Below are 115,343 nucleotides of genomic sequence, written 5' to 3' on the forward strand. Positions count from 1 at the left end.
TTGACTTTGGAGACCCAATTCTTCGAAGATCTTAAGCGCTTCCCTTTGATGAGCCAAGGCTTTGGGATAATTGCCCATTTTCTCATACATCCCTCCAATAAAACTTTTAGTTTCTGCTTCTCCTTCTCTATTCTTTAGGTTTTGATAAATAGAGAGCGCCTTTTCATGACGCGCCACTGCATCTTCTGGGGTTTTGATTTTATAATAAACTTCTCCCAGGACATTGTTTACTTGTGCTAGGTTTAAAGTCTGTTTAGCTGTTTCAAACAAATGCTCCGCTTCATAAAGTGCTTCCGAAGCAGGTTGATAGAGACCAAACTGTAAGAGAACCTTTCCACGAATCAATTGGGCTCTTCCGATAATTGTATCCGCTCCATTGATTTGCTGTTTTTCCAAAATCTCAGTAGCCATTACAAAGGCTTGTTCTGGGTTTCTTTTGGCGATAGACTGAGCTTTGCTCAACAATTGCGTATTTTCCTTAGGTGTTTGAGCACTTAGTCTTGTTATTAAAATGATCAAACAAAAAAAGCAAGAAAGTATGGTTCGAATCAAATGTTTCATAACCAGCAAATATCCACCATATGGGAATAAAATAGGTTATGTAAAAGTTTTGTTTTTATTAAGGTTAATCATTCCATTATACAGTAAAAAAGGGCCAAAACAATACTAAAATACTTGAACTTAAAAAATTGTATAATAACCGAAATAGCTTGTTTTAACAATACGATAAATGGTCTGAATTCCAATTTTGACAAAGCTTTCTGTGTTTGACTAGTTAGGAAAAAGCAAGATTCTGATTCAAGGTTTATTTTTTAAATTAATAGTCATTCGATTCTCATTTACCTCTGAATAAAACTTTCCAACCGATATTGTTATTCAAAGAGTTGGATTTTATTTTGAAGAATTTTATTACTAAACAAGGCCGAAACATTATATTTGATTTTTAATAAAATCTAATGCCAACAATATTGAACATCAAAACAAGGAGGAAAGTAGTTTTTACGAGTATATTCAGCATAACTTTTGCTATTCTAATTTTTCTACTAAACAACGTTTCGGTTAATTATACAATAACCACACAGGGATTGGTGGTTCCGTATAAAGAATGGAAATTGACTAGATCAATTGATGGTAATTTTATTTCTTCAATACAAGATAATCTGAAAGGAGTAAGTAGTTCTTATAAGGTCGCTGAATTCTCTAGAGGTGATGTGGTTGAATTTAAATTCGATAGTGATCTAGAATGGTCTAACCATGTTAGCGAAGGAGATACAATAGGATTTATAGATTCAAATGAAGAGCAAAGAAAACTATTGGAGCTTTATGATCAGTTAAAGGTTATGAAATCTGAATTGCTTTTTTATAAAACTGGTCAAAAACTTGAGGATATTGATGTTTTGAAAAGTCAAATGGATTTGCTTGAACAAGATTATGAAACTGAAAGTAAGCTTTTTGAAAGAAATTTAGTGCTATATAATGATTCATTACTTAGTAAGCAAGATATTGAAATTTCATATAACCAACTTAAACTGAAAGAATACGAAGTACAAATAAAAGGGGCGGAATTAAAATCGGCAAAAACGGGGGAAAAACCTGAACAGGAGAAATTGATTCAATCTAAAATTCTTCTTTTAAATAATCAAATAAAAAAAATTGAGGATAGAATTGAAAACTTTACAATAACATGCCCAATTAATGGGATGCTATCAAAGAACACAAATGAGCTTTCAGATATGTTGAATGTAAAAGTTTATGACATCTCTGAATTGATGGTAATTGCTCCGGTAGAGATTTTTGATAAATATTTTACAAAGTCTGGTCAAGAAGTGGTGGTTTACACAAAATCAGATAGAACAGAATTAAGAGGTAAAGTGGTCAAACTAGATAATGTAGTCCAGCAAATCAATAATCGACAAGTTTTTTTTGTAACAGCCCTAGCTAATGGTAGTGCTAAAGATTACATAGGTGAGCTCATCGAACTTGAAATATTTTCAGAAGAAATTACTGTTTTAGAATATTTCAGAAGATCTTTTCATAAGATAATTTCAAAGTGATGAAACTTCGACATGAGAAAAAATATTTGGTCCCAACTGAATGCCTTGACCAGCTTCGAGCAAGATTAATTCCGTTTTTAAGACCTGATTTATACACAAGTTTAGACCCATTAGGTATTCCAGAATATAAAGTTAGAAGTATCTATTTTGATTCGCATACAAACTCTTCCTTTTTTGAAAAAGTGGAGGGGTTGAAGGACCGTAAAAAACTTAGGGTAAGAGGTTATGGTTTGCAGGAAAAAGGTTCACAAGTTGTTCTAGAAATAAAAAGAAAAATAAGTGATCGAGTAATGAAAAATAGGGCCTTTATTCCCTATTCCGAAGTTGAAAATGTGATTTTGAAAGGTCTGATTGATAAAAACTTAACTGAAGTTAATAAAGAATCAAGGGAAAACATAGTAAGATTTCTCTTTAACATTAAAAGATATAATCTCAAACCCGAAAACCTGATAGTATATAATAGAGAAGCTTATCATGGGAAATTTGACTCAGGAATAAGAGTGACATTTGATAAAAATATAAGGCAAAAATCATCACCTGTCCTAAGAAATTTATTCTCTGATTTTGGATTAAACCCGATTTGGAAAGGATACTTTATTTTAGAAATAAAGTATTTCGATTCAACAATGCCTAGTTGGGCAAAATCAATAATAGAGGAGTTCAAATTAAAAAATGAAGCACTTTCAAAATATGCAACAGGTGTAGAATACTCTTTAGAAAATTTTTAATAAATAATGGAGCAGGATTTACAACAAATATTTACGTTTTCACTTACTGTTAGAGAAGCAATTGCCAATATTATAGTTTCTTTAGTTAGTGGGGTTTTTATAGCCCTCTTGTATAGGGTGACATATAAAGGAGTCAGTTATTCCTCGAATTTCACTAATGCGATTATAATGCTTACTATGATTACGACTTTGGTTATTATGGTAATCGGAAATAACTTGGCTAGAGCCTTTGGTTTAGTTGGAGCCATGTCTATCATCAGGTTTAGGACTGCCGTAAAAGATAGCCAAGATATTATGTTTATATTTTTTGCCTTAGGGATTGGGCTTTCTGCTGGGGTTGGTTTATACGCTGTTACCATCTCTAGTACATTATTGATTGGGTTGGCTATTATTATAACGACTAAACTCAACTATTCGACCCCTCCTAAAAGAGAATATTTACTTCAGCTAGTTTACTTAGAAAATAAGATTGGTGAAGATCCTTTTCAATCAACACTGAAGAGGTATTGTTCAAAAGATAAAATAGTTAATCTTAAAGGGAGTGAAGAAGAAGAGGGCAATATGATTGAATTGTCCTATTACATAAAATTGAAATCTGAAGAAAAGGGGCCTTTATTGGTGTCTGATCTTAAAAAGATCTCGGGTGTTTCAATTGTTAATTTGTTTTTTGATGAATACTAAAATTTTACTTTTATGAAAAATAATGAACAAATAAGAGTAGCTTCTTATAGACTTATTTCCTTTATTTTTGTCTCAATTTTCCATTTATTGTGTTTTGGTTCAGCAAAATCTCAAGGGATTGTGATTAATGAAATCATGTCATCTAACGGGGAAACCATCTCTGACAAGGATGGAGATTTTAGTGATTGGATTGAATTATATAATCCATCAGACAATGCTATAAATCTAGGTGGTTTCGGATTATCTGATGAAAAAGAGGATCCACACAAGTGGGTTTTTCCAGATATTGAAATCAAACCCAAAGGTTTTCTTTTTGTTTGGGCATCAGGAAAAGAGAATGATAAAGTAGAAGAACTTCACATTGGTTTTAGTATTTCTTCATCTGGAGAAACATTGATATTGTCTGATAATGAGAAAAATATTTTAGATGAATTTCCTTCGGTTGAACTTCTGACAGATTATTCTTTTGGAAGGGTTTCTGATGGAGGTAACAATCTTACACTTTTTTCAAAGCCTACACCTGGAATAAGTAATTCTCTGGGAACAACAATTTCGGGCTTTACTTCTGAAATAGTACCTTCTGTTTTACCAGGGTTTTATGCTAATGACATTGTTGTAGATTTTGCAACAGATGATATAGGGGCTCAGGTATTTTATACAATGGATGGTTCAGTTCCTACCCTTAATAGTCAAAAATTAGACGGAAGTATTACCATTACTAATAGGACTTCTGAGGAAAACTACTATTCCATGATTCCCACAACAAATCATGGTGGGGCTCGAGGATATCAAACTCCCGTTGGGAAAGTTGCTAAAGCTACAATTATTCGAACATTGGCTGTAAAAGATGGGTTTGAGCCTATTGAACAATCGTTTACTTATTTTGTCTTTCCAAATGGAGCAGATAGATATTCTCTACCTGTGATTTCTATAATAACAGAAGAGCAGAATTTATTTAGTGATGATAGAGGGATTTTTGTTCCAGGAAATACTTATGATGGTTCACAGGCTAAACCACAATATACAGGTAATTATTTCCAGAGAGGAGATGAGTGGGAGAGACCTGCAAGTCTAAGTCTTTTTGATAAAGATGGAGATTTTGCCTTTTCCGAAAATGTAGGTTTAAGAATACATGGAGGAATTACCAGACATTTTCCTCAGAAAGCACTAAGGGTCTATCTAAGGTCAGAGTATGGAGATAATACTTTGGATTATCAGTTATTTGAAGAAAGAATATACAAAGACGCGAAGAGATTCTTACTGAGAGCTTCCGGAAATGATTTTGGTGAAACCTATTTCAGGGATGCATTTGCGCATCGATTGGTTAGTCAAATGGATATAGATTATCAAGCATATGAACCCTCAATTGTTTTTATCAATGGTGAGTATTGGGGTATTCACAACATTAGAGAAAGGCAGGATAAATATTATCTTAAAAACCTTTATGGAGTTGATCCCGAAAATGTTGATATTCTTACTGGGCAGAATAGTGTAAAGGAAGGTGATAATGAACAGTATAAATTTGTACTTGATCTCGTTGGAAAACTGAATAAGGAAGATGATAATAGTATAACTGAGATCGAAAAGTATATAGATTTGAATAATCATATTGATTATATGATTGCTCAAATTTATGTGGCCAATACTGATTGGCCACATAACAATATTGATTTTTGGAGAGAAAGAACAACATTTTCCCCTGAATCTTCAAAAGGTAGAGATGGTAGGTTTAGGTGGATGCTTTATGACACAGATCATGGACTTTCCCATGTAAATCATGCAGACCATAATACTCTGAATTGGGTTACTCAGGAATTTGGTAAAGAAGGATGGATTTGGCCAAACTTTTTATTTAGGCAGCTGTTAGGTCATAAAGCTTACAAAGAAAGATTCATTAATAGGTTTCTTGATCATTTAAACACCACTTTTCTTCCGGAAAGAGCAAACTCTTTGTTAGAAGAAATGAAAAAAAATATTGAGCCAGAAATTGAGGAGCATTTGAAGAGGTGGATCGAACCAGGTTCAAAGGCAAAGTGGGAGGAGAAGGTAAATGATGTACAAGACTTTGTAAGTAACAGGGCTGAAAATGTTCAATCTCATATGGCGTCCTATTTTAATGTAGATAATGCATATAAAGTAACTTTAAATACTGCTGCTCCAAATACAGGTAATATTAAACTAAATTCAGTTGAAATTAAATATGGAACTCCTGGAGTTGGCTTGATACCGTTTCCTTGGCAAGGGACATATTTTGAGAATACTCCTATCCACCTTTCCCCATTACCAAATGAAGGGTATTTGTTTGATCATTGGCTTATCAATGGACAAAAGGTTAGCCAAGAAGAAATAGTGATTGATTTGGTAAAAAACACGGAAATTACAGCTGTTTTTTCTGTTGATCCTGTAATTAAGAGAAAAACCATTCATTATTGGTTTTTTGGTACAGATATTGAAAACGATGTTGCATTGACAGGGATTTCAACAATCTATAGCAAAAATAGTTCTGATAATCAGCTTTCTTATTTATCAGCAATAGCACCTTACCCAGGTGTGGATAGTAGAGGTATTATGGATAGGGTCAATGACCCGACTCCAATTAACTTTCTGGAAGAGGTATTAAAAGAAAGTGGGATTGAATACAGTGATATGAGAGGTTTGAGGGTAAGAAATCCATTGCAAGTAGAGGATAGAAAAGCTCATATAATTTTAAACGCGCCAATGGATTATCATGAAGAACCAATATTGTCTGCAGCTGTATCAAGAACTAATAGCGGCCCTTTTTCGATAGAGATTTCCTATAGGCTATCAATTAATGAGAACTGGACTTCTTATGGGTTAGCTGAAAGTCAATTTGATTTAGAGACTGAATACAAATTGATTTCAGTTGATTTCAAAAATATTGAAGGAATTACTGACAACCCTGAGTTCCAAATAAGAATAGATTTTCATGGAAATACTACTAGTGAGTCGGGAAATGCAAGGTTTAACAATATTTCCCTAGATGCGTTTCCCTTAGCGGGTGATGACTTAATTACGGACCTTCCAGAAATAAAAGAAGATGCATCTTCTTTTATTAAAAAAGTATATCCAAATCCAACAAACGATGTTGTATATCTGGAATTGGTAGATGGTGCCCACAAAGACATTAACCTTATACAAGTCTTGGATTTTAACGGTGCTGAAATTATTAGATTTGAGGAGATAAAAGAGGAAAAGCTGTTAGTTAGTTTGGAAAGTTTAAATTCGGGCTTATATGTTATTAAGGTAAATTCGAACCGGAGAGTAGACTCTTTTAAAATATTGAAACGTTAAGTATTGACATATTAACCTTATAAAAGATTGGATTTCGAGATTAGTTATAGAAACAGGCTAAATATCTTATTGATATTGCTATGTTGTCTTTTGCAGAATTGTCATCAAGAACTTACAGATGAAATAGTTATTTATTCCAACGATTTTTCAGATGAGGATATTGAAGGTATAGAAAACGCCATGTTGAATACCTTTGATGGTAATAAGGTTTTAGGATTTTATAATAATGGAGAATTGAAGTGGAATTTTCAAGAATTACCAGATCATAAAGCGGTTAGAATAACATTGGATATTTTTTTACACGATTCATGGGATGGGAATTTATCATTACCTAGTGGACCAGATATTTGGTATCTAAATGTGGATAATGAGGCTATTATCAATACTACATTTTCGACCTCCCCCTGTAATCCAAGGTATTGCCTTTTTCAGTCCTATCCAGAAAATTACCCAAGTAATCTCAACCCAAAAACGGGATCACTAAGCTCTGATTTTCTTGGAAGATGCCATATGCAGGATGAGTTAGGATATACTTCAAGATATGTGATTACTAAAGTAGTTCCACATAAAAGTGATTATATTGAAATTACTATGGGAGATATTTTGGTGCAGGAAAATTCCGATAATCCTTTGTGTGATGAGAGCTGGTCACTGAATGGAATCACAATTTCTGTCTTACATGAATAAGAGTAAAATTAGCACATTGGACTTTTCCATAAGTCAAATGATTTTAAATATGAAAAAATATTTCTTTACAATAATTTGCTTAGTTATTGTTCAAAATACAATTGCCCAAAGCCTTCCAATAGGATTTCCAATATTGGATGATTATTTAAGAAGATGTCAATTAATGGGAGAATTGGATTCTGACATTTCTTTTGCTATTAGACCCTTATATCCAAGACTTATCTCAAAGTATAATGATACATACCAAATTCTAAATTTGTTAGAGGAAGATTCAATTGGAAAAAGTGATTTTCAAAAAAGATTTCTAAAAGGAAAGGGAAGAGTCCAATTGCTGCCATTTGTGTTTTATTCCGAATGGAATAGCCATAATCCTTACCCACAAGTCAGTCCGTTGATACCCAATCATGGATTCCAGGTTTTTGCTAGTACAGGAGCTTATTTGGAAGCAGGGCCACTAAGTGTTCAACTTCAGCCGGAAGTACTTTGGGCACAAAATAAAAAGTATGAAATAGGGATAGAAAAAAGCTATAGTACGGAATACTTAGAAATGTTTGGGGAATCAGCTTATAGTAAATTTTTGCCTGGACAAAGTAGTGTTAGACTCAATTATGGAGCATTTTCTCTTGGTCTTTCAACCGAAAATATTTGGTGGGGCCCAGGCCAATACAATGCTTTGTTATTTTCAAACAATGCTTTCGGTTTTGAACATTTAACTTTTAATACAAGGAAGCCAGCCAAAACATTTTTAGGTTCTTTTGAAGGTCAAATCATTGCAGGGTATTTGAAAGGGGCGGAATTTCGGAGTAATGTTTCTTTCTTGTCGGGTTATAGGAATGAAGATCGATACCTGAATGGAATTTTGATAAGTTATATGCCTAAGTGGATACCTGGTTTATCATTAGGCATTTCACGGGTTTACCAACAATATGAATCTTTCAGAGGAGAAACATTTAAAGATTATTTTCCAATTTTTTCTCCTTTCCAAAAGACTAAATCAGGGTTTGGACACGATGCAGACGGAAGAGATCAACAAGCTACGGTTTTTGCGAGGTGGATGATACCAGAGGGAAATGCTGAAGTTTACTTTGAGTTCGGAAGAAGAGATCACGAAGCTAAATGGAGAGGTGTGTTGCTTAACCCTGAGCATGCAAGGGCATTTCTCATAGGCTTTGGGAAAATTTTCCCTATTTCCAATGGTGACCATATACAAACACGTTTTGAAATGTTTCATCAGCAAGAATCGATCAATATCCTTGCAAGATATGACGGTACAGGAGGGGGGAGTAATTGGGGAGGGCATGTGCCTGTTAGACATGGTTTTACCAACTACGGTCAGATGATCGGCCCTGGTATAGGACCTTCAAGTAACATTCAAACTATAGAAGGTGCATGGTTCAATGGAATAAAGAGAATAGGCTTGAGAATAGATCGTCTCAATAGGCACCAGGATATTTATGTGAAGAAATTTAATGACCTGACTCCAGAACAACGCTGGGTGGATTTGGCATTAGGTCTATTTGGAGATTGGAAGTTTGATAGATTATTGGTGAGTAGCCAACTGAATTTTATTAAATCATTTAACTATGAATGGCAACTAGAAAACCCTGATGCAATCAATCCTAAAGGAAAGGATGTATTTAATTTTCAAGGAAATATTAAATCAATTTACCTTTTCTAGAAAAGAAAATATTTCTGTTTATAAAAGTTTAAAACATCAGATTTAAAGGGAATATCAATAACATTGCTACTCATGAAAAAAATATTATACTTCTTTGTTTTGAGTTTTTTTTTCGGTCTGAGCGCTTTAGCTCAATCCATTTCACTATCTACACCTCTATTGGAGGAATTTTTAAGAAGAAAGCAACTTGTTGGAGAGTTATCGGAGAATTACTCCTTTATGGTTAGGCCCATCAGCCCAAATGTTGCTTTTGATATTGAAAGAGATAAAGACCTTATTTTGTTAAATAGGTTAGGTATATATGGAAAACAAGATAAACTTGAGAAAGGTATTTTTGTTAAACCACTGCCAGTCATTTTAAATACTCAGCATAACTCAGCTTATCCATTTGGCCAGAATAATGGTATGATGATCCCAAATAGGGGGACACAGGTATTGATTAGTGGTGGAGGATATTTTGAATATGGAAAGTTTAGCCTACAGTTTCAACCAGAGATACTTATTGCTGAGAATCGAGAGTTTAGAGGAATGCCTAATACGGAATCCTTAAATTGGAAGGATTATTACCAATACTTGAACAGGATTGACAAACCAGAACGATTTGGAGAAGAAACTTATTCTAAAGTTAGTCTTGGAAACAGTAGTTTTAGGTTCAATTTTGATAACGGTATTTCTTTGGGGATTTCAAATGAATACCTCTGGTGGGGAGGAACTAAAAGGAATGCGTTGATGATGAGTAATAATGCTCCAGGTTTTTTGCATTTTACGGCCAATACTCAAAAGCCTATTGAGACAGGGATAGGAAGTTTTGAAGGTCAATTGTTTGCCGGGAAATTGAAAAATTCAGGTTTTACCCCACCAAATCCAGAACTTGTTTATGCAAAAGTCCCATTATACGTTCCCAAAAGAGATGAAGATTGGAGGTATTTATCTGGGATTATGCTTTCTTACCAACCCAAGTGGATACCTGGATTTTTCGTGGGCTATAGTAGTACATCTCAAATGTACCACAATGATATGGGTAATTTTGGTGATTATCTTCCTATTTTTAATGGACGTAAGCGATTTAGAGAGATAGATGATCCTGTTGTAGCAAAAAGACAACAGCAAAGTGCAGGTTTTTTTAGATGGTTTTCTTCAAAAGGAAAGTTCGAATTTTATGGAGAATATGGAAGTAATGGAAATAATAAACCTTTAAGGGAATTTTTTGTCAACCCGGATTTGTACCGAGCATTTACGTTAGGTTTTTTGAAGTATATACCACTAAAGTTTGAGGATCAATTTATTCAAGTTCATCTTGAAATGACCCAAACAGGACAGACTACTAGGAAAGCTATCAAGGAAAGTATGACCTGGTATACCCACCCTTATGTAAGACATGGTTACACGAATCAAGGTCAGGTTTTGGGATATGGAAATGGGCCGGGGAGTAACTCACTTTTCATTGAAGTTAGTTGGATAAATAAACTAAACCGGATGGGTTTTCAGTTTGAAAGAATTGCTAACAATAATGACTCTTTTTATCTTCACTTTGAAAGTATTAATGGGTGGGACAGATATTGGGTCGATATTGTTCCTTCTTTTGTTTTTGATAGACAGTTTGGAAAGCTGCTAGTAGCTACACGCTTTCAATATGTCAAAACATTAAATTACTATTGGGTGTTGGAAAGGGACCCTGATGCAGAACTGTATAGGTTGCAACCTGGGGATGATAGAAAAAACTTCGTTGGTCATATAAAGTTGGCTTATTTATTTTAAAGAATCTATTTTATTAGGTTGAAAACATACAGCTTGTCCAAGAGAAGATCATTTTATAAAAATGTCAAAATAAATTATTGTTTTTGTTTTACTTTATTTTTTTCACTGAAATTTAGTTGATCAATGATTAAGGTTTGGAGGAAATCATATGTCTATCGATTAAGCCAAAGACATTATTTTGATCATTAGAGGCTATGCCTAGAAGTGGTCTATTTAGGTTTGTAAAGACCACTTTTAGTTACCTTTTAATCTATCCTTTACATATTCGACCTTGTGTTTTTGGTGAGCTTTAGGTAAACCATCCTCTCCTAAGTTTACCATAATGATTTCATCAATGGTAATGATAGTTTCTCTAGTCATCTTATTTCTCACCTCACACTTTAAGGTGATAGAAGTCCTGCCAAATTTTATAGGTTCTATCCCAATTTCAATAATGTCATTAACTCGAGCCGAAGCCATGAAATTGATGGCGGACATGTACTTGGTTACTACGTGCTTGTTTTCCAATTGAATAATTGCGTAGAGTGCGGCCTCTTCGTCTATCCAAGCTAACAAGCGTCCTCCAAACAAAGAATTATTGGCATTAAGGTCTTCTGGTTTGATCCATTTTCTAGTGTGAAATCTCATAAATTTGTTTTAGACTTAAACATCATTTTATCACAAATAATTTCGTCAATGGAATATACTTATTAAGAAGGTTTGAAGCGAATCTGGATAACCACTACTTTTTGGTTAGAATTATTGATCATTCAAATGATAGAATTCTCGGACAATATCCTATAACTTCTATCAAGGTAGGTTCTATACTAGTCTTTTCGGGAGGGATCAGTTTGAAGATATTTGTTTTTATACCTCAGTTGCCAAGTCATCTTGAATTTGAATAGTAGGCAATCAATCTTAATGATGATTATTTTTGTGTTGGTCGGGTTGTTATAAATTGAAAATTTTAAGCGAATAATGTTTCTTTCAATTTTATTGAAAGAAACATTAAACATAAAAAACTTAAGGCTGTTAAGAAATATAGCTTGTTGTTGTAAAATGTATCGATAAAGTAATCCAATGAAGGTTATTTGTATGTGAAATGATAATAGGAATTAATTTATTTTCCTTTGAATATACTTCTTTAAAGTTTAGTTTGCATTGTAATTAATACGTTTTAAAATCCGAGTTTAAATTCTTTTAATATTAAAAAGTGCAACTATGAAAAACACAATTCCTAAGCAGACTGCCAAGAAATGGATGCAACGATGGAAAAAAATGGAAAAGGATTATAATAAAAAGACACCGGTCAATGGATTTTTGGTACCTATGATAGATCTCCAAGAAGTTATGGCAGAGTTGGGAGCCACCAATGTCAGGACTTATCTAGGAATAGACGATAATGATACGGAGAAACTTTTGATAGTAGGTGTAGATGCCAATGGAAATGACATGGTAAATGAGGAAGAGGGGCAGTATGTATATGATTTCACCAGTCCGTGTCCACCGGATTGTGGAGAGATGGACCCTGATGGTTTATTGAGCTTGGACATGAATTAATAATTATTTGACCTGCTTCAAACTGTGAACTATGTATGGAATAATTCACTACTTAAATCTTATTACTTTGACTGGAGCAGTGTTTTTTGGTTGGAAGCATTATGCCAAAAGTAATCTTCCAACCAAAATTTTCACCATTACTTTTTCTCTTGTTTATTTAATTCAAATATCTAGTTTCTTACTGGCTAGATTTGGAATAAATAACTTGTTATTATTTCATTTTTATTTTGCCTTTCAATTAATAGGCTATGGATTATTTTACTGGAAGATTCTAAATAGCCGTAAGGTTAAGATGGTTTTTTTATTGGGACTAATTCTATGTGTCGGGTTAATTGGTTATGAATACAGTTCCAAATGGAATAATTTAAGTGGGGTTTTTGGAGGGTATTCTTATTTTAGTATGAATCTCTTATTTGTTTTCGCTTCTATTTTCCATTTGGTGAACGGTGTAATTAACAATCAAGAAGAAGGTTTCAGGTTTATCAATTACGGAATGGTTGTTTATCTAGGAGGTAGCTCGATTATATTTTTGTTAGGAGAGAGTCTTTCTAAAATTGAATGGAAACCGATTTTGCTGTTTAATGTAGTGTTATTTATGATTTTCCAAGTCTTTTATTTTCTAGAAATATGGAAAGTCAAAAGTTCGTAAACTACATACTGCTTGCAATTTCACTGGTATTGGTGCTTGCGGTTATTATCATTGTCGCTGTCGAGCTTATGAGAAGGAAGGTGATCAAAGAACAAATGCTTAACGCAGAACTAAAGCTCAAACATCAAACTGACCTTCTACACACTGTGATTCGGTCTCAGGAAGAAGAGCGGCGGCGTGTTTCTGATATTTTACATGATGATATTGGTTCGAAATTAACAACGATAAAATTAAGCCTGTACCAACTTTCTGGAAATGACAATTTGGAGCTGTTAAATGGTCTTAAGGAGCTTTCTGAAAAGGTGGTCAGCAGGACGAGAGAATTATCCCATGCTTACTCTCCACTAATCGTAGAGAAGTTTGGTTTGGAAGCTGGTATCCATGAACTATTGGATGAAGTCCAGACAGGGTCAAGGATCGGGACCCGTTTTAAAGTGGACATTGAAGAAAACTTATTGGATCAGGAAACCCGTCTGATCATTTATCGAATTAGCCAGGAATTGATTAATAACACGGTAAAGCATGCTGATGCACAAGAGATAAAAATTAATATTCGTGTGAATGACGATGGTCTGTTCTACCTTTATGAAGATAATGGGAAAGGCTTCGATGTGAAAAAATCGAGTGATGGATTAGGCATGTTGAACCTTCAAAATCGTGTGGATATGATGAAAGGTAGTTTGGAAACCTGGAGTGAGCAGGGAAAAGGAATGAAAGTAACGATAAAAAAGTCTTTTGATGGATCTTAAAACAAATATAGTCTTGGCGGATGATGAAACACTTTTTAGGGGTGTGCTTAAGCAGATGTTAGAAAGTACAGGGAAATTTGAAGTGCTTTTTGATGCTGGCAATGGAGCAGAACTTATTGAAAAGCTAGCAGCCGCCGAGAAGGTTGATTTTCCAGATATTGTGCTGATGGATCTAAAAATGCCTGAAATGAATGGTATAGAGGCCACGAAGGTGATTACAAAAAAATATCCTGACCTTAAAGTAATCGCTTTGACCACTCATAAAGGAAAACCATTTATTCTTAATATGCTCAACCTTGGAGCTGCGGGTTATATCACAAAAGATGCAGAACCAGATGAAATGGTCCAAACAATCAATGAGGTGGCGGCAAAGGGCTTTTATTATAGCCAAGAAGTGCTTCAAATTATTAATGGAGACTTTCTCAATAGAAATAAAAAAAACAGTGTTTCTCCTTTAGATCCTGGCTTCATTACCAAAAGGGAAAAGGAGGTTTTACTTTTGCTTTGTCAACAGTTTAGAACCCAAGAAATAGCTGAAAAGCTGTTTTTGAGTGAAAGAACGGTTGAAGGACACCGAAATAACTTGTTGAGCAAAACAAACTCAAAGAATGTAGTGGGTTTGATTGTTTACGGTTTACAGCATGAAATTATTGATATAAGTGACCTTACCGATCCGATCAACGGAATATAAGTTTTTATACTTTTGGAGTAGAAATACTTGGTTTTTGAAATGGTGGTTTATCCCCTTTATTTTTTTGTTTATTTCCACCAATTTTGAATAGACATCAACGAACAGGGGATTTCACCAACCAAATCCAGCAAAGCTATCCTTTATAGTGGGAGTGAAATCAATTTGACATTTAGTCATCAATCAATAGTGGTTGTTTAGGTAAACCTATGTTTGCCGATAACCGCATTTTTGGAAAAGAATATCAAAATTCGGAGTAAGCCGAAAATCCTTTCAAAAGAGTAGGCAAAACCAAGTTTTTCAACTTTAAATTTTTAATATTATGGGAATCAGCATTAGTATTATTGCAGGAAAAGACAAATCTGTCTCCAGTGTCAATGCAAGTGGAACCGTTCAGCATGTCATCACCGATGATGAAAGAACGACCTTTAGATTGGGCGATAAACAGTTAAAAGACGCTGTAAAGGCTTACTTTGGTAAATCTCCCAATGATGCCTACCTGCACAGTCCAACTCCTTGGGGGGATTTGTATAAAAAGTACAGTTGGCCACAAGTACAAATGGTATTGGTGGTACAAAGTGCAGAAATTTTGGGCATAACTTCTGAACCAGTAATTGTAAAGACTCAGGAGTTTACCAATGATAGCAGCAAAAAAGGAACATTTAATGTGGCCATTTCCGAAACACTCAGTAACACCACCAGCTCCAACTGGAGTACAGGAGGTACCTTAAGTGTGGGGCAAAAAATCTCTTATGGAGTGGAGTTTTTAGGATCAGGTGTAAAGGGAGAGACTACCCTTTCATACAGCCAGTCTTGGGGAATAGGTGGACAAGAATCCAAATCAATCACAGTAGGCTCCACTTCTGGGGTAAGTGTGACTCTTGACCCGGGAGAGTCTGTTTTGGCTGAACTTTCGGCAAGCCGTGGCGTGATGAAAGTTCGAATCAAGTACAACGCCTATTTGATTGGAAATACGGCCATTAATTACAATCCAACTTACAAAGGCCATCACTTTTGGAGTTTAGGTATTGGTGGTGTGATGTCATCAGGAGGTGTCAAGAATTCAGTCCAGTCAACTGAAGATATCGATATTGGATATTATTCCAATTCCAAAATTGAATTGAAAGACAAAACAAGTGGAAAATTAGTTTCTGAACGAGTGCTTGAGGATCAAGTAGGAGTTTAAGCGTTTAATTGATTTTTTAGCAACAGCAACAGCAAAAATCTGTTGCTGTTGCTGTTTTTAATTAGAGGCTATTTGACCAGGTATTTTTACTTGATTTTTTCTATGCGAAGTAATGCGCTGTTAAAATATATTACCAGTCCGCATTTTTGTAGCTACCAACATGAGTAAATAAAATTCAACCATAAAATTAATTTTTTCGATGATGAAAGTAGGATTGTTAATACCGTTCTCAGGCCTGGTCTCCAGCATAGGACAGGAAATCGAAAAAGGCCTGAGACTAGGTTGTAGTGGGTTTGATATAGAAGAGGTATCAATTGTTACCCAATATTTGAATTGTGACGAGATTGATAGAAATAGAGATGCTCTTAATGATCTAATTAAAGCTGAAAATGCTCAGCTCATTATTGCTGTCTTAAACTGTGATCAGTCCGAGCTTATGAAAGCCCATTTTGAGAAATGTGGAAGACCTGTCGTAATCTTTAATTTAGCTGCTTGTAGGGATGTGATAAAGGAAAAGAAGCTTTCCAATGTCTTTTTGAATAGTTTGGATTTAAGTTCCAGTCAGTATGTACTGAGTAATTTTGCAAAGGATCTTTTGGATCAAACTTGTGTTTGCTTAGATAGGGTAGAAGAAAAAGGAGTGGGTACGATGTCAAAAAAATTAATGCAGCACATATCCGGGGATATGTTAGGCTACTTATACGGAGAAGAGGATATACAGGAAGTCCTGAATTTTGCTCAACAACACCGTCCCAGGCATATTCACATACTAACTGCTTCTCATTCCATTTTTTCCAAGTTCATAAAACTTTTAAAAGAAGAAAAATTTTCAAAAGTCGTTAAGGTTTCTTTTATACCTTATTTTTCAGACACCAGCACTATGAAAGTTTTAGAGGTTAGTAGTCGAAATATTTTTTCTGCATCTACTTGGTTTAAAGAAATAGATAATGAAGCCAACTTAGAGTTTGTGGAGAATTATCATAATAATTTCGGGTCTGCTCCAGAGGGCTATGCCTTGTTGGCTTACGAAGTAGGACTATTGCTTAGAAATAGCCTAGAGGAGAAATCAGGTAAAATTTCAAAAGAGAGATTGTTAGTTGATTTAAACCGTGTAAATGTACTCGGTCCGCGTGGAGCTATTGATTTACATACTCAGCGTATTAGTGCCAATCCAGTATATGTTTCGAAAGTAGGACTTGGATGGGATGGCCTTAGTTTAAAAAGGGAAATTATCTCTTGTGAGGAGATGGTATAAGCATTTCACGGTGGTAAGTGAAAATCGAAGAAAGAGAGTGTTCAATTTTTTCTATTCCTAAAAATTTATTTTTTAAATCTTCAGCAGTTGGGGTTTCATTCCTAATAATGGTATCCTGATACAGTGTTACAATTTTTGATCTAATACTCTCAATGAACTGATTGAATTTAATAGTTTCAGGATTTGAGCCTTTCGCTAACCCTTTCATACCATTCCAAAATCTTGGTTCAATTGACTTCCTAACTGAAAAATCGGCTCGGCGGCCATCAACCGTTATTCTTGCATAAATAGGTGCTCGTCCGTTTTTTGCTTTGTATTTCTTAATAAAGAAAATTACTCCAAAGGTGTTAAAATTGCTTTTCATGTTCATTCATTTTAGTTCAAGATGATTTGGTCTGAAATGGGGCACAAAAGCGAGTCGGATAAAACCGAATCAAAGGCCTTCATACGAATAAATTTAACTTCAACTACAAAATGATAACCTTTTGAAATATAGTAGGTTAAATCACATTCTGTGCCCCAAATATATAATTTTAAATGGGGCCACGAATAGGGCACAAACATTATGATATATCTTGATGTTTTTTGGGTCATTAAAAAATAAAAAAACCTCTAAACATACCATTTAGAGGGTTTTGGTTCTTTTTGATCTGAATCTTGTCGGGGTGGCAGGATTCGAACCTGCGACCTCCTCGTCCCAAACGAGGCGCGATGACCGGGCTACGCTACACCCCGAACTTTTAATAAAAAAAGGATTCTGATGAATCCTTTGATGTAGAGAGTGGGGGATTCGAACCCCCGGTACGGTTTGACCCGTACGACAGTTTAGCAAACTGCTGGTTTAAGCCACTCACCCAACTCTCTGTGCTGCTAGAAAAACACTTGCCGTTTCCCCCTTAAAGCGATGCAAATATAAAAGATTATTATTCATTTTTACAAACTTAGAAACTGAATTAATTATAGCTATTTTGATTTGTTGGGTATATCATAAACTAATCTTCTGTGATTCAGTAAGAAAAAAAACAATAAATTTTCCAATTCCTGAAGGTTTTTATTGAATCACACTTTAATGATATACCCACAGTTCCAATTTCAGTTTGAAAGAAATACCCAAATCAACCAAATGTATAAGTTTATGCAAGCAATTTTTCGCCTAAACTTTTTTGATCCATCTTCATCTTTATTATTTTCCTAGTTACTTGGAGAGCATTTAACTATGGAATTAAAGTAAAGTATAATCTGTTAGAGGGTTGGAAAATTGAGCATATATGCAACTAGAAGAAGTAATTGATATCATTGAAAATAAACTTCAATACCCATTGCCAGGGAGGAAAGGCCAAATTGTAATGGCTCCTCAGCCCTTGAATGAGGCTCGGTTTGCACAACAGGACTTAAAAAATGCCAGAAAGGGAGCGGTGTTGATATTGCTGTACCCCGGAGAAAATGGTTGCATGGTTCCTTTTATCAAAAGGCCTGAGTATGATGGAACGCATAGTGGGCAAGTTTCTTTTCCAGGAGGGAAATGGGAAGAATCAGATCAAAATCTACAAGAAACGGCATTAAGGGAAACAGAGGAAGAAATTGGAGTTGACCGTGCTCAAATTCAATTATTGGGTAAACTCTCACAGTTATTTATTCCCCCAAGCAACTTTTTGGTTACGCCTTACATTGGCTTTATGCGCTCAGTTCCAGTATTTAAGCCAGACCCTAGAGAGGTGGCTAGAGTCATTACTTGTGACTTTAGTGTTTTGGTTGATCATAATATCCGCAAAGAAAAGGATTTTGTGCTTGCTCGTGGAGCTAAGATTAAAGCTCCATATTTTGATATCGATCAAGAAACGATTTGGGGAGCAACCGCTATGATGCTTGGAGAATTAATGACCATTTGGGAACAAAAGTAAGGATAGAAAGATTCTTATCGTAAGAATTTTAAAAGCACATAAAACAAGGGTTAATTTTTTTTTCTTTTAGGTTTTACTTCTTTTGTGGGATAAATTGTTTTCATAATTTAAAATCCATGCAGGAATCTACTCCCTTAATTACCAATGACGCTGTAGTATTAGGAATTCTAATGGTCATATTGGCATTGGTATTTGGTACAGCAAGCAGCAAAAAAGTTTTTTGGCAAAAATTCTATCGGATAGTACCTACTGTATTGCTCTGTTATTTTCTTCCATCCATTTTAAATACACTTGGAATTATTTCAGGGCAAAGTTCCAATTTGTACCAAGTGGCTTCTCGGTATTTACTTCCTGCTTCATTGGTGCTTTTGACTTTGAGTATTGACTTTAATTCTATTCTTAAATTAGGTCCTAAAGCGCTGATAATGTTTCTGGCTGGAACTTTCGGCATAATCTTGGGAGGCCCTCTGGCTGTTTTGACGGTTTCAGTATTTGACCCTTCAGTTGTAGGGGGAGCAGGTCCAGACGAAGTTTGGAGAGGTTTGGCAACGATAGCTGGGAGTTGGATCGGCGGGGGAGCCAATCAAACTGCTATGCTAAAGACCTTTGGAGCCAGTCCTGAATTATTCAGTCAGATGATTGCTGTGGATGTGGTTATGGCCAATTTATGGTTGGCATTTTTGCTGTATTGGGCAGCAAATCCAGACAGAATAGATAAAATATTCAAAGCAGACAGTTCTTCCATCATTGAGCTCCAAAAGAAAGTAGAAGCTTATAGAGGAAGTATTATGAAGATTCCGAATATGACTGACACCTTGTTGGTATTGGGGGTAGGTTTTGGAATCACTGGGCTTTCCCATTGGTTGGCTGATTTTATTGCGCCTTGGATAGGAACAAATTATCCTGAACTGGAAAAGTACTCCTTGGACTCTGCATTTTTCTGGATCGTGGTCATAGCGACCACCGGTGGTTTGATTTTGTCATTTACCAAAGCCAGAAATTTGGAAGGTGTTGGAGCAAGCCGTTTAGGAAGTGTTTTACTCTATGTATTGATTGCGACTGTGGGTATGCAAATGGATTTATTTGCTATATTGGATAACCCAACCTTGTTTGTAGTAGGAGGACTTTGGATGGTTTTTCACATTGTGATCATGCTCATTGTGGCATATTTTATCAAAGCACCTTTCTTCTTTGTTGCTGTGGGCTCACAGGCCAACGTAGGAGGAGCTGCCTCAGCACCTATCGTGGCTTCAGCATTTAATCCATCCTTGGCTCCTGTAGGAGTTTTGTTAGCAGTGTTTGGTTATGCAGCAGGAACTTATGGAGCTTATTTGTGCGGATTACTGTTGCAATTGGTATCAAACCTGTAGAATATGGCGCTTTATAGAAAATTCATATTTGTCTGCACTGGCTCAGACTGTAAAAAGAATGGTTGCAAAGGACTATTAAAAGAGGCCAAAGATGTCATTAAATTGGATGACCATAAGGGGAAATACAAATTAGTAAAGACAAAATGTATGGACTTCTGTAAAACAGGACCTGTGGTAGTGGTCAGCAATGAGGTAATTAAAAAGGCTGACAAGATGAAACTAAAAATGGCTTTGGATGCCCACAAGTAATCCAATTGGTCAAAAGAAGGAAAGCTATCCCGATTTTAGGGATAGCTTTTTTTATTATTTCGGTTCAATTACCACAGCCGTTCCGCTGGCAGTAACCATCAACATGCCATCTCTTATGGTTTCATAGTCAAGGTCAACTCCCACTACAGCGTTTCCACCAAACGCTCTTGCCTGCATTTCCATTTCTGCCAAAGAAGTGGTCTTGGCTTCTTTCAGAACTTTTTCATAAGCTCCAGAGCGGCCACCGACGATATCTGTAATACTCGCAAAAAAGTCTCTAAATACATTGGCCCCAATGATGGTTTCACCGGTCACAATTCCGCAATAACGCTTGATCTCATGTCCTTCAACTGATGGTGTTGTTGTTGTAATCATTTTGTTCATTTTAATGGTAAAAAGATTATTTGTGAAATTCTTGCTGAAGTTAATAAAATGAAATGATTTTTAGGCCTACTTGATAATAGGTTTAGGCACAAGCTTTGCTAAAGTTTCAACTATTACTCGCTCAAATGCAGCATTACCCATTCTTTTAACTAGATTCAAGTTTAGGTTTTGGATAAGAAAAGTATCGTATTGAATTATTATAATTTTATTTTTGTGGGGAAATTGCAACTCATGAGACTTGTCGCCTTTGTTTTTGTTTTGATCATCAGCACCCACTGTATTTTTGCCCAAGGGTTAAACCGCTATCAGAGGACTACCTTCAATGTGTTTTTTGGAACTTCTGGCGCAAACCTACAGGGCTTGGATGACTTTTTGGAAGACAGGGGAGAAGAGCCTCTTCCAAACAATTATAGAACTTATGGGCTGGCTTACCAGAGCCGCTTCAATGATTTTATTGTGGGAGCGGAGCTTTACCAAAACAATGGTGCCAATGGCATGTATGGTGATTATACCTTGGATTATAGAACGACCAGGTTGTTTCTAAATGTAGGCTATAGCTTTACGGAAGAAGGAAAATTCCATTTGATCCACTATATGTCCATGGGAGTTGGATATTTGAACTTTCAAATGCTTAAAGAAGTCAATGATTATACGCTGGATGATTTTTTGGATAATCCTGCCAATGGATTCATTTTAAGGAAAAATGATATCACACAGGGAAGTAATAAGTTGGGTGGTTTTCTAACAGAAATTGGTTTTGAAGTGGGCTATGACCTTAATATCTTACCAAGTGAAGAGGAAATTTCCCTCATTGCCAAAGTCGGTTACTCCTTCAATCCTTTTGAAGAATCATGGAAAATCAATGGGTTTACTTTCGACAATCTTCAAAGTGGAGCATTCATCCGAATAGGAGCAGGGATTACCTTGCCTGAAGAAAACTACTTTTACCGAGATGCTTCTTTAGGTATTCATTTTATTTATGGTCAGCATTTCAGTAAACCGAACGCTTTAAATCAACATTTAAGAGATAATGGTTACAAAGAGCTTTCAGGAGTTCCTCAAAACCTTGGATTGAAGATTCTTGGTGAAAACAGAGGGTTCCTATATGGACTGGATGTCTATAATGTAACCATGCATGGCAATGCTAACGAGAACTATCTGCAGAGTCTAAACAGTGTGAGAGTTTATGGGAATATGGGACAAAAAATCATCGATTTGAATGATTGGGAAGTAGGATTATTGGGAGGTTTGGGCTATGCTAATTTGAGGTATTCATTGATGCATAAGAGGAAAGTTCCTTTTCCAGAATTGATTGATATTCCTGATTATGATGGAGAACTCCGAAAAGGTGGAATGATGGCCAAACCTGAAGTATATCTGGCTTATGCATTGTCCCTATCCAAGAAGGATAAAGTTGATCTCGTATTATCACTTAATGGAGGTTACGAGCTTCCTATTGGAAAATATAAACTGGGGGATGTCAGTATGTCCCAATACATGAGCTCACCCTATTTGCAGTTAGGAGTAGGTGTTAGGCCATAAGGCAGAAATAGGCAATGCATTTAACGCCATTAGCAATTCGCTTGACGAATCCTTAAATAAATTCTGATTATTGCAATTGTTTTCCATCATTTCCTGTTAACTTTGGATTTGCTTATCGAGAAAGACTGAGGGAAGGGCCCGATGACGTCTTAGCAACCTGCAACAACAAGGTGCTAACTCCCATCCTGAGAAAGACAGGAAAAGATGAGCGATAGAATATTTTCTACGTTTTTCTACCGGTTCTTTGCTCGATAAAGCTTTTAATTAATTGAAGAGCATGAATACAAGAACTGACATATTACTTCAACAACTTCAAAAGAAAATCTTAATTCTCGATGGTGCCATGGGGACTATGATCCAACGTTACAAGTTGGAAGAGAAGGATTTTAGAACTTCGGCATTGGAGCATCACCCTAAACCACTCAAAGGGAACAATGATTTATTGTCATTGAGCAGACCGGATATCATCAGGGCAATTCACCAAGCTTACTTGGATGCAGGTTCTGATATTTTGGAGACCAATACTTTTAGCAGCACGACCATTGCTCAAGATGATTATGACCTTTCTCATTTGGCCTATGAACTGAATTTTGAGTCTGCCAAGATAGCAAAGGAAGTGGCTTTGGCCCAATCGGAAAAAACACCAGATCAACCCCGGTTTGTTGCTGGGGCTATTGGCCCAACAAATAGGACTGCTTCCATCTCTCCAGATGTTAATGATCCCGGTTTCAGGGCGATTAATTTTGACCAATTGGCTGAAGCCTATGCCGAGCAAGTTAGAGGATTGTTGGATGGTGGATCCGATATATTATTAGTGGAAACTATATTCGATACGCTTAACGCCAAAGCTGCCCTGTTTGCCATTCAGGAAGTATTTGAGGAAAAGGGGATTCCTTTGAACCCTGAAGAAGGTGGAATACCTATTATGATTTCTGGCACCATCACAGATGCTTCAGGAAGAACATTGTCTGGACAAACTACCGAAGCATTCTTGATTTCACTTTCACATGTGCCTTTGATCAGTATTGGGTTGAATTGTGCTTTGGGCGCTAAAGAGTTAAGACCTTACTTAAAGGTTCTGGCTGAAAAAGCACCATTTTATGTAAGTGCTTATCCCAATGCAGGCCTACCAAATGAATTTGGTCAGTATGATCAAACGGCAAAAGAGATGGCTGATCAGGTTGAGGAATTCCTGAAAGATGGATTGATCAATATCCTTGGAGGATGTTGTGGCACAACACCAGAACATATCCAAACCATCGCTGAGATAAGTAAAAAGTATAAACCCCGAAAATTGGCATTTGCAATAGAAGAATAGTGGGAATGGATAATAAAATTAATAACAATTTACTCAAACTCTCAGGTCTTGAGCCTTTGGTATTTACACCTGAGTTGAATTTTGTCAATATTGGTGAACGGACCAATGTGACGGGTTCAAAGAAGTTTGCCCGATTAATTTTAAATGGGCAATTCGATGAGGCCTTGGAAGTAGCGCTCGACCAAGTGAGGGGCGGCGCACAGGTCCTTGATGTATGTATGGACGAGGGTATGTTGGATGGAGAAGCTTCCATGGTCAGGTACCTAAATCTTTTGGCTTCAGAACCAGAAATCAGTAGAATTCCTATTGTCGTAGATAGCTCAAAGTGGAATATCATTTTAGCAGGACTAAAGTGCATCCAAGGAAAAGGAATTGTAAACTCCATTAGTTTAAAGAATGGAGAAGAAGAGTTTATCCACCAGGCTAAAACCATTAAAAAGTTTGGAGCTGCAGTGGTGGTGATGGCCTTTGATGAGGAGGGGCAAGCCGATACCTATCAGCGAAGAATTGATATTTGTAAAAGAAGTTATGATATTCTTGTGAATGAAGTGAAATTCAATAGGCAAGACATCATCTTTGATCCAAATATTTTTCCAGTAGCAACTGGAATGGATGAGCATAAGACCAATGCTATTGACTTTTTTAAAGCTACCAAGTGGATCAAGGAAAACTTACCCGGTGCCAAAGTCAGTGGTGGGGTCAGTAATGTCAGCTTCTCCTTTAGAGGAAACAACCCTGTTCGGGAAGCCATGCATGCGGTATTTTTATACCATGCGATCCAACATGGTATGGATATGGGTATTGTAAATCCATCTATGCTGGAAGTGTATGATGATATTCCAAAAGACTTGCTCGAGCATGTGGAAGATGTGATCTGGAACAGAAGGGAGGATGCTACCGAAAGATTGCTTGATTTCGCGGAAACTGTTAAGTCTACTGGTAAGAAAGAAGCAGTGAGTGAAGCTTGGCGGTCAGATTCTGTGGCCAAAAGGATAGAACACTCTTTGGTCAAAGGAATTATCGACCATATTGTGGAAGATGCTGAAGAAGCACGTCAAGAATTAAAGAGTCCTTTGAAAGTAATAGAAGGACCTTTGATGGATGGGATGAATGTGGTAGGTGATCTCTTTGGTTCAGGAAAGATGTTCTTACCTCAGGTGGTGAAGTCTGCTCGAGTGATGAAAAAGGCGGTTGCCTATTTAGAGCCATTTATGCCCAAAGCGGGAGATGCCGATTTCAATGAAAGTCAAAGTTCCATCAAAAAGGTTTTGCTAGCCACCGTAAAAGGAGATGTTCATGACATTGGTAAAAATATCGTAGGGGTTGTATTGGCTTGTAATAGCTACCAGATCATAGATTTGGGTGTAATGGTGGATGCCCAAACCATTATTGGTGAAGCGATTAAGAATAAAGTGGACATCATTGGATTGAGTGGTTTGATTACACCTTCCTTGGATGAAATGGTCAATGTAGCCTCTGAAATGGAGCGACAAGGACTTAAAATTCCATTGTTGATTGGTGGAGCGACAACTAGCCGAATCCACACCGCTGTTAAAATAGATCCTGTTTACAGTGGTACGGTGGTTCACGTTTTGGATGCTTCCAAATCTGTTCCTGTGGCAGGTGAAGCGATCAGCGAAGAAACACGGGGCGCTTATCATCAGCAGATCAAGGCAACATATGCAGAATTGCGTGAAGCGCACCAAGCCAAGCAAGAAGCCAAGCAATTGGCCACTTATGAGGAATCAAAAGCCAACCCTACCACTATTGATTGGGAGAATTATAAACCTGTGAAACCCACAAAACTGGGGAAGACTATTTTAAATCTTGACCTTGAGGTTTTAAGAAATTATATAGATTGGACTCCTTTCTTTAGTACATGGATGCTAGCAGGCAAATACCCAAAAATCCTCAAGGATGAGGTAGTGGGAGAACAAGCGCAAAAACTCTATGATGAAGCGAATTTGATGCTCGATAAAATCATAGCAGAAAAATGGCTTGAAGCCAAGGCAGTTGTGGGATTATTTCCTGTTCTGAGAAGCGGAGATGACCTTACCATTCTAAATGAAAATAATCAAGAAACTTCAACCCAGTTCCATTTCCTAAGACAACAAGGGAAAAAAGGCAAAGGTGTGCCAAACCGATCTTTAGCAGACTACTTGCATCCTGATGAAGTAGATTACTTTGGAGGTTTTGCAGTAACGGCTGGTTTGAAAATGGATGATAGGGTAGAAACCTACAAGGCTGCTGGTGATGACTACAATGAAATTATGTTCAAAGCCTTAGGTGACCGATTAGCGGAAGCGGCTGCTGAATACATGCATGAAGTGGTTAGAAAAGATCTATGGGGGTATGCCAAAGAGGAAAGTCTTGACAATGATGCCTTGATCAAAGAAGCTTATAAAGGCATTCGTCCTGCACCAGGTTATCCAGCCTGTCCTGAACATTCCGAGAAAATCACTTTATTCCAGCTGCTTGATGTAGAAAATACAATTGGCGTTAGTCTTACAGACAGCTTTGCCATGATACCAACTTCTTCTGTAAGTGGATTTTATTTTGGAAATCCTGATAGTAAATATTTTGGTCTGGGCAAGATAGGAGAAGATCAAGTGGAAAGTTACGCGCAGCGTAAAGGAGTTTCCAAGGAGCAAGCTGAAAAGTGGCTCAGTCCTAATTTGGCTTACAATCCTAGCCTTAATCCTGTAATGGAATAATCATTAGCTTAGACAATACCACGTGAAGTGCTTTTTAAAAAAATATATAAAAGCACTTCACGTTATGTGACAACCATAAATACCCATGAAAGTAACAGAACACATCAAACAATCGAAAAAAACACTTTTTTCATTTGAAATTCTTCCTCCTCTAAAAGGACAAAGCTTGAATGAAATGCTGGATGGCATTTCTCCTTTAATGGAATTTAATCCTCCTTTTATCGATGTGACCTACCATCGTGAAGAGTATGTTTATAAAAAGCACCCAAATGGCCTGCTTGAAAAAGTAAGCACCAGAAAGCGTCCCGGTACTGTAGGGATTTGTGCGGCATTGATGAACAGGTTCAAGGTGGATGCAGTTCCTCATATCCTTTGCGGTGGCTTTAACAAAGAAGAAACCGAAAATGCCTTAATTGACCTTAATTTTATAGGTGTAGAAAATGTTTTGGCGCTAAGAGGTGATGCACCCAAGTCTGAAGGCAGGTTTGTTCCTGAAGAAAATGGTCATAACTATACCAATGAACTGGTCAGCCAGATTGTGGGAATGAATAATGGAAAGTATTTGCACGAAGAAACTGAAACGGGCTTTCAGACGGATTTTTGTATTGGCGTAGCTGGCTATCCAGAAAAACACTTTGAAGCACCTAGTTTCAAATTTGATCTGAAGAACTTAAAAGCCAAAGTAGATGCAGGAGCGGAGTATATTGTGACCCAAATGTTTTTTGACAATCAAAAGTATTTCGATTTTGTGAAAAGTGTTAGGGAAGCAGGTATTACCGTTCCGATCATTCCTGGGTTGAAACCTATCACTACACTAGGACAGATTACAGTGTTACCAAGTATATTCTTTTTGGATATGCCCGATGCCCTGATGGATGAGTTAGAGAAGTGCAAAACCAATGCAGATGTAAGGCAGGTAGGTATAGAATGGGCCATCCAACAAAGTAAGGAATTGGTGGATTTTGGAGTGCCCTGTTTACATTACTATACGATGAGTAAAGCAGCTACTGTTCATAAGGTAGCCAGCGAAGTTTTTTAATGTGTTTATAATCCAAATATATAAATGAAACCGATTTTTTAAATAAGATCGGTTTTTTTTGTGTTGAATTCTTTATGGCAAAAATAATATTTGGTTAGGGTAAAATACTTCTGAATAATCTGGGTAAAATGACCTAGATTGTAATAAGTAAACCCAATCACCATGAATCAAAAGTTTGAAAACTCCACAGACAAGGAACTATGGGAATATGTCAAGCTAAATAATGAAGATGCTTTTATGTTTCTTTATGACAATAGAGTCGATGATTTGTATCGCTACGCACAACGAATTACGCAAAATTTTGATCTGATAGAAGATTCCATTCAAGAAGTATTTACACGGCTTTGGGAAAACCGCCAGAAAATTATCATAACAGAATCTTTCAAGTTTTATGTCTTGCGAACCTTTAAGCGGGAGCTGCTTTTACAAGTGAAAAAAGCTAGTAAGATTACCCTCTTGGAGAAAACATCATGTTCCATGAGCATAGCTAATAATAGCGAAGCTGTGATTATAGAAGATGAAATATCAAATGGTAAGATGGATCTTCTGCGTAGGTCAATGGAGCACCTTAGCAAGCGTCAAAGGGAAGCATTACATTTGCGATATATTGACAGTATGTCTTATGAGGAAGTTGCTGAAATTATGAATATCCAAGTTCCAACCTTGTATAATATGATCTTCAGGGCCATTAAAATTCTTAAACAGGATTTCAAAAAATACAGTTTTAAATATAAGATGGTTATGCTGATTTATATTTTCGATATTTTTTTCAATAATTTTTGTTAGATCGAAGCAGTTGCTCCCTCTATTAAATAAAGGGGAGGAGCCAATTGAAAGACCACATCAATACAGTAGAAGATTTTTTGGAGGACGATGACTTCAGGAAATGGGTGATGGACAATGAGCCAAGACACCTGAATTTGTTTTGGATCCGATGGATGGAAAAGTATCCAGACAAAGTAGTCACCCTTCGCGAGGCTAAAACCATCCTCGAAAACCTCAGAGAAGAGACCGTTCCGCTGGGCGATGACAAAAAGCAGCAGATTCGCGTTCATATAAAGGAAAGCTTAAAAAAAACAAAGAGAAGGGCTCAGCAGGAAAGAAACCTACCAAGAGACAATAATATATCCTGGATTCTTAAAATAGCTGTGGTCCTGTTGGTCACATTAATTGCTGGAGGGATTTATAAGGATTTAATTTTCAAGAAGTCTGATCCAGTTAGTGTAGCTCATGAAGAATGGGTCGTCCGCTCCAATGCTAAAGGTCAAAAATCCAAGATTCATCTTCCTGATGGGAGCACCGTCATACTTAATGCCGATAGCCAATTGGAGTTTAATAAAACCGGCTTTGGCCTTACACATAGAAATGTGGTGTTGGAGGGTGAAGCATTTTTTGACGTGGCGCATGACACCCTGAGGCCTTTTAAGGTTACTAGTGGGACATTATTGACCACTGCATTGGGAACTTCCTTTAATATCAAAGCTTATCGCTCTTTCCCAACCGAAGTTTACCTGACCACAGGTAAGGTGGAAATAAGACATCAATTAGAACAATCCAAGGATGAGAAAATATTCCTCAATCCCGGTGAAGAGGCTTTGGTAAATGAATCCAACCATTTGGTTAAGCAAAAAGGAAAAAACATAAAACATTTTCAATGGAAAGAAGGCGTCTTATTCTTTGAGAAAATTCCTTTTTCTGAGGTCGTGAAGCAACTCGAACGCTGGTATGGAGTGGATATCAAGGTATTAGGACAGGATGCCAAAACACCATTAATAAACGGCGAATTCAAGCAAGAGACCTTGAAAAATGTGTTAGAAACCATGAAATATTCTCTGGATTTCAGCTTTCAGATACAGCAAGAACATGTCACTATTGACTTTAGAACCTAATAATCATTCATTTTCAACCAAAATAACTAAGTATGAAACATTTAATACCATTGCTAATTCCAAAAGGTAGGTGCTATCAGCTTATTATAGCCTACCTTTTGATGGTTGTCTGTTCTTACAATGCGCTGGCATCTACTGATTCGCAATTCAAAACCGATATGTCCAAAGTCAAAGTTTCATTTGACGTCAAACAAACGAGCATTGATAAGGTCTTTGAAAAAATCGGTACTCAAACTGAATTCTCCTTTTTTTATGAGCAGAACTTGGTCAAGGAAGTTTTACCCATTACACTTTCTGTAAAAAATGAAACATTAGAGAGTGTATTGTATTTGCTCGCAGAATCATACCAACTACAATTCAAACAGGTTAACGACCGCATTAGTGTCAAGAGGTCTTTACAGCCTAAAGTTGAACAACATATTAATGTTGCGCTAACCGTCAAAGGTACAGTAAGGGATGAGGATAACGAACCTATACCCGGAGTCAGTATTTTAATAAAAGGTACTTCTTCAGGAACAGTGACAGATTTAGACGGAAACTATTTCATTGAGAATGTACCGGACGATGGTATACTCGTTTATTCATTCATTGGGTATATGAAACAGGAGATTCCTGTAGATGGTAGGACAGAATTGGATGTAACACTATCCCTGGATACTCAGTCTTTAGATGAAGTGGTGGTTATTGGATATGGTACAGTAGAAAAGAGGGATTTAACTGGAGCTGTAGCCAGTGTTGATGTAAAGCAGCAAGAAGAATTACCCAATGTAAATCTCTTCCAATCACTGCAAGGTAGGGTACCAGGATTAAATGTAGGTGCAACAACAAGTTCAGGTGCTAACCCTAGGATTGACATTAGGGGCCAAAATACTTTATCAAGCTCTGCCGGGGACAATGCGCCTTTAATTGTTTTAGATGGAATAATCTACCGAGGAAGTATGGTGGATATCAATCCCGCCTCTGTAGAGTCTGTAGAAGTATTAAAAGATGGAAGTGCTGCTGCAGTGTATGGATCCCAAGCTTCAAATGGTGTCATATTAGTTACTACCAAAAAGGGAAAGCAAGAAGGAAAGCCCATTATTAATTACTCTGGCCAATTCTCTCTTCAAGTGCCTTCCAAAACACTTGAGCCTTTTAATACCGCTGAAAGCAAAGCTTTTTTAGATGATGTGTATTGGACGGATAGTAGGATTGGTCCTGAGTACCTTACACCTAACCAAGATTTTTCAGTTGTCCCATTTTTAAAAACGCTACAAATTTCAGAAGGGTATGAAAATAATTTAGACAATGATTGGTGGGGGATGTTGACTGGTGATGGACATATCAATAAACATGATATAAGCATCAGAGGTAGATCTGAAAATTCCGGTTATTTTGTTTCAGCCGGCATTTTAGATCAGAAAGGCTTTATCAAGAATGATGATTATCAGAGAATCAGTCTGAATATCAATATGGATACTAAAATTACAGACTGGTTAAAATTTGGAATGGAGACATTTTTGACCTCAAGTGATTATTCTGGTGTGTCACCAGGTGTAGGTGCAGTGTTTCACTTACAGACATTCGCTCCATTATATGATGACAATGGTGATTATGTGTTAGAGCCTAATGGTACAGGTTTGAATCCATTTTTACAATATCAAATAGATGATGAAGAGAAGCGGTTGAACCTGTTTGGTAATTTTCATTTTGATGTACAACTCCCATTTCTTGATGGCTTTAATTACAGGTTGAATTTTGGTAATAATTATATTAATAATATCCATAATCAATTTAATCCTTGGGGTGCAAATTATACTGGTTCAGGATATAAAAACAGGAATGAAAGGTATAGTTATATTTTTGACAATATCATTTCTTATAAAAGAAGCTTTAATGATAGCCATAAGCTGAATGTTACTCTTCTTTATGGAGTGGAAAATATCCAGACCAATTACACGAATTCCTCGGCCCAAAACTTTGTCAACCCAACTTTAGGCTATAATAAATTGGATGCTGGTGATCCAACATTAAACTCACTTAGTTCTGGCGCAGAAAAAGAGACCAGTTTATATACTATGGGAAGGGCAATCTACACTTTTAACGATAGGTATATGCTTACCGCAACTGTGAGGAGGGATGGGTTTTCCGGTTTTGGCTCAAATAGCAAGTTTGGTATATTTCCTTCCATTGCAGCTGGTTGGGTGATGAGTGAGGAAAGCTTTATGGAATACAGTGGAATAGATTATTTAAAGTTTCGGGTTTCTTATGGGCAAACAGGTAGAAGAGGGCTTTCTCGTTATCAAACATTGGCACGAATGGGGTCAACCCAAAGTATAGTTTTTGGAGATGGCGGAAGTGCCACTATCGGTCAATGGATTTCAAGTATGGCAAACGATAACCTAAAATGGGAAACTACCACTGGATTAAATATTGGGTTTGATTTTGAACTACTTAAATCAAGGCTATATGGTAATATAGAGTATTACAGAAATAACACTGAAAATATATTGTATGATATTCAGATTCCAATCATTACAGGTTTTTCCAGCATTTCTACCAATATCGGAAATGTTAAAAACCACGGTTTAGAATTGGCATTAAATGGAAGAATCATCCAAAATTCCGATATGAGCCTTGAAACAGGGTTCAATATCTCACGAAATAGAAACGAAATAGTTTCTATACTGGGAGCGGATAATAATGGGGATGGAAAAGAGGATGATATTGTCTCCAATCAACTCTTTATAGGTGAACCTCAAAATGTAGTATTTGACTATGAGGTAATAGGTATGTGGCAGTTGGAAGATGAAGTTCCGGATGGCTTCTTCTCTGGAACCTATAAATTGGATGATGCGAATGGAGATGGTACGATTACACCTGATGATAGAAAGATCCTTGGATACAGAGATCCATCCTACAGATTTGGGATCAGCAATACTTTTAGATACAAGAACTTCTCTGTTTATGTATTTATTAATTCAATCCAAGGAGGAAAAGACTATTACTATGCAGATGGAAGCCCCTATCAAGACGGAGCTTTGTTTAAGAAGGATCAATTATCCTATTCCAACGCCATGGCTTTTGATTACTGGATGCCAGAGAATCCAAATGCCAAATATAGAAGGTTGGATACTCCATCCAGCTTTGATGGAAGGCCATATGACCAGAGAAATTTTGTGAGACTGCAGGATGTTTCGATCGCTTACAATTTTAACTCTGAGTTTTTGGAGAGGTTACACATCCGAAATCTCAAAGTTAACCTGAGTGGTAAGAACTTAGCCACTTGGACCAAGTGGGAAGGTTGGGACCCTGAAACCGGAGTAGGTTTGGTGGCTGGTGTTCCATTAATGAGAAATTATACCCTAGGTTTAAACATTGAATTTTAATAGAACAGCCATGAAACGAAGATATAAAATCATACTGCCCATCTTGCTATTGATCGCAAGTGTTTCTTGTAATGAATCAGAATGGTTGGAAGAAGAGCCTCTTGATTTCTACACACCAAGTAATTCATTTTCCAAACCCTCTGATTTTAATGCAGCTGTGGCCAGAATCTATGAAAATGTTTTCCCAACCCTATTAAACATAAACAGTAATGAAGGAAGGGCAATGCATTATCCTACTGATATTGCATGGGATGCTATTGATATTACTCATGATCTAAACCTCTATACTGATAAACTTACTCCAACGACTTCTGTAGTCAATAATGTTTGGGGAAATTTATACCGAATGGTTTTTGATGCCAATGTAGTTATAGGTAGAATAGATGCAGAAAATATTGGATTTACCTCTGAAGCTGAGAGAAATACGTACAAAGCAGAAGCCATGTTTTTTAGAGCCTTGGCTTATAGAACCTTAGTCATCTTATATGGAGGAGTTCCCATTATTTTGGAAGAGGTAACAAGTCCTAGAAGAGATTTTACCAGAGCCACAAAAGATGAAGTAATTTCACAAATTGTCACTGATCTGCAATTTGCAGTTTCCAATTTACCAGAGGTTACAGAGCTTTCTGAAACAGGAAGACTGACTAAAGCAGCGGCAAATCATTTATTGGCTGAGGTTTATTTGATCAACGAAGATTGGGATGCAGCTATCTCCGCGGCATCAGCAGTGATCAATAATCCAAATTACAGATTAATGACCGAAAGGTTTGGTACTAGAATGAATGAAGAAGGAGATGTTTACTGGGACCTTTTCAGAAGAAATAATCAAAACCGGACCAGTGGTAACATGGAGTCAATCTGGGTAAGGCAGTATGAGTACTTGATTGATGGAGGTGGTGCTGGAAACCCTTGGCCCAGGTTTCTGATTCCCATGTATTGGCAGTTAAAAGATCCAGATGATAAAAATCTTTTTATTGGTCCATCAAATCAATATGGAGGACGGGGGATAGGCTGGTATGCACCTACTCCATATGTAAGACAACAAATTTGGGAAAGTGATTTTGACAATGATATCCGGAATTCAGGGAATAATATCATGAGGGATATTGTGGCCAATAATCCTGAGTCGGCTTATTATGGACAAAAGATCGTAGAAAGTGGAGCGATAGAAAATTTCCCCAACACTTTAGATAGATGGTGGAGTGTGATTTTTGCAAAAGTAGCACCTATTAATAACTTTCCCGATGAATTTGTGCTTGACCCTGCAACAGGCTTGCTTAATAATTCTTCCAATAATTCTTTCACTGATCAGTACATTTTCCGATTAGCTGAAACCTACCTTTTACGTGCAGAGGCATATTTAGGCAAGGGAGATCAGAGCAGTGCTGCTGCTGATATCAATGTGGTAAGAGCGAGGTCCAATGCTAATCCTGTTGCAGCTGGGGAAGTGGACATAGATTATATTTTGGATGAACGGGCTAGAGAGTTGGCCTGGGAAGAGCTGCGTCTACTGACCCTTATGCGATTGGGCAAACTCGTTGAAAGAGTAAAGCAATATAATCCTATAACTGGAGATAGAATTTCTGACCATCAAAATTTGTGGCCTATTCCTTTTAGGGAAATTGAGACCAATACTGAGGCTCAGCTAAGTCAAAATCCAGGATATTTCTAAATAAATTGAGATGGATACTAAGTTTTTGGTCTTTCTGGCCTAATTTTAATCACTTATCAGTGCGTGGCCAATGGCTGCGCACTTTATTTATCGGTTTATTAATGAACATTATGAATTATACAGGACGGTATCTCCAAATTAAAGCCATTTGTTTTATCTTTTTTTTAGTTTCATTTTCTTCTTTTGGCCAGAAAGTCACCGTTAACTCAAATATTAAGCAAGATTTAGAGGTTTGGTATGACAAACCTGCAAAGGAATGGACAGAAGCCATCCCAATAGGAAATGCTTTTATGGGGGGAATGGTCTTTGGTGGTGTTGAAAAAGAGAGAATCCAAATGAATGAAGCTACCCTTTATTCTGGAGATCCAGATTATACATTTAAGAGTATCAATGTACGAAAGCGTTATCCTGAAGTGATGGCGTTGCTTGAAGATGGTGAGTATAAAAAGGCTCAGGACATTATCCAGAAAGATTGGTTGGGAAGAGCGCAGCAGTGCTTTCAGCCCATGGGGGATTTATGGTTGGAGTTTGATCATGATGGACAGGTAAAAGATTATAAGAGAAGCTTGGATTTAGGTAAATCGATAGTTTCAGTTAAATACAAAGTGGATGGGGTAAATTATACTAGGGAGTATTTTGCCAGCTATCCTGACCATATCATTGTTGTAAAAGTAAGTGCCGATAAACCTGGTATGATTAACTGTAAAGTCAGCCTTTCAACACCACATGAACCCACAGCCAAGAATTTTAAAGATGGGAATCAACTCGTTCTTCAAGGAAAAGCACCGGGAATAGCCTTAAGAAGAGACCTTGAAAGGGTTATTAGGGAAGGGGATCAACATAAATACCCTGAAATATTTGATAAGGAAGGAAAGGTAAAGCCAGGAGCCAAGCAAGTCATGTATGATGAAGAGGTTTTTGGTTTAGGGATGGCATTTGACACTAGAGTGGTAACCAGAAATAAAGGAGGCAAGGTAGTAGTCGAAGATGATGCAGCATATGTAGAAAATGCTGATGAAGCTGTGTTTATTATTTCTGCCGCTACCAGTTATAATGGCTTTGATAAGTCACCAGCATTTGAAGGGGTTGATTATGAGGCCAAAGTGAAAGGCTTGTTCAATGATGTCAAAGAGAAAGATTATGATGAATTATGTCAACGACATTTAGCTGATTATAAAGGTCTATTTAACCGAGTTGCTTTAAGCATAGAGAAACCTGGAAAGCAATCCAAGCTACCAACGGACCAGAGGGTAAAACTTTTCCAAAATGGCCAAGACCAATCACTAGTTGGTTTGTACTTTCAATTTGGTCGGTATTTGATGATATCAGGATCCAGACCAGGTGGCCAACCGCTCAACTTACAAGGTATTTGGAATGCAGAAGTCATCCCTCCATGGGCGAGTGCCTATACGATGAATATTAATTTAGAAATGAATTACTGGCCAGCAGAACTGACCAATCTTTCAGAATGTCATGAGCCTTTGTTTCAAGCAATAAAGGAATTAGCCATTAATGGTGAAGTAACTGCCAGGGATATGTTTGGCAATCAAGGTTGGGTGGCCAATCACAATATGACCGTTTGGAGGCATGCAGAACCTGTGGATTTATGTGCCTGTTCTTTTTGGCCAATGACGGCAGGTTGGTTGCTGAGCCATATGTGGGAGCGTTATTTGTTCACAGGGGATAAAGAGTTTTTAGAAACAGAAATATTCCCCTTATTGGAAGGGGCAGTGTTATTTTACAAAGACTGGTTGGTGCCTAACAGGGAAGGCTATTTGGTGACCCCCGTTGGACATAGTCCAGAAAACAAGTTTTATTTTAGAGATAAAGAATTTTCTACCCAAAGCCCTGGGCCAACTATGGACATGGCGATTATCCGAGAATCATTTTCACGTTATTTAGAAGCCTGTCAGAAACTTGGTTATGATACCGATATTGAGGAAGAAATAAGCTTAAAGCTGGAAAAATTATTACCTTATCAAATAGGGAAGTATGGTCAGCTTCAAGAGTGGCAATTTGATTTTGAGGAACAAGAGCCTCATCATCGACACATTTCTCATTTGTATGGATTTCATCCCGGTAATCAGATTGATATGTGGAATACCCCGGAGTTAGCTAAAGCAGTCAAACAATCAATGGTTAGGAGAGGTGATCAAGCAACAGGATGGTCTATGGGATGGAAAGTGAATATATGGGCCAGGCTGTATGATGGTGATAAATCGTTGAAATTGTTAACAAATCTTCTTCAACTAGTAAGAGAAGGTGAAGAGGGGAGTTCTCGCAGCGGAACATATACCAATCTTTTTGATGCGCACCCACCATTCCAGATTGATGGGAATTTTGGGGCTACGGCTGGAATTGCGGAAATGTTGGTGCAAAGTCATAATGGAGAAATCTATCTTCTTCCTGCGTTACCGAAAGCTTGGAAAAGTGGTCAAGTAAAAGGACTTAAGGCGAGAGGAGGTTTTGAAATAGACCTGGCTTGGGAAAATGGAGAATTGACACATGCTATTATCCATTCTTCTTTGGAGGGGAATTGTAGGGTCAGAACCAATAAACCTGTGAAGGTTATTAATGCATCAACTATTGCGGCAAAGGGGGATAATCCTAATGAATTATTTAAGTATGTAAAATCTGGAGGAGAGATCATCAAAGACTCTTCCCAATTAATTGAAATGGAATTCCCAGAAAGTGAAGCTATAGATTTCCTCGCTAAGTCTGGTGAAGTTTATGAAATTCATGTTGTAAAGTGAATTTATAGAGAGAGTAATTTGGGAATACAACACAGAATGTTTTTTTCTGACAAACTACTACAGGGGTCTTATAACCAAAATATTGAAAGGTATGTACCCAAGTTTTTCCAGGACTTAAGGTGTAGACAAGCCTGAATCACTGATAAGAGAAACACGGCTAAAACACGGGATAAACACGGCTTAACTAGGGGTTAAATATGGGTTAAAGAGTCAATGTTAAAAATGTTACATTCATTAATATGGACCATTTTAACACCAGTAACCTGACTCCCACTGCCTGTCCGTCCCACAACGGAGATTCCACGGGCCTAGGAGGGGCAGTAGAAAGGTTTAGACAATCATTTCTGTGAGATCTGAGCTGTTTTTGAGAGAATGTTTTGAAGGGGTAAATTTACTGGTGAAATAGCGGATATACAGATTACTTAATTACAATTTTTGGAATTAAACATTAAAAAACCAGCCTTCATAAAAGGCTGGTTTAATTTTTAACAAACCCCAATAGGTCTAAAAATAACCTATGAAATTTTAAGTGGTTTTATCAATAACCTGGATTCTGGTAAGCTGATCTTTCATCAGGACCTAAAGGATCGCCGTTTTCATCTGTCAATTGATCCAAGTAGTTAAAGGGCCATACCCTGAATGTGTGGTGTGGCTGTAATTGACCTTTTCCATTTCCGTCTTGACCATTTCCGCCACCTGTATTTGTTGCCACAGGCCAAAGACCTGAGGCACTTGACGCCATCTGGTTGTGGTAATAAACCCTATCGTAAAGTATACCTGCGTTGTGAAGGTCCTCCCACATAATGCCCTCTCCCAAAAACTCCCTGTTCTTTTCATTGTAAATAAAGTGGATGAACATTTCTTCTTTTGAGGCAACTGTAGGGATATATCCTTCTCTTTCTGCTTCTATTGTACCTGGTGTAAAAAAGGCTTCAGTAACTGCTAGTTCACTATAAGAATTTCCTGATGCTGGGTAGGGTGGGGCCAACTCAACTGGACTTAGTTGATTGGCTTCAGGATACCATTGAACCAGTACCCCAGGCCTGGATTCGCCACCTTTGTAAGCAGCCCTTTCTCTAAGGACATTAATATCTGCGACAGCGGACCCATAATCTCCTTTTCTGCCGTATGCCTCCGCCCTGATCAGGTAGGTTTCTGCCAAACGCATTAAGATAGCATCCCTGGTTCCCTGTTCACTGTTGAAATTCCCCTCATCCGAACTTCCTCCCCTCAATGGATCCACGTACTTTTTGACCGAAAGGTAGGGGGCTGTTTGAGTAGCCAAACCCATGTTGGCACCGTTGATAAATAATCGGTAATAGTAGTTGCCTGTCGAAGCAGAACGGACCCACCTAACCATGAACTGGTAAGGCTGGCTCATTGCAGTCAAGGAGTCCAAGGCATCTTCTCTTGAGTTTTCAAGGTAAATCAACGCAGATTCCCCTTGTTTGATCCTCTTTTCTCCAGCAGAAACCGTTGGGGCATCAGCGGGTTTGTTTGCATTCCACCAATTAGCACTTGTCTGATTCCAGTTATAAGAAGTGGATGTGGCATTAGGCATGTTGCTAATATATTCATGTCTGAACGTTTTGGCATATCTTGAATCGTGCATTTTGCTGTTGAAGTTATCATAGCCCCAATCAGTGGGCTTGAATGTACCGAACGGTCTTCCATATTCCATAGTCCTGCTAACTCCACTTTCTTGGGTATAATTGCCAACATGATAATTGACTGATCGATTTCCTCCAAATCTTCCATTCAGTCCAATATTGGTGTCAAATTGTGCTGACCAGATTACTTCAGAATGTGGATTGGTTTCTGAAATTGCAGGATCAAACAAAGTCCAATAGTCCGGGGCAAGGCCCTGTGAATTATCAATAACCTCAGAAGCATAGAAAATAGTACTATCCAGATCAGTAGTAACACTTCCTTTATACAGCATGGCCAAGTGTTCCTGACCATTATTTTGAAATCCGGCAGCCTGGGCCCTGTTCAAGTAAAGCTTTGCTAAAAAGTGACCAGCAGCCCATTTTGTAACCCTGCCCCTAGGTGCAGTGGTAGGCAGGTGCTCATAGGCAAAGCGGACATCCGAAATAATCTGAGTATAGATGTCTTCAAGGGTAGATTTGGGGTAATAATAAATTCCGTTATCTTCACTTTTGGGAGTCAATAGCAAAGGAACATCGCCCAGTTGATTGGATACAAGGTAGAAGGCCCAAGCCCTTAGAAACAAGACTTCCCCTTTTCTCTGGTCAGCAAATTCTTGGTCAGTACCATAGATTCCCGGAGCCGAATTCTCAATGATGTCTAATGCAATGTTGCAATTGTTGATATGGGGGTAGGCACCCATCGGTGCATAACTTGAATTGGCTGATCCAAGATAATTGTTGACATTACCAGCAATGTTGCTCAGGTCATTACCATAAATACCGTTTTCCATTCTAGCCCATGAAGCATTAGTGGTCATGTAGGCGTCCGTTTCTGCCTGTGTAAGTCTAGCACCATTGGCATCCCATTCATGTTTTACCCTTGCATAGACATATAGTCCGTTGATCAGTGATTCCAAACCGTTTTCGTCATTGTAATAATCCTGTGTGAGGTTGGAAACCTGTTTTTCTTCTAGAAAATCTGTGCATGAGAATAGCCCGATGGCCAAAATCATGGTGATGATATAATTATATTTTTTCATGATGTCGCTATTTTAGGTTAAAATCCTGCCTTTAAAGTGAATACAAGACTTTGGGGAAGAATGGTATTGCTGTTCATACCACCAAGTACATCACCAGAGCCATTCCTTCGTTCCCAGGAGTTATCATCATCAGGATTGATACCCCAGCCGACAACCTCACCCCCGAAAAGGAAAGGATTGATTATCTGTGCATTGATTGATAAGTTGGAAAGGAATAGTTTTTCAACAATGTTGGTAGGGAATTGGTAGCCCAAAGTGATATGACGGATTGCCACAAACGAACCGTCATTGAATTGCATGGAACTACTGATGTTTTCTACGTTCGCCCCCATGATTGGAAGGGGCCACTTACCACCAGGGTTGTCCCAGTCCCAAAAATCGGTTTCATATCGACCATTGGGGTAAATACCCCCGTAATGTGGGTAGCCTCCCATATAAGTTTGACCTATACGCGCATAGGCCATAAAGCTCAAGGTCCAGTCCCCATACCCAAATGTATTGGTGAGACCTCCCGTCCATTTAGGTTGTCGGCTTCCTACTACGACACGATCGTCAGCATTGATGGTGTAATCCCCGTTCTGGTCAACGACCTTTACCGTTCCAGGATAAAAACGATGGCCGTTTTCATTGAATTGCCTCATTTCTTCTAAGTCTGCTTCCGTATTTTGCCAAATGCCGTCATTCTCATAATCATAGAAGGTGTGGATGGGATGTCCGATAAAAAGATTATTGGAAATCATATCTTCCTCACCGTTTACAAGTTCTGTTATTTCTTCACGGTTGATGCCGAAATTGATATCAGTCTGCCAGAAAAAATTTCCTTTGTCCATGTTAATGGTGGAAAGGGTCAATTCAAATCCACGATTTTGGGTGCTGCCAATATTTTCGAATTTTTGTACATATCCAGTTACAGCAGGAATACTCCTTTGGAAGATCAGCCCTGTAGTATTCATTTTATAGAATTCAAAAGTACCCTTGATCCGACCCTTAAAGGTCATAAAGTCTAGCCCGGCATTTAACTGTGCTGTCTTTTCCCAACCTAAGTCTGGATTTCGAACAAGTTGTGGCAAGAAACCGATCGCTGCATTGCTTTCAAATACGTATGGATTCCTGCTCAAGGGGCCACTAGTGGTGTAGGGGCTTACAGAGGAATTGCCTGTTACGCCATATCCCAACCTTACCTTTAACTCGTCCATCCAGTTGACATTGGACATAAATTCCTCTTCCTGTATTTTCCAAGCCACGGAGAAGGATGGGAAAAAATCCCATTTTTGACCAGGCGCGAGGACAGATGCTCCATCATATCGCCCTGATGCGGTTAACAGGTATTTGTCCATAAGGGTATAGTTTACCCTAGCCATATATGACTGGATAGTATTTTCAGTAAATGATGAGCCATACCCATCTGGTCTTCCATTCGTATTGGAGCTAAGGTCATACCACATACTGGCAGGTACAATGGTATTGGACACGCCTATACTCAACCCTTCCATTCTGGAATATTGTGATGATTGGAGCAAAGTCACACCGATGGTGTGGATGTCATTGAAAGTTTTATCAATAAATAGTAGGTTCTCTGCTACCCAAGAGAAATTTTCTTCCCTACTCATCCCAGCGGTATTAGGACGTACGGTAAGGTGATTCGAAGATTCAGGGCCTGTCCAACTACCATTTCTGAAATTTCGCATTTGCCCACCAAAATTCAATCGGTACCTTAACCAAGGTGTGAATTTAATTTCGGTATAAATATTGGCCATTAAGGAGGAAGCCCGGCGTTCATTAATGGCTTGATCGATGTCCATGATAGGGTTCCATAGATTTAGATTTCCTCCTGGGTTTTGGATTAAATTTCCGGCATCATCCCTAGGGATCGCATAGGGAAACTGATCATTAGCCCTGGAAAAAAGATCTTTTGACCCAGTATTGCTGGTATTGGGTCCCATGAATCCATAGTTCTGGATGGAGAAGGAGCCTAACACTGAAGATCCTACCGTTAGCCATTTGGTGGGGGATATGTCTCCGTTTATGTTGAGGGTAAAACGTTCAAAATCCTGATCTTTCTGGACACCGACCTGGTTGTAATAACCTAAAGAAAGGTACAAACTTGAATTTTCACTGCCAGAAGAAAGGGATAGCTGTTGGATATTTGTAATGCCTTGTCTGGTTACTTCATCCTGCCAATCATAAGTGCGTACGTTTTCTGAATTGTAGATTGGAACTTGGTCTGGCCATCCCATTGCCTGTTCGGCAGCTGTGGTAGGGCGATACCGTGGTGTTACTCCAAACTCCTCCCATTCATAACCCATCCAAACACCATCACGGGCATAGGTGTCTTGGCTTAGCCCTAGTACTTCCTCATCCAAAAATGGATCAGGGTACCAAGACTGAGCTGGTAGGCTTAGGTCTTCAACATTCGCATCGCCGTAAAGCCTTCCGTTGATCATGGATTCTCTCCAAAGGTCAATATATTGACCTCCATTTTTCCAAACAGTCAGGTTTTTATAGGAATCGAAGGATACGGTAGAATTATAATTTACCTGGAGCCTTCCTTTTTTTCCCTTTTTAGTGGTTACTAAAATCACTCCATTTGCACCTCTAGAACCGTAAATGGCCGTTGCCGAGGCATCCTTAAGGATTTCTACAGAGGCTATGTCATTAGGATTGATATCATTGAGTGAAAAACTATTTACACCCAATTGGGAAATAACGGGTATCCCGTCAATGACATATAGAGGATCGTTAGAGGCATTAATGGACCGATTCCCTCTGATCCGAACTGTAGGCAATTCTCCAGGTCTTACATTTGAATTTACATGGACACCAGCAGCATTGCCTTGCAGTGCCTGTACTACATTTGTTACGGGTCGCTCTTCTATTTTTTCGGCACTTACGCTGGAAATGGCACCAGTAAGGTCACTCTTTTTCTGGGTTCCATAGCCGATTACTACTACCTCGCCGAGCTGTTGCATGTCTACCTCCATGGTAATGTCCAGTCGAGTGCTGCTTCCTACCACAACTTCCTTGGTTTGAAAACCAATTGAGGAAAATACCAAGATGGTGGAAGCATCAGGAACCGATAGGGAATATTTTCCATCAATATCTGTTACGGTTCCGGTTCCAGCCCCTTTTATGACTACATTTACTCCAGGCAGTGGAAGGTTATCCTCCCCCGAAATAACCGTACCTGTTACTTCTATGTCTAGTGTTTCTACAATTTCAACAAAGGGGGAAGAAGGAGGGCGAGTTACACTGATGTTATTGTTTACTTGTTTAAAGTGGAGTCCAGTTTGTTGGACTATATCTGTTAGTACCCTATAAAGGGAGGCATTTTGATAGGAGAGGCTAATTTCACCCATATTTTTCAAATCGGTCTCATTATAAGCGAAAAGGTATCCAGTTTTATCTTCAAGTTCATCGACTACTGCTTCAAATGATCCCTTAATATCGATATCGAGGAAAACCTGTTCAATATTCTTCGGGGTCTGTCCTTTGACAAGCCCTGCATAGCTGAGTCCACAGCACATCAGACAGGAAAGGTAAATGAACAGGCGAACTGTGCCTGTTATCCACCAGAGTGTTTGGGTTATTTTCATGGTTTGTTTTGGATTAAATTGGTAAATGTTTAAAATCATTGGATTCCTGAGAACAATGCCTCAGGAAAGTTTTTGTGAAGGTTGTTTTCATAGATTTGGGTTTTTATTTGTTATCAATTAAATATGTGCACGGTGTCTTTTTTGATGGAAAAGTCAAACTTTAGGGAGTATGACATAACTACCAAGACATTTCGTAGACTTTGGTTGTTAAAACTGCCACTGTATGACCATTTTTGCTGATTCTTTTTTAAATGGTCCTGAATTTTTACGCCATACCAGCGTTCAAGCCGATCGATCGCTTCTTGTTTATTTGCGCGATCCAATACCAGGGTTCCGTTCTGCCATGCGGTGACTTTTTCAGGGGAAAAAGAACTTGTTATGAGTTTGTTGTTTATTGGGTCGTATTTAGCCAGTTTTCCAGGGGTAAGGATGGTTTTGTTTTCATTCTTCCCTTCATTTTCCAACATAACCTTAACTGAACCGCTCAGCAAGGCAACTTCAGTAGGATATTCTTTATATGCGGCAATATTGAAGGAGGTTCCCAATGCAGTCGTAGCTAAATCACCTGAGTGGACTATAAAAGGCCTTGCCGTGTCTTTTTGAACTTCAAAATAGCCTTCGCCGCTAAGGTAAACTTCCCTGATGCTGTCAGTAAAATTGGGATAATATTGGAGGTCACTTCCGGCATTTAAAATTACTTTGGTTCCATCCGGTAACATAAAATGAAGTTTACTTCCTAAGGGGGCTGCCGTTGTTTTCAAGATTGGAATTATGGGATCTTTATCGTTTTTATCAATGGTGAAAAATGCCAAGATATAGCTTGAAGCGATGGCCAGTATTAGTATCGCTGCAATGTTAGAAAACTGATGTTTTCCAGTGTTTTGTTTGCTATCATTCTTTGCGGTCCGATGGAGAAAACTTTCACTATTGATGGGGACAATTTCTAAAGCTTTTAATGTCTCCATTTTCTCGGTAAGATTATCTATGGTTTCCCACAGATTCTCCATTTCTCCCTCCTTAAATTGTGCCAATTCCCATGGTGTGTTCAGCAGTATTTTCCGTGCATCATTTACCTCACCAAGTTTCTCAGGGTGTTGCTCCAAAAAGGCTTTCCAAAATAAATTATGTTGTTTATTTGGATCTTTTACCCATTTTCTGAATTCTGGATCAAGTACAAAATCCTCGGTTTTATATTTTGAATAGTCCATCCCCAATAAGTGTTTTCCATATTGTCAGAGCAGTCCAATTAGGTATGTCTTAATTGGTTTTTCTGATGATTATGATTAGATATTAGGTGAGAGTGTGATTATTCGAAAAGTTATCCGTTAAAAAAGGATATTTTTAAAATTATTTTCTAACATCAGTCCAGGGGAGCACTTTATAAGTGTAGGAGGCAATAAATAATCAGCAGGATGTGCAGATGTTTTTTTAACCTTGAAATGGCTTTCCATGCTAAGGTGTACACAGAGCGAACATTTATTTCCATAATATAGGAGGTGTCCTCATAAGAAAGGTTTTCAAAGAAAAGATTTCGAATTACCTCTTTTTCCCTAGGCGGAAGAACCTCCATACCCTTTTTGAGCTTAGCACGTAATAGTTCTTGATGTTCTTTTTCGATTATCGTTGTCTCATGGTCAACAAAAGTCGTTTCTGTAAAAAATAGTTTGGGTTTTCTTAGTAGGGACTTTTGTTGGCCCTTAAGAATTTTAGTTCTGAGAGTTTTGAATAAATAGGCTTTTATATTATCAATCCCTTGAAACTGGTGACGGTATTTCCAAAGGGATACAAAAACTTCCTGAATGCCGTCCTTTACTACCTCCCTGTCCCCGAACAAACTCATGCCGTAGCCAAGCATTTGTTCTGCATAGTTTTCATATACCCACAGCAAGGCCTTTTTATCGTTGTTCTTTATAGATTCCCATTTGGTGTTTTTATCAGGGAATTCACCATCATTTTTCTTGCTACCATTATTCATGGTCATATTTTTCATTAAGATTTTCCATTGACCTGAAGTAAAAATTAATGATGGTGGTAATGTTTTTAAGTGGGGTAAGATGCTCGGCTACTATAAAAAACAAAGTATAGTATACTACTTTACCTTAATTATAAATTTAAGTTTAAGGAGCCAATAATGTGTCCTGTATTGTACTGGATGTATATTAATGTTTTCCAAAAAAATTGTGGTAGAAAGGAATTTTATTCTTTTCAATCGCTAGTAAAAACTATGTGCTTTTAGTATAAGACGTTCAGTTTGGACAAGATTTAATTTTAGTTAGAGGTGTTAATATAGGTAGATTAGCTAAAGGAGGTGTTTTAGGAACTAAGGCTTTACGATAAATTTACCTACCTTGGTGATGATATTGTTTTATTCGCTTGATCCTGGATTGTGAGTTAACGTTAAAAATAATCTTTTCATATGTGGTCCCATGAACGAGATCGATAAGAGAATACTGGAATTCAAAACGTGGTATGATGCTCAATTGCAACATCACGATGCATCTGTCGAATTCTTTTGTAAACTAATAGGAGCCATTCCCAAAGTAGAAATGGTAAAGGGCAGGACAAAAAGTTACGATGAGTGTATAAGTAAATTTAATAGAAAGTATTTACCATTTATTGATAAAAAGGAGAAAGAGGTAAAAATCAGTTATTACCTTACAGATTTGATTGGTATTCGTGCTGTTTGTTTTTATGCTGAAGAGGTTTATGAAATAAGACGTGGTCTTAGAAAGTATTTCAAAGAGTTAGAAATAACGGATAAATCAAGCCAACTAGAAAAGACAGAGGATAAATTTGGCTACAAAAGTTTACATCTGCAATTGGTCTTGAAACGTGGTCTGAAAGGAATTGATGGTGCGGATAAGTTTAAGGACATACAAATTGAGCTCCAGATTCGAACAGTTATTCAGGATGCATGGAGTGTTCTGGATCACATAATAAAATATAAAAAAAGCATACCTCAGGGATTGAAACGAAGAATTAACAGGCTTTCAGCCCTTTTTGAAATAGCAGATGACGAATTTTCAAACATTCAAAAAGAAATTTTAAAAGAAGAAAATAAGATAAATTATAGACTGAAAAAAGGTGGGCGAATCGAAACACTTAAAACATTGGATGTATTTAGGTTCTTATTTGTTGCGTTAAAGTACTTTCCTGATTATGATTTTGTGGAATTTAAGGTTGATGGTTTTGTCCAAGAAATATTGCTATTGAAAAGTGATTTTACAGAAGGAGCTTTGAATGAAGCTTTGCAAGAAAATCTGTCCTATGTGGATACAATTGAAAAAAGTATAAATCAGCATTTGAATCCATATACTAAAATTCGCTATTGTTTGTATAAGTACAACATCAAAAAATTCAAGCCAATTTTATCTGAACACCAACAAGGGATTTTCAATACCTTAGGCTAGGGGTATAACGCAAAATCGGCTTATTGAAGGTATAATGAATAGAGGGAATAGGCGACGTCCCTATGTGAATTTTAAGAGAGTTCAGTGACAGCTGGAGCTAACTAAGTTTGTTTTGGATCAGCTATCTTTTCATGACAAATTTCCATCTATATTTATTTCATTGAAGGGAAAGTATTAAAAGAACTCCTTTTCATTAAGAATTTGCCCTAAAATTTCCTGATAATTCTTATTTCAGCAGTTTTGTTCAATATGAAGCTTTTATTTCTCTCTTAATTTTTTGTTTTTTTCTATTAGCCCAGCATTAGGAACGAATTCCCTCTCGAAATAAACCAACTCTTTTTTTTCTGGAAATTCGAATATTTTACAATAATAAATCTGATCAATATACCTTCTTATAATCAGTTTTAAATTTGGATTGACCTTAGCGTATACTATATCACCTGGATAATAGTTGTTTTGTACGAATTGTTTGCTCATGATTCTTTTTTAGTTTATTACTAAAGGTTAGATTTTTTATCTTGATTCTGCTATAATGTGATTGATTAATCTTACATGAATCACATGTTTTGAATTTTTTGTTTAATTTTTGGGTAATGCCTCAGTCAAAGGTATTTATTGACTGACTTAAGAATGACAGGAAGCTCTTTTAAGAAACAAATGACAGTAATTCAATATCTTTTACTACCTTTACCGAAGAAGATAAAAGGTAGGTCTCAAATATATTTTTGATCACCTTAATTAATGACGGCAATATAAATGCCTGAGTAGCATTTCAAGAGTTTTTCCCTTCAATTGGCTTTAATTCTTTTTTCTACTTTTAATTCATTGTTGACTTCAGGCTGCAATTTGAATTAAGTCTACAAATTGTATTTTCTAAGTAAGCCGAAGTTTCTTTATCATTACTAAATACCCTTTAATAAAAAACATTATCAGACAACCCATATCATATAATACCCGAAGTAGCTTTCTCAAAAATAAATAAAGAGGGTGATGTTAAAGGAGAAAGGATGATCCACCAATTGCTCAAGACCTGCAATTATTCAGAAAATAACCGCGTGTTTTCTTGGCTCATAGAAGGATTGAATTACCAAATAGAACATCATTTGTTTCTGGATATTTGCATGTACACTAGCATAAAATTGCTCCCATAGTGCGGAAGACAGTAGCAAAATATCAATGGCCCTATTTTCCAAGGTGTCATTTTGGTAGGCCATAAAGTCCCATTTCAAAATGCTCCGCTACCTTGGAACTAGTTAGTAAGCTCTGAATGAATTAATATGATTATTTCAAAAAAATACAAGTAATAAGAATACTCCATGAAGTTGAGGGAATTCTTCCTGTAAATTGTCTTGATCAATTAATCCAGCTTGGAAAGGAAGGCAGAAAGGGAAATACTTCCCCGTCCTGACACCACTTTCAAAAATTAATTGCTCAAAAAAATGCAAGAATGACAAGAGACTAAATTATATCATTAATATCAAAAGGGTAGTGCTTGTAAATATGACTTTCCAGGGGCATAAATTGTGAGTTATCATCTTATTATGCCTACGGTTGTCGCCAAACCCTTAAACCAAAAATAAATTAATAACAAATCAAAATTCAATAAAACATGAATGAAGGAACAGTAAAATTCTATAACGATTCTAAAGGCTACGGCTTTATCACACCGAACGATAATGGCGATGATATTTTTGTCCACGAAAGTGGGTTGATTGACCAGATACAGGAAAACGATGAGGTTAAATATGATGTGGAACAAGGAAGGAAAGGCTTGAATGCGGTCAGGGTTGAACGGATATAAGCACTAAATGAAGTACCTCGATGGCTCTGCCTCGAGGTACTTCATTTTTTCTTTTTTGTCAGTTTTTTTGGTCATTTGCAACGGTTCGGTCCTTTCAGTCGCGGTCATGAACGGGCATGGCCGGACCATGCAGTCGGCAGGCCCATGATGAACCTTCTACGTTGTTTGAAGGGAATTTAGAAATACGCTCTGAAGACGATTTAAATTTTTTCTCTGAAAATAGCTATACAGAAATTCCAATCCCCTTTTTGAAGGCTTTCTATGGCATGGGCCTGGTTTCACCAGCCTTTTGAAAAACCAGGAATTGCTGTCGGTTTAGCTACTTCCTTGGCCAGTGTACATCCATACCTCCAATTAAAGTTATTTTTCGGTACCGTTCTTGAATGATTTCCTTTCTATCGAATGCTTCTTTGCTGGCTATATTAGGCTGAAAATCCGTCAATGTCAATATACGGGCGGCCAGTACGATTTTTTTCTTCCCAGTGGGATGAAAAATAATTAATAAATGTACAATGGCGTACATGAAGTGTTCGTAGGTGAAACATTAATCAGCAGCATTTGATTGTCAAAGAAGCAGTAAAAAAAACAATTAGAAATGAAGATGAAGTACATGATCCAAGCTATTTGCTTGCTGGCCTTAGGATACCTTTCCTATCAATATTCATGGTTTGCCTTTTTGCTATTGGCCCTAATGGTTGGTGTATTGTTGTATATAGGGATCGCAAGTGTTGTTTGGTTGATCAGAAATAGGCTAGCATGGCGACGGCTAAGGGTACCGTTAATTCTTGTGGCCATGATAATAATTTGTCTGGGAATAGGGCTCCTTAAACCATTGCCAGAGCCCATTGTTCGGACACAGGAGGTAGGGGACGATCTGCGATATGCCCATAGTACGGACCAAGGGGACAGGATGAACTTAAAATTTTTCCTTCCACCATTTAAGGAACAAATGAAAGCACGTGACAGTCTTCGATTGGTACAGGTCAGAGAAATGATTCAGAAGGGAAAAATAGAGCAGCCTAGGGACAAGTTTTATGCGTCATTTATCCTCCATCATAATCCCATGAAGGACAGTTCGGTATATAAACTTGCCCATGACCTTGCCCGTCAGGCTGCTGCTGAGCCAACTTTGGCAGGGGAATATCAGGTCCAGTGGCTGTCCAAGGCTACCTATGACCGTTGGATGCTTTCTATTGGCCAACCGCAAAAATATGGACCCCAGGGAGGAGTGAGCTTTTCTATTGAATAGCAAACTGTACTCTCTCCTCTAACTTGTCATTTCTCAGTTTAGGCCATAACTTACTTTGGAAACTGATTGGCTTACACCTTTATACTGTTTTTGATCTATTATAAAGATATAAGTCTTTGCCCTTTTCTATCCTGGGAACATGCAATTTTAGTTATGCTGAAAGAGATTTAATCTCTGGAGTTGCTAGTAGTAATGAGGGGCTTAGTGGGAACGTCCAAATTCTATATGGTGGTTCCTGGAGGGGGCAAGGGTAGGGCTGCACTGCAAGCTGGCTATTTGCTAAATCAATAGTTACCTTAGGTTTGTTTTCTTTACAATCGTACCTCTAATGGATGCTCCCAGTCCCATCCGATGCCTAGTATACTATATGTTTACTTATGGATAAATTCTTTAAAATATGATGCTTTTTTGAGAGGGTTTTAAGGCGGGACCACCTGTTTTGGGTATTTTTTGTTTTGGGATTATTTAATTTTAGAGAGAATAATAAACTATAAAAACGTTTGAAATAGGTGAATGGCCTGTTTTGTAAAATATTATAAAGGAGGCATATTTGCTATACTTATTTACTCTCTTTAGAGGTTATTGATAAACACCCCCACAAAATTTTGAATGTCAATTTTCAAACCGGTACAACCTATTGTAATTAGAATGGATACTTAAATTTCCCTTGATGAAAGCAACTAATAAGCTAACAATAATTCCTCTGTTGATTTGTTTTTTATTCTTATCAACTTCTGGATGGGCTCAGCTCCAAACCATCCAATTTGATTCTCTTTATTCAACTTATTTAAAAGAAGTAAGGCAAATTCAAGTCATTTTTCCGAAACAAAACGATCCAGATTCAAAGGACAGTTTGAATGTATTTTATGTACTCGATGGTGAATGGAATACTTCTTTGTCTGAAACTGCACTTGATTTTTTGAAATATGCTCAATTTGTGCCAACAAATACTATGATTGTTAGTATTCCTAACAAGTACAAAAATGAAATAAATAGGAGGGAAAGGGACTTTACTCCTACACAAGTTAAGGATTACAATGAATCAGGAGGAGCCAACAATTTTCTTTTAATTCTAAAGAAGGAGTTAGTCCCCTATATAAACGAGAAGTACCCAACCCAAAAAGAGAATAATGTTCTTTACGGAACATCTTGGGGTGGCTTATTTGCTATTTATACCTACTTACACGAACCTTTATTGTTCAAATCGTATTTAACTGTTGAACCAGTATTGAAGTGGGATAATGGGTATATAAATAGAATCGCTTCAGAAAAATTAGAAAATATAATGTCGGCAAAAAATACAATTTGGATAAGCTCTCGTGATGGAAAGGATTTTGAAAGAATGGGAATAGCCGAGTTTGATTCTTTATTAACACTAAAGGCTCCAAAGGAATTACAATGGAAAGTAGTAACCTATCCTGATGAAACCCATTTTTCTACTATCTGGAAAGGACTTTATGATGGCTTGAAATTTATTTATAAAGAATAGACGAATTACTGAAATTATCAATAAAACAAGCACTGACCGTTTACATTGTATAAGTGTAATATGGAAGGACGGTTAACAATGAGCCTTTTTGCTCCGACTGGGTAATGAAGTATTCTTCAGCCAAATTCCAAGAGGATTTGCAATTCCGGTTTTGGCGAAAGAATTATTATCTTGGGAGCTGGTAGTATAACTAATGTATCTAAGGTTACTCGCATCATTGTGGATAATCAATTGTTTTAGCCACAATTTCCGCAATGGAAAGTAAGAAAAGTATTATTTGGTATCCATTAATCCCAACAGCAGATAATACTCCTTTTCTACCTAGGGTTATATTTGTTTAAACTTTAAAGTCCTGATGAAAAAAAGAATCTATTTACTTCTCTTCTCTCTAATATTTTCAAAAGTAGTGGCTGGCCAATCCATAGACGATACTTTTTCACAAAAGAAGATGCGGAAAGACCTGCAAGTCTTTAAAGACATACGCCTTAGTGCAAATTCTGGACTCCACAAATACAGGACAATAGAGCAGACGGACAGTATTTATAAGTGGGCCGAAAAAGAAATTGGGAAGTCGAATACATACCTTGATTTTTATAACATCATTTGCCAGCTGACTGATTTTGAAGGCAGTCTTCATAATGATACCGGATTGCCGGAAAAATATTTAAAGAACCTACGGAAAGAAAACCTTGGTTATTTCCCTTACCCTGTCAAATGGATTGACGGAAAATGGCTGGTCAACTATGAAAATGGGGAAATCCCACTTGGCTCTGAAATTGTAAAAATAAACGGACTTCCCATTTCAGAATTGGTGCAGAACCTTTATAAATACTACACCACGGACGGGCAAAATATCACCGGAAAAAGGATTGGGTTAAGAACCCATTTTTCGAAGTATTACAGGTTGCACTACGGGCAACAAGAAAAATTTCAGGTTGCGTTCAGAAGGAATGCTTCCAATCTAGTAGAAGAAAAGACTATCAATAGTGTCGGTTATTTGGAGTGTTATAAGCGGTTCAAAAGAAGGTACTCCAAACCATTTGACCAAATTTACTATGCTGACCTACAGGACAAGCAAAAATACGACTATAAACAAATAGGTACTTCCACAGGGATCTTGACGGTTTATTCCTTTGGCATGGGTAATGAATCCACCCAAGAGCATAAATCCTACCTAGCCTTTCTAGATAGTGTTTTTTCTAAAATCATAAAAGATAATATAAAAGACCTGGTAGTGGACATACGTCAAAATGGAGGAGGCACAGATCCCAATGACTTGGTTACCTATTCATACCTGACCCAAAGAAAGTTCCAGGAAAACAAGCAAGCTTGGATTAGTTTTAAAAAAGTGCCCTACCTTAAATACAGCTACATAAAAGCCCCTCGGTTTTTAAGGTTTATTGGTGCTGGAAGTTACAATAGGATGTTTCAGGAAGACTTTTATCAGGAAAAGGACAATCGTTATTATCAGGGACCTTTGAGCAGGGATCATACCATATGGGAACCAAACGAAAATGCCTATAGGGGAAGAGTCTATCTTCTAGTCAGTCCGGCAGTTGCATCTGCGGGAAGCTTGTTTGCAGCCATGCTTGCCGGAGATGAGAATACTGTGGTAATTGGCGAGGAAACAATGGGGGGCTACTATGGTCATAATGGACATACGCCCTTAGGGTATATATTGCCTGAATCCAAAATTAAGACATTCTTTTCAGTTGTCAACCTAGAACAGGATGTTCCCATGCGGAAAAATCAAATATATAGTAGAGGTATAATACCAGATTATGAGGTTTCACAGACCTACCAAGATTATATCAACCAAGTAGACATCCAAATGGACTTTGCACTGGAATTAATAAAAAGAAATTCCATGGAGTAAGATGGTTTTTCGAATATTGTTGGCTTTATTTTGAATACTTAAAATAGATTCAAGGATAAATTAATAACCCATATAAATTAGCCTCTTTTTGTGGTCATCAATGTCGTTCAAGAAGTGTTTTATGTGTAGTTTAAAGAAGTACAAGTTGGCGATAATATACATGCTATAAATAAATTGAAAACATTAATCCATTTATGAAAAACCTTATTTTATTTTTAGTGGCTGCAAGTTTATTTTCTTGCGTCGATGATAACAAAATTGATACTACTTCTAACGTATTTGACGGTAATGTAGAAATACGCTCCTTAGATGATATAACTTCTTTCTCAGCTGATGGCTACACAGAAATAAGTGGAACAATTAAAATAAATTCCACCTATGATATAGAAAGTCTGAATGGTTTAGAGAATCTTGAAAAGGTTAATGGTATTATCATAAGTGATAATTATGACCTGATATCTCTAGAGGGACTTGAAAACATATTAGAAGTGGAATTTATAACCATTTCCGATAATAGAAATCTTACTTCATTAAATGGTCTTAATAATCTTTCCAAAGTACTATCAAATTTCAGGATTGAGAATAACGATAAACTTTTATCATTTAATGGGCTGGATCAACTTTCAGAGATAGGTGATCAGTTTTTTGTTTCGGATAATAAATTGTTGGTAGATTTTAGTGGGTTAGAAAGTTTACAAGCTGTGTCCATGCTTTTAGTATTGAATAATATAAACTTGCTGGAAGTGAAAGGACTCGGCAATATTGTTTCTACTTCCCGACTTCAATTTGATTCAAATGATCAATTAAATAACTTCTGTGAGTTGACTGATTTTTTCCAACAGAACCCAGTACAAGACTTGTTTGGAGCAAGACAGAATAAATTTAACCCAACTGTTGAAGAAATTTTGAATGGAAGCTGCTCAAATTAAAATGCTATTTCGCGACTAGGTGAAGTATTCACTTTATCCTGACTGGGTGAAGAATGCTTCTTTACCACATTTTCGGGAAATGTGTAATTCCCTATTTCAGGATTTTTAAAGAAATGACAATTCAGAGGGTAAGGCTAACACTTTCGGTGTCACTTTACGTGTTTTTGTTATATATATTGGTAGGATACTGACCTAAAAAATCGTGTGGATATTAAGTGAATATTTCAATATCCATTGATATTATTTGGTGTCTTTCCAATAATTAATTTACCCGGAGGTAACGTATCTCCAAAGGAACCCCTATGTAAATGGTAGAAAGATGCTAGGGAGAAGGGAAAACGCAGGTGGGGTTTTAGCCAGGAGTATTGCGTCTTGAGATGTAAGCAAGTGGTTGAGTCGGAGACTCAAATTTAGGAGGTCCTGCACCAGTGCGCCGTGGCGTAGCTCAGCTGACAGGACAACAGGGACTTTGTAAAAGAGCAATGAAAACTGAAAAGCGATGAAGTCCATCGCCCAGGGAATACTACTCCTGCTAGCCCTAGCAGAAAAAATCATTCGCTTTTCAGTAAGGTCAGAAATCCTTTATCACGAAGGCTTATCCGGTCATTCAAACCCTAGGCTTCCACAGGTGTGAATTCTTCAATTACAACGGTTCCCACAGAGGCGCTTTGAACTTCGATAGTCACATTTTGCTTGGTAGTAAGGTCAGTCCCCTTCAAACCCAGGGTATAAATAGCCTCTATCGTCGTACTGCGTGGTGTCAGCGTCATGAAAGCTTTTGCAATATGCTCAGGAGGAATGTTCAATAGCAGCCCTTTGGATACGGTAACGGTCCTGCTCTTGGTCTCTTCCCTGCCAAAAGTAAAGGTATTCTCAAAAGTAGCCGTAATGGTTTGAGACAAGCTGGCACTCAAAGGACCTTTTTCTATCCCAACTGTGAGCGTTCTGCTTATTTCAAGTCCAAACAGGGTGGAATTGCTAAACGATCTGGTGAAGGTCTCCTCGTAGGCAGTTTGTAATGATAGATTCACCTGTTGCTGCAAACTCGATCCGTTTTGTGCCGTGCTCTCAATAAGAATGGGTTCACCATCTGTGGATGCCTCGCTGATGTATTCAATATTCGTCACTTCCAGATTATCCTGTACGATTTGGATACTTGAGATTATATCGTCAAAGCCAAAAATCCTTAGGTCGTGGTACTCACCAGGTTCCAGCGTAAGCGAAGGACCTTGACGATTACTATCTCTAAATAGGGTTATCGTAACTCCATCAGGCACTCTCACCGAAGAAAAAACATCATGTTGAAGAAAAGGAGAGTCAAGATTGGTCACTTGCCCGGTTGCCGCCAAATTTTGCTGGATACCACTGAAGTTGAAGCTTGTGTAAAATTCGATAATCGGAAAAATATCCGAATCGTGATCGAATACTTTTACCGAGTCGATTTTGTTGTTTTGTCCACTCAAGTTGGGATAGTCGCCCGCAAAAAGGATAAAGGAGCCATCCCTGAATCCTCTCGTAATGAAGAATTCGGCGTATGTTCCAGGTTCCACTTTTACCGAGCTTAATTTATCGATGCCCAGCGTGGGAAGAACGGGATACTTCCCTGTTTCCAGAGTAGCATTATCACCGGTGAAATTTAATCCGTCAAAAATTTTAATAGCCATAACAAAAAGGTTTTAAGTTAAAGAAAAGGCAGGGAGATATGCCATGCCTTCTCCCATAAAAGATGAATAATTGGTCAATACAAAGATGGGGAGAACCTGCAGGAGGGTGTTATAATAAAACCGACAAATGATAACAATATTCCGACAGGGGTATAAAACAAAACCGACACACATGTATATTTCCTACAAGTGTGTTGCACTGGCCATATTCAGAATTAATTAGTCGCTGTTCATGCCAATTTTTTGTTAAACATGGAAGGACTCAGGCCAAACTCTCTTTTGAAACATTTGGGAAAGTAAAAAGGGCTGGAGAAGCCCTATCCAGGTGAATAATGACTCTTCACCCAGCTATCTTGGGAATTTGCAATTCCCTTTTCTGGATTGTTAAAATGCGGTTTTTTGGCTTTAAAGTTTTGCTTTTTTATGAGTTTTTTTGATAATTTCTTCTCACTATGTGCAAAGAAGTAATTTCATTCGCCGTCTTGTTATTGAGCTTCTTTAATATTTAGCATATTTATCATCATAAATATGCTAAATGCTACAACAGGAATAGAAGCAAATATAATTTTCCAAGTTTCTTCCGAGGCTATCCCATTACCTAATCCAATTAATGAAATAACAAGCATGAAAAATGAGAAGGCCAAAGAAGAATAAGTTTTAGTTTTATTGTTCATGGTTGAAATTTGTTTTTATTCGGGAACCCAACATCCAGCTGCAGCGACCCCTAAAGCCCCTGCGACAGCTCCAACTGTAATACCTACTTGGATACCATAGACAGTTACTGATAGCGCCCCGCCACCTCCAATTGCACCAGTACCAGCTCCTGCTAATATTGCCGCTGCACATCTTCCCCTGCTACCCCACCAAGATACACTCTCACAGCCACAATTCTTATCATAACTATATCTTTTTGGGCAATGTTTTATTACTAATTCATGATTCTGACTTTCAACTAAGAAACAATCAATTCTATCAAAGACCGGATAGCAACCGTCAGGTGCATTTTTCACAAGTGTTAGTGTGTTATATAGTTGGTAGTGTTGAAGGGGTTCATGTTCACATCCAAAATCACAAGCATAATTAATTCGGGATGTGGAATTCTCTTAACTATGATCATCGACCATCTCATACAGAGCGGATACTAAAATTTAGGAGGTCCTGCACCTGTACGTATTTTAAGGTGATCCTACTTTTGTCAATTGAACTTTTATTTGGTAATCGATAAAATTTTCAGTCGGATAAGGATTTTAAGGAAATCTTAAGAATTCCCTAAGAGAGGCTTTAGGTAAGGTTGATATTTTTGATTTGTACAAAAGTTATTTTCCGGATGCTTCAGAAGCTTATTCAATATAGCTTAAACCATAAGCTAATAATTATACTTTTTACCCTAGGGTTAATTGGTTTTGGAATTTATTCCTTATCCCATATCCCCTTGGGTGCGGTTCCAGACATCACCAATAATCAAGTCCAAATCATCACCACTTCCAAAAACTTGGCTACTGAGGATGTTGAGAAATTTTTGACATATCCCGTGGAACTGGAAATGGCCAATCTCCCCAATGTTCAGGAAATCAGGTCGATTTCGAAATTTGGTCTTTCGGTGGTGACAGTGGTATTTGATGATAAGGCTGGTACTTACCTTCCTAGACAATTGATTGCTGAAAAACTTAAGAGTGCAGAGGAGAAAATTCCCAATGGGTTTGGAGTTCCTTTTATGGGGCCTATTTCAACAGGGTTGGGAGAAATCTATCAGTATATAATAGATGTAGCACCAGAATATAAGGATCAATATTCGATTACAGATCTTCGAAGCATTCAAGACTGGATTATCAAACGCCAACTTTCAGGGATACCTGGGGTGGTTGAAGTCAATACTTGGGGCGGTTATTTAAAGCAATATGAAGTGGCTGTGGATCCCTCCAAACTAAGGGCCATGAAAATTCCTTTGAGCCAAGTCTATACTGTATTGGAAAAAAACAATAGCATTGCAGGAGGAGCCTATATTGAAAAATCGGAGGAAAGTTATTTTGTACGGGGAGAAGGACTTGTGGGCTCTTTGGAGGATATAGAAAATATGGTGGTAGAAACCAGAAATGGGGTACCCATTTATGTTGGAGATATAGCCAAGGTCCAATACGGCCATGCCAACAGATTCGGTGCCATAACTGGAAATGGGGAAGGGGAAAAGGTTCTTGGTCAGGTAATGATGCTCAAAGGGGCTGATTCACAAGCTGTGATCAATGCGGTAAACCAAAGGGTGGCAGAAATATCTACTTCCTTGCCTCCTGGGATTGTGATCAATCCGTTTTTGGAGCGCAGTGAACTGATCGATAAAACTACTTTTACTATTGCTGAAAACTTATTATTAGGTTGTTTGATCGTAATATTTGTGGTGGTATTGCTGCTGGGAAATCTTCGTTCTGGTCTGGTGGTTGCCTCAATAATTCCATTGTGTTTGCTTTTTGCCCTTTCCCTAATGTACCTGACCGGGGTAGATGCCAACCTGATGAGTTTGGGGGCCATAGATTTTGGGATCATCATCGATGGGGCAGTGATTATTGTGGAGTTTATCGCTTATCAGATTACTTCTCAAAGTAGAAAGTTAAGCCAGCTAAGTGGAAATGAAAGACAGCTAAGAATAGATGAGATTACCTATCAAGGTGCCCATAAAATGATGCATTCGGCAGTATTTGGGCAACTCATCATCATCATAGTTTTTATTCCCATTCTATCTTTGGTGAATGTAGAGGGTAAGATGTTCAGGCCTATGGCTTTGGTGTTTTGTTATGCACTGATTGGGGCCATGGTACTTTGTTTTACCTACGTTCCAGTAATGGCTTCATTGTTTATCAAACCTGAGACTTCTAATAAACCGGGCTTTTCTCAAAAGTTGGTCAATTGGGTTTATGGTCTTTACAGGCCTGTTGTTCTGATGGCATTAAGAAATAAATCAATTGTACTGGGTGCTTCGGGGCTTTTATTAGCGCTCAGTATATTTATTTTTAGTCGAATGGGTGGAGAATTTGTGCCGACCTTGGATGAGGGGGATTTTGTGATTCAGCCAGTGCTAAAGACGGGAACCTCTTTAGAGAAAACCATTGAGACTACTACAAAGATGGAACAGATCCTATTGGAGTTCCCAGAGGTGGATCAGGTAGTGAGTAGGATTGGTGCTGCAGAGGTGCCCACTGATCCTATGAGTATGGAGGAAAGTGATGTAATCATTAAGCTGATTCCTAAGAAGGAATGGGAAACTGCTGAGACAAAAGATGAATTGGCAGAAGCTTTCAAGTCCAAATTATCCATCATTCCAGGAATTGATTTTGAATTCACCCAGCCGATAGAGATGCGCTTTAATGAACTGATAACAGGGGTGAGGGCAGATTTGGCCATTAAAATTTTTGGGGAGGATTTGGACATTCTTTATAGAAAGGCCATTGAGGTGGAGCAAGCCATTAAAGGGGTAGAAGGGGCCTCGGATATCATCGTGGAGAAGACGGCAGGACTGCCACAAATGATGGTGAAATATGATAGAGCTAAAATAGCTAAATATGGGTTGAATGTTGCGGATTTAAATGACCTCATTAGTATGGGCTTTGCAGGTTTACCAGCAGGGATGGTTTTTGAGGGAGAAAAGCAGTTTGATTTGGTATTGAGGTTCGATAAGGCAAAACGTCAGAGTTTGGAAGATATTCGCACTGCTTCTGTTCAACTGCCTAATGGAAGAAGCCTGCCTTTAAGTGAATTTGCAGATATTGATTATACCACAGGACCTGCTAAGATTTCCAGAGACAATACCAAAAGGAGGATAGTTATAGGTGTCAATGTACGTAACAGGGATCTGGAGTCTGTAGTTGATGATGTGCAAAAAATCATTGGAGAGAAGATTAGTTTGCCAAGTGGGTATACCATTACTTATGGTGGACAGTTTGAAAATTTAAGGACAGCCAGGGAAAGGTTGATAATCGCCGTGCCCATTGCCCTTATCCTGATTTTCCTAATGCTATATTTTGCCTTCAAGTCGGTGAAGGAAGCCTTGATCATTTACAGTGCAATTCCTTTATCGGCAGTGGGGGGAATTCTCCTTTTGTATTTCAGGGATTTACCATTCAGTATTTCTGCTGGTGTGGGCTTTATTGCACTTTTCGGTATTGCTGTATTGAATGGGATTGTTTTGATAGAAGAGTTTAAAGAGTTGCGTGCTAGTGGGGTGAAGAATGTACATAAGGCTGTTATGATAGGTACCAGAAAGCGGCTTAGACCGGTTTTGTTGACTGCATCAGCTGCAGCTTTAGGATTTTTACCTATGGCTATTTCGCAGTCTGCAGGCGCTGAGGTGCAAAGGCCATTAGCTACTGTAGTAGTTGGGGGATTGATTTCCGCCACACTGTTGACATTATTAGTGGTTCCTGTGCTCTATACCATTTTTGCTGATAGAAAAATCCAATTCAAATTTTCCAAAAAGGCTATGATAGGAGCTATAGTGTTTATTGGCTCCTTTGGGATTCCGGCCTCTTTATATGCACAGGAAAGGTCCATTGATCTGGAAGAGGCTTTACAGATCGCTTTGGATAATAACCAGCAGTTAAATGCATCAAAATATGAGGTGGAAAGGCAAGAAAGCCTAATAGGGAGTTCTTGGAATATTGACAAAACGAATGTCTATTACCATCAAGATCAAAATAATATTGCAGAAAATGGTGAGCCTATTAATGTCTGTGGAGTAGAACAAAGCCTTCAGTTTCCCTCAGTTTATGGGGCACAAAACAGGTATCAAAAGAACCAGCTGGGCTTAATGGAAAACAAGTATTTATTGGATGAATTTAGGATTAAGCAAGAGGTCTCCAAAGCTTATTATACTGCAGTGTACTATTCTCAGGTGAAGGAAAACTATGAATTCTTGGACAGCCTATACAGGCAGTTTGCCTTTGCTGCCCAAAGAAAATTTGAACTTGGTGAAAGCAATCTCTTGGAGAAATTAACTTCCCAGAGTAAGTCAAAAGAAGTGGAAGTTTTGCTTGAGCAAAGTCAAAATAATCTTAATCAAGCGCTTATTAGGTTTAACAGTTGGCTGCAAACGGACACACTCTTTTTGGTTAAGACAGATAGCATGCCTATTCTAATAGATGAAGGGCTGATGGAAAACCACCCAGGTATCAATTATTACCAACAGTTGAACGAGGTGGCAGATGCAAAGCTAAGTGTAGAGAAGCAAAAATTATTGCCCGACTTACAGGTTTCCTACTTCCAAGGGACCAACAAATTTCCTGAAGCAAGGATATATAGGGGATTTCAGGCTGGAATAGCGATTCCACTCTGGTTTGGTGCACAGAGGTCCAACATACAAGCTGCCAAAGCAAGCCAAGCAATTGCAGTAGCACAAGGGGAAAACTATCAAGTCCATCTTCAGGCCAAATATGAAAGCTTGAACCAAGACCTTGAAAAGTACAGCAAAGCCATTGACTATTATTTGGGTGTAGGTAAGGGATTAGCAGTTGGTTTGGTCAGCAATGCCCAGCTGGCCTATAAAAATGGAGAAATAGATTTCCTGCAATACATACAGCTTTTGGAGAATGCCAAGGGCATAGAGTTAACATATTTGGAAAACCTCTGGCAATATAATTTGACTGTTTTGGAGGCAAAATACTTATTGGATTAGATGATGAAAACTAAAATGAAATATAGCGTCTTTTTTTATATACCTCTCTTAAGCTGTTTGGTGGTTTTAGCTTGTGACAGCAAAAAGCAGGAGCTTACAGACAGCAATAATGAGGAATTAGCTGTCAATGGTAATATCATTCAACTAAGTTCCCAGCAATATTCCTCAGGTAATTTTGAAACGGGAGCAATGGAGCAGGTCGATTTTCATGAAGCTGTCAATGTAAATGGGATGCTGGATGTGCCGCCAGAGAATAAAGTAGCGATAAGCGCCTATTTTGGAGGGTATATAAAAGAATTGAGCTTACTTCCTGGCCAAAAAGTAAATAAGGGGCAGGTTCTTTTGGTACTTGAAAATCCCGATTACCTTCAAGTGCAACAGGATTTTTTAGAGGTGAAGGGCCAAATTAAATATTTGGAAGCGGATTATAAACGCCAGGCTGAATTGTCTAAGGAAAATGTTAGTTCTGAAAAGAAGTACCTCAAAGCTGAGGCGGATTATAAGGTGATGAAGGCCAGGTATAATTCCTTACAGAGAAAACTGCAGCTTATGGGGATTAATGCTAGTACTTTGGATGAAGAAAATATTTCATCCCGCATCACGTTAACGGCTCCAACATCAGGATATATAGCTGAGATTTCAGCTGAAAAGGGCATGTTTTTGAACCCTTCGGATATAGCCCTTACCATTACTAATACAGACCATATCCATTTGGAATTGAATGTATTTGAAAAGGATGTCTTGAAAGTAAAAGTAGGACAGGAAGTGATTTTTAGCCTTCAGGATAATCCAGTAGAAAAGTATAGAGGGGAGGTACATTTGGTGGGTAGGACTATAGGGGAAGAAGATAGAAGTATCAGGGTCCATGTTCATATAGATGGAGAGGAGGAATTGGAGAATTTGGTACCAGGGATGTTTGCTGAAGCAAAAATTTTGGTAGCCAGTTCTCAAAGCACTGCCCTGCCAGAAACCGGAGTGGTTAAGGTGGATCAAGACTATTATGTCCTTTTGAAAACCGGTAATGATCCCCAGGAGCATACCTTTGTCAAAAAACTGGTGAAGGTAGGTAAGCGGGACAATGATTATGTAGAGATAATAAATGCCAATGATTTTAAAACTGGTTCCCAGTTTTTGACTAAAGGTGCCTTTAATTTGATTAAAGAATAATAAATAATTAGCCAATGAAGAAGATTCAAATAACCTTAATCCTATTTATGCTGAGCCTCTTAACCGTAAATGCTCAGGATTGGTTGACTGATTTTGATCAGGCAAAAAAAATAGCCGAAGATAAAGGCCTACCAATTGTACTGGTTTTTCAGGGTTCAGATTGGTGTGCTCCCTGTATCAAACTGGATAGAGAGGTCTGGAGTACTGATGCGTTTAAGGATTACGCCAAAAAGCACTTTGTTATGCTAAAGGCGGACTTTCCCAGAAAACCCAAAAATGCCTTGCCTAAAGAGCAGGAAGAACATAATAAGCAATTGGCTGAGCAATATAATAGAAATGGTTATTTCCCTTTTGTGGTACTATTAAATGAGGAAGGAAAAGTATTGGGAGAAACGGGCTATAAGCACCTGGGCCCTGAAGAATATATAGTTCACCTTAAGAAATTGATTAAATAATGGTCGTGAAATTCCTGTTAGTCATCGGTGTTTTGTTTGTTTTACAGCTATTTCCTGAGGGAATTTATGCTCAGGAAAGTTACAGCCGGACATTATTGCTAATGGGAAATAGATTTGATATTACGGTGGTAGCCGATAATCAGGAAAGGGGGGGCAAGGCGATTGATTTGGCAATAGGGGAAATCCAAAGGATTGAAAAATTGATTTCTTCTTGGGACCCAAATTCCCAAACCTCCAATATCAATAGAAATAGTGGAATAGCTCCTGTAAAAGTGGATCCTGAATTATTTGGGCTTATCAAAAGGGCTTTGGCCATTTCCAAGCTTACCGATGGTGCTTTTGATATTACTTATGCTTCCATGGATAGAATTTGGACTTTTGATGGTAGTATGACGCAAATGCCTAGTTCGGAGGAAATAACCTCGTCAGTTTCCAAGGTGGGCTATCAACAGATTGTCCTGAATGAGGAAGATTTTAAAGTTTATCTTCCTGTCAAGGGAATGAAGATCGGCTTTGGCGCCATAGGCAAAGGCTATGCTGCTGATAAGGCAAAGCAACTATTGATCTCAAACGGGATCAAAGGAGGAATTATCAATGCCTCAGGGGATATGAACACCTGGGGAAGCCAGGAAAATGGTAAGCCTTGGACGGTAGGGATTATTAACCCTATGAACAAAGAGAAAGTTTTTGCTACCGTCCCAGTAAAAGGGGCAGTGGTCACATCGGGAAATTATGAGAAGCAGGTAATATTTGATGGGGTTCGCTACAGCCATATCATCAATCCCAAAACAGGATATCCTGCTACTGGATTAATCAGCGTAACGGTATTTACTTCTCAGGCTGAATTGGCGGATGCTTTGGCAACGGCAGTGTTTGTGATGGGAGCAGAAGTAGGTTTAGATCGAATCAATCAAATCCCAGGTACTGAATGTATTATTGTTACAGATAAGGGGGGATTGCTCACATCAAATAATATAAACCTTGACCTAAAATGAAACGACTTTTAATTTATTTGTTGCTCTTAAGCCTAATGGCAGGAAGTTCCTGTACAGTTTTGAAGGAATATGAAAAGGTAAATATTAATGATCCTGACATGGGGCTATATGATAGATCTATCAATAATTATGAAACCACTTTTCAGTCCTATAGGGAAGCGGCTTCAGGAGCCAATGGTGGAAAAACTGGCGGTGGCTGTGGTTGTAATTAAAACCCTGAGTTATGAAAAAGTTATTGCTATTGATTTATCTAACATTATGGGCAAGTATTACCTTGGCTCAGGATGACAATAATTCTACTACTGGAACCTATAAAAAGAGGGTGCTGGAAAGCACTGAAGTAGAGCTTTTGGGGAGCTACTATAGTCAAACAGGGAATAATCCAGCAGTAACAGGAGGGATTGGAACGGAAGAATTAAAAGATTTAGCCAGTACCATTATTGTTAAGTTGCCATTGAATGATGATGATGTATTGAGTATCAATGCCGGTATTTCAGCCTATTCGTCTGCTTCTTCCAGTAATATTAATCCATTTGATGGGAAATCAGAAGCAGACCCTTTTCAAGCATCTTCTGGGGCTTCTTCTAGCGATGTTTGGGTCAATTTTACTGGAGTCTATAGTCACAGCTCTGATGACAGAAATTCAATATGGACTGGAAAGGCATCGGTGTCAACTGAATATGATTATACTTCATTTGGTCTAGGAGGAAGCTATACCCGTTTGATGAATGAGAAAAACACTGAAGTTAGCATCAATGGTAACGTGTATTTTGACCAATGGAGCCTTATTTATCCCATAGAACTAAGGCCATTTGTTAGGGGAGGTGATGGGATTAGACATAGCTTTTTTGAGCATTATAATTTGCAAGGGAATTCAAATTACTTGCCCAAATTTACCGGATTGGACAATTCCTCCAGAAATTCCTATTCAGTCGGAGTTTCCATTTCTCAAATCCTAAGCAAAAACCTACAAGGAGTGTTTATGTTGGATGGAATATTGCAGGAAGGATTATTATCAACGCCCTTCCAAAGGGTATATTTTCAAGATTATGAAGATAGCTTTATCCAAAATTTTCATTTAGCAGATGATGTGGAAAGACTTCCTAGCACAAGGCAAAAATTGGCTATCGGGGGTAGGCTGAATTATTTCATTAATGAGCTATTGGTGCTGCGGAGCTATTACAGGTATTATCTGGATAGCTGGAATATTAAATCCCAAACAGTGAATTTGGAACTGCCCGTAAAGCTAAGTCCAAGTTGGACCATATCTCCATCATATAGGCATTATTGGCAAAGTGCAGCGAGTTATTTTGCCCCATATAATGAGCATTTGTCCACAGACAGTTATTATACATCGGATTACGATCTGTCAAAATTTAATGCGGGACAGTTTGGAATAGGGATAAGTTATACAGACATCTTTACCCATTTTCATATTTGGCGCTTTGGATTAAAAAGTGTCGATCTAAAGTTTAATAGTTATGAACGTAATACCGGGCTAAAGGCTAATATTACTACTTTTGGTCTCAAGTTTACCGAAGTTAGGCCTCTAGGGAAATAAAGCAAGGATATAAGTAGTAATAATCACTATCTTTTTCTGTACAATTATGAAAAAAATAAATAATATTACACGCCGTTTTTCGGTATTAATGGGGTTTACAGTTCTTTTTGTAGCTCTGTCCTTTGTATTGAGAATGGTCTTGTTCCTGTGGGAAGTAGAAGAGATAAATTCCTCGATTTTGGCTATCATCAAAACCTTGGCTATTGGTTTCTTTTATGATTTGGGAACAGTATCTTTTTTCCTTATTCTTTATACAATTTACCTAATATTGATTCCCGAGAAACTAATTGGCAGTATGCTGGACAAGGTATTTACCTATATAGGCTTACTAACAAACTTATTGGTAATTTATTTTTCATTTTTTGCGGAACTGACCTTTTGGGAAGAGTTCCATAACAGGTTTAACTTTATAGCAGTGGACTATCTTATCTATACTTATGAGGTGATAGACAATATTAATGAGTCTTACCCTTTACCATTGTTGATGGGGGGAATTCTGGTTTTAGTCGGCATAACGATTTTTACATTTAGTAAAATGAACTTATTCCGAAGTGCATTTAATAATACAACATCCATTGTACATAGGGGAATGGTCGGTTTTGCAGTTTTAGCAATAGCTCTCATTTTTGCTGTTTTTGTTAGTAATCAGGATGCAGAATGGTCAACTAACCGCTATAATAATGAAATCTCCAAAGCAGGAATTTATTCTTTCTTTGCTGCTTTTAGGAATAATGAAATGGACTATAATACTTTTTATGCCTTAGAACCCCTTGAATCAGCCAATGAAATTGTCAGGAAGAAATTGTCTAATTCGAAGGTTGAATTTTTAGGAAATGAAGGGGTGTTTAGGAAGGTGGCCAATGCGTCAAATAATGAAATTCGCCCCAATGTTATCTTAATATGCGTGGAGAGTTTAAGCGCGAGTTTTATGGAATCGTTTGGGAACAAGGATGGATTGACTCCTTATCTGGACAGTTTGGCTGAGAACAGTATATTTTTTACAAATTTATTTGCAACAGGAACCAGGACTGTCCGTGGAATGGAAGCTATCAGTCTGTCAATTCCCCCTACGCCTGGAAGAAGCATAGTCAAAAGGCCAAAAAATGCTGGATTGTTTACTATCAATGAAGTTTTCCATGATAAGGGTTATGATGGTTATTTCTATTATGGTGGTGACGGTTATTTCGATAATATGAATGCCTTTTTCAGTGGTAACGGATTTAAAATTATTGATAGGGGGAGAGGGTATATCCCGGAGTATGAAATAAAGACTTCTAGGGAGTTGATTGCTGATGAGGAAATACATTTTGAAAATGCATGGGGTATTAGCGATGAGGATCTATTCGAACAAGTTATTAAGCATGCTGATAGTAGAAATGCAGGGGACAGGCCCTTCTTCGATTTTGTAATGACCACTTCCAATCACAGACCCTATACTTTTCCGGAAGGAAAAATTGATTTGATACAAGGTTCAAGGTCAGCTGCTGTAAAATATACAGATTTTGCTATCCATGATTTAATTCGGAAAGCATCCCAAAAACTATGGTTTAAGAATACGGTGTTTATAGTCATGGCCGACCATTGCGCCAGTAGTGCTGGCAAATGGGAACTGGATATTAAAAATTACCGCATTCCTGCTTTGGTATATAATTTACCTGGGTATGAAGCAATGGAAATTGATAAGCTTTGTTCGCAAATAGATATTTTCCCTACTTTGTTCTCTATGATGGGTTGGGAATACAATAGTAATTTTTTTGGACAAAATGTATTGGATATTAGCTCGGAAGAGGAAAGGGCCTTTGTGGGAAATTATAGAAAGCTTGGTCTTTTGAAAAAGGACAAACTAATGGTGTTGGATGATCAGATGAATAGTAATTTTTATCATTGGGATGCCAATACCTTTGAATTAGAGCCTTTGGATATGGATTATGATTATCTTAATGAAACCATTGCTTATTATCAATTGGCATCCTATCTCTATAAGCACGATGGACTTAAAGTAAATCATAATGAAAGATAAGTGAAGATCAATCCAGTTCCTATATTAATAAATTAAGCATTTTGCTCATGAAGATTTTGATAATTGAAGATGAACCTGGAATAGTTAGATTCTTGAAACAAGGATTTGAAGAAGAAGGCTATATGGTAGAATCAGCATCCGACGGAATTCAAGGTTTGGATATGGCTGTGTCCAGCGATTATGATATTATTTTATTGGATTGGATGATTCCATCAATCAGTGGCATTGAGGTTTGTCGGTCATTCAGAAAGCAGAACACTAAGACCCCCATAATTTTTCTTACTGCAAAGGATGAGGTGGCTGATGTGATTTTTGGACTTCAAGCCGGGGCAAATGATTATATAAAAAAACCGTTTCATTTTGAAGAGTTACTGGAAAGGGTAAAAGTTCAGTTAAGGCCAGTAAGTGGGGAACATGAGCAGTTTTCTGTTGGGAATATTCGCATGGATATTGGCACCCATCAGGTGTTTAAAAATGGTGAAGAGGTTTATCTTACCCAAAAGGAATTTGCCTTGCTTGAATACTTGATTAGAAACAAAGGAAAGGTATGTAGAAGGACACAGATCATTGAGCATGTTTGGGATATTAACTTCGATTATAATTCAGGAGTAATAGATGTTTATATCAATGCGCTTAGGAAAAAACTTAATTTGGAGGAGGGAGAAAACTATATTCAGACCATTAGGGGAGTTGGATATATCGCCAAGGAATTATGAAACTAAATTTTCAAAATAGGATAGCTTTTTATTACCTGATTGCCACATCAGCTATCAGTCTATTGGTATTTGGTTTTATCTATTTTATTGTCAAGAGTACCGTATATGAAAGTCTGGACAAAAACCTGACTTTTGAAGCCAATAAGCATTTATTGGAAATTGCTGTGGAAGAGGATACCATCTTTTTTACCCATAAAAAAGAGTGGGAGGAAATTGAGCATAGAGAAGTTCAGATTAACCCGGTTTTTTTGCAGCTAATGGGATTGAGAGGCCAGGTAATGGATAAGTCCCCCAATCTTAAAGGGGATAGCTTGGTGATGAATCAGTTGGCATCCATAGATGAACACTATGATACGAAACTGAATAATAGGCCCATTCGTCAGGTGCATATTGAAATTAAAGAAAATGGAAAGACCAAAGGATATATTGTGGCCGCATTGCCACTAGAGGCTTCCATTATGGTATTATCCAATTTGATGAAGACCCTGCTTATATTGTTCCCCATTTCTACTTTACTATTGTTTTTTATATCCAGGTACCTGGCAGGGAAAAGCATTGCACCAATAGCTACCATTATCAATACTACTAACAGCATCACAAAGAATAATTTGGATGAAAGGGTAGCTCTCCCTCCCTATAGGGATGAAATCTATGAATTATCCACTTCTATCAATGGGCTTTTGGACAGGATTGGTGAAGCGATGGAAAGGGAAAAGCAATTTACCTCGGATGCTTCCCATGAATTGAGGACTCCATTGGCCTCTTTGAGGGGGACTTTGGAGGTATTGGTCCGAAAGAAACGAAATATTGAAGATTACGAAGAGAAAATCCATGATAGTCTCAATGAGGTTGACCGTATGTCAAAAATTGTGGAGCAATTGTTGTTCTTAGCAAGAAATGCCCAAAATAAACCCGCCAAGGAGCAAGGGATGGCCGCTGTTACGGTTTTAGTAGATGAAATTCTTGGCAGGCACCAAAAGCTGATCAGATCCAAGGAATTGGGCGTTTCATTGAATGCTGATCAATCTGGAGATCATATGGTGCCCTATTATTATGGGAATTTAATTCTGGACAATGTAGTCAATAATGCGATAAAATACAGTCAACTTGGAGGGAAAGTAGAGATCAGAATAAAGGAAGAGGCTGGCTACTGCCACTGTTATATAAAGGATGAAGGCTTGGGGATCAAGGAAGAAGATCTTCCGTCCATTTTCAATCCGTTTTTTAGGTCCCAGCCTTTGGACCACAAGGAAATTAATGGGAATGGTTTGGGTTTATCAATTGTAAAAAAGGCTGCGGATGCCATAAATGCCAAAATTGATATTCATAGTAAATATGGAGAAGGAACTTGGGTACATATAGTTTTTGAATAGCTGTACTTATAATAGTTACAGTATTATTATTTGGTTAATAGTTTCTTTTTAAGAATATTGTATTTTAGTTGTTTAAGGTCATATTACTTTATCTATGTATCCTTAAGAAGATTTTAGTGAATCGAAATGCATTGCTGTTATTTTTATTTTGCGTGTTTTTTCTGCAATGTTATCAGCTCAAGATCTACCCAATATTCTATGGTTGATCAGTGAAGATAACAGCCCCTTTGCGAGATGTTATGGTGATGAGTTTGCGATCACTCCCATAATGGATAAACTGGCTCTTACTTTTTGTCCTCTAACTTATTCGGGACAGGCATTATTCACAAGACATTGTAGAACTGTTTAATGTTTAATCGTTTAACTGTATTTCGGTCTTGGGCATTGCGAATGGCCTTTTGGCGTAAATGATGTTATTTGGTAACAGCGTTTCATAAGGTGTAGATGCAACCAACATCTATACTGGTGATGAGGTTTGCGTTGGAAGATGTATAAAAATAGCTGAGTCGGAGACTCAAGATTAGGAGGTCCTGCACCTGTGCGCCCTGGTGTAGTCCAGCTGACAGGACAACTGGCGTGGGAGCGCCTAGGAAAGATCCTGATTTTATTTGGTTATTATGAAAGGAGGAGTATACGTCAATAGGGTTTTCTGTAGCGTTTTAATTGGAAATTACGTTTTGTGATAAAACAGAGTTTTGTAAAATGAAAAATCTTGTGCTTTTAACACTGGGCAGGAAGGTAATAATATTAGGATCATTAATGATTTTTTTAATATCATGTTCCAATTATGATTCAGAGCCGGATAATAGGGAATTTGTACCAGGGGAAGTTGCTGTTGGAATTAAAAGTGGAACAGATATAAATCAAATATTCAATTTTATCAATCAGATTGATCATCAAGTTTATAAAATTAAATCTTTGACCTTTACTTCAAACCTGCCCTCAGAAAAATTTGAATATATATTGGATAAACTTAATGAGAAAACCTATACAAATGATGGTGCTAATTTATTTGTAACGGGTTATCTGCACTATCAAACAAATCAAATAACAATATTTCCTAAACTTTTTGGAATGGAAAATATAGAATTTCAAAATGACTGGTTGGATGCAATGAATGAGTTTGAGTTACAAGAAAAGCATAATGAGGAATTAAATAGTGGAAGTATTCTTTTTTATGTACCAAATGGTAAAGAAAAAGAGTGGAAAAACAAATTTTTGACTTATGACATTGTTGATTGGGCTGAATTAAATTTTGTTGCGGATATAGAGCTTCACAAAAACGAAAAATAATAGCTAAATATATTTTCTTGTTCACTCTGAATACGCGAATTAATCTGATTAATTTATCATGGGAATTTGTAATTCTTTTATGCTGAATGAGCTTTAATCTTGCGAGCTGGTAGTAGTAAAAAGGTGATCTAGTGCGATGTCAAGGGCCCGACCAGCCTTTGAAAGCATATTCACCATTCCTGGCGTACGTTGCGTTTAACAAAAAGGTAGTTTTTTGTGCTAAAACTAGAATTTTTTATATTTTTAGAAAACAAGATTTTGACCGAAGGGATTGTGTATTTTAAGTAGGTATTTGGGTATTTCCGGGCCGTTTTAGGCAATGAAGGACAAAACACAGCCGGAAAAAGATACAGTATTCTTTATTTAAGGATTAAATAATTTTTGAATCGAAAATAACTTTTAAAATCAAAGCCATGTCTAATCAAATTACTGTTAAAGGAAGTTTGTCATTTAACCATTCCAGTGAAGTTACTGCGACCGTGAAATTGTGGGAGGCGAATAATAAAGGTTCGGTCGGAGAATACATTGTGACAGCAGAAGGGAAAGGTGAATTTACCATAAAAGCTACTGTAGAATCAGATGATGTTATCCTCTATGTCACCGCAGAACTGGAGGATGCTAAAGTGGTAATGCTGTCTGTACTTTCGCCTAATTTTATGGAGGATATAGCAAAGAACGGGGTAGTGGTGAATGAACTGACCACAGTGGCCTCGGCTTTTACCTGTGCCCAGTTTTTTAATGGACTTCAGTTGTCGGGAAATCTACATGGAGTTACGATCGCTGCTAAAAACACTCCCAATCTTGTCAATCCAGTGACAGGCTCCTGGGGTGATGTGTTGATGGATCCATTCAACATCACACAGAATGAGACACTGGCACGGTTGAATACACTGGCAGCACTAATTACCGCTTATGGTACGGTACAGATAGAGGGATATGACTGGCAGGATGAATTTTTGAAATACGCCACACCATTAGCTGGTAAGAGGCCAGAGAATACTGCAGCTGCGATGATTGGTATTGCCCAATCTCCCTGGGTACATCCAGCAGATTTATTTCATCTTTTTGATAAAGCCTACCCACAGCCAAAAGATGGTTTTCCTGCAAAGCCCAACAGTAAGGTTCCAGTCAGCCGACGGAGTTCTCCTTTTGTACCATATTTAAGTTTTGCCCCAGCGGATTTTGCCATGATTTTGGCTTTTGGCCAAGGTGGAATCTGTGCACCCGGAAAGCTCTCTTTGGATGAAGAGGGGAATTTGTGGACCGGATTGAACTGGATGCCAGGGGCACAAAATGGCGTGTATCAAGGTATAGGAGGAGGGCTGGTCAAGCTTGATTCGACCGGTCGATTACTGTCCCCACCAGTTACCGGTTTCACGGGAATGGGGGTGGACGGCGCAGGCTGGGGAACGGCAGTCACCAAAGATGATACCTGTTGGGTGACGAGTTTTAATGGGGCAATTGGTGCATACCGGCTGGAAGACGGTGCTCCTGTAGTTGAACAGGTTCCTGCAGATCTGGCGGAAGCCTTAAATGAAATCGGGGGGCTGCAAGGCATTGGGGTAGCACCGAACGGTGATATCTGGGTTGTAGCGACCTCATCCAATAAGATGCTTCATTTTCCTGAAGGGGACCTTTCCAGAGGTAGGGTTGTGGTAGATGAGGATCTTAACGACGCTCTTTCTGCCCCGTTTGCTGCTTCGATAGATGATGCTAACCGTGTCTGGATCAGTAATACGAATGGTAAATCCTTGGTCCGTTATTCTCCTTCTGAAAAAGATACACCGGTGGAACGTTTTATCCTTGCAGGTGGGGGACGTGGTGTGGCCCTTGATTCCAAAGGGAATTGTTGGGTAGCCTGTAATACCAGTCCAGACTTTCCTTCTACAACTCCCACAGACGGCGTTTCTATAATTGAAGGATTTGCCCTTGGCTATCCGCACCTTGAACAAACCGTAGGGCGGAATCTTAAAACAGGTTCTGTTTTTATGGTTCCCTCTGATGCCGATCCAAAGGACACGGTTGATAAAAGCACCCATGAGTCTAATTTGAAGGGTTATGGAGATGGTGAACTGAATGCACCCTGGGGGATATCAGTTGATGGAAATGATGATGTTTGGGTAGCCAACTTTATGGGCAGAGGAGTATCATTCATGGCCGGAGCTTCACCGAGCGGGCGTACGGAAGCGTTTCATACAGGAGATGTGATTCACACTATTTGTTCCGGCAGTATTCAGATGCTGACTGATGTGGTCGTAGATCAAGCAGGGAATATATGGTGTGCCAATAACTGGAACCTGCCTCAAACTGTTATGGAAGCGAAACCGGATCCCGCCTTTTCAACATGGGGAGGAGGCTCCGGTGTATTGGTAATCTACGGAATAGCTAAACCAGCTCAGACTCCTGTTATTGGTCCGGTTAGCGCTGTTCAGGATATCTAATTGTATAGACAAACCTATGCTATTGGCTTAGGGGTCGTCCCACGCAGGAGGGAGGACAGCCTCGATGCTGCTTGAACTGGCCCACTTTACTTACTATCCTGGGAATCTATAATTCTCGTTTCCTGATTTTAGGGTTGTCTTTGGTTTGATAAAATATATAATATTTCCAAGAAATAATTTATCCGAAGGTAAAGTGTCCCCAAGGCATCCCCAAGGTACATGGTATAAAGATACTAGGGAGATGGGAAAAGCAGGTGAGGTTTTAGCCAAGAGTATTGCGTCTTGAGATGGAAGCAAGTAGTTGAGTCAGAGACTCAAGTTTAGGAGGTCCTGCACCAGTGCGCCGTGGCGTAGCTCAGCTGGCAGAACAACAGGGCTTGTATTTAGGCATTGCAAATGGACCTTTGGCGTGAATGATGCTATTTGGTAAAAGCGTATAATAAGGTGTAGATAGTACCTACACCTAGGGGGGTGAGTGGGGTAATTATGGAGAAGTACTTTGTCTCAAGGCAACATTGTTATTAAATAAACATATAAACAAGCCGTTAAACCTGCCGAAATTCTATTAAGATTCATGATTTTCCCCTGACAACAATTTCTCTGTGATGTTTACCCCAATTAATCATTTCTTGAATTATTTTTCCAAATGAACGGCAATGTTCTGTTGGCTCATATTCTATCAAGACTGGTGTATCTGTATAAACATTTCTTTGTACTAATTTGCTCATTTCCATATCCTTCAATTCTTTGGACAACATCCTTCTAGTAATGCCTGGAATGCTACGTTCTATTTCTCGAAAACGCTTATTGCCATTACATATAGAGTTGATGATCGGCAATCGCCATTTTCCACCGATAAAATATAAAGTGTCTTGTAATGCTCTTAATTCATCTATTTGATTTCTAGCCATTTGATGTAGTTTTTTTGGTATACTTTGTGATACTGGTTACAAAAGTATACCATTTAATAAATATCTTTGTCAAAAAGGATAAAGAAATGGATTTAAAGAACAAAATAGCCATCGTAACTGGTGGGAATAGCGGAATAGGTTTCGCTACAGCAAGAGAATTAATATTGCAAGAAGCAACTGTCATTATCACGGGAAGACGAAAAGAAGCCATCGATAAAGCGGCACAAGAAATCGGAGCGATTCCTTTTGTAGCTGACCAAGCGAATGTTAGAGACATCTCAAAATTGAGCAAGTCTATTCAAAAGCAGTTCGGAAAAGTGGATATTTTGTTTATCAACGCAGGAATAACTGGTGATCCTTCACTCATTGAAAATGCTGTTGAAGAGAATTTTGATGCTGTAATGGACATCAATTTTAAAGGAGCCTATTTTACTTTGAGTAAGTTTATTCCATTGTTAAATGAGGAAGCCTCTGTGGTGTTTTTATCTTCAAATACTGCTGCAATGCGAAATCCACAAAGCTCAGTCTATCAAGCCAGTAAAGCTGCCCTAAACTCAATAGCTAAAACCGCAGCTGCAGAATTGGCTTCAAGAAAAATTAGGGTCAACACCGTAAGCCCTGGGCCAACGAGGACAAATGTTTTAAACCATTTTTATGGAGAAGATACAGCCAATTCCATTTGGGATAATCTTGCCAATAACATTCCATTAAAAAAGATTGGAACGCCTGAAGATGTGGCCAAATTAGTGGTGTATCTGAGTAATGGAGATGCCTCTTTCATCACCGGGTCAGATTTTGTGATTGATGGTGGAATGACTTTATAAAAGAAAATAATTTTGTAAGTTTGTAAACTAAATTTTCAAAATAGTATGTGAAAAACAATTTCTTTCTGAGCATTTAAAGAAGCCAAACTGCAAAAACGGTTTGTGCACGGTTTGTGTGATTATTAACCCTTTAAAGAAAGAAATTATGTTGATCCTACAACAACTTTCATATATACATCCAAACAAGGATTTACTGTTTAACAATGTCAGCCTGACCGTAAATAAGCAAGAAAAAATTGCTTTAATCGGGAATAATGGGGCAGGTAAATCTACCTTACTGAAAATCATTGCTGGAGAATTACCATACTCCGACGGCCAATTAAAAGTTGATTCCGAACCTTATTATATACCTCAGGTTTTCGGCCAGTACAATCACCTGAGCATTGCTCAAGCATTGCGGATTGATGGAAAATTAAACGCTTTAAGAGAAATTTTAGACGGAAGTACCAATGAAGAAAATTTCAATTTACTGAATGATGATTGGTCCATTGAAGAGCGTTGCAAAGAAGCCCTAAACTATTGGCAACTGGATAAGTTGGATCTGTCTCAAAAATTGGAAGCTTTAAGTGGCGGACAAAAAACAAAGGTTTTTCTAGCTAGCATTTACATTCATCAACCTGACATGATTTTGCTTGATGAACCGAGCAATCATCTGGACATGTCGAGCCGGAGGCTTTTGCATGATTTTATAGCGTCTTCAAAAAGCACCTTGATAGTAGTAAGCCACGATAGAAGTTTACTGAACCTATTGGACAGCGTGGGTGAATTAAGTAAAAACGGAATCAAGGTTTTTGGTGGCAACTATGATTTTTATGTTGAACAGAAACAGGTAGAGAATAACGCATTGGATCAGGATATTCAGAGCAAAGAAAAAGCATTGCGAAAAGCCAGGGAAAAAGAGCGGGAAACCTTGGAGCGCCAACAAAAAAACGATGCACGGGGAAAGAAAAAACAATCCAAAGCAGGTATGGGCAAAGCAATGATGGATAAAATGAAGAATGATGCCGAGATCAGTAGTTCAAAAATAAAAAACATCCATACCGAAAAAACCGAGGGGATTTCCCAGGAGTTAAGGGAGTTACGATCGATATTGCCCGATATTGATAAAATGAAACTTGGCTTTGACAATTCAACCTTACATAAAGGAAAAATACTGTTTACAGCCAAAGACCTCAATTTTGCTTATAGCAGGCGCTTGCTCTGGGAAGACAACTTGAATGTTAAAATAACAAGTGGCGAACGCATTGCATTGAAAGGACCAAACGGTTCGGGAAAAACGACATTGATCAAGCTGATTTTAGGCAGTTTGGAACCGCAAAGGGGAACGCTTTACCGAGCTGATAACAAATCGGTTTATATTGACCAAGACTATTCTTTACTTGACGATAAGCTTAGCGTTTACGAGCAGGCACAACAGTTCAACATTTCTGCTTTGCATGAACATGAAATTAAAATCAGGCTCAACCGGTTTTTATTTGGAAAAGAAGATTGGAAAAAACCTTGCCGGGCATTGAGCGGTGGGGAAAGAATGCGTTTGATGCTTTGTTGTTTGACGGTAAGCAATACATCACCTGACATCATCGTTTTGGATGAGCCTACAAATAATTTGGACATTCAAAACATTCAAATAATGACTGCGGCAATAAATGGATATGAAGGTACATTGATTGTGGTTTCACACGATGATACTTTTTTGGAACAAATAAATATTGAAAGGTCAATTAATTTTAATACAAGTGCAACAGCTAATAGCTAAATCATCCTAATAGTAATCTGGATACATTGTTGAACGAAAGGGAGTTGAGAATAGGGTAATTAGGGGAATACTTTTTCCCCTTTGTCTTTTAGAAACGGTAGAGATTATGGTTTTTTACTTATGACTGTGGTATCGATTAATAGAATATTTCCAAGAATTAATTTACCTGTAGACGGCATGTTCCCAAGACATCCTCTCGTTAAGTGTAGTCTGTGACAAAGTCCGGTAATTCCTATACTGAGGTGCGGGAATCATACCTATATCCCTCTGCTAAGAATTAGGTCCTTGGCAGCAATAATTTGTTTTTGTTTTCTTTTGGAAGGTGATCAATGGAAGTTTTCATGAAAAAGGTACTTAATAAAAATTCTATGAGCTAAGTTAACTAAAATCATTTAGAGATAAGAAGCAGGATTAAAAGATTATCAAGTGATATATAGAGTTATGCCCAAGTATAAAATCACTGAATCCAGTGATGCTTTGGCTTTAAATGTTATCTAGTTTACCAATATTGTGTCAATCAGCAATTGTTTTTTATCCAAAGCTTTGTATTTAAAGCCTTTTCTATATAAGTATATAAACATCTACAACAATGAAAACGACCGCTACTTATTTTTCTTTGTCATTTTTCATAATACTCTCCATGCTATTTAGCCATTGTGGAGAAAAAGAAAGGCCCCGATCAACGATCACTTTATACAATCAACCCTTATCTGTCATACAGGATACCCTAGAGGGGAAATGGGAGCTTCATTATGGAATAGGTGGAATCTGTGCTACATGTTATCATGATTTCGGAAATATTTTCTGGGAATTCACTCCTAACGGCCGAATCAAAGGTTATTCAGGAGCTACATTGAAATTGGACACTATACTTATATGGTATAAGGACAGATGGGGATATCCTGATACGGATTCCGCTTATGTCATGGGGTATTTTGATAAATTGGGGTATCCCAATGATTATATGGTGGACGGGATCTATAACGATACCCTTATTATCCATACCAATGCCTCCGACGCTATTTTTTATCGGTTTACAAAATTATCTGATGATCCACAATAAAGAAAATTGTTCTTTGCTATTGGGATCTATAATCTTACTGCACCATGAATCCATAAATATGAACTGAAACGAAAAGTTATGCATTGCTAGAGTCAGTACTAATTTTCAGTAATAGCTGAAACTCCGACCAAATGTAGTCTAATACACCTTCTATCCTTGGAATTAATAATCCCAGAAAGCTAAAACTATTTTCAGCTATGGGCGATACATATCAAATCAGTGACGAGGAAATGCCTTATTTTCTAATTTTTCAGGTAGTTGGCTAGGTAGTTGTTTTAAATGGAAGGAATACAGGGACATTACGTTGGAAAACCTGTTCTGTTGCCGAAAGGAAAAAGGGGTTTATCATTTCGGATACGTGGTTATGAGCAAACATTTGCATCTGGTATTTTGACGAATGATGTTATTTGGTAATAAAGTATAATAAGGTGTAGATTCAGTCTACTCCTAGACAGGGCGAGGAGGGATGGGGTATATTGATTACAGGGGATGAGGTTTGCGTCGGAAGATTGAGTCGGAGACTCAAGTTTAGGTGGTCCAGCACCTGTGCGGAGTGGCGTAGCCCAGATGGCAGGACAACGGGATGACCTATGAAGAGATATTGGAAGATTTTCCCGAAATAAACAGGGAGCAAACTCAAACCTGTCTTGCCTATGCTGCTGACAGGAAGCATAAAATCCGGGTGGTTTGATGAAAGTATTGTTTGGCGAAAATGTTTCTTTCCGGGTAGTTAACTTGTTAAAAGGTGATTATCCTGAAGTCAAACAGGTCAGGTTGCTAGGTCTGGAAAATGCCAGTGATTTGAAAATATGAGAAAGAAAATGATTATACAATTATCACTTTTGATGCTGACTTTTATGAACTGGCAAATATAAAGGGGTATACACCAAAGATCATATGGTTGAGGATGGGAAATACCACGACCAAAAGCATAGCAGAAAAAATGATTAGCATGCAATCAGTGATTGTTGATTTTATATTATCAGATGATCTAGAAGAATTGATTGATTTCTTTACACAAGACTTTGATGGTAACCAACTTGGCAAGACACCAAAAGAGATTTCGCCTAGGTGAGATAAGCCTCCTTTTGCTAATACCTTGGGTATTTGTAAATCCTGTTATAGCGAATGAATAATGATCTTATGACCATATAGTAGTAAAGAGGAGACGTAGTGGCAATGTCCAACTATTATTTATTTTTTTGATCTGGGAAAAATCACCTCTTAAAAGAGAGGGGCTGCTCTGTAAGCTGGCTACTCGCTAATAACAGTCACTGACTGTTTTCTTTACGCTCATCCCTCCTTTGTAGAGTATTTATTTGTTTTGGGGATATCTATTTTAAGCATTGTACTGTGTCAATAAAGAAGGAAAAGGGTATCTTAAGATAAAATTTAGCCCAGGCACACCAATTTAAGAATAAAAGGGAGCTTGTCAAAACTTTGGTTAACAGCTATACAAGTTGGTGGTCAAGCGAAAAAAACCATGCAGCAGGAAATCTCAGAAATGAAATATTATTAATCAATAAAAGAAGCTATCATGAAAAAATCGGTTAGTATTCTAATTGCCCTACTCTTAACATTTATTGGGCATGTACCACAATCTAATGCTTGCACAAGAGTTGTCTATAAAGGGCCAAACAACACCGTATTAACAGGTAGAACAATGGATTTTTCAATTGAAATCCCTGCAAATCAATGGATTTTCCCGAGAGGTATGGCACGTAATGGCGAGGTTGGAAATAATTGCATAGAATGGGTTTCAAAATATGGAAGTGTTGTGGTGAGCTCTTGGGACATTTCAACACCAGATGGCATGAATGAAAAGGGATTGGTAGCCAATATGCTCTGGCTTGTGGAATCCGAGTACCCAAAATTCAAGATGGACGGTGATAAAAAAGGATTGGCTATTTCACTTTGGGCACAATATGTTCTTGATAATTTTGCAACGGTTGCAGAAGCAGTTGAGGCTTTAAAACAGGAGAATTTCGCTATCGTTTCTGATTTCATTCCAGGAACAGATAAGTTCACAACCGTTCATTTATCAATTTCAGACGCCACAGGAGACAATGCCATATTCGAATACATCAATGGCAAATTGGTTATACACCACGATCCTACTTATACGGTAATGACGAATGACCCTCCTTTTGACCAGCAATTGGCCATTGCAAAGTATTGGGAAAATATTCCAGGGAAAACCTTTTTGCCGGGTTCTGTTACTGCCGCCGACCGCTTTGTAAGAGCTTCATTTTTTATAGATGCTATTCCTCAGACTGACAATACAAGAGTGGCTGTGGCTAGTGTTTTTAGCGTAATCAGAAATGTTTCAGTGCCATATGGATTTCAAATTGACGGCTATCCAAATTTATCGACAACCCGTTGGCGAGTTGTTGCTGACCAAAAAAACTTGGTTTATTATTTTGAGACAGCTTTGACACCAAATACTTTTTGGGTTGATTTGAACAAAATCGACTTCAGTGAAAAGGCCAGTGTGAAAAAATTAGATCTATCGAATAATAAGACCTATTCAGGTGAAACCTCAAGTGAGTTTAAAGAATCCGAGCCGTTCAGGTTCATAGGTATATGATAGTATTGACAATATTGTTGTATGGGCCATTTTAAAGCTCCAAATTCCTGAATTACAGGATCATATTAGCGAACTTTTTAGAAGTTCAATTTTATGTGCTGAAGGGGTATCTCAACCATTGATTTAAAATGTTAATCCTCCATTATAATGTTATTATCCTCCTTTATTATACAATCTGATTATCTGCTATGATGCCAGTAACCATACATCCTTTGCTCAACTTGTAGGAAGCCTGTCTAACTGCCAGGTAGAACTGAAGATTGACGTCGTGGAAACCTAAATCAAACAAAACGATCGTTTCCATTCGCTGTTAATCTTTTCTGGTTTAGTTGCGGTTATATTTATTAGTAAAAATGTTTCCTTACCTGTAAATCACTTGTTTAACCTATTAAATGGATCAACTCAAGCGTTTATCATATAATTGTTCCTTCAGTAAACATTTATTAAAGCCCCATGCTACAATTTGACCAGAGTAGGATAGAAATCTTTGTGTTCATCGAAATATGTTGCAAGAAAGAAAATCTTATCCGAGTTATCTGATCCCTCAACAATTCGAAAAATCAAATCAGCCATTCAGCTCCTTAATAGTTGGAAAAATATTGGCTTATCGCGATGAGGGATAGAAGGATTTCCAAGGTAGCTATCGGAAAACGCCTGTTGGTGAAATCCGCTGCCAAAGCCCAGAAAGCAGTGGACTACCTGACTGGTGGAAATGCTTAAAGCAAAAAAGGGGATAACCCCCTTTTTTGTTCATACGATTATTTGTCCTTGTTTTTGATTTCCTGTACCTCGCTTCGGATTTCCTGGGCCATGGTCTTCATGGCTTGCATGCCGTTTCTTACACGGGTTCCGGCAGCTTTATTGCCCTGATCATAAAACTTGGTGAAATCTGCTTCCAAGGATTCCACTAGTGATTTTAATTCTGAAAATTTACTCATCTTTAAAGTGTTTGTAGTATAAATAAGTTGATGGTTCCAAATTTATCCAAAGTGAATGCCAAATTACTGCAATACCTTAAGTTTTTAGGCTGTTTTTTGCTTGGCAATGCTCCATGAGGCAATTAAGTCCTCCTTTTTAATGAGGTGCTTTGAAAAATCAATGACTATTGGATTGCCTTCAGATGTTCTCAGTACAATCCAATCCCTCCCCTCAGCCTCAATAATACTTCCTGAAAGATCCTCTTTGGTGTTGCGGAATCCATTGCAATAATGGTCTTGAATAATTATTCCAACGTGGGTCATATTGTTATCTTATGGTTCAAACATATGAAAAAAGGGTGATATTTTCATTAAATGAGTTGGATACAAAGATTGACCAAAACACCACCTATTAACAGTTTATAATAGATCAATTATTTATGTTAGAACTGGTTATATATGGCTTTTACTGTTTTCTTATGGGCAAAATTCAAATATTTAAATGGCTTTAAGTAACGATGGCTACAATAATCAAAATGAGGCATATGGAGGTATAAAAACATCCCGTAAATGAAAGAACATGTCTTCTTAAAAGCCTTCTGGAGAGTTCCTGTATAGAATGAGTGGATTCTTTTTTCCCTTTTTGACCATTTTTTTTATGATGAAACCTTTTGGATTTTTCAACCAGGTAAACTTCCAAAACCCAGGCCAAAAGGCACAAGAAAGCTGCTCCCAGCAAATACCTGGTGTCCAATTGGTAGCCTGTTACCAAAAAGGACAAGACTGTAACCCCTAGTGCACAAAATTTAATGGAAGTGGAGATTCCCGTTGGTTTTGCATCTTTTGAAAAATGGAATAAGTCTTTCATCAAAAGTTGTGGTTTATAAAATTCAAAAATTACAGATTTGAATTTATTATTGAAATACCCCAAAAGGGGTATATTTTATATGTTTCGTGTGTTTATAAACAATAATGTCTTGGGGATGAAGAAATTTCGGATAAATAGAAAGTATTGAACAGGTTCTTTCTTAAGAAGGCTAAATCTAGATGAACATTCATTACAAACTGCAGTACTTGGAGGAGTAATAGACCTTATTGAATATTTTTCCAAGGCAACCACAAAAGGCTTGTTCGCTTTGTTATATAAAAATAGGGGAAAGGAATAAAGAAATATTCCCAAAGTATTTATCTCTATTTGCGTCTTACCTGATGCATGAACCAGGTAGAACAAAAAGGTACATTCTTCCCATTCATACATTCCTGCATAATAGCTTGTTTTTGACCTGATGTCCGTCCATGCCAGTTCCACATCGGTCCCTATGAGGCACCTGCTAATTACATAAAAGTCTCCAAGAGGTGGACAAATTTCCTTTTGGAATGATTATTCCAACGTGGGGCATATTTCTATCGTAAGATTCAAACATATGAAAAAAGAGGGACATTTTCAGCAAATGAGCTGATGACAAAGATTGACCAAAACACCATCTATTAATAGTTTAATAGATCAATTAATTAAGGCATAGCTGGTTATATATGTTTTAAATTGGTTTTATGTGTATGTTGTTTATTGATTATTTTAAGCAATGCAATTCAGTATATTGAAAATATATTTATTTAAAAATGTATTTTATATTCTTTTTTTTGTTGTATATTTACATCGGTTAGGTGATGAGATGTTTTCAAGTGGTTTAAGGTCTAATGTAATGATAGGTCATATTTACTTGATCAGGAAATGGATAATTTTTTCTATCCTACCCGTTTTTTAGTTTGGATAGACTGATTGGGGATGTAAATGACATAAAATTTACAGTGAGACTTTGCTAGCTTGAGCATTTTAATCACTGGAGAATAAATTCTCTACTTCATAATTTGAATCAGGATAAGTCTTTGGCTTATCCTGTTTTCTTTTGGCCTAAACTCAAATATTTAAATTGCTTTAAGTATTGGGATATGTAACTAAAAGAAAACTATGTCTTTATTTTTAATATTGTTGTTTAGATTTATTGATTACCAATGAACTATTACCTTTGAAACAATGGGTAAGTGGTCTGAAAGAAGCTTAGGTGGCGTATCCGAATGGAGAAGTTCCCAACTTATTTTCGGATAGCCAAAAATATAATCAATTTTATATTTTGGTTCATCAGAAGAAGCAGTTGGCTTACCATTGTCAAGGAGGATCCATTTGTTCATATCAACCTGAATTTCAGTTGATTTGGGTCGTGCATTAAAGTCTCCACATAATAAGATGGGTTTTTTATTATCGGTCAATTTTTTATTGATGGCCTGAACCTGTAATTGCCTTTCTTCTGTGTTGGTGTAATCCAAATGGGTACTTACAAAAATGATTGATTGTTGGGGTAGGTCAATATTTGCGACCAAAAAAGCACGCTGTTCTTTTCCGTTCTCTGTAAATGGCAAGAGAATTCTCTCTACAGAATTAATAGGATATTTGGAAAGAAGTCCAATACCATAATAACCTCCGGCATGATCGATGGTTTTACCAAAAGCAGCAAACATCCCTGTATAATATGCCAGTTCCCCCATAAAGTCCTTCCCATTTTGGTGTGGAGCTCTCTCCCTAAAGGTTTTAATATCTACCTCCTGTAACGCGACTAAATCAGCATCCTGTTCTTTGATAAACTCTGAAAATTCCCTCATCGAAGCCTTTTCTCCAAATCGTAAATTATAGCTGATTACAGTCAGCGTATCGGATTTTTGTTGTGCTTGTAATGATATGATATTACAGGTGAAAAAAAGAATGGAGAGAAATTGTTTCATGATGAGTTTTTTTAGTTTAACGAAAATGTGGTGAGTATGGGCAGGTGATCAGATGCCTCTGTCTGAATTACTTGGTGGTCTTTTATTTTGAAGCTGGATTGGGGCTTGAAGAGGATATAATCCAGTTTTCGGTTAGGCTCACGAGAAGGAATGGTATAGCATGAAGCGTTCCCTTCACAGGAACTTTTAAAATGTCTCTGGAAAAACGACGCCATGGTTGGGCCATCTGGTGTGGCATTTAAATCACCACCCAAAATTACGGGATAGTTGGATTGAGAGAGTATGCTATCGATAGCAGGAACCTGAAGTTCCCTGTTTTCCAAAGTCAGTTCCATATGGGTATTGGCAATTGTTAACCGTTTGCTACCTACTTTTATCGAGGCACTCATAAGGATCCGATAGCTTACATATTTCCCTTCAAGCTCCACTCTTGGCAGTTTATGTATTTTTTGATCTTCCATGGGATACCTTGAAAGAATACCCAAGCCCGTTTCTCCACCCTGATAGGCAATCGCCTTGCCGTAAAAATAATGTTTCAGGCCGGTTTTTTCGGCAAGTAAAGCCAATTGATCCATATGCCCACTTCTAGTAGTGTTTCGATCGATTTCTTGTAGAAATACAATATCTGCGGCGACATGATTGATGATTTTGGCAATGGAATCAACATTGGGTTCGCTGCTTTTGTAAGGAGCACAGTATTTAACATTGTAACTCATAACATTCAAGGTATTTCGCTGAACAGCTTTTTGCTCATTCAATTGAGAAACATTCATTGACACCCAGAATACCAATGGGAAAATCAGGTAATTCATATATAGTTGGAAAGTTAAGTCTAAAAACGGAAGGAAAAGGCTGGAACAATTTTATATGATCCAGCCTATTTTTTATTCCCAGCCAGGGTTTTGGCCCAAGTCTGGGTTTTTGATACGTTCAGCATACGGAACAGGCCATAAATAATGTTTTGAAGGATCAAAGTTATCAAGGCCTCCTTCATCTACAGACTTTTCATAGATGATGTCCCCAAATTCATCGATGCCATTGTCAGGGTAGGGGTTTGCACCCAGATCATTCATGCAAACGTTCAAACTAGGACCTACCATTGCTTTGCCCAAATGTTTTTCGCCTTCTTTCCATCGGAGGATATCAAAATACCTCATACCATCCATGGACATTTCCACTCGTCTTTCACGGTGCAGTTCTGTTTTGAGGTCCATACCCCAATCATTCAGTTCCTGAAGGTTCATGGGGTGCATGCCCACCCTTTCTCTTAATTGATTGATGGTCATATCAATTTGGGATTGGGTAAGGGTTTCTCCCTGTATATTGAAAAGTGCTTCAGCATAAATCAATAGAACTTCAGCAAAACGGATGACATTGATATTGTTATGGTCCCGGTTATATAAACCTGCTAGTTCCAAGGAATTGTATTTTTTAAAGTAAAAACCCGTTAATCCGTTTGCTCCCAGTCTGTTGTTGTTTTGAAGTACAGCAAATCGAGGTAATTGATAGATATCGTTGTCGGTACCGGTGTCGGTATCCCCATCATCACCACCGGGCCATTGATCCCCTGGACTGTAGACGGTCATTTTCAACCGGGGGTCGCGGTTTTCAAAATAATCAGTGTAATGTTGCTCTGGAAATGTGTACAGATCAGAGGTGCTTACAGGTTTTCCGTAATATTCCAGCCCTGCCTTGGCAGGTTTTCCATCTGCACATAAATAGGCATCTACCAAACGTTTGGAAGCGTTTAGACGAACATAGTCTACCGGTGTACAGGTATAGTTACTGAGGTTGTTTGTGCGTAAGTCTTCTACAAACAAGCTGTATATGATCGCTTCTCGGTTGGCAGGGTTTGTTTCTGCATTACCGGCAAGCTTGTACATATCCTGATAGTTGCTGTATAATTCATAAGGGCTGTTGTCGATGATTTCTTTTGCAGTGTTGGCCGCCAATTCCCACATTTCATTTTGGAGCGCAACGCGCGCCTTTAAGGCCAAAGCCCCCCAGCGGTTTATCCTTCCTATATCTTCCCCAGATGGAATTTCCGAGCCAAGTTTGCTGGCCGCCCAATCTAGGTCATCTAATATGAACTGGACAACCTCTGATCTTGGGGTTCGGGGCATGTAGGCCTCTGATGCGGTGATGACGCGATCCACCAATGGAACGTCACCCCAATAGCTGGTCAACCAAAAATACTGAAGGGCCCTGAGTACCTTTACTTCTGCAGCATAAGTATCTTTGATATCCTGATCAATAGCTGCCTTGTTATAGTGATCTAAAAAGTTGTTGCATGTAAAAATGGGCGCGTAGAGCCAAGACCAAAAGGTGTTAAAAGGAAAGCCATCCATGGCAGCATGTCTTCCACCAGGCACCTTGCTCAGACCACTGTTCAAATCTCCCCAAACCACGTCCCCTCCATAAATATTGGGATAAATGATCAATTCGTAATCCAAGCCTTCATAACAGGGGTATAAGGCAGCCCTGAGCTGACCTTCTGTCTGCCAATAAGTTTCATGGGTGACGCTATCCAAAGGATATTTGTCCAAAAAATCTTCATTGCAGCCGCTGGCCAATACCAGTAGCAGGAAAAGCGAATATTTTATATAATTCATGGTAATTAGATTAAATGTTGTAAATGGATTATTCTTTTAAAAACCTATTTGCACACCCAAAGCCATGGTTTTCACCTGTGGATAGGCATCCCCTGAAGTTTCACGTACTTCCGGATCGAAACCTCCGAAATAATTGGTAATGGTGAATAAGTTTTCTGCTGTAAGGTAAATCCTACACCGACTCACCTTAATTTTTTCTACCAAGTGTTGTGGAAGGGAGTATCCCAATTGGATGTTTTTGAGCCTTAGGTAAGAGGCATCTTCCAACCAGTAATTGGAAAAAAGGATATTATGATCTGCCTCATAATACATTCGCGGATAAGTGGCCTCCGTATTTTCAGGACTCCACCGATCCAGGTGTTCCACTTTTGGCACCGAATAATCATTGATAAAAGGATGTCGGGCCTCGTCCCGCAGGTATCCGTTGACTTTTCCTACCCCTTGGAAATAAAAGGAGAAATCAAACTGTTTCCAGTTGGCGTAGCCTCTAAAACCGTAGCTGTAGCGCGGGTAAGGATCCCCAAACACGACCTTGTCAAACTCATCGATGATGCCATCAGGCTGTCCTGCTTCTCCACTGATGTCCTTATAAACGACATCGCCAGGTTGTACGATATCAGCATAACTGCTGATTACCGGAAAAGAGGGGTTTAAGTAACGGTCATTGTCCTCATCATAGGATTCGAAATCCTCTATTTGGGCCAAACCATCAGTAAGGTACCCATAATAGGCATTGACCGGATCACCGACCCTTCTGATATTGTCTCCCAAGGAGGCAGCACTGGTACCCATGTCAGTGATCTGGTTCTTGGCATCTGAGATATTGGCAGTAATTCCATATCGAAGTTCCCCTATCTGGTCATTCCAGGCCATGGCTATTTCCCAACCTTTGTTTTCTATGGCTCCAATATTTTCCAAGGGAAGGTTACTGGAAGACGTTATACCGATTAGGGAGGGGTATATAGGCTTGAGAAGGGCATTGATGTTCTTTTTCTTGAACCAGTCAACCGACAAGGTCATGCGGTCTTTCAAGAGACTGAAGTCTGCCCCTATGTTGAGCATCTGTATGGTTTCCCATTGGATGTTTTCATTGGCCAAGGCATACTGTTGAAACCCAACATTCTCTTTCACCCCTATGGGGTAAGCTTTGGTTTGCCTCTGAATTTCTGTAAGATATGGGTAGTAATTGCCACTGATATTCTGGTTTCCCAATTCTCCCCAAGAAGCCCTGATCTTACCAAGGGTGAGGATGGGTTTGGCAAAATCCATAAATGGCTCTTCAGAAAATTTCCAACCAGCTGAAAAGGAAGGGAAAATACCCCAGCGGTTATTTCGGGCAAACCTGGATGTACCATCTACGCGCAGGTTGGCTTCAAAAAGGTATTTTTGTTCAAAATCATAGTTTACCCTGCCAAAGAAGGAACGAAGGGCCCATTCTTCAGAAGTCCCTCCATTAATGATATCCTCTGTACCTGCGTCCACCTCGGTAATGCCATCAAGTAGTATATTCTTTCTTGATGCATATAGTCTTGGCATGCTTGCCCACTCTTGGGAATATCCGGCCAGGAATTTTAAACCATGCCTTCCCAGGATTTTTTCATAATTGAAAGTAGATAAAAGTGTTTGGGTTAGGGTGCTGTTGTGGGTATTGGAAATACCGTTCCTGATATTTTCATTGGCAGGATGGGGGGTACCGTCTGCCAAAAACCTGGGCATGGTAGCGGTCCAATCCTTGATGTCTCTGGAGTAATAGTTGTAGGCATATTGGGCATTGATGTACATGCCGTCAATCAGGTCCAAAGTAGCTTTGAAATTTCCATTTAGCGTTCGGGACTTATTTTTGGTATATCCCGATTCATAGGCTGTTCTCACAGGATTGGAAACGGAGCCATAAGACCAGTAAGGGGAGTCTTCCCAGCCTCCGCTATTGGTGGGGCTTTGCCACATCACTGGGAGAAGAGGAGAAATACGCTGGGCCAACCTAAAAACACCTGATGTACCTGCTCCGCCTGCGTCACGCTTATAGAAATCCACATAACTGATATTGGCATCGACTTTTAATCGGTCGATTACTTGGGTTTCCATTCTCAAGCGGACATTGTTTCTGGACGAGAAATAAGGGTCTCCTATGACCAGGCCTGTTTGCTCCAAATATCCATAGGACAAGTAATAGGCTGACTTATCAGTTCCTCCTTGGATGTTGAAATTATGGTTTTGTTGAGTCGAGTGAGACTTGTAGGTTTCCGCTACCCAATCAGTATTGGAATAGTCATTAGGGAAATTCCCGGAATCATACATTTCAAATGCTTCATCCGAATAGGCTATGGCTACTCCTCTTGCACGTCTGGCCTCATTTTCCAAGGTCATATAGTCTCTTCCACTGACCAAAGCAGGGGTGGCAATAGGACTTTGAATACCGAAGTAGTTGCTGTAGTTAAGGGAAACCTTTTCTTCACCCTTTCCTTTTTTAGTGGTTACCAAGATCACTCCATTGGCTGCCCTGGCTCCATAAATGGCCGATGAAGCGGCATCTTTGAGTACGGTGACACTTTCAATATCATCTGGATTTAGCAGGTTGATATCTCCACCTGCCACACCGTCTATCAGAATCAGTGGAGTGGTCTGGCTGTTGATGGTATTGACTCCGCGAATCAACAGGTTGGTAGCGGGGCTTCCCGGCTGGCCAGAAGGGGAAGTAACCGTCAATCCAGGGATCAAACCCTGTAATCCGCCAGCTACGGAGGAGATAACCCTGCCTTCCAATACCTCACCTTTGACTTCCGCCACTGCACCCGTGACATTGGCCTTTTTTTGACTTCCATAACCGACCACAACAACTTCATCCAAACCGGTGACATCTTCATTTAGCACAATAGTGACGGTTGTACGGCCATCCAGCTTATATTCATTGGGCACAAAACCAAGATAGGATACCTTCAGGACTGCATTAGGGCTGGATACTTTTATCCTAAAACTACCTTTTATATCTGCAATGGTGCCATTGTTGGTGCCCATTTCAAGAATGGAAGCACCAGGCAGTGGCTCTCCATTTTTGTCAATTACCTTACCGCTCACGATGGTCTCTGGAGCAGGATCCGTTCCCTCTATAATTAGTTTTTTTTTCTTTTTTAGGACAATTTGGGTGTCCGTTATGATTTCGTATTCTATATCATTGGAGGCAAATAGCCTTTTAAGCACCTTTTCCAAAGGTTCCTCCAAAGCTTTGAAAGAGATGTTAAGACCAGGGTCAAGTTCCTTGGTATTATAGATGAACTTATAGGAAGTCTGTGATTCAATTTGATACAGCACTTCTGATAGGGGCATGTTTTGGATGTTCAAGGTTACCTTATCCTCTTGTCCAAAGGCTGAATAAGCCTGGATGGGACTGAAAAGAAAGGTCATGGACAACAAGAGAAGCACTTGGAAGAATTCAATATTCTTCCAGTACCTTAAAAAGGATTTGCCTTTCGGCTTACATAGATTTTTCATACTTTTGAAATGCATTTAGTGGTTGAATGATATTTGATCACAAAATCTTTCATCGGAAAATGTTCCAGCATTTTCCGATTTTTTTTGTTGAGGTATTTTATGATCGTTTGAAAAATTGGGGTGTTATCGTTGGTTCATAGGCATTGGTTTAATGGTGAATAAATATCTTGTTTCCCTTGATCTCATATTGTAAGCCATAGGCTCTTTTAAATGTCTCCATGACCTCATCAATGGTTTCCACATCGAAACTGGCAGAGTAGTATTCTGTTTCAAAAGTCCCTTGGCTATTGACTATCTCTACATCATAGTGTCTTTCCAGCTTTTTAATGATGTTGGGAAATGAAATATTCCTGAAGATGATTTTACCGCTTAGCCAGGCCGTATACATATCCAGTTCGGTTTTTTTGACCTGGATTTCGTTGCCAGACTTATCCCAATTTGCCAATTCTCCAGGTAATAAAACAGTGGCCCTTTCATCATAAGAACTATCGTTGTTATAAATACTGACCTTTCCTTCTACCAAAGCCGTTTGTACCAAGGGGTCTTCCGGATAGGAAGAAACATTAAACTCCGTGCCCAAAACCCTAATATTCATCAGGTCAGCTTTTACAATAAAGGGTTGGTCAGCGTCCTTTTTGACTTTGAAGAAAGCTTCGCCACTTAAAGTAACAGACCTAGTTTCCATGTGGTCGAAGCTGGTGGGATAAGTAAGCGAGCTTCCGGCATTCAAGGTGACTTCAGATCCATCTGGAAGGATTACTTCAAAGCGCTTTGCATAGGGGACTTTCAGGGTATTGAAGCTGGGATTTCCACCATCGTTATTTCCCTTTTTGGATAAATAGGTTAATCTTCCTCCTAGCTGATTTCCGATTACCTGACCTTTACTGTTTTTAATGGACAGCTGTCCAGATTCTTCCATTAGAATGGTTTCACCATTGCCCAACTGAAGGGTGATTACTTTATCATCACTATAAGGTATTGGTGATTGATCATAAATCCCTTGAAATAGATAGAATAAAGCTCCAAGCCCGACTACTAAGATGATAGATGCTGCATATTTTAGTAAAGGTGATCTGAACTTGTATATGGACTTGTTTTGAGTCTTGATTTGAAACTGTTTCCATTTTGAATTAAGGTCAATCTGGTCCGAAGTTTCTTTAAACTTACTGGCAATATATTGGGCTTTCAGCTGGTAGAACCGGTCTTCATTGCTTTTAGAAATCTGAAACCATGCTTCAATGTCCTCCGTTTCTTTCCCGGTAGCTGTTCCTTCAAAATATTTTAAAAGTTTAGATTCGTCCATTGCTGTTTATTGGTCAACTCAACAATAAACGGCTCAGCTTAAAAAGGTACGTAATGGGAAAACAAGAAATTTTGTTTTTTCTATTCTAAGTTTTAAAAAGTGGTATTCAATAAACTCAGCATGGATTTGGGACTAGAGAAACAATGTCAAAAAATCCTTGAGTTGTAATCGCATTGATTTTAAGGCAAGTGAAATATGGGTGTCCACAGTTCTTTTGGAAATATTCATTTCTTTTGCAATTTCTCCATTTTTCTTTCCATCAATCCTACTTTTAACAAATACCTCTCTTTGTTTTTTGGGCAGGGCAGCTATACTTTCCGAAATTTTCAGCGCTAGTTCATTTTCCAAAACCTTAGAAGCAGTTTCATTATGGAGAAACCGCATAGGGTCTGTCATTGCCTTATCATAAAGTAACCTTGATTTTTGCATAACCACCTTCTTATGCCTTAAATAATCCATACAGGCATTTTTGGTAATGGTAAAAAGGTAGCTGTTATTCAAGTGAGTGACACCATACCTACGCTCCCACAATTTTAAGAAAACATCTTGTACCAGCTCTTCGGCATCAGAATCATGGTTTATATAGTATTTGGCCAAGTGGAAGAGTTTGTCATAATACAATTTAAAAAGTAACTCAAAAGCCTTCGAAGCATCCTTTTCAATCAGCTCGATGAATTGAGGGGAATCAATATTTAGGCTTAGATCTGGCAATTACAATTTAGCGTTTGAAGGGGATTATTTGTTTTTTGCGGGTGATAAACAATATTAATAGGTACTCCTGTATAACAAAAATAGAAAAAAGCCGAAGTCATCAAAAAATTACCGATATAAAGAAAACGTTATCTATTTGTTAAATAGGATTTAATGGCCTTTAGGATTGGATTCTTATCCTTCAGAAGATAATGGGTAGTTTTATATTGTTAATTTGAATATGGAGTAGAATATATCCATTTGTATTATGGCAATGGGCCAATATACAACTGCCCATTGCCTTAAAAATTATTTTTGCACTACTGACAATATTTTTAGTTGTCGCTCTCCTGCTGGCAGGGTCCAATTGAATTGATGACCTTCCCGATATCCAATCAGTGCAACAGCCAATGGTGCCAAAATGGACACTTGGCCAGTTTTGATATTGGCATCTTGGGGAAGGACCAATGTAAGCCTGATGGTGTTTTTAAACTTCAGGTCCAATACCTCGACAGTAGAATACAAACGAACTATACGTTCATCAAGCAGAGGATCCTCCAAAACTTCACAGTTTTTCAGTTCATTTTCCAATGGCAACAGGTCGTGGTGCTGACCATTGGATCTAGATGATAGGAGTATATTTCTAATGGTTTGATAATCTGATTTTCTTATCAATGGTTTCATAAAATTAATGTTTAAATATGGTTCAAAAACTAGTTGACCAACTGAGGGCCTTTGTCAACCGATGCTTCTTAAAATATCAATTAAAGGACATTTCAAGATTTTAAAAAGATAATCGCTCTCCAACAAGGCCCTGTCGGAGAGTTAATGAATAAAGGCTTTACTGCAGGAAAACCACAAGACCACTTTTCTAACAAATGAAAATGCAGGTTTGAATATTAAAGGGTATGATTCAAGGATAATCATAAATAAAAGTTAATGCTTCTTATGATTATCTTTAGATTGCTGTTTGTTGGTTGGGCCTAAAGGATTATTGGTATGGACACGGGGCTCTTCCAATAGATAAGTATCTTGCACGTCAGGACTTGAAATGAAACATACAGGAGAAGTCATCGACTTCCTATTATTTGGGAAATAATATTTACTGCTTTTCTGACTCAAGTGCTGTGATTAGTTATGTCTTTACATCTTTACGTATTTAGATACAAATGGTTGATACCAAATAACAATCAAATTGATATTTTTTGGCTTTAAAGCCTATTTTAATAAATTGATAATATCAAATCATGGATTGATTGCAAGAGTGTTGCTTCCTTTGCGAAAAGGAAAGGTTGTTGCGTGTCTTGTTGCTGGATCAGTAAAATAAATAATTGATATATAATTGAAATGGGCATAGATAAAAAGGATAAACTGTTTTCAGAGAGGGTTAGGTCAAACTATTCTCCTTTGAAGGATTTATTCTATACCTACCATAAAAAGTTGGTCTACTATGCCATGCAAATTATTGGGGACCAATCATTGGCTGATGACCTTGTTCAAGAGGTTTTTATTCATGTATCACAATGGCCGGAATCACATTTTTTCAGAGAAGAGGACCACATAAGGAATTATTTGTACAAGGCCGTCAAAAACAAAAGTATTAATGCTTTAAAGGATCTTAAAAAAAATGCTTCCAAAAAGGAAGAACTGGATCCCGAAGCAGTACAAGGTTCTACCGCTTTGCACCACCTTATTCAGTCAGAAATTGTCGGTATGGTTTATGAAGCAATGAAAAGCCTTCCTGAGGGATGCAGGACTGTAGCTGAACTGTCCTACCTTGAAGGCAAAAGCAATAAAGAAGTGGCCGATATTTTAGGTGTTACCGTCAATACTGTAAAAACTCAAAAGCAAAGGAGCCTGAAACTTCTTAAACTAAGAATTGATCCTGAGGTTTTTACCCTGTTTTTAATATTAATAAACTGTTAATAATGTAACGGCAGTGTTATTTTAAGCAGTTTATTAAAAAAAGTTTATTTTTCTTTCACCCAACTTTTAGCTTACAATGTAATAAGGTAAAGACATTGGAATGCAGAAGGACAATTTATATCACTTTTATGCCAAATTAATTCATAAAGAATTAAGGAATCAACTGGATCCCCAAGAAAGGAAACTATTGGAGGAATGGTTGTCGAAAGATCTTAAGAATAAGGAATTCTACGATAAGATTACCTCAAGTGGCTTTATTGATCAACAAATTTTTAAGCTGGAGAACATTGATTCGGACAAGTCTTTTAAAAATCTGGAATCAAAGATCTTATCCAGAAGAGGTGAAACATTAACCAGACAACTTTGGATTAAAAAAACAGCTTCTGTTGCTGCGGTTTTGGCCTTGATGTTTTTGGGATGGTCTCTTGCCCATTTCACAGGCTTACTTGACTCTTCCGGAAATAATATGAATATAAACCAAGTTGCGGATGTCCCCCCCGGTAAAGAAAAGGCAACACTGGTCTTACCTGATGGGAACAGAATTCATTTGGAAGATTTAATTGAAGGTAAAAAACATACCCACGAAGGCTTGCAGGTCACCAAAAACAAGGACTTTGTGGCCATAAGTTTGGATTCAAAGCCAAGTTTAAAATCTGATAAATACTCTAAAGTTATTGTTCCAACTGGCGGAAAATATACTGTGGAATTGCACGATGGGACAAAGGTATGGCTCAACAGTGCTTCTACCCTAAGTTTCCCATCCGAATTTAAGCAGGGAAGGAGGGAGGTTACCCTCAGTGGTGAAGCTTATTTTGAGGTAGCCCATAACCCAAAATCACCATTCATTGTTGAAGCAAACGGCACGCAGGTCAAGGTTTTGGGAACCCACTTTAATATAAAAGCTTATCAAAATGAAAATGTCACCAAGACAACCCTACTGGAAGGAAAGGTTGAAGTAGCTTACAATGGGCGGAAGAAAGTATTGGTGCCTGGATATCAAGCGATGAGTAATGAGGATTTGGAGGTGTCCATGGGGTCTTTAGAAGAGGCTATTGCTTGGAAAGAGGGATATTTCTTGTTCCAAAGTACCAGATTGGATGAAGTTCTCCGACAGTTGGAGCGCTGGTACAATATTAAGGTAGATGCCAAAGGGCAAATTCCTACCAGGCATTTTAACGCGTCTATCGATATGGATACGAAATTGTCCAAGGTAATTGAAGTCTTGGAACTATCTGGCGAAATAGATTTTGAATTTAAAAATGGAATACTCTATGTAACAGAAAAGAACTAAAAAAACCAGTGGTCCTCGGAAAACCACTGGCACGGCTGATCAATGCCATTCAATCTTCACAATTAAAATTTATCAATCAACTTCTAAACTGTAAAGTTATGAAATTTACCTACTTGGGACAAGAAGGGAAAGCGCTTTCCTTTGCCCCGCCAAATTACCTTTTGGTTATGAAATGGACTTTTATTTTATGCTTGGCCCTATGTTTTCATGTTAGTGCCAAGGTGCATTCCCAAGAACTGAACGTAGATGTCTATGAAAAACAATTTACTGAGGTTTTGGGCATTATTGAAGCCCAAACCAAAGTTAGTTTTGTTTACTCAGATGAGATCATTAATGAGGCCTTTCCGGTAAGCATTAGCTTACGCAATGCAAGCCTTGAATATGCTTTGCAAATTCTTTTTGACAAACAGCCTTTTACCTATAAAATAGTTGACAATTTTGTTGTGATTCAGAGGAAAGGGCTATCAAAAAAAGAGGAGAACAGGGATATTAGCGGCACCATAAGAGGTGCCGATGGAGAGGTGCTTCCAGGAGCTACGGTCAGGCTGAAAGGAGCATCGAAAGGCACCGTAACAGATCTGGATGGAAATTTTAAACTTTCCAATATACCTGATGATGCCATTTTGGTAATTAGCTATATAGGTTATGAACCAAAGGAGGTGGCTGTCAATAATCAATCTGTTATCCATATTATGCTTTCTCCTTCCGAAAACTCACTTTCAGAAGTGATAATCATTGGTTATGGACAGCAAGAAAGAAAAAAAGTGACCAGTGCCATTGCCGATTTCAAACCTACTGAAGAAAATTTCAGGCAGGTTCAGGGACCTGACCAACTCATGCAGGGCCGTATGCCTGGCGTTTATGTGGGAGCTGGTGGAGGTACCCCTGGCAGTGCCCTAAGAGTCAGTATCAGGGGGATTGGATCCCTTAGTGGTGAAAATGAACCTTTATATGTCGTGGATGGAATCCCTCTGGTAAATACCAATGCTGCTCTGTTCAACTTGGGGGAAGGAATGAATCCCTTGTCTCAACTAAATCCTGAAGATATTGAATCTATAGAAGTGCTTAAGGATGCGGCTTCTGCAGCAATTTATGGTTCACGTGCAACCAATGGGGTAGTAATCATTACGACCAAGTCAGGAAAGGAAGGGCAATCCAGTTTTTCCATTAATTCCAATTTCGGTGTCCAGTATCTACCAAATGTAGATAAGCTGAAAATGGCAGAAACCGATCTCTACTTAGAAGTCCAGAATGAGGCAAAGTACAATTTCAACCAACAATATGGCTATCAACCAGGAGATGGCAACTTTGTGGAGTACTTGCAAAATCCGTATCCGGGTATGCCTTCAACGGATTGGTTGGATTGGGTGACCAGAAATGCCTTGGTGTCCAATGTAAATATGTCATTTAGTACAGGAACCAAAAAGACCAAATTATTTATATCTGGTGGGTTTTTGGATCAGCAAGGGGTAATCGAAACCAATGAGTACAAAAAGTATAATGGCAAGGTAAATGTAAGCCACCAAGCGACAAATTGGTTGAATGTTGGGGTAAATACGAATTTAAGTTTCTCAAGAAACCATAGGATTCCAAATGGGGATTACGGATCATCTATTTTTTTAAGAAGTATGGGGCAAAGGCCATATGATAGGCCATTTAAGCCCAATGGGGACTACTATGTGGGAGGGACAGAAGAATTGGTTTACCATAACAATGTTCAAATCCTTAATGAGCAAAAAACAAAACTGGACAACTACAGGATACTGGGCAATGCTTTTGCAGATATTCAATTCAGTCCATCTTTACATTTGAAAAATAGCTTTGGGATGGATGCGGGCTATACGGAGGATTACCTTCACTATACGGATCTTCACCCTTATGGTGCTGGTCAAGGAAGGGTTTTGGATGAGCGAAGAATGTTGACCAATGGCTTGATAGAAAATACCCTTTATTATGATCACGAATTTGGAAAGCTGAGCATCAATGCCTTGGTGGGCCATTCTTATCAGAAAGTAACTTCAAGTACCAATTATATCGATGGCAGGGGCTTTCCTTCAGCATCTTTTGATGTTATATCGGTAGCCAGCGAAATCGCCAATGCCACGTCGGGTTTTGGAGAAAGTGCCTTGGAATCTTATTACAGTAGGGCTAACCTGAGCTATGCGGACAAATATATGCTTTCACTTTCCCTAAGAGCCGATGGCTCATCCAGATTCTCACCTGAAAAGCGATATGGTTCTTTCCCTTCAGTCTCTGCAGGATGGAATGTCTCTGATGAACCATTTTGGAATTTGAACAAAACGGATTTGAAGCTTCGGGCCAGCTATGGAGCGACAGGCAATCAAGATGGTATTGGAAGTTATGCCTATCAAGCTTTGATGAGTGGTGGTGCCAATTATAATGGGAATAGTGGATTGTCCATATCTACTTTTGGGAATTCGAATTTGACCTGGGAAACAGCCAAACAGTTTGACATAGGGGTAGATGCCGGGTTTATGGAAGGAAAACTCAACCTTACAGCGGATTATTTTATCAAAAACACCGAAAATCTCTTGTACAGTATGCCCATCCATGCTACCTCTGGATTTAGCAGCATTACCAGCAATATTGGGAGCATGCAAAACCGCGGTCTGGAATTGATGTTGGCTTATAATAACCGTTTTGGTGAGCTACAGTGGCAATCAGATTTTAATATTTCATTTATTGATAATGAGCTGACTTCCCTGCTAGGCGATGATGCACTTTTGATTGGAGCAAACAGAACACTTCAAGTAGGGCAGGAAGTAGGTAGTTTCTATATGTATAAAATGTTGGGTATCTACCAATATGATGAAGAAGTGCCGCAAACCTTATACGACCAGGGAGTCCGTGCCGGAGATGTGATCTATGAGGACCTTAATGATGATGGTATTATAAATGTAGAAGACCGCCAAATTATTGGTAGTTCCAATCCTGATTTTTATGGAGGCTGGTCAAACACCTTCAAATATAAAAACTTTGATCTTTCGGCTTTTTTAACCTATTCCAAAGGAGCGGAAGTATATGCCACATGGAGGATTACCACGGACCGTTTGGGATATGGAAACCAGGGCTTCAGGGAAGAGATTGCCCAGGATAGATGGACTGGGCCAGGTACCAGCAATGAGGTACCACGAGCCGTACATGGAAGTAGTTATAACCTGTACAATTCCTCCAGGTTTTTGGAGGATGGGTCTTTTGTTAGACTTCGCACCTTAAGCTTGGGATATACTTTGCCAAAGAGCTTATCGGATAGACTTGATATGACACATTGTAGGTTTTATGTCCAAGGAGAAAACCTGTTTATTCTCACCAAATACTCCGGTTTGGACCCTGAAGTATCGAAGAATTATGATGCCAGGTTTATGGGAGATGATAATATGAACCTCCCTCAACCACGAACTTTACGGGTGGGCCTAAATCTTACTTTCTAACTTTTAATGAAAGAAACCATGAAATTTAATTTATCCATATTCTTGCTGGCCCTACTATTGGCCACATCTTGCAGCAATCAGTTGGATTTATATCCAAGGTCTGCAGTTTCATCCGAGTCTGAACTCACAGAGGAGGATGCCAAGTCATTCCTTATAGGGATTTATCAATCCGTGCAAAATGACCCTGGCCGCGAATCCTTTATCATGGGAGATCTTTTAGGGGGGGACCTTAACTCGGCAAGCTCGGTAAACGGAGGAGGAACCAATGCATTTATCAGTAATATTTTAAGACCTGAACATAGCTACCCCAAAAATATCTGGATTGGGTATTATGAGGCATTGTACCAAGTAAATACTCTGATTGAAAGTTTGAAGCACCTTTCAAATTCACCAGAACTCAACCAGATACGGGGAGTATCCCATTATTTCAGGGCATATATTTATTATAATCTGGTTAGTAAGTTTGGTGGTGTACCTGTCCTCAGAGAAAACACCATGGAAAAGCTGCCTAGAAACACTCGTGAAGAAGTGTATGCATTTATAGAGGAAGATTTGGAGTATGCGATGCAATATGCCCCGAATTTTTCATCTGATTTGGGCGGTGACTATAATTACGTTTCAAAAGATGCCGCAATCGCGCTAATGGCAAGGACCAAGTTACTTCAAGGTAAAAAAGCTGAAGCAGTTGAATTAGCTGAAGAATTAATTGCAAAGCCTTATTTTGAGTTGGATAGTTTTGAAAAAATATTCCGTAGACAGGCTAATTCCGAGTTGATATTTGCTTTCGTCAACCTAACGATAGAGTCCAGTATCAACTTAAGCACTTGGTTCTATACTTATGCCCATCCCCAAAGTGGTTCCTACGTGTTCAAACCAAACCCTTGGGCGATGGAGATGTTTACCGCGTCAGACAGGAGATCCTCCATTTCGGTGGATACCTATGAGGGACTCGATGTAGTCAATAAATACCCCAGTGGTCAAACAGGTACAGACCCATTAAATGTAAGCAGACTTGCTGAAATGTATCTGATCAGTGCCGAAGGACAAGGGTTAGCGGGATTGAACAGATTAAATGAACTAAGAGCTGCAAGAGGATTAAGTCCCGTATCTGCTTCTTCGGAAGAGCAAATGCTTGATTTGGTATTAGAAGAGCGGCGAAGGGAATTATTTGCTGAGGGCTTTAGATGGGTAGATATGGTAAGAACGGGTAAAGCGGTGAGTGAAATTGGTATCCAAGAAAGGGAAACCTTATTGCCTATTCCTGAAACCGAATTGATGCTGAATGAGAAGCTTGTTCAAAACCCGGGTTATTAAACACAAATTATAGAAAAGGATGACTAAAAATATAAAATATTATTATTCCTTATTCCTACTGACGGTATTGACCATGACTACGGTCAGCTGTGAAAATGAGGATGTGCAACCTTCCATTATAGAAGAAGAGATTTCGTCCATCACCCAAAGGTTGATGGACAGTACAGGTTTGGTAAGCAATGTGTTTTGGGATACTACATTTGTGGTGGCACCTGGAGTTGAAGAAACGGATATTCATTATTTGTCCATGAAAGGTTTGTCGATGAGAATGTTTGTGTTTAAGATAGACCTTAAGGAAAATGGGGTAGAATTAAATGCCATGATGCCTTATGGAAGCAAAGGCTATGGCATGCAGTCCATTCCGGCAATGCTGGAGTATGTGGAAGTTCCTGGTAAAAAGGTGGTAGGAGCCGTGAATTCGGATTTTTTCAATATGACCACCGGAGAACCAAGGGGGATTGTCGTCTTGGATGGCGAAGTCATCAAAAATACCGCTATGTTGGATTCTTTTTTTGGGATCTACAAGAATGGCAAACCGGTTATTGGCTTGTCGGATGATTTTGAACAGTATGAAGCCGATTTACAATTTGGTCTTGGAGCAGGTGATTTGTTGGTGAGAGATTATGATTTGGCACCGCTAAGCAATCCTGAAATTCACCCAAGAACAGGCGTGGGATTTACCGATCTGGATGAAGTCTATTTTATCGTAGTGGATGGAAGGGATTTTGATTATTCCAATGGTTTGACCTTATCGGAATTAGCAGAGATGTTTAAGGCATTGGGAGTAAAAGATGCCACCAATTTAGATGGTGGAGGTTCTTCTACATTTGTCACTTTGCACAGCCTTTCTGATGTCTTCCATATTAGGAATAAACCTTCCGATGGAAGTCCCAGACCAGTGGGTAACGGATGGGCTATTTTGGTAAATGAAAATTAAAACCTTGAAGAAACAAAAATCATGAAATATATAAATTTTCTATTGTTGACGTTTGTGGTACTTTCCGTTTGGTCATGTACTGAGGAGGACAGCAGTCCTGTACCAGATAAACAGGCCTTTGTGTATACCATGCGCCCCCAGGAAGGGTACATAAACGATGTGGTGATCATTTCGGGAAGGGGCTTTTCTCCAGTTCGGGAAAATAACGAAGTGATGTTCAATGGGAATTCAGCTACTGTATTGGAAGCAAGCAATGATCAATTACAAGTGGTTGTGCCTGAAGGAGAAGGGGTGACCAATCTAACTGTGTCCATCAATGGGGAAACTGCAGCTGGAGCAGACCTTTCATTTAATTTTATTCAAGCCCCTGAAGAATATATTGTTTCTTCTTTAGCAGGAAATAGTGAATATGGTTTGACTGATGGTCTTGGTACCAATGCCTTTTTTAGAAACCCTGAAGGAGTTGCCAAACATCCCGGAGGATACCTTATCATTACTGACCGGACCAATAATGCGATTAGAAAAGTGGATATGGAAGGAAATGTTTCTACTATTCTTGGTACTGGCAATAAAGGTTTCCAAAATGGTCCGGTAGCCATAGCTACATTGGATTACCCGTGGAAGTCCTGTGTGGATAAAGACGGAAATATTTATGTGGCTGACCGAGACAATCATGCTATCAGAAAAATTGATGTGGATGGAAATGTGAGTACCCTGGCCGGTACAGGAACAGCAGGTTATCAAGATGGCCCGGGCACTACTGCACAGTTTAACCAACCCATTGATGTTACCGTGGATGAAAATGGGATAATATATGTGGCCGACAATATCAACCATAGAATCCGTAAAATTGATACGGAGGGAACGGTTAGTACGCTTGCTGGAAGTGGTGAAAAGGGCTATCAGGATGGAGCATTGTCAGCAGCAATGTTCAGTAATCCTTCTGGCTTGGATATGGACAATGAAGGGAACATCATCGTTGCAGATCGTATCAACCATTTGATAAGAAGAATTAATCTAAGCACTGAAAAAGTAAGTACTATTGCTGGAAGCAGTCAAGGAAGCCGTGATGGTCTGGCAGAAGAAGCCCAGTTTAACAATCCTTACGGCGTAGCTGTGGGAGCATCCGGAGAAATTGTAGTCGCGGATTTATCCAATCATAAAATAAGGCTTGTTAAAGATGGAGAAGTATCCACTATCGGAGGTACTGTAAGTGGCTTTTTAGATGGACCCAATATCATCGCACAGTTTTATAATCCGACAGATGTGGAAGTGCTGAATGAAATTGTTTATGTGGCAGACCTTGGAAATCACAGGATCAGGAAAATTGAAAAAAAATAATTTTGGGTACAGCTGGATCTTTGCTATAGCCGCATAAGTTAAATTGAAATAGGGGAAGTCAGTAGTTGGGGCTTCCCTTATTTTAACCCGAATATGCATTGGTTATTATGGACTGAAAATGAATGATCCGGAATTATTAAATGATTTAGTAAAATTAAAATCAGGGCTAGAATGATGTTGAGAATATATTTATTGTTGATGCTAATAAGTAGTAATGTCACTGCACAACAAGTGTCCACTGTAAAGTGGAATGAGACAGACAAGGAAAAGGTTCAAAACTTAAAATGGGATACCAAAAAGGTAGCCAAAGGTATTCGGGTAAAGACGGTCACTGTCAGGCTATTTGATGCTCCCCAGGAAATATTTATGCTGGATATTGATACAGCAAAAGCTAAAGTAGATTATTCGGTTGGAATGGCAGATTATATGGAAAAAACCTCTGTGCAGGCCGTAGCAAATGATGCCATTGCTGCCATAAACGGGTCTTTCTTTAGGAATCATGCAGAGCCACTGGGAGATAGTCGCCATTTAGTGATGATTGATGGAAAAGTACTCGCAAAAACTGATTCAGCTGAATTTGAGACGCGGGGCACTGGGGCCGTACTGGTTTACAATAATCAGGTGGACATCACTAATTGGTCCAGGGAGAAGGAAAAGAAAATAGCAGGAAAAGCTGACCATGCCCTTACCTCCGGTCCGCTGCTTATGGATGATGAAAAGATGGTAGACCTGTCGGGTACTCCTTTTGTTCTTAAGAGGCATCCTCGCTCGGTAATTGCCTTTAATAATGGCCATCTATTGTTGATCGTTATAGGAGGAAGGTCTGAAAATGCCGCAGGTATGAGCCTGGATGAGGTACAGTTCTTTTGTGATGCACTAGGCTGTGATGATATCCTTAATCTGGATGGAGGAGGTTCCAGTACTTTGTATGTAAAGGGCTATGATGAAGATGATATTGTAAATGTGCCCACTGACGGGAGTGAAAGAGCCGTAAAAGGAATATTCTATATCACTTCCCAACGGTGAAATACAATTAGTTTTTAGTGTAACCCAGGGATGCTTATCGCATCCCTGGGTTACTATCAAGCTTGCGCATTGATGGCGTTTAGGTTGAACATATTGTGAGCGTACGTTGGTATTTTTAAAATCATTTTCATTCATGGAATTAGAAAAAGTACCTATAGATAATTGATCGGTTGGAATTATAACCTCCCTGTTTTCAATTCTTGTTGCAGATAAAATTATTACATTGGAATCTCTACATGACCTATAATTAATATAAGGTTCAATTTTGCATAACATATTTATAGGAAATTATTGGTTGGTTTGTAACATACTGTTATGGACCAAATTCTTATAAGAAATATTAAGCGGGGCTGTTTGAAAAGCTACAAAACCATTTTTGATAAATACTACAATGTATTATTTGCCTACGCCAATAGAATGATAAAAGACCCGGAGAGTGCCAAGGAAATAACCAATGATACTTTTTTGAAATTATGGGAATATCGAGATAGGTTGGATACGGATGTGGATAGCCTTAAGCCATACCTTTTCCAGATTGCCCACAACCATAGCATCAACCACCTGAAGAAAATCAGGATCAACTCTACTTTTGAATTTCTGGATTCGGAAATAGCGGAACCTTTCGAGCAACATTTAATGGAGTACAGGGAGCTGGAACAAGCCATAGATCATGCTATTGATTCCCTTCCAGAACAGAGGAGGCAGATTTTTTTATTAAGCAGAAAAGAAGGGTTGAAATACTCCGAAATAGCAGAACAACTGGGAATATCTCCAAGAACCGTGGAAACGCAAATTCGAAGATCCCTCCATGCCCTAAAATCATACCTCAAGAAAATATAGTTTTACCTTATACACTATCTTATCCATCACAATTAGTGGAAAGGATAGGTGCGGATAATTTTTTTCATTTCAATACAGTAAAGGGCTTAAGCCCATTGGGACATTTCTCAATTAGTCCAATCAACTTTTTTAAAAATTTGACGGCTGCTGTAAGGGTAGTTTACCAATACATTGTATAGCTAAATAGAATGAGAAACAATATCTACATACAGCAGAAGCTATTGGCATTCATCCAAAAAAAGACGGATGCAAAGGATAATGAGCTCATCCAGCAATGGCTGGAGGAAAGTGAGGAAAATGTCAATCTATTTCTGAAATTAAAAAAACTCTATGAGGAAGAGGACCACCCTGATTACCTTTCCAAAAATGAGATTGAGGACCAGTGGCTTAAATTGGAAGAAGGGATAGAGAAAAAAAGTATTCATTCCGATCGATACAAATGGTTAATGGGTGCTGCTGCTTCAGTATTGATCTTAATTGCATTTTCTGTTTTTTGGCGCTTTGGTCCTGAAAAGGAAGGGCCACAAAAGGAAACCATATACCAGACGAATACTGGTGAAACGAAATCGGTAATGTTGGCAGATGGTACATTGGTTTGGCTGAATGCGGGAAGTAAATTGGTCGTTTCAAATGATTTTGGTCAAGAGGATAGAAAAGTCACCCTTGAGGGAGAGGCTTGGTTTGACGTGAAAAAGAACACGATGAAATCCTTTGTTGTTAAAACAGGAAACATAAAAGTAAAGGTTTATGGAACGCAGTTCAATATAAATGCCTATGAATGGGCCCCCACGATAAGCACCAGCCTGGAAGAGGGAAGTATTAGTTATTCTGATGGACTCTCTGCTGAATTGTTTATCAAACCGGGAGAACAAGTGATATACCATAAAGTTGAAAAAAGTACCACTTTAAAGCGTTTCAATACGATGGACCACATTGCATGGAAAAGCAATAAGTTGGTGCTCAAAGATGTCCCTTTATCCTTGGCAGTAAGAAAAATAGAGAATTTTTATGGGATCCAGCTTAATGCCGATAGCAAACTGGCTGATGGTGACCTCATAACCATGACCATCGAAAATGACAGCCCACAAGAAATAGTAGATCTACTCAATACCATAACCACAAACCAATTTACCATGAAGAATTATTCTCCCTAGTGCCCCAAAATGAAAAAGGAAGTGCGGTAACACTTCCTTCGGTAATTTCTAAAATCTCCTTTTTGATCATTTAAAAACATCTAAAATTATGAAGAATAATAGTATTTTACAAAATACTACTTATAAGGAATTGTCATGCCCTTTCTGTTTTAAAGCAAGCTTGCTTTTCCTTATCGTATCCTTTCTTATGGCCTGTCCCGCATGGGCACAAAAGATTCAACTGAAACCAGGTACAAGACCGCTTTTGGATGTCATCCAGGAAGTGGACGGGCAGACCAATAAGGATTTTGTCTACAATGCCTCCCAAATTGGCCTTCAGCAAAACATTAGGATCAATGTAAGTGGGCTGACTTTGGAGAGTACCTTGGACAGTGTGTTTTCTGGTACAGGTATATCCCATAAAATCCAAAACAACCATATTGTTTTGGTCAAAACCGTAGCAAAAGAAGAACTTGTCCATGGAAAAGTTACAGATGCCGAAACAGGCGAAGCCCTGGTAGGTGTTACGGTACGTCTAAAAGGTACATCAATTGGTACGGCCACCGATATTGAAGGAAACTTTACACTAAAGGCCCCATCTGGAGCAACAATGTTGTTTACCTATATCGGTTACCAAGCTCAGGAACTCCCCATCGGGAGTCAGCGGGAGTTTTCGATCAGCCTGGTCATGGAAACCACTGGGATGAATGAGTTTGTGGTAGTGGGTTATGGTCGTCAACTAAAAGAACAGCTTACCGGATCCATATCAAAAATAGAGGCCAAGCAGCTTGAAGAAAGGCCCGTGGTATCCACTTCTGCAGCCCTTCAGGGACTGGCTCCTGGGGTTACCGTGACCCAACAGACTGGCGCTCCCGGTGCGGATGGTGGACAGATAAGGATCAGGGGCATCAATTCATTCGGTGGATCGGATAGCTCCCCTCTTATTTTAATTGATGGAGTGGCGGGGAATTTAAATATGATTGATGTCAATCAGATTGAATCCATATCTGTGCTCAAGGATGCGGCTTCTGCAGCCATATATGGTTCACGAGCTGCCAACGGTGTTGTATTGGTAACTACCAAAAGGGCTTCTGCTGATAAATTTGCCCTTAATTACAAGACTTATGTGGGGAAAAGTGAGGCTACCTTTATCCCAAAAGTTACCGATGGACTGACATTTATGGAGGTTTTTAACGAAGCCAACAACAATGATTATGGATATCCACTCTATAGTGAAGATGAAATAAATGACTTTCAGTCAAAATACGCAGAAAATCCCGATAATTATGACTGGCAGCAAGCGATTTTAAATGGTTCAGGATTGACGCAGAACCACTTTTTGTCCTTGATGGCGAATTCCGATAAGATTTATGTCATGCCTTCCATTAGTTATACCGACCAACAGGGTATCATAGAAAACACAGGGTTTAAAAGGATCATTGTAAGAAACAATATGGACATCAAGCCCAGTGATATGCTGGCCATTAAATTTGACATGTCCTTCAACAACAGTGATAGGAAGCAGATTGCCCATGAAGGGGATATTTGGAATTATTTGGGACGTATGCCTACCAATATCCCCATCAAAAGAGCCGGGCAATGGTCAGAAGGCTGGGTAAACGTTAACCCGGTAGCTCAAATCGCTGAGGGGGGCAATGAAAGGACCAACAACATTGAATTGATCGGTAACCTTACTGTGGATGTAAAACCCTTGGAATGGTTGACCCTGACCGGAAAAATGGCACCCCGGTACCGTACCAGAAATACACATGAATTTTCTAAAAGCATCATGACCTACAATGATGATGGTTCGGAGTCTGGTGCAGCATATACTTTTACAAGTCTTACTGAAACCGCTTACCGTTATTATTTTGAAAACTACCAATTTCTGACCCACGCTGAGAAGTATTGGAAAAACCACCATTTCAAGCTTTTATTGGGTACTTCCAAGGAATCCTATGACCAAAAGTATTTGATGGGATATAGGAGGGATTATACCTATGATACTTATGAAGTGCTTGCCGCAGGAGCTGATGATGCCACAAAGGACAATAATGGCACCCATGCACAATGGGTATTGGTATCTGGCTTTGGAAGACTGAACTATGATTTCAAGGACCGTTACCTCTTTGAGGCCAATTTTAGATATGATGGTTCTTCCAGGTTCAGCCCTGAGAATCGATGGGCCGCTTTTCCATCCTTCTCTGCCGGATGGTTGCTCTCCGAAGAGCCCTTTATGGCCGGGACAAGGCATTTTATCGACCAGATAAAAATTAGGGGTTCTTGGGGCCAACTTGGAAATCAGAATATTGGTAGCTCCTATTATCCATATATGGAAACTTTGGCCGTGGGAAGCATATCCATGGCAGAACAGATCCACCAGCTGGTAACCTTGAATACCATGTCCAACCCTGACTTACGCTGGGAAGAGACCACGGTAACCGATATAGGATTGGATATCAGTCTGTTCGATGACCATTTCTCCCTAACGGCAGATTGGTATAAAAAAGTTACGGATGGCATCTTATTGACCTTGTATACCTCGCAGTTGACAGGTCTCAACGCCCCCTACCAAAATGCTGCAGTTGTGGAAAATAAGGGATGGGAATTAGGCGCCAATTATGACAAGCAATGGGGTGATTTTGATCTAAACCTTGGATTTAACCTTGCTGATGTCAAAAACAAGATCACGGATATGCGGGGCCAAACTTCGGGGACCCTGCTGCGACAGGAGGAAGGATTTGCCATCAACTCCATTTATGGTTATGTAGCTGATGGGTTGTACCAGTCCCAAGAGGAAATAGATGCTGGGCCAACACAATTTGGAACCTTGCAGCCAGGTGATATCAGATATAGGGATATTGCAGGCGACTTTGATGAGAACAATAATCCAATTCCCGATGGCAAAATCAATGATGATGACAAGGTAATGATAGGGAATACCATCCCAAGGTATACCTATGCGATGAACCTTAACCTCGGGTGGAAAGGCATTAAGTTATATGCCCTGTTCCAAGGTGTAGGCAAAGTGGACGGTTACCTGAATTCCCATTATGTAATACCGGCAGTCAATTCCAGTGCCGTAAAAACCTGGCAATTGGATTACTGGACAGCTGACAATACAGATGCAGCATTTCCAAGGCTATCCACCACCTCCACCAACAATACCCAGAATTCTACCTATTGGATGAAAAGTGCCTCATACCTAAGACTCAAAAACCTGCAGGTTGGCTATGAATTGCCAAAAAAATGGTTGGAGAAACTTAAAGTTGACAATGTCTACTTGTATGCAAATGGCCAGAACCTGTTTACCAAAACGGATTTTTGGCAAGGTTATGACCCCGAAGTAAACTACAATGCCAATGCCTCTGCCGGAGTTTCATTGGGAAGTGGTGCCTACTATCCCCAAGTTAAAATGTATTCCTTAGGTCTAGATATTAAATTTTAATTACCATGAAACGAAATATAACTTATATACTGTTACTGACTTTGGGCATGCTTAGTGCCTGCGACCTGGATAGATTGCCCATGAACGGGCCAACCACGGGTACATTTCCTGCTACTGAGGAAGAAGCTACAATGGGTCTTTTGGCCGCTTACAAAGGCCTTACTCTATTGGATGCCGCCAATACCCCATTTTTACATGTGATGGACAATATTAGCGACATAGGATATGCCCGTCCCAGCAATAACTATACTTCTCCCATTACCAGTTCATTGACCACGGACAATGCCCTGGCAACCAAGCCCTGGGAATATCATTACAAGACCATTGCCAGGTGCCATACGGTATTGGATAACCTGGAGAATATTCGGAACTCCATATCCGAGGAAAAGTTCAATCAATTAGATGCCGAGCTAAGGGTAATTAGAGCTTATTGTTATTCTAAATTAATAGAACTCTATGGGGATGTCCCACTGGTATTGAATGCCTTGGGTTTGAATGATGCCAACAACCTTCCAAGGACTTCAAAAGCTGAGGTCCAACAATGGATCATCGATGAAATGAGCGATATTGCGGACCATCTTCCTGCTGCTCAACCTGCATATGGAAATGTCAGGGTAGGCAGTGTGGCCGCTTATATGTTGAAAGCCAGGGTGGCATTGTATGCCGGACAATTTGGTGTGGCAGCAGAGGCTTCGAAGAAAGCACTTGAGTTGGCCAATGGGATATATGCTTTGACCCCCTTTGATGGGTCAAGTCAGTTTGCCAACCAAGACCATCAGTCCGGAGAGCCAGAATGCTCCAATATATTTGGCTATGATGGTTATCGCAATAGTAGTGAATGGATCTGGGTGTTTGAGTACAACCAGAATATTTCAGGGAACACCCATAACCAAGGATACTATTTTGGATCCAGGTTAGGAAAAGGATGTAGCTACTGGGGGCCAACCCAAAACCTTATCGATTCTTTCCAGTGTATCGATGGACTGCCGATAGATGAATCGCCACTTTACGATGCCAATGCGCCTTTCAAGAGCAGGGATCCGAGATTGGACATGTATTGTGCCAGACCGCATGCAAGATTGATGGGCTTCCAGTTCGAAACCAATACGACCTTCGATCAGGTCAATAATTACTGGCCATTGATCAATGGGGAATCCAATGCTCCCGTAATGGTTTCCAATACGGATTCCAAAAATGCTTACCGGACTTTCAGCGGTTATCTATGGAGGAAACATACCGATAATGCCGATTACCTGACCAATTCGTCAAGAGGCGTCTCTGACCTCAACCTAGGGGTGTTCAGGTTTGCCGAATTGCTTTTGATTTATGCTGAAGCCAAGATTGAATCGAATGATATTGATGCCACAGTTTACGAAGCCATTGACCAGATCAGGCGTAGGGCAGGTATGCCAGAATTGGACAAAAACCTTTCCCAGTCAGAGTTAAGGTCCATCTTGAGGTATGAACGTAAAATCGAACTTTGCAATGATGGATTGAGGTGGTATGATATCAGAAGATGGGGGATTGCCGACCAGGTAATGAATGGGGTGATTTATTTGAACAGGAACGGAAATACATGGAGCAGTAATGTGGTGGTGGATATTGATGAGAACCATACACCTATTTATGATCAGGCAGAGGCCACCAATTACTTTACCACCCAGGAAGTGGTTTATCAAATTAATAAAGATGAGGTATGGCCTGTTCCGCAACAGGAAATAGATATCAACCCCAGCCTTACACAAAACCCTGGATACTAAGGGGGCTATTGATTTCACTTGGACAATAATAAAAATGGAAAACAATTTAATGGTAAGAGATATAATGAGAATGGTAACCTTCAAGATAATTGCCGTACTTTTTTTGGTATTGGTTTTTGGAGAAGCCAAGGCACAGAAGGATACTGTTTCGATTCTCCATATTACCGATCTGCATGTCATATTTAATCCGGAGGCCTATATTGAGGAAATGATGGTTTATCGCCAAAAGAAAGATTATCACCTCGGTGAGGGCAGGTTTAGGGAATTCCTTTCAACGGTGCCGGCAAAAACCAAAAGTGACATGGTAGTGGCCACGGGAGACCTGATTGATTTCTTTGAATCTGAAGTAGGGGATGGCTCCATTTTGGATATTCAGACCCGACAATTCTCAAAATTGTTGGATGAATATGACGTACCCATCCACCTGACCATGGGCAACCATGAAACCTTTACCTTTGGGTGGGACGATTCCTTGGAGTACAAACTGTTGCACCATCAGTACCATACCGGAAAGGCCCGCGCCCTGTGGATCAGAAATCTGGAGGATTTTAAAAACGGGACCTACTATAGCAAAAAACTCGGAGTCGGTAAGACCCAATATAAACTGATTTTTCTTGATGATAGCTTTTATGAATTCAAAGAAGAAGACGATACTGATGTTCCCTATATTAGCAAACCACAGGAATATTGGTTGGAAAATGAGTTGAATGCTTCCCAGGATGATGTAGAAATCATATTTATGCATATTCCATTCGGCGCCAAAGTAAGCGAAAAAAATGCCTTTTACAAGGTCCTCCAGAAACATCCTTCTTGTAAGCTGGTAGTGGCAGGCCATCACCATAAGGATATTATCAGAAACTATCCCAACGATAAGGATGGCTTCGTCCAGGTGCAGACAGCAGCACTGGTAAACAGTGTGGAGAACTGGCGATTGATCAAGCTTACCGAAGACCAGATCTTAGTTTCAGAAACGGGTAATAGATCGGCCAATGAGGTGATCATTTCTCTTGAATAGGGAATCTAATTAAATCAACATAACAATCATGGGTCAAAATACTTTTATAACCAAAGTTTAAAAGTGTTTTGGCCCTTGTTCAAATTATTTGGATAGAATGAAAACGATTAAGGTATTACATGGAGTTTTTCTATGTCTCTTTATAAACCTGTTTGGCGCTTATGGCCAAACAAGTGGAGAAGGTAAACGCAACTTTATAAGCTTTGCTGCGGCCCAAGAGCTGCATGAATATTTCACCTATACGGGAAGGAACTGTCCACTAATCAGTGGGCATCGGGGCGGAAAGGAGAGCGGTTATCCTGAAAACAGTATAGAGGCCTTTGCCAATACTTTGAAACATACCCCAGCTTTTTTTGAAATTGACCCCAGGTTAACCAAGGATAGCGTTATTGTGCTGATGCATGATGCCAGTCTGGAACGGACTACCAACGGGCATGGGAAATTAAGGGATCTTTTATGGAAGGAGGCCCAGCAGCTATATTTGAAGGATGTTAATGGCGTTCTGACTGATTTTAAGATCCCTTCACTCGAAGAAGTAATTGTATGGAGCAAGGGAAAGACCGTAGTTAATCTTGATCATAAGGATGTTCCCATGGAGATGACAGCAGCTCTGGTCAAAAGACTCAATGCATTTGATCATGTGATGATCACGGTCCATGATCCCAGTGAAGCAAGCTATTATTTGGAGCAACACCCTGATTTTATGTTTTCGGCCTTTATCCGCAGCGAAGAAGAATTCAAGTCTTATGAGGAGGCAGGTATCCCTTGGAGCCAGATTATGGCTTATGTTGGTCCCTTGAGCAAGCCAGAAAATCAGGCTCTTTATGATCAGCTGCACGCCAAAGGTGTGCTGGTCATGATCTCAGCTGCTCCCAGCTATGATAAAATGGATAACAAAGCGGAGCAATTTGCTTCCTATAGAAAGGTATTTGAAGAGGGAGCAGATGTTTTGGAATCGGATTACCCCATTGAGGTGGCCAAATCTTTGGAGATGGTGAGTGGTGTTGAATAATTGTATTTCAGTTACTTAAGTGTATTTTCCTAGAATAGAGATTAATACTACAATAATGATAAATCCCAGAACAACTCTCGGGAATTGGGAATGGAGAATGAGGACTGAAGACTGAAGACGGGAGAATTGGGAATGGGGACGGGAGCGAGGCTGCTGGGTTGGAGCATTGGGAATGTGGAATGGGGACGGGGGACTGGAGAATGGGGAATGGAGAATGGAGAATGGGGTCTATGGTCAGGTGGTAGAAGAGTTTGGGGTGTATGCCTTTGAAGTAGGAGAGATGAGGGAGTGGGGTTGAATAATGTAGAATGTTTTTGGAAATGATTGATAAAATAGTGCCTGGTTTCAGGAAAAATAAAATCCCAAAATAGGAAGATGTAGTTTAATGGGCATCATAAGGTAAACAGGTTAGAACTAATGGTCCTTTTAGCATTTCGTTCTATCAGGGAATCTTAACTTATTGGCTCAGAATATAAGTCAAAAAACCAGCTAAGTTAATTTATCATAAATCAACTTAGCTGGTTTGTATTTTAAGTTAAAATGCAAATTATAGGTATCGGTTACTTAGTGTTTTTTCGGATACACTTTCTCATATTCTTCCAGCTCCTTTGGTGTTTTTTCCTTTACCTTGCGAGGTGGGAGGGCAGTTCTTTCATCAATGGCTTTTTCTGCTTCATCGATAAATGAATTGTTCCCTTCCTCATCTTTTTCAATGTAAAACCCATCATAAAGCTGCCCGGTGGCTGTATGGGCCCTATAAGTCAGCTTACGGTCCTTAATGGTGATAAACTGGTAAAGTTGCGTTTCTGAAGCTGCTCGGTCCATCCATTTGTTAGGGGTCAGTTCGTACATTTTGGGACCACTTACCGAGACCACATAAACTGGGCCTTTCCCCTGAACAGGCTTGCCAGACACACCGGTTGAGAGATTATGTCCACGCCCATACGTATGGTCATGACCTTGTAAAATAAGGTCTACCCCATATGCTTCAAATAGTGGTTGAAAGGCCTCCCTGAATTCCCGGTTATCCCTTCCTGAGCTGGAGGAGTAAATAGGATGGTGGAAGGTGATGACCGTCCAGGTCTGTTTATTTTCCTGAAGGACCTTTTCCAACCATTTGTACTGCTGGGTTCTGGAACTATCATTCAACACGATTTCCTGGGAGTTTAGGGAGATGATTCTGGCATTGCCATAATCGGTGTAGTAGACCGTCTCCTCGAAACCTTTAGGTCCGTTCAACGGTAAGTTGAACTGTTTTCGCCAATGGACATCCAGCTCTAGCTTTCCTTGGTCATCCCTGTCATACTCATGGTTGCCGGGGGTGGGGATACTGGGAATCATTGCATGGATAAAGCCACCCGCATGGTTCCACTCACCCCATTCTGAATCTGCATGTGTCCGATTGATCAGGTCTCCAGCATGCAACATGAACGCAGCATCGGACATCGAACTATAGGCCTGTCTGATGACCCTAGACCAACGGGACTTTAGGTCGTTTTGTGCATCACCAAAATAGATGAAGGTAAACTCCTCCGGTTCTAAAGATGCTGTTTTGAAATGGAACCACTCACTCCAATGGTTTTCAGCTCCCACCCTATAGGCGTATAAGCTTCCTGGTTCTAGGCCTTCGAAGGTAACGGTGTGATAAACAGCACTGTCTCCTTCATGATGTAGCACTTCTGTTTTTGAAGAATAGCTTTTGGCTGATTCTTCGAGGTGGGGGGAGTCAGGGGCTATTGTAATCTGGGCAATCCCCTTTTGAATCTGGCTGTTCGTTCTCCAAGATACGGCCTGGGTATAGCGGGGATCCCCGTTCCAGGTCAGTACAATCCTGTCAGGAAAGGGACTGGGCCGAAAATCCTGGGCAAGTAACTGTTTTAAGCCTATGAATAGGAAAAGCAAGAATAGGATTGTCTTCAACTGCATGGTCATTTTATTTTTTTTATAATCAATAGGTTTTAAATCTTAAGCCTAATTGTCCCCAACGTCCGTAAACTGCATCGTTTTGGCGGCGCCCGTCACGATAGATGTCGGATATTGGCTCATTCGTGAGATTGTTGACTCCGATGAATAGACTAAGGCGATCGGTCAATTGTTGGGAAGCGGAAAAATCGAGTTGCTTTCTTCCTTTTTCTTGGAGGTCATTTTCTGGATTCTCTGCCAGTTCGGAATTAAAAGTGCCGTAGAAATACATGGACAGCCTTCCGGAAAAGCCGAATTTTTCATAAGAAAGGGAGACATTGCCGACATGCGGTCGCATTTCCGGAAGTTTTACGGTTCTGGTGGACTGGGTACCGGGAATTTCAAATTCACTGTTGACATAGGTGTAGTTGGCGTAAATACCCAGACCGTTCCAAATGCCGGGTAGGAAGGTA

Annotated in this window: 90 protein-coding genes, 2 tRNA genes, 1 pseudogene and 1 riboswitch (2 of these 94 running past the window's edge); of the genes and pseudogenes, 64 read left to right on the plus strand and 29 right to left on the minus strand. The window is 38.7% G+C overall.

All coding sequences use genetic code 11. The features are described 5' to 3' along the window. Positions 1-462, minus strand: the start of a protein-coding gene (locus IFO69_RS09995) for a tetratricopeptide repeat protein (protein ID WP_192009967.1). The gene continues 1,083 nt to the left of window position 1, outside the view; the window shows 462 of its 1,545 coding nt (coding positions 1-462); its start codon is at positions 460-462; its stop codon lies beyond the left edge, outside the window. Between the two features lie 494 nt (positions 463-956). Here IFO69_RS09995 and IFO69_RS10000 point away from each other — a divergent pair, with 494 nt between their 5' ends. From IFO69_RS10000 to IFO69_RS10030, 7 genes are all read left to right on the plus strand, one after another. Further along, positions 957-2,054 carry an HlyD family secretion protein gene (locus IFO69_RS10000; RefSeq protein ID WP_192009968.1) on the plus strand — a complete coding sequence of 366 codons (1,098 nt, stop codon included), beginning with the start codon at positions 957-959 and terminating at the stop codon, positions 2,052-2,054. After that, on the plus strand, positions 2,054-2,782 hold the full coding sequence (locus tag IFO69_RS10005) for a polyphosphate polymerase domain-containing protein (protein WP_192009969.1): 729 nt from the start codon (positions 2,054-2,056) through the stop codon (positions 2,780-2,782). Before IFO69_RS10000 ends, IFO69_RS10005 begins: the two co-directional genes overlap by 1 nt. Positions 2,783-2,788: 6 nt before the next feature. Beyond that, positions 2,789-3,463, plus strand: a complete 675-nt coding sequence (locus tag IFO69_RS10010; protein WP_192009970.1) for a DUF4956 domain-containing protein — start codon at positions 2,789-2,791, stop codon at positions 3,461-3,463. 12 nt (positions 3,464-3,475) lie between these two features. Next, positions 3,476-6,775 carry a CotH kinase family protein gene (locus tag IFO69_RS10015; protein WP_192009971.1) on the plus strand — a complete coding sequence of 1,100 codons (3,300 nt, stop codon included), beginning with the start codon at positions 3,476-3,478 and terminating at the stop codon, positions 6,773-6,775. 27 nt (positions 6,776-6,802) lie between these two features. After that, positions 6,803-7,462 carry a hypothetical protein gene (locus IFO69_RS10020; RefSeq protein ID WP_192009972.1) on the plus strand — a complete coding sequence of 220 codons (660 nt, stop codon included), beginning with the start codon at positions 6,803-6,805 and terminating at the stop codon, positions 7,460-7,462. Positions 7,463-7,511: 49 nt separating this feature from the next. Next, positions 7,512-9,140: a capsule assembly Wzi family protein gene (locus tag IFO69_RS10025; RefSeq protein ID WP_225444087.1), complete on the plus strand. Its 1,629-nt coding sequence runs from the start codon at positions 7,512-7,514 to the stop codon at positions 9,138-9,140. A 72-nt stretch (positions 9,141-9,212) separates the two neighbouring features. Beyond that, positions 9,213-10,898, plus strand: a complete 1,686-nt coding sequence (locus IFO69_RS10030) for a capsule assembly Wzi family protein (RefSeq protein ID WP_192009973.1) — start codon at positions 9,213-9,215, stop codon at positions 10,896-10,898. Positions 10,899-11,132: 234 nt separating this feature from the next. Here the strand turns inward: IFO69_RS10030 and IFO69_RS10035 are convergent, their stop codons facing one another. Next, positions 11,133-11,525, minus strand: a complete 393-nt coding sequence (locus IFO69_RS10035; protein ID WP_192009974.1) for an acyl-CoA thioesterase — start codon at positions 11,523-11,525, stop codon at positions 11,133-11,135. A gap of 573 nt (positions 11,526-12,098) precedes the next feature. Between IFO69_RS10035 and IFO69_RS10040 the strand changes: the two genes are divergently transcribed. The 6 genes from IFO69_RS10040 to IFO69_RS10065 all read left to right on the plus strand — a co-directional run bounded on the left by IFO69_RS10040 (position 12,099) and on the right by IFO69_RS10065 (position 16,964). Next, complete coding sequence (locus tag IFO69_RS10040; protein WP_192009975.1) at positions 12,099-12,437, plus strand: hypothetical protein; 339 nt, start codon at positions 12,099-12,101, stop codon at positions 12,435-12,437. Positions 12,438-12,468: 31 nt separating this feature from the next. Next, positions 12,469-13,086 (plus strand): hypothetical protein, encoded by a 618-nt coding sequence (locus IFO69_RS10045; protein ID WP_192009976.1) that lies wholly within the window; start codon positions 12,469-12,471, stop codon positions 13,084-13,086. Then, a complete protein-coding gene (locus tag IFO69_RS10050) occupies positions 13,065-13,835 on the plus strand; it encodes a sensor histidine kinase (protein WP_192009977.1) in 771 nt (256 codons plus the stop codon). The genes IFO69_RS10045 and IFO69_RS10050 overlap by 22 nt, the downstream gene beginning before the upstream one ends. Next, the gene (locus IFO69_RS10055; protein WP_192009978.1) at positions 13,825-14,526 is read left to right on the plus strand and encodes a response regulator transcription factor; all 702 of its coding nucleotides are present in this window, start codon (positions 13,825-13,827) and stop codon (positions 14,524-14,526) included. Before IFO69_RS10050 ends, IFO69_RS10055 begins: the two co-directional genes overlap by 11 nt. A 319-nt stretch (positions 14,527-14,845) precedes the next feature. Further along, positions 14,846-15,709 carry a follicular epithelium yolk protein subunit gene (locus IFO69_RS10060; protein ID WP_192009979.1) on the plus strand — a complete coding sequence of 288 codons (864 nt, stop codon included), beginning with the start codon at positions 14,846-14,848 and terminating at the stop codon, positions 15,707-15,709. Between the two features lie 199 nt (positions 15,710-15,908). Next, complete coding sequence (locus IFO69_RS10065) at positions 15,909-16,964, plus strand: ABC transporter substrate-binding protein (RefSeq protein WP_192009980.1); 1,056 nt, start codon at positions 15,909-15,911, stop codon at positions 16,962-16,964. Here the strand turns inward: IFO69_RS10065 and IFO69_RS10070 are convergent. The 3 genes from IFO69_RS10070 to IFO69_RS10080 form a co-directional block, all read right to left on the minus strand. Further along, on the minus strand, positions 16,939-17,328 hold the full coding sequence (locus IFO69_RS10070; protein WP_192009981.1) for an Arm DNA-binding domain-containing protein: 390 nt from the start codon (positions 17,326-17,328) through the stop codon (positions 16,939-16,941). The two genes, IFO69_RS10065 and IFO69_RS10070, sit on opposite strands and share 26 nt — an antisense overlap. A 296-nt stretch (positions 17,329-17,624) precedes the next feature. Next, a tRNA-Pro gene (locus tag IFO69_RS10075) sits at positions 17,625-17,699 on the minus strand. Between the two features lie 40 nt (positions 17,700-17,739). Continuing rightward, a tRNA-Ser gene (locus IFO69_RS10080) sits at positions 17,740-17,828 on the minus strand. Positions 17,829-18,232: 404 nt separating this feature from the next. Between IFO69_RS10080 and IFO69_RS10085 the strand changes: the two genes are divergently transcribed. The 3 genes from IFO69_RS10085 to IFO69_RS10095 all read left to right on the plus strand — a co-directional run bounded on the left by IFO69_RS10085 (position 18,233) and on the right by IFO69_RS10095 (position 20,484). Then, on the plus strand, positions 18,233-18,865 hold the full coding sequence (locus IFO69_RS10085; protein WP_192009982.1) for an NUDIX hydrolase: 633 nt from the start codon (positions 18,233-18,235) through the stop codon (positions 18,863-18,865). A 116-nt stretch (positions 18,866-18,981) separates the two neighbouring features. Further along, positions 18,982-20,235, plus strand: coding sequence for a DUF819 family protein (locus tag IFO69_RS10090; RefSeq protein WP_192009983.1), 1,254 nt, complete (start codon positions 18,982-18,984; stop codon positions 20,233-20,235). Positions 20,236-20,238: 3 nt separating this feature from the next. Further along, the gene (locus IFO69_RS10095; RefSeq protein WP_192009984.1) at positions 20,239-20,484 is read left to right on the plus strand and encodes a (2Fe-2S) ferredoxin domain-containing protein; all 246 of its coding nucleotides are present in this window, start codon (positions 20,239-20,241) and stop codon (positions 20,482-20,484) included. A gap of 54 nt (positions 20,485-20,538) precedes the next feature. Here IFO69_RS10095 and IFO69_RS10100 read toward each other — a convergent pair whose 3' ends face one another. After that, positions 20,539-20,859, minus strand: a complete 321-nt coding sequence (locus tag IFO69_RS10100; protein WP_192009985.1) for a YbjQ family protein — start codon at positions 20,857-20,859, stop codon at positions 20,539-20,541. Positions 20,860-21,036: 177 nt separating this feature from the next. On the opposite strand from IFO69_RS10100, the gene IFO69_RS10105 reads away from it, so the two are divergent. The 9 genes from IFO69_RS10105 to IFO69_RS10145 all read left to right on the plus strand — a co-directional run bounded on the left by IFO69_RS10105 (position 21,037) and on the right by IFO69_RS10145 (position 37,163). Then, on the plus strand, positions 21,037-22,410 hold the full coding sequence (locus tag IFO69_RS10105; protein WP_225444088.1) for a hypothetical protein: 1,374 nt from the start codon (positions 21,037-21,039) through the stop codon (positions 22,408-22,410). Positions 22,411-22,519: 109 nt separating this feature from the next. Then, positions 22,520-22,621: riboswitch (SAM riboswitch) on the plus strand. A 66-nt stretch (positions 22,622-22,687) separates the two neighbouring features. Further along, entirely contained in the window at positions 22,688-23,728 is a 1,041-nt protein-coding gene (locus IFO69_RS10110) for a homocysteine S-methyltransferase family protein (RefSeq protein ID WP_192009986.1), read from the plus strand. 5 nt (positions 23,729-23,733) lie between these two features. Continuing rightward, complete coding sequence (metH, locus tag IFO69_RS10115) at positions 23,734-26,442, plus strand: methionine synthase (protein WP_192009987.1); 2,709 nt, start codon at positions 23,734-23,736, stop codon at positions 26,440-26,442. 85 nt (positions 26,443-26,527) lie between these two features. Beyond that, positions 26,528-27,481, plus strand: coding sequence for a methylenetetrahydrofolate reductase [NAD(P)H] (metF, locus tag IFO69_RS10120; protein ID WP_192009988.1), 954 nt, complete (start codon positions 26,528-26,530; stop codon positions 27,479-27,481). Between the two features lie 162 nt (positions 27,482-27,643). Next, a complete protein-coding gene (locus tag IFO69_RS10125) occupies positions 27,644-28,267 on the plus strand; it encodes an RNA polymerase sigma factor (protein WP_192009989.1) in 624 nt (207 codons plus the stop codon). A gap of 44 nt (positions 28,268-28,311) precedes the next feature. Then, the gene (locus IFO69_RS10130; RefSeq protein ID WP_192009990.1) at positions 28,312-29,370 is read left to right on the plus strand and encodes a FecR family protein; all 1,059 of its coding nucleotides are present in this window, start codon (positions 28,312-28,314) and stop codon (positions 29,368-29,370) included. Positions 29,371-29,402: 32 nt separating this feature from the next. Continuing rightward, the gene (locus tag IFO69_RS10135; protein ID WP_192009991.1) at positions 29,403-32,738 is read left to right on the plus strand and encodes a TonB-dependent receptor; all 3,336 of its coding nucleotides are present in this window, start codon (positions 29,403-29,405) and stop codon (positions 32,736-32,738) included. A gap of 10 nt (positions 32,739-32,748) precedes the next feature. Next, positions 32,749-34,410 carry a RagB/SusD family nutrient uptake outer membrane protein gene (locus IFO69_RS10140; RefSeq protein WP_192009992.1) on the plus strand — a complete coding sequence of 554 codons (1,662 nt, stop codon included), beginning with the start codon at positions 32,749-32,751 and terminating at the stop codon, positions 34,408-34,410. 110 nt (positions 34,411-34,520) lie between these two features. Continuing rightward, positions 34,521-37,163 carry a glycoside hydrolase family 95 protein gene (locus IFO69_RS10145; protein WP_192009993.1) on the plus strand — a complete coding sequence of 881 codons (2,643 nt, stop codon included), beginning with the start codon at positions 34,521-34,523 and terminating at the stop codon, positions 37,161-37,163. 538 nt (positions 37,164-37,701) lie between these two features. Here the strand turns inward: IFO69_RS10145 and IFO69_RS10150 are convergent. The 4 genes from IFO69_RS10150 to IFO69_RS10165 all read right to left on the minus strand — a co-directional run bounded on the left by IFO69_RS10150 (position 37,702) and on the right by IFO69_RS10165 (position 45,426). Then, positions 37,702-39,852: a RagB/SusD family nutrient uptake outer membrane protein gene (locus IFO69_RS10150; protein ID WP_192009994.1), complete on the minus strand. Its 2,151-nt coding sequence runs from the start codon at positions 39,850-39,852 to the stop codon at positions 37,702-37,704. Between the two features lie 17 nt (positions 39,853-39,869). Further along, entirely contained in the window at positions 39,870-43,445 is a 3,576-nt protein-coding gene (locus IFO69_RS10155) for a TonB-dependent receptor (protein WP_192009995.1), read from the minus strand. A gap of 113 nt (positions 43,446-43,558) precedes the next feature. Then, positions 43,559-44,653 carry a FecR family protein gene (locus IFO69_RS10160; RefSeq protein ID WP_192009996.1) on the minus strand — a complete coding sequence of 365 codons (1,095 nt, stop codon included), beginning with the start codon at positions 44,651-44,653 and terminating at the stop codon, positions 43,559-43,561. 170 nt (positions 44,654-44,823) lie between these two features. Continuing rightward, entirely contained in the window at positions 44,824-45,426 is a 603-nt protein-coding gene (locus IFO69_RS10165; RefSeq protein ID WP_192009997.1) for an RNA polymerase sigma factor, read from the minus strand. A gap of 445 nt (positions 45,427-45,871) precedes the next feature. Between IFO69_RS10165 and IFO69_RS10170 the strand changes: the two genes are divergently transcribed. Continuing rightward, positions 45,872-46,855 (plus strand): GTP pyrophosphokinase, encoded by a 984-nt coding sequence (locus IFO69_RS10170; protein ID WP_192009998.1) that lies wholly within the window; start codon positions 45,872-45,874, stop codon positions 46,853-46,855. Between the two features lie 258 nt (positions 46,856-47,113). On the opposite strand, the gene IFO69_RS10175 is transcribed toward IFO69_RS10170, so the two are convergent. Beyond that, a complete protein-coding gene (locus tag IFO69_RS10175; RefSeq protein ID WP_192009999.1) occupies positions 47,114-47,332 on the minus strand; it encodes a hypothetical protein in 219 nt (72 codons plus the stop codon). 1,132 nt (positions 47,333-48,464) lie between these two features. On the opposite strand from IFO69_RS10175, the gene IFO69_RS10185 reads away from it, so the two are divergent. Next, positions 48,465-48,656: a cold-shock protein gene (locus tag IFO69_RS10185; RefSeq protein WP_192010001.1), complete on the plus strand. Its 192-nt coding sequence runs from the start codon at positions 48,465-48,467 to the stop codon at positions 48,654-48,656. Positions 48,657-48,975: 319 nt separating this feature from the next. Here IFO69_RS10185 and IFO69_RS10190 read toward each other — a convergent pair whose 3' ends face one another. Beyond that, positions 48,976-49,179 carry a hypothetical protein gene (locus tag IFO69_RS10190; RefSeq protein ID WP_192010002.1) on the minus strand — a complete coding sequence of 68 codons (204 nt, stop codon included), beginning with the start codon at positions 49,177-49,179 and terminating at the stop codon, positions 48,976-48,978. 72 nt (positions 49,180-49,251) lie between these two features. Between IFO69_RS10190 and IFO69_RS10195 the strand changes: the two genes are divergently transcribed. The 4 genes from IFO69_RS10195 (at position 49,252) to IFO69_RS10210 (ending at position 54,199) form a co-directional block, all read left to right on the plus strand. After that, positions 49,252-49,905: a DUF308 domain-containing protein gene (locus IFO69_RS10195; RefSeq protein WP_192010003.1), complete on the plus strand. Its 654-nt coding sequence runs from the start codon at positions 49,252-49,254 to the stop codon at positions 49,903-49,905. 670 nt (positions 49,906-50,575) lie between these two features. Further along, entirely contained in the window at positions 50,576-51,394 is an 819-nt protein-coding gene (locus IFO69_RS10200) for an alpha/beta hydrolase (protein WP_192010004.1), read from the plus strand. 355 nt (positions 51,395-51,749) lie between these two features. After that, a complete protein-coding gene (locus IFO69_RS10205) occupies positions 51,750-53,270 on the plus strand; it encodes a S41 family peptidase (protein ID WP_192010005.1) in 1,521 nt (506 codons plus the stop codon). Positions 53,271-53,464: 194 nt separating this feature from the next. Then, positions 53,465-54,199 carry an epidermal growth-factor receptor (egfr) l domain protein gene (locus IFO69_RS10210; protein WP_192010006.1) on the plus strand — a complete coding sequence of 245 codons (735 nt, stop codon included), beginning with the start codon at positions 53,465-53,467 and terminating at the stop codon, positions 54,197-54,199. A gap of 614 nt (positions 54,200-54,813) precedes the next feature. Here the strand turns inward: IFO69_RS10210 and IFO69_RS10215 are convergent. The 3 genes from IFO69_RS10215 to IFO69_RS10225 form a co-directional block, all read right to left on the minus strand. Beyond that, positions 54,814-55,863 (minus strand): beta/gamma crystallin-related protein, encoded by a 1,050-nt coding sequence (locus IFO69_RS10215; RefSeq protein WP_192010007.1) that lies wholly within the window; start codon positions 55,861-55,863, stop codon positions 54,814-54,816. A 485-nt stretch (positions 55,864-56,348) separates the two neighbouring features. Further along, entirely contained in the window at positions 56,349-56,537 is a 189-nt protein-coding gene (locus IFO69_RS10220; RefSeq protein ID WP_192010008.1) for a hypothetical protein, read from the minus strand. A 15-nt stretch (positions 56,538-56,552) separates the two neighbouring features. Next, complete coding sequence (locus tag IFO69_RS10225) at positions 56,553-56,873, minus strand: hypothetical protein (protein ID WP_192010009.1); 321 nt, start codon at positions 56,871-56,873, stop codon at positions 56,553-56,555. A gap of 317 nt (positions 56,874-57,190) precedes the next feature. On the opposite strand from IFO69_RS10225, the gene IFO69_RS10230 reads away from it, so the two are divergent. The 11 genes from IFO69_RS10230 to IFO69_RS10280 all read left to right on the plus strand — a co-directional run bounded on the left by IFO69_RS10230 (position 57,191) and on the right by IFO69_RS10280 (position 73,543). Beyond that, the gene (locus IFO69_RS10230) at positions 57,191-61,522 is read left to right on the plus strand and encodes a CusA/CzcA family heavy metal efflux RND transporter (protein ID WP_192010010.1); all 4,332 of its coding nucleotides are present in this window, start codon (positions 57,191-57,193) and stop codon (positions 61,520-61,522) included. Continuing rightward, positions 61,523-62,689, plus strand: coding sequence for an efflux RND transporter periplasmic adaptor subunit (locus tag IFO69_RS10235; protein ID WP_225444089.1), 1,167 nt, complete (start codon positions 61,523-61,525; stop codon positions 62,687-62,689). Between the two features lie 14 nt (positions 62,690-62,703). Continuing rightward, positions 62,704-63,144, plus strand: coding sequence for a thioredoxin family protein (locus tag IFO69_RS10240; protein WP_192010011.1), 441 nt, complete (start codon positions 62,704-62,706; stop codon positions 63,142-63,144). Further along, on the plus strand, positions 63,144-64,139 hold the full coding sequence (locus IFO69_RS10245) for an FAD:protein FMN transferase (RefSeq protein WP_192010012.1): 996 nt from the start codon (positions 63,144-63,146) through the stop codon (positions 64,137-64,139). Before IFO69_RS10240 ends, IFO69_RS10245 begins: the two co-directional genes overlap by 1 nt. Further along, a complete protein-coding gene (locus tag IFO69_RS10250) occupies positions 64,136-64,351 on the plus strand; it encodes a DUF4266 domain-containing protein (protein WP_192010013.1) in 216 nt (71 codons plus the stop codon). Before IFO69_RS10245 ends, IFO69_RS10250 begins: the two co-directional genes overlap by 4 nt. Positions 64,352-64,362: 11 nt before the next feature. Then, positions 64,363-65,700 (plus strand): DUF3570 domain-containing protein, encoded by a 1,338-nt coding sequence (locus tag IFO69_RS10255; RefSeq protein WP_192010014.1) that lies wholly within the window; start codon positions 64,363-64,365, stop codon positions 65,698-65,700. A gap of 46 nt (positions 65,701-65,746) precedes the next feature. Then, on the plus strand, positions 65,747-67,720 hold the full coding sequence (locus IFO69_RS10260; RefSeq protein WP_192010015.1) for an LTA synthase family protein: 1,974 nt from the start codon (positions 65,747-65,749) through the stop codon (positions 67,718-67,720). Positions 67,721-67,767: 47 nt separating this feature from the next. Beyond that, on the plus strand, positions 67,768-68,436 hold the full coding sequence (locus tag IFO69_RS10265; protein WP_192010016.1) for a response regulator transcription factor: 669 nt from the start codon (positions 67,768-67,770) through the stop codon (positions 68,434-68,436). Next, complete coding sequence (locus IFO69_RS10270) at positions 68,433-69,809, plus strand: sensor histidine kinase (protein WP_192010017.1); 1,377 nt, start codon at positions 68,433-68,435, stop codon at positions 69,807-69,809. Before IFO69_RS10265 ends, IFO69_RS10270 begins: the two co-directional genes overlap by 4 nt. 702 nt (positions 69,810-70,511) lie before the next feature. Next, a complete protein-coding gene (locus tag IFO69_RS10275) occupies positions 70,512-71,102 on the plus strand; it encodes a hypothetical protein (protein ID WP_192010018.1) in 591 nt (196 codons plus the stop codon). 413 nt (positions 71,103-71,515) lie between these two features. Next, the gene (locus IFO69_RS10280; protein ID WP_192010019.1) at positions 71,516-73,543 is read left to right on the plus strand and encodes a hypothetical protein; all 2,028 of its coding nucleotides are present in this window, start codon (positions 71,516-71,518) and stop codon (positions 73,541-73,543) included. Between the two features lie 572 nt (positions 73,544-74,115). On the opposite strand, the gene IFO69_RS10285 is transcribed toward IFO69_RS10280, so the two are convergent. After that, positions 74,116-74,454 (minus strand): winged helix-turn-helix transcriptional regulator, encoded by a 339-nt coding sequence (locus IFO69_RS10285; RefSeq protein WP_192010020.1) that lies wholly within the window; start codon positions 74,452-74,454, stop codon positions 74,116-74,118. Between the two features lie 86 nt (positions 74,455-74,540). Between IFO69_RS10285 and IFO69_RS10290 the strand changes: the two genes are divergently transcribed. The 7 genes and pseudogenes from IFO69_RS10290 to IFO69_RS10315 all read left to right on the plus strand — a co-directional run bounded on the left by IFO69_RS10290 (position 74,541) and on the right by IFO69_RS10315 (position 80,684). Then, complete coding sequence (locus tag IFO69_RS10290) at positions 74,541-75,278, plus strand: SDR family oxidoreductase (protein WP_192010021.1); 738 nt, start codon at positions 74,541-74,543, stop codon at positions 75,276-75,278. Positions 75,279-75,423: 145 nt separating this feature from the next. Further along, positions 75,424-77,034 carry a ribosomal protection-like ABC-F family protein gene (abc-f, locus tag IFO69_RS10295; protein WP_192010022.1) on the plus strand — a complete coding sequence of 537 codons (1,611 nt, stop codon included), beginning with the start codon at positions 75,424-75,426 and terminating at the stop codon, positions 77,032-77,034. A 589-nt stretch (positions 77,035-77,623) separates the two neighbouring features. Beyond that, positions 77,624-78,097 (plus strand): hypothetical protein, encoded by a 474-nt coding sequence (locus IFO69_RS10300; RefSeq protein ID WP_192010023.1) that lies wholly within the window; start codon positions 77,624-77,626, stop codon positions 78,095-78,097. A gap of 580 nt (positions 78,098-78,677) precedes the next feature. Further along, a pseudogene (locus IFO69_RS21860) lies at positions 78,678-78,788 on the plus strand (DUF433 domain-containing protein); the annotation flags it as partial. Continuing rightward, on the plus strand, positions 78,788-78,910 hold the full coding sequence (locus tag IFO69_RS21715) for a DUF5615 family PIN-like protein (RefSeq protein WP_262891628.1): 123 nt from the start codon (positions 78,788-78,790) through the stop codon (positions 78,908-78,910). The pseudogene IFO69_RS21860 and the gene IFO69_RS21715, both read left to right, overlap by 1 nt. Before the next feature lie 58 nt (positions 78,911-78,968). Further along, positions 78,969-79,172, plus strand: coding sequence for a hypothetical protein (locus tag IFO69_RS21720; protein ID WP_394354468.1), 204 nt, complete (start codon positions 78,969-78,971; stop codon positions 79,170-79,172). A gap of 462 nt (positions 79,173-79,634) precedes the next feature. After that, positions 79,635-80,684: a linear amide C-N hydrolase gene (locus tag IFO69_RS10315; RefSeq protein WP_192010025.1), complete on the plus strand. Its 1,050-nt coding sequence runs from the start codon at positions 79,635-79,637 to the stop codon at positions 80,682-80,684. A 166-nt stretch (positions 80,685-80,850) separates the two neighbouring features. Here the strand turns inward: IFO69_RS10315 and IFO69_RS10320 are convergent, their stop codons facing one another. Then, a complete protein-coding gene (locus IFO69_RS10320; RefSeq protein ID WP_192010026.1) occupies positions 80,851-80,988 on the minus strand; it encodes a hypothetical protein in 138 nt (45 codons plus the stop codon). 284 nt (positions 80,989-81,272) lie between these two features. On the opposite strand from IFO69_RS10320, the gene IFO69_RS21725 reads away from it, so the two are divergent. Continuing rightward, positions 81,273-81,404 (plus strand): hypothetical protein, encoded by a 132-nt coding sequence (locus IFO69_RS21725; RefSeq protein WP_262891623.1) that lies wholly within the window; start codon positions 81,273-81,275, stop codon positions 81,402-81,404. A 38-nt stretch (positions 81,405-81,442) separates the two neighbouring features. Here the strand turns inward: IFO69_RS21725 and IFO69_RS10325 are convergent, their stop codons facing one another. The 10 genes from IFO69_RS10325 to IFO69_RS10370 all read right to left on the minus strand — a co-directional run bounded on the left by IFO69_RS10325 (position 81,443) and on the right by IFO69_RS10370 (position 93,157). Then, positions 81,443-81,622: a histone H1 gene (locus IFO69_RS10325; RefSeq protein ID WP_192010027.1), complete on the minus strand. Its 180-nt coding sequence runs from the start codon at positions 81,620-81,622 to the stop codon at positions 81,443-81,445. Positions 81,623-81,706: 84 nt separating this feature from the next. Next, a complete protein-coding gene (locus IFO69_RS10330) occupies positions 81,707-81,925 on the minus strand; it encodes a hypothetical protein (RefSeq protein WP_192010028.1) in 219 nt (72 codons plus the stop codon). A 184-nt stretch (positions 81,926-82,109) separates the two neighbouring features. Further along, a complete protein-coding gene (locus tag IFO69_RS10335; RefSeq protein WP_192010029.1) occupies positions 82,110-82,469 on the minus strand; it encodes a hypothetical protein in 360 nt (119 codons plus the stop codon). A 1,139-nt stretch (positions 82,470-83,608) separates the two neighbouring features. Further along, positions 83,609-84,379 (minus strand): endonuclease/exonuclease/phosphatase family protein, encoded by a 771-nt coding sequence (locus IFO69_RS10340; protein ID WP_192010030.1) that lies wholly within the window; start codon positions 84,377-84,379, stop codon positions 83,609-83,611. An 11-nt stretch (positions 84,380-84,390) separates the two neighbouring features. Next, entirely contained in the window at positions 84,391-85,191 is an 801-nt protein-coding gene (locus tag IFO69_RS10345) for an endonuclease/exonuclease/phosphatase family protein (protein ID WP_192010031.1), read from the minus strand. Between the two features lie 72 nt (positions 85,192-85,263). Continuing rightward, positions 85,264-86,991, minus strand: coding sequence for a RagB/SusD family nutrient uptake outer membrane protein (locus tag IFO69_RS10350; RefSeq protein WP_192010032.1), 1,728 nt, complete (start codon positions 86,989-86,991; stop codon positions 85,264-85,266). A 36-nt stretch (positions 86,992-87,027) separates the two neighbouring features. Further along, positions 87,028-90,480 carry a SusC/RagA family TonB-linked outer membrane protein gene (locus IFO69_RS10355; protein ID WP_225444090.1) on the minus strand — a complete coding sequence of 1,151 codons (3,453 nt, stop codon included), beginning with the start codon at positions 90,478-90,480 and terminating at the stop codon, positions 87,028-87,030. Positions 90,481-90,628: 148 nt separating this feature from the next. Then, entirely contained in the window at positions 90,629-91,783 is a 1,155-nt protein-coding gene (locus IFO69_RS10360) for a FecR family protein (protein ID WP_192010034.1), read from the minus strand. 132 nt (positions 91,784-91,915) lie between these two features. Then, positions 91,916-92,494: an RNA polymerase sigma-70 factor gene (locus IFO69_RS10365; RefSeq protein ID WP_192010035.1), complete on the minus strand. Its 579-nt coding sequence runs from the start codon at positions 92,492-92,494 to the stop codon at positions 91,916-91,918. Positions 92,495-92,782: 288 nt separating this feature from the next. After that, the gene (locus IFO69_RS10370; RefSeq protein WP_192010036.1) at positions 92,783-93,157 is read right to left on the minus strand and encodes a GreA/GreB family elongation factor; all 375 of its coding nucleotides are present in this window, start codon (positions 93,155-93,157) and stop codon (positions 92,783-92,785) included. A gap of 663 nt (positions 93,158-93,820) precedes the next feature. Between IFO69_RS10370 and IFO69_RS10375 the strand changes: the two genes are divergently transcribed. From IFO69_RS10375 to IFO69_RS21730, 14 genes are all read left to right on the plus strand, one after another. Next, the gene (locus IFO69_RS10375) at positions 93,821-94,399 is read left to right on the plus strand and encodes an RNA polymerase sigma factor (RefSeq protein ID WP_192010037.1); all 579 of its coding nucleotides are present in this window, start codon (positions 93,821-93,823) and stop codon (positions 94,397-94,399) included. 100 nt (positions 94,400-94,499) lie between these two features. After that, positions 94,500-95,690, plus strand: a complete 1,191-nt coding sequence (locus IFO69_RS10380) for a FecR family protein (protein WP_192010038.1) — start codon at positions 94,500-94,502, stop codon at positions 95,688-95,690. Positions 95,691-95,788: 98 nt separating this feature from the next. After that, entirely contained in the window at positions 95,789-99,142 is a 3,354-nt protein-coding gene (locus IFO69_RS10385) for a TonB-dependent receptor (protein WP_192010039.1), read from the plus strand. Between the two features lie 18 nt (positions 99,143-99,160). Next, positions 99,161-100,456, plus strand: coding sequence for a RagB/SusD family nutrient uptake outer membrane protein (locus IFO69_RS10390; protein ID WP_192010040.1), 1,296 nt, complete (start codon positions 99,161-99,163; stop codon positions 100,454-100,456). A 19-nt stretch (positions 100,457-100,475) separates the two neighbouring features. Next, on the plus strand, positions 100,476-101,393 hold the full coding sequence (locus tag IFO69_RS10395; RefSeq protein ID WP_192010041.1) for a phosphodiester glycosidase family protein: 918 nt from the start codon (positions 100,476-100,478) through the stop codon (positions 101,391-101,393). A 21-nt stretch (positions 101,394-101,414) separates the two neighbouring features. Beyond that, on the plus strand, positions 101,415-102,734 hold the full coding sequence (locus IFO69_RS10400) for an IPT/TIG domain-containing protein (protein WP_192010042.1): 1,320 nt from the start codon (positions 101,415-101,417) through the stop codon (positions 102,732-102,734). Between the two features lie 171 nt (positions 102,735-102,905). Beyond that, the gene (locus tag IFO69_RS10405) at positions 102,906-103,760 is read left to right on the plus strand and encodes a phosphodiester glycosidase family protein (protein ID WP_192010043.1); all 855 of its coding nucleotides are present in this window, start codon (positions 102,906-102,908) and stop codon (positions 103,758-103,760) included. A 354-nt stretch (positions 103,761-104,114) separates the two neighbouring features. After that, complete coding sequence (locus IFO69_RS10410; protein WP_192010044.1) at positions 104,115-104,600, plus strand: RNA polymerase sigma-70 factor; 486 nt, start codon at positions 104,115-104,117, stop codon at positions 104,598-104,600. A 188-nt stretch (positions 104,601-104,788) separates the two neighbouring features. After that, entirely contained in the window at positions 104,789-105,754 is a 966-nt protein-coding gene (locus IFO69_RS10415; protein ID WP_192010045.1) for a FecR family protein, read from the plus strand. An 88-nt stretch (positions 105,755-105,842) separates the two neighbouring features. Continuing rightward, a complete protein-coding gene (locus IFO69_RS10420; RefSeq protein ID WP_192010046.1) occupies positions 105,843-109,181 on the plus strand; it encodes a TonB-dependent receptor in 3,339 nt (1,112 codons plus the stop codon). Positions 109,182-109,186: 5 nt separating this feature from the next. Beyond that, positions 109,187-110,941 carry a RagB/SusD family nutrient uptake outer membrane protein gene (locus tag IFO69_RS10425; RefSeq protein ID WP_192010047.1) on the plus strand — a complete coding sequence of 585 codons (1,755 nt, stop codon included), beginning with the start codon at positions 109,187-109,189 and terminating at the stop codon, positions 110,939-110,941. Between the two features lie 34 nt (positions 110,942-110,975). Further along, positions 110,976-111,956: a metallophosphoesterase family protein gene (locus IFO69_RS10430; RefSeq protein ID WP_192010048.1), complete on the plus strand. Its 981-nt coding sequence runs from the start codon at positions 110,976-110,978 to the stop codon at positions 111,954-111,956. Between the two features lie 97 nt (positions 111,957-112,053). Beyond that, a complete protein-coding gene (locus tag IFO69_RS10435; RefSeq protein WP_192010049.1) occupies positions 112,054-112,968 on the plus strand; it encodes a glycerophosphodiester phosphodiesterase family protein in 915 nt (304 codons plus the stop codon). 172 nt (positions 112,969-113,140) lie between these two features. Further along, the gene (locus tag IFO69_RS21730; protein ID WP_262891624.1) at positions 113,141-113,266 is read left to right on the plus strand and encodes a hypothetical protein; all 126 of its coding nucleotides are present in this window, start codon (positions 113,141-113,143) and stop codon (positions 113,264-113,266) included. 266 nt (positions 113,267-113,532) lie between these two features. On the opposite strand, the gene IFO69_RS10440 is transcribed toward IFO69_RS21730, so the two are convergent. After that, a complete protein-coding gene (locus IFO69_RS10440) occupies positions 113,533-114,894 on the minus strand; it encodes a purple acid phosphatase family protein (RefSeq protein WP_225444091.1) in 1,362 nt (453 codons plus the stop codon). Between the two features lie 22 nt (positions 114,895-114,916). Continuing rightward, positions 114,917-115,343 carry the final stretch of a TonB-dependent receptor gene (locus IFO69_RS10445; protein WP_192010051.1) on the minus strand. It continues 2,606 nt past the right edge of the window, so the window shows 427 of its 3,033 coding nt (coding positions 2,607-3,033); its start codon lies off the right edge, out of view — the gene reads right to left on this strand; the stop codon is at positions 114,917-114,919.

Origin of the sequence: Echinicola arenosa (assembly GCF_014841125.1) — a bacterium.
Lineage (GTDB): Bacteria > Bacteroidota > Bacteroidia > Cytophagales > Cyclobacteriaceae > Echinicola > Echinicola arenosa.

Coding starts and splice junctions, on each gene's coding strand:
- IFO69_RS10000 (WP_192009968.1), top strand. CDS start 957: ATGCCAACAATATTGAACATCAAAACAAGGAGGAAAGTAGTTTTTACG.
- IFO69_RS10005 (WP_192009969.1), top strand. CDS start 2,054: ATGAAACTTCGACATGAGAAAAAATATTTGGTCCCAACTGAATGCCTT.
- IFO69_RS10010 (WP_192009970.1), top strand. CDS start 2,789: ATGGAGCAGGATTTACAACAAATATTTACGTTTTCACTTACTGTTAGA.
- IFO69_RS10015 (WP_192009971.1), top strand. CDS start 3,476: ATGAAAAATAATGAACAAATAAGAGTAGCTTCTTATAGACTTATTTCC.
- IFO69_RS10025 (WP_225444087.1), top strand. CDS start 7,512: ATGAAAAAATATTTCTTTACAATAATTTGCTTAGTTATTGTTCAAAAT.
- IFO69_RS10030 (WP_192009973.1), top strand. CDS start 9,213: ATGAAAAAAATATTATACTTCTTTGTTTTGAGTTTTTTTTTCGGTCTG.
- IFO69_RS10035 (WP_192009974.1), bottom strand. CDS start 11,525: ATGAGATTTCACACTAGAAAATGGATCAAACCAGAAGACCTTAATGCC.
- IFO69_RS10040 (WP_192009975.1), top strand. CDS start 12,099: ATGAAAAACACAATTCCTAAGCAGACTGCCAAGAAATGGATGCAACGA.
- IFO69_RS10045 (WP_192009976.1), top strand. CDS start 12,469: ATGTATGGAATAATTCACTACTTAAATCTTATTACTTTGACTGGAGCA.
- IFO69_RS10050 (WP_192009977.1), top strand. CDS start 13,065: ATGGAAAGTCAAAAGTTCGTAAACTACATACTGCTTGCAATTTCACTG.
- IFO69_RS10055 (WP_192009978.1), top strand. CDS start 13,825: ATGGATCTTAAAACAAATATAGTCTTGGCGGATGATGAAACACTTTTT.
- IFO69_RS10060 (WP_192009979.1), top strand. CDS start 14,846: ATGGGAATCAGCATTAGTATTATTGCAGGAAAAGACAAATCTGTCTCC.
- IFO69_RS10065 (WP_192009980.1), top strand. CDS start 15,909: ATGATGAAAGTAGGATTGTTAATACCGTTCTCAGGCCTGGTCTCCAGC.
- IFO69_RS10070 (WP_192009981.1), bottom strand. CDS start 17,328: ATGAAAAGCAATTTTAACACCTTTGGAGTAATTTTCTTTATTAAGAAA.
- IFO69_RS10085 (WP_192009982.1), top strand. CDS start 18,233: ATGCAACTAGAAGAAGTAATTGATATCATTGAAAATAAACTTCAATAC.
- IFO69_RS10090 (WP_192009983.1), top strand. CDS start 18,982: ATGCAGGAATCTACTCCCTTAATTACCAATGACGCTGTAGTATTAGGA.
- IFO69_RS10095 (WP_192009984.1), top strand. CDS start 20,239: ATGGCGCTTTATAGAAAATTCATATTTGTCTGCACTGGCTCAGACTGT.
- IFO69_RS10100 (WP_192009985.1), bottom strand. CDS start 20,859: ATGATTACAACAACAACACCATCAGTTGAAGGACATGAGATCAAGCGT.
- IFO69_RS10110 (WP_192009986.1), top strand. CDS start 22,688: ATGAATACAAGAACTGACATATTACTTCAACAACTTCAAAAGAAAATC.
- metH (WP_192009987.1), top strand. CDS start 23,734: ATGGATAATAAAATTAATAACAATTTACTCAAACTCTCAGGTCTTGAG.
- metF (WP_192009988.1), top strand. CDS start 26,528: ATGAAAGTAACAGAACACATCAAACAATCGAAAAAAACACTTTTTTCA.
- IFO69_RS10125 (WP_192009989.1), top strand. CDS start 27,644: ATGAATCAAAAGTTTGAAAACTCCACAGACAAGGAACTATGGGAATAT.
- IFO69_RS10135 (WP_192009991.1), top strand. CDS start 29,403: ATGAAACATTTAATACCATTGCTAATTCCAAAAGGTAGGTGCTATCAG.
- IFO69_RS10140 (WP_192009992.1), top strand. CDS start 32,749: ATGAAACGAAGATATAAAATCATACTGCCCATCTTGCTATTGATCGCA.
- IFO69_RS10145 (WP_192009993.1), top strand. CDS start 34,521: ATGAATTATACAGGACGGTATCTCCAAATTAAAGCCATTTGTTTTATC.
- IFO69_RS10150 (WP_192009994.1), bottom strand. CDS start 39,852: ATGAAAAAATATAATTATATCATCACCATGATTTTGGCCATCGGGCTA.
- IFO69_RS10155 (WP_192009995.1), bottom strand. CDS start 43,445: ATGAAAATAACCCAAACACTCTGGTGGATAACAGGCACAGTTCGCCTG.
- IFO69_RS10160 (WP_192009996.1), bottom strand. CDS start 44,653: ATGGACTATTCAAAATATAAAACCGAGGATTTTGTACTTGATCCAGAA.
- IFO69_RS10165 (WP_192009997.1), bottom strand. CDS start 45,426: ATGACCATGAATAATGGTAGCAAGAAAAATGATGGTGAATTCCCTGAT.
- IFO69_RS10170 (WP_192009998.1), top strand. CDS start 45,872: ATGAACGAGATCGATAAGAGAATACTGGAATTCAAAACGTGGTATGAT.
- IFO69_RS10175 (WP_192009999.1), bottom strand. CDS start 47,332: ATGAGCAAACAATTCGTACAAAACAACTATTATCCAGGTGATATAGTA.
- IFO69_RS10185 (WP_192010001.1), top strand. CDS start 48,465: ATGAATGAAGGAACAGTAAAATTCTATAACGATTCTAAAGGCTACGGC.
- IFO69_RS10190 (WP_192010002.1), bottom strand. CDS start 49,179: ATGTACGCCATTGTACATTTATTAATTATTTTTCATCCCACTGGGAAG.
- IFO69_RS10195 (WP_192010003.1), top strand. CDS start 49,252: ATGAAGATGAAGTACATGATCCAAGCTATTTGCTTGCTGGCCTTAGGA.
- IFO69_RS10200 (WP_192010004.1), top strand. CDS start 50,576: ATGAAAGCAACTAATAAGCTAACAATAATTCCTCTGTTGATTTGTTTT.
- IFO69_RS10205 (WP_192010005.1), top strand. CDS start 51,750: ATGAAAAAAAGAATCTATTTACTTCTCTTCTCTCTAATATTTTCAAAA.
- IFO69_RS10210 (WP_192010006.1), top strand. CDS start 53,465: ATGAAAAACCTTATTTTATTTTTAGTGGCTGCAAGTTTATTTTCTTGC.
- IFO69_RS10215 (WP_192010007.1), bottom strand. CDS start 55,863: ATGGCTATTAAAATTTTTGACGGATTAAATTTCACCGGTGATAATGCT.
- IFO69_RS10220 (WP_192010008.1), bottom strand. CDS start 56,537: ATGAACAATAAAACTAAAACTTATTCTTCTTTGGCCTTCTCATTTTTC.
- IFO69_RS10230 (WP_192010010.1), top strand. CDS start 57,191: ATGCTTCAGAAGCTTATTCAATATAGCTTAAACCATAAGCTAATAATT.
- IFO69_RS10235 (WP_225444089.1), top strand. CDS start 61,523: ATGATGAAAACTAAAATGAAATATAGCGTCTTTTTTTATATACCTCTC.
- IFO69_RS10240 (WP_192010011.1), top strand. CDS start 62,704: ATGAAGAAGATTCAAATAACCTTAATCCTATTTATGCTGAGCCTCTTA.
- IFO69_RS10245 (WP_192010012.1), top strand. CDS start 63,144: ATGGTCGTGAAATTCCTGTTAGTCATCGGTGTTTTGTTTGTTTTACAG.
- IFO69_RS10250 (WP_192010013.1), top strand. CDS start 64,136: ATGAAACGACTTTTAATTTATTTGTTGCTCTTAAGCCTAATGGCAGGA.
- IFO69_RS10255 (WP_192010014.1), top strand. CDS start 64,363: ATGAAAAAGTTATTGCTATTGATTTATCTAACATTATGGGCAAGTATT.
- IFO69_RS10260 (WP_192010015.1), top strand. CDS start 65,747: ATGAAAAAAATAAATAATATTACACGCCGTTTTTCGGTATTAATGGGG.
- IFO69_RS10265 (WP_192010016.1), top strand. CDS start 67,768: ATGAAGATTTTGATAATTGAAGATGAACCTGGAATAGTTAGATTCTTG.
- IFO69_RS10270 (WP_192010017.1), top strand. CDS start 68,433: ATGAAACTAAATTTTCAAAATAGGATAGCTTTTTATTACCTGATTGCC.
- IFO69_RS10275 (WP_192010018.1), top strand. CDS start 70,512: ATGAAAAATCTTGTGCTTTTAACACTGGGCAGGAAGGTAATAATATTA.
- IFO69_RS10280 (WP_192010019.1), top strand. CDS start 71,516: ATGTCTAATCAAATTACTGTTAAAGGAAGTTTGTCATTTAACCATTCC.
- IFO69_RS10285 (WP_192010020.1), bottom strand. CDS start 74,454: ATGGCTAGAAATCAAATAGATGAATTAAGAGCATTACAAGACACTTTA.
- IFO69_RS10290 (WP_192010021.1), top strand. CDS start 74,541: ATGGATTTAAAGAACAAAATAGCCATCGTAACTGGTGGGAATAGCGGA.
- abc-f (WP_192010022.1), top strand. CDS start 75,424: ATGTTGATCCTACAACAACTTTCATATATACATCCAAACAAGGATTTA.
- IFO69_RS10300 (WP_192010023.1), top strand. CDS start 77,624: ATGAAAACGACCGCTACTTATTTTTCTTTGTCATTTTTCATAATACTC.
- IFO69_RS21715 (WP_262891628.1), top strand. CDS start 78,788: ATGAAAGTATTGTTTGGCGAAAATGTTTCTTTCCGGGTAGTTAACTTG.
- IFO69_RS10315 (WP_192010025.1), top strand. CDS start 79,635: ATGAAAAAATCGGTTAGTATTCTAATTGCCCTACTCTTAACATTTATT.
- IFO69_RS10320 (WP_192010026.1), bottom strand. CDS start 80,988: ATGGAAACGATCGTTTTGTTTGATTTAGGTTTCCACGACGTCAATCTT.
- IFO69_RS10325 (WP_192010027.1), bottom strand. CDS start 81,622: ATGAGTAAATTTTCAGAATTAAAATCACTAGTGGAATCCTTGGAAGCA.
- IFO69_RS10330 (WP_192010028.1), bottom strand. CDS start 81,925: ATGACCCACGTTGGAATAATTATTCAAGACCATTATTGCAATGGATTC.
- IFO69_RS10335 (WP_192010029.1), bottom strand. CDS start 82,469: ATGAAAGACTTATTCCATTTTTCAAAAGATGCAAAACCAACGGGAATC.
- IFO69_RS10340 (WP_192010030.1), bottom strand. CDS start 84,379: ATGAAACAATTTCTCTCCATTCTTTTTTTCACCTGTAATATCATATCA.
- IFO69_RS10345 (WP_192010031.1), bottom strand. CDS start 85,191: ATGAATTACCTGATTTTCCCATTGGTATTCTGGGTGTCAATGAATGTT.
- IFO69_RS10350 (WP_192010032.1), bottom strand. CDS start 86,991: ATGAATTATATAAAATATTCGCTTTTCCTGCTACTGGTATTGGCCAGC.
- IFO69_RS10355 (WP_225444090.1), bottom strand. CDS start 90,480: ATGAAAAATCTATGTAAGCCGAAAGGCAAATCCTTTTTAAGGTACTGG.
- IFO69_RS10360 (WP_192010034.1), bottom strand. CDS start 91,783: ATGGACGAATCTAAACTTTTAAAATATTTTGAAGGAACAGCTACCGGG.
- IFO69_RS10370 (WP_192010036.1), bottom strand. CDS start 93,157: ATGAAACCATTGATAAGAAAATCAGATTATCAAACCATTAGAAATATA.
- IFO69_RS10375 (WP_192010037.1), top strand. CDS start 93,821: ATGGGCATAGATAAAAAGGATAAACTGTTTTCAGAGAGGGTTAGGTCA.
- IFO69_RS10380 (WP_192010038.1), top strand. CDS start 94,500: ATGCAGAAGGACAATTTATATCACTTTTATGCCAAATTAATTCATAAA.
- IFO69_RS10385 (WP_192010039.1), top strand. CDS start 95,789: ATGAAATTTACCTACTTGGGACAAGAAGGGAAAGCGCTTTCCTTTGCC.
- IFO69_RS10390 (WP_192010040.1), top strand. CDS start 99,161: ATGAAATTTAATTTATCCATATTCTTGCTGGCCCTACTATTGGCCACA.
- IFO69_RS10395 (WP_192010041.1), top strand. CDS start 100,476: ATGACTAAAAATATAAAATATTATTATTCCTTATTCCTACTGACGGTA.
- IFO69_RS10400 (WP_192010042.1), top strand. CDS start 101,415: ATGAAATATATAAATTTTCTATTGTTGACGTTTGTGGTACTTTCCGTT.
- IFO69_RS10405 (WP_192010043.1), top strand. CDS start 102,906: ATGATGTTGAGAATATATTTATTGTTGATGCTAATAAGTAGTAATGTC.
- IFO69_RS10415 (WP_192010045.1), top strand. CDS start 104,789: ATGAGAAACAATATCTACATACAGCAGAAGCTATTGGCATTCATCCAA.
- IFO69_RS10420 (WP_192010046.1), top strand. CDS start 105,843: ATGAAGAATAATAGTATTTTACAAAATACTACTTATAAGGAATTGTCA.
- IFO69_RS10425 (WP_192010047.1), top strand. CDS start 109,187: ATGAAACGAAATATAACTTATATACTGTTACTGACTTTGGGCATGCTT.
- IFO69_RS10430 (WP_192010048.1), top strand. CDS start 110,976: ATGGAAAACAATTTAATGGTAAGAGATATAATGAGAATGGTAACCTTC.
- IFO69_RS10435 (WP_192010049.1), top strand. CDS start 112,054: ATGAAAACGATTAAGGTATTACATGGAGTTTTTCTATGTCTCTTTATA.
- IFO69_RS21730 (WP_262891624.1), top strand. CDS start 113,141: ATGTGGAATGGGGACGGGGGACTGGAGAATGGGGAATGGAGAATGGAG.
- IFO69_RS10440 (WP_225444091.1), bottom strand. CDS start 114,894: ATGCAGTTGAAGACAATCCTATTCTTGCTTTTCCTATTCATAGGCTTA.